The organism is Psychrobacter sp. APC 3281 (assembly GCF_030407815.1).
In the GTDB taxonomy this organism is placed as follows: domain Bacteria; phylum Pseudomonadota; class Gammaproteobacteria; order Pseudomonadales; family Moraxellaceae; genus Psychrobacter.
Genome location: NZ_JASDCS010000010.1, coordinates 57,672 through 160,522 on the forward strand (window position 1 = coordinate 57,672; position 102,851 = coordinate 160,522).

A 102,851-nucleotide genomic window follows, 5' to 3' on the forward strand; every position below is an offset into this window, starting at 1 on the left:
GAGCGTACAGAGTCCCTTCAAGCCCTGTCACGTTGATAGCGGCATCAGCACGTGCTTGAACGATTGGTTTGGCATGATAGGCCACACCCAGATCGGCCAATGCCATCATCGGTAAGTCATTAGCACCGTCACCGACACAGACCACTTGTGACATCTCAATACCTAAGCGCTCAGCGGTATGCTCAACGATAGCAGCTTTTTTAGCACCATTGACAATAGGCCACTGTACATGACCAGTAACTTCACCTTCTTCAATATCTAAAGCATTGGCATGTACTTCATCGATACCCAGCTGCTCAGCGATGTAACGAGCAAAATAAGTGAAGCCGCCTGATACTAGCACCGTATGATAGCCCAATGCTTTTAGCGCACTGATCGTCGTACGCGCACCAGTCGATAACGTTAGACGACTACAGATATCATCCAGCACATCAGTAGAAGTACCTTTTAGCAAGGCCACACGCTGAGCAAACGATTCATCAAAATCAATTTCACCGCGCATTGCTGCTTCAGTGATGGCTTCAACTTCTTCACCAATCCCAGCCGTTTTTGCTAGCTCTACGATGACTTCTTGCTCAATCAAGGTTGAATCCATATCAAAGCAGGCAAGCTTGTGTGTCCGTAGCATATGACCGACAGATAAGATATGACAGTCCACGACGTTTATGTTGCCTGTGCTATCTGCACTGCGTGTATTGTTATATTCTTCAGTTAGGTCATGACGCAAGCGAGTGGTCAGCTGATCATCAATGATGTGAGCGGCTGCTGTTTTTTTGCCAGGATGCATTAGTGTGTCAGTGACTGGCACTAACAGATAACGGTAGACCTGAGTATGGGTAAAGGGTAGGCGCTGTGCGTCCGCTGCTGTGGGCTCTGTATCAGATACCGTGATATTGACGAAGCTAGCATCAGTATCTTCGGCAACGGTCACTAGATGCCAACTTGGCTGTTCGTCGACCCACGACTGAACGTATTGATGAATATCTAACGCGGATACCTGAGTCGGCAGTACTACGATGAGCGCAAAAACAGGTAGCGACTGTAGCGCATCAAAGTCTTGCAAATTGGTATTTTCGGGTAATAATGCCGCAATAGAATCAACGGCTTGTTGCCATGCTTTGCTGTCTTTTGGTAACGAATAAGATGTATTTTTTGGCATGGCTCAATTGTCCCTTGTATGCTCATATAAGATTAGGAATAATAACAGTTTTACTGGGCAGCGCCTATAGATGACGCGCAAAGTAACAATGATGCTAAAAAACAGATTTTATGGCGTAAGAAGCCATAGAAAATGCAATAAAGTTATTATGATAAATTTATAAAGCGCTCACGCTATAAGGCTTATTATGGTGATATAGTAGATGAGATAAGCTGGCTGTTTATCGACGGTGCTTTCTTATTGACGACGCCTTCGCAAAAGATAGCAAGGCAAAAGATAGCAAGGCAAAAGATAGCGAAGCTGGCAACGATATTGATGGTGTCGATAGTCGTTAATAATCAGTACTGCTTTATCACTACGTGCGCACTAAAATTGGTGCGCATCACAATTGTTTAAAAATTAGCCAAAAAATGAGCAATAGACTCGTTTTTTAATTTCTTCTCTCCAAAAAAGTTTAACATATCATGACGTATTTAGCGCCGCGGCAAGGGTTGTTTGCCATTATTCTTCTGGTTAGTTTTTGTTTGCAGACGCTGTTATTGGTCATTAGTACTGACCAACAGCTGAGCAATAGTCGTGCGTTAAAAGGCGAGCAGATGGTCGCCCAGCTGATTGATGAAGCAAGGTTGTCTTTAGAAAATAAAGACCGTGTGAGTTTAAGCGTTATTGCCAACCGCTATACCAGCGAGCAAGACGTCACACGGATACTGATTAAAGACAACAACGATGATATCTTGGTGCCAGTAGGCAATGCGCCGATGCAGCAAGGTGACACTATTCGTCAAATCGCCACCAATGGCGATGCAGTTATCGGTAGCGTTGCGCTGACCCTAAAAGACGTCAGCAAAGGCGAGATTATCGCCATGCAATGGCCGTTTGTTATTGGTACTATGCTGCTACATTTACTACTGTGGTTGATTTATGGTTACCTCGCTCGTCCGACCAAAGAGCAAATCAATGCATTAAGTCGAGATATCCAAGAGCTGTATCGCGACCAATATAGACCAGTCGATCAACGCGGCTATGACCGTGAACTTGAGCGCCAGTCAACGGGTCAATCAGCGTCTCATTTAGCAGACAGTCAAGTAGCGACTGATAATACGGATAATGCTATAGATGACGAAGTGACTAATGCCCGCAAGTTTAATGTACATAATGAAGTGAACGAGTATCTTAGAACCCAGCAAAACCAAGAGACAGGTAACGATACTGACAATCTAGTGAGTGCAGGTGAAGGTAGCGAAATAGCGGATACAGACGGTGTTGCTTCTCAAGCTGCCAGTCATACGTCTAAACTGTCTGCCACACGGTCCGTTGATAGCGTCAAAGTTCAAATTGTATTCCATGATGAGTTCAATATGCTTGAACGCCTTGCACCTGCGCAGCGTCTTCCGTATTTAGCACTCTGCACTCAGCTGCTCAATCAAGCCGTGACTGAGCTACTAAGACAGCCATTGCTGTTGGGTGTGAGTGCGATGAATGAAGCGCATTTCGAAGATAATGGCGCAAGTGTGGTACTAAAGGCTGATAATAGCCATGCAAAAGTGGCACTCGCAGGCGTAATGCTTGCCAAGCTATATTTAATGCTCAACAAAATTATCCACGACAAGCACATTGAGCTGTCGCGCTTTGCTTTGCCAGCGAAAGCGGGCGTGAGTGATGACGCGCAATCGGAGCCAATGACCCATTTGCTCCAGAGTATCGGCAAAAAAGAGCAGCTATTAATATTATTGCCAAATGCCGGCCTCAAGCAAATCAGCAATCATGTACAAGTACATAATATCATGCGCCCAACCACTGTCTATGAGCGTGAGTGTGCGATATTTGATGGGGCTAACGACTCATTGATTCAGCGTTTGGCTGATGTGCGCAACGCAGTTCTAATGATTGAAGATGAAGATGAGCTACACATTTAATGCCGACTGTATTTGGTCATTTATATTACAATTGTCTGTTATATAGCCTACTGGACTATCTTAATCGTAGAGTTGAAATGTACCATATTGCGAAAAAGGATTGACAACATTCAATAGAGACTTTATAAGGCATATATATATTGATGTATTCTTAATACCCTTGCCTAAAAATGATAGGAGTTTGTCATGAGTGACGCTGATATTGACGACGATTTTGATGATGATTTTGTCGACGATGATGATGCAAAGATGGTTGAAGAAGCTGAGACGAGCGTACGTACACGTTTAAGTAGTCTTGAAAAACGTCGGCTAATCGATAACTTGCTAGAAGAAAAGCGTTTGGCTAAAGAGTTAAAAGACGATCTAGACGATATAGACAACTTCGATGAAGATGGCGATGATTGGGATGATGACGATTTTTAATTTATCGTCGTCAGTCTTTTAAGCGGACTAAAGTGCTTTAATGATGAACCGTTAACTGGGTTGCCTGCTGTTTGGTGTTTTTTCTGCTCGCTCGCATCCAGTTATGTTCCATACTACTTACCTGATAGAGGTTGCTTAGCTTGAATGAGTTGAGCAGTCTTTACCCTCAAATTACCCGCCATCTGTCATTTAACCGATCGCTCATTGTGATTGACGACATCTATCTTTTAAGGAATACCAAATTATGAGTAACCAACTAAGTTTTGATGAATTACTGGACTATTTGGACAATCAAGAAAGCCAGTTCGTGCTAGATAGTGTCGCAGCGCATGGTTTTTTGACAGCGACAGTCATCGGTCGTCCATTGCCTAACTGGATGGATGCCCTGTTCGAAGGTCACGTAAGTGAGATTCCAGAAAACGTCATCGACGGTATTAAGCGCTGGCGCGATTCGATTATGGCTGAGCTAAAAAACGAGACGCCTATTGAATTACCATTTGGTGAAGATGCTGGCAACGAAGAAGTGGCGGTTGATTTCTCTGACGAGTCAGACATCGTTGCTTGGTCAATCGGTTTTGTCGATGCCATGTATGGTGACGAAGCAAGCGATTGGTTCGAAGATCAAGAAACGGCAGAAGACGTCGCGGTATTGACCTTGCCAATGATCGTACTAAGCGGTATCGATGATGAAGATCCAGAGCTGTCTGAGATGCGTAAAGACGAAGACAAAATGGTACAGATGGCCAATAGCATCGAAGGCAATTTGACTGAGCTGTTTTTATTGTTTCATACCAACGATTAATATTGCTAAAAAACAGCGCTGCTAGCAGTGCTGTTTTTGTCTTATCTATGCTGTATCGCAGCGCTTTGGTTTACCATGTATTTTATAAGTCACCGATAAGGTCATCCTATGACTGTGCAACTCTCTAACCTTGAACACTTACCTAACTATCAAATTACTGAACGCCTAGACGTGGTGTACGGTAGTACCGTGCGTTCAAAGCACGTGGGCAAGGATCTGTTCGCTGGTTTAAAAAACATCGTTGGCGGTGAGCTGACGGCTTATACCGAGCTATTAGAAGAGTCACGTCAAGAAGCAATCGATCGTATGATTGTCAAAGCAGAGGCGCTCGGTGCTGATGCGGTGGTCGGTCTGCGTTTTTCGACTTCTAGTATTGCCCAAGGCGCCTCAGAGCTGTTTGTTTATGGTACGGCGGTCAAGGTCGCGCCGATATCACAGCAGCAGTATCAAAACCCGCCAAGCGATCATTCTAATCAAAATACGAATACTCAGACCCAAGTCGCACCCGATGATTTACCGCGCTTCAATCCTTTTGGTTAGTCCTATAATACTAAAAGCTACAATACTGAAAACTACAATACCAAATCCTATAATGCTAAAAGCACCGATGCTTTTTATGATGAGAAACGTGCTATGAATGATTCACTCACGCAAGTGCTCATCAATTATGGGCCGTTTGTCTTCTTATTCGCTGCTGGCTGGTTCTTTGGGTCACGCCATGAGCGTCAGCATTTGGCACAGCTAACAGTAGCAGAGCAAGCATTGGGCGATATTACTGTCTCAAGCGAACGTCTATACCGTCCCAAGTTAGCAGCGGGTAGTGAAGGCGAGCTGGTACTTGGTAGTGTCGTCATCGCTCAAGACTACTTCAAAATGATCATCGCTCGCGTATTAAGTGTCTTTGGCAAAAACTTAACCACCTATGAGACTTTGCTAGATCGTGCCCGCCGCGAGGCCATTGTTCGTATGCGGACTGAGGCAAAAGCCAAAGGCTACACGCATATCTACGGGTTACGTCTTGAGGTAACCAATGTCAACCAATTAGGCAGTATGGTCGAAGCCATCGCCTACGGTACAGCTGTTATCAGTATCGACTATATTCACTCTACATCTGCTGTAAATCACAAAACCTCCGCTTAAATCATTTCTACTTTTTTATCAAGTGTAAAAACCTATAATTGACTGACGAGTAGTCAGAAAAATCAAAACCATACACTTTTACAACGATATACTGAATTTTGCCGTTCCGTTATTATTTCGGTTCGTAGTAACCAGTTTTACCAAAAATTGTCGGTTTAAAAAACACGACTGTATGGAAAGTGTCATATAAAGAGCTGACAACGTCGGTGGCTTTTACCCAAGATATCAGCAGGATTGGCTGATTGAGCATGACGAGGTTGTCATAAACCTGCCCGTGTAAGGGCTCTATCTACAAGGATGTAGTTATGGAAGGTGTTGAGTTAGTCACGTTTATAAATGCAAAAGTCATTCCCATTAGTATCTTTTTGATTATGATGGGAATGGGATTGTCCTTAGTTACCAATGATTTTAAGAGAGTCGTCAAATACCCTAAAGCAGTCGCCATAGGCTTGACCAATCAGCTAATATTCTTACCGTTGGTAGGTTTTGCTTTGGCAACCACCATGTCTCTCGAGCCAGAGTATGCCGTTGGGGTTATGTTGCTGGTACTGTGTCCTGGTGGCACGACATCGAATCTATTTACCTATTTAGCCAAAGGTGACGTCGCTCTTTCGGTCACCATGACCGCTATTGCCAGTGTCATTACCGTATTTACCATCCCTATCGTCCTCAGTTTTTCGCTCGTATACTTCATGGGTGCGGGTAGTGAGTTTCAGTTGCCAGTGGTCAAGACCATGGTCAGCCTAATTGCTCTGACTATCTTACCCGTCAGTATTGGTATGTTGATCAAACGCTACGCGCCTAACGCGGCAGATAAGGGACAAGTGATGGTGTCTCGTTTTGGCGTGATATTTTTGAGCTTCTTGGTACTTTTCTTAAGCTATGTGCAACGAGACATTATCGTTGAAGCGTTAATCGCTACTGGCCCTGTGGCATTGATACTGAACGTATCGACGATGGCGCTTGGCTATTACACCAGTAAATGGTTCGGTCTAAATCCTGCGCAAAGACGCTCGATTACTATGGAAGTCGGCCTACAAAACAGTACGCTTTCAATGTTTATGGCACTGACGCTATTGGCTAACTATAAGATGTCGATGACGCCAGCCATTTATACGCTAATCATGTTCTTGACCGCTGGTATCATGGTCAGAGTATTTACTGCCCAGCACAATAAAGCCAAAAGAACCGAGATAGAAAACAGCGTATTGGCAGCACGTAGAATGTAAGAGATTTAGGATAATTGTAGTAATACATTGTTGCGCAGTTGAGACAGTACTTGGCAAAAATCAACAGTGTATAGTGAAATAAAAAAAGCCCATAATCCGCTTCGTATAATGAAGCAGGTTATGGGCTTTTGCGTTTAACGCTCGTTTTAGCTCAAATCAGTTTAGCTCAAATCAGTTTAGCTCAAACCAGTTTTATCTCAAGTCAGTTTAGCTCAAGTCAGTTTAGCTCAAACTTAGAATCTTCGTCTGTCCATTTTCGCTCTTGCCTCAGCAGCTTGCTCTTTGACTTTTTCAATTTCAAATAAGAACGTACGGTTTTTAAGCACCGCGACGAACACCACGCCGCCAACCGTATTGCCCACTAGTACCACGACTAAAAATACCAAGTAGCGCCAAAGACTGACGGTATTGCCATATAGTAATGCTGAAAATACCTCGATATTGCCCACGATACTATGATGCAAGCCTAAAAACCCAATACTACCAGTGATAAGCGTCACCAGTACGATACGGCTAAGTGTATCTCGTGCAGAGGTCACTAGCCATGCGGCCACGCCCATCATCCAACCTGCCAGCACGGCGCTGCCAAAGATAACCCACCACTCAAAACCTAAGATATGCTCGGCATAGACATCGATAGCATGGTCTGTAAACAGATGCATATGCAGTCCTAAACCAATCATTAATGCTGCAAAGATACAGCCGCCAACGATATTACCAGCGATGACGATGCCCCATAGCCGCAGAAGTTTGTGCAGCGGTTCAATTTTATTTAAGACAGGCAGGCTCAAGAGGGAAGTCTGCTCCGTAAATAATAACGATTGACCAATCACCACGATAATAAAGCCGATTGGATACAGCAGTGACGACAGCACCATGGCATAGCGACTTGGTATCACGTCATTGAGCAAGGCAAACGCTGATAAAATCATAAAAAAGCTGATGCCAATCTCTAGCCCAGCCGTAAAAGCACTGGTAAATAACGAGCCAAGTGAACGCTCAAAGGTTTCTTTTGCGTGGATAACTTGCTCGACTAAAATACTGGCGTAGCTTTTCGCTTGGCTTAAATTGTCGTCACTGGCGACCTTTTTGATGGTTTCTTTGTCTTCGTCGCTGATTTCTTCTGGCAAGTCATCATTTTCTAAGTCTTCGGTGGCTTTGATAGGTTCGTCTACGTCGCCATCTGAAGTTTCGTTTGCATGACTGTCTGTAGTGTCGTCTGCGTCATTATCTACCTCAATGTCTTTAGAAGGGCTGCCGCTTTCTTTTGGTGTATCGCCATCTTCAGGCACAGGAGTAGTGGTACTCGCATTTGTACGCTCATCGTTTGGTCGATTAGCCTGAGAATCATGGTCATGCTCGGTATCTTGGGACACGGTTGGCTCGCTGGTTATAGGCTAATGATTTTGCTGCATAAGTAATCTCTATTATATTTCTCATTCTTCTGATTGCTGTTGTTAATTGATTAACAATTTGGGTAATAAATCGCCTTCAGGCTTTATAAATTGTCTTACCATCTAACAAAATCTGCCTATCTGCGTTAAAATCACACTATCAACTATTTTTCCTGTTTTTATAGCGTTTTACGCTATCTCATTTTGACCACATTCATTATCAACAATAAGATCACCCTATTATGAGCAATCCTAATACCGATACCAGCATTGATAGCAATGCGAAAACCAATCTGACCCAGTCGATCCAAGCGGCGCTAAGCCAATTAGAGAGCGCCTATAACCCTGCGGAAGTCGAAGCAGGTATGTATCAAGGCTGGGAAGAAAGCGGCTATTTTCAGCCGACTTTTGACAAAGACGAATCGTTTTCTATTGCGCTACCACCGCCGAACGTCACGGGCTCGCTACACATGGGTCACGGTTTTAACAACGCTATTATGGATGCGCTCACCCGTTATCACCGTATGGATGGCGACAATACGTTGTGGCAACCAGGTACGGATCATGCGGGTATCGCCACTCAGATGGTCGTTGAGCGTCGTCTGGAAGCGCAAGGTATCAAGCGCCGTGATATGACGCGTGCAGATTTCATCGATAAAGTATGGGAATGGAAAGAAGAGTCAGGTGGCAATATCACCAGCCAGATTCGCCGTTTGGGCAGCTCGGTTGACTGGTCGCGTGAGCGCTTTACCATGGATGATGGACTGTCCAATGCAGTAAAAGAAGTGTTCGTACGCCTGTTTGACGATGGTTTGATTTATCGTGGTAAGCGTTTGGTCAACTGGGATCCTAAGTTCCAAACTGCATTGTCTGATTTAGAAGTAGAAAACCACGACGAAAAAGGTAGCTTGTGGCATTTCCGCTACCATTTCACAGATAAAGACTTAACGACTCAAGATGGTAAAAAATATCTGGTCGTAGCAACTACGCGTCCTGAAACGCTCCTTGGTGATACCGCTGTTGCGGTCAATCCTAGCGATGAGCGTTATGCACATTTAGTCGGAAAAACCATTACTTTGCCAATCACGGGTCGTGTCGTGCCTATCGTCGCTGATGATTATGTTGAAAAAGACTTTGGGACAGGTTGTGTCAAAATCACCCCAGCGCATGATTTTAACGATTATGAATTGGGTCGTCGCCATAGCTTGCCGCTGATCAACATCCTCGATGAGCGCGCCAATATCTTACCAGCGATGGAAGTCTATCCTGACTTGCAAACGCGTGAGCCGGAGTTAGAGACCACGCCTAGCGAGTATGCAGGACTTGAGCGTTTTGCCGCGCGTAAATTCCTCGTAGAGCAAGCAGGCGAGCAGGGCTGGCTAGAAGATATCGAAGACTACGCACTTAAAGCTCCGCGTGCTGAGCGTGGCGGCACGATCGTTGAGCCGTGGTTGACCGATCAGTGGTATGTCGCGGTTAAAGAGCTTGCCAAGCCTGCGATTGACGCAGTAGAAGACGGCAGCATTGAGTTCGTCCCTGCACAGTACAAAAACATGTATATGGCGTGGATGACCGATCTACAAGACTGGTGTATCAGCCGTCAGCTCTGGTGGGGTCATCGTATCCCTGCATGGTATGACGATGCGACAGGTGAAATCTATGTCGCCCGTGACGAAGCGGAAGTGCGTAGCAAATACAACCTAAGCGACGATGTCAAACTGCGCCAAGATGATGATGTGCTCGATACGTGGTTCAGCTCTGGTCTATGGACATTTAGTACACTTGACTGGGCAGACGTCAACGCCGATCCACGCGTGATGGACACCTTTCATCCAACCAGCGTGCTCGTGACAGGTTTTGACATTATTTTCTTTTGGGTTGCTCGCATGATCATGATGACCATGCACTTCGTGAAAAACGAAGACGGCACGCCGCAAGTACCGTTTAAGACCGTCTATGTGCATGGTCTGGTACGTGATGGCAACGGTCAAAAAATGTCAAAATCAAAAGGTAACGTCTTAGATCCGATTGATCTCATCGACGGTATTGAGCTAGAAGCGTTGGTCGAAAAACGCACCAGCAATATGATGAATCCAAAAGACGCGGCCAAAATCGAAAAGCAAACGCGTAAAGAGTTCCCAGAAGGCATTCCAGCGTATGGTACGGATGCGCTGCGCTTTACCTTTACCTCATTAGCCAGCACGGGTCGCGATATTAACTTTGATCTAAAGCGTGTCGAGGGCTATCGTAACTTCTGCAATAAAATCTGGAACGCCAGCCGTTTTGTCCTCATGAACTGTGTCGATGGTGAGGGCAGTGCCAAGCCTATCGACCAAACGGCGAATCCTGACGTTTGGGAGTTACCAGAAAAATGGATCATGAGTCGCCTGAACTCTAGCATTACTGATATCCATCAACATTTCGCTCAGTATCGTCTTGATATGGTCAGCCAAGATATCTATGAGTTTATCTGGAATGAGTACTGTGATTGGTACGTTGAGCTTGCCAAAGCCAGCCTAAATGATGACTCGGTATCTGACGAGCGCAAAGCGCAAATCCGCTATGTACTACTGCACGTGCTAGAGACAGCACTACGTTTCACCCATCCAATCATGCCGTATCTGACTGAGCAAATCTGGCAGACCATCGCGCCGCTACTGGGTCGCAAAAACACCGACAGCATCGTGGTCGCTGACTATCCACAGACCGATGCCAGCCAAATCAGTGAGCAGACTGAAGCGGATATGGCGTGGCTACAAGAGCTAATCGCGAGCGTCCGTAACATCCGTGGTGAGATGAAACTGGGTAACGCGGTACGTCTGCCAGTGCTACTACAAAACGTCTCTAGCGACGAAGAAGCGCGTCTATCACGTATCAAAAACCAGTTCAAAGCGCTTGCCAAAGTCGAGAGCTTAGAGATCGTCAAAGAAGGCGATGAAGTGCCACTATCGTCATCAAGTATGGTCGGTCAGCTACGGGTACTCGTACCGATGAAAGGTCTGATTGATCCTACGGCTGAGCTAGCACGTCTAGGCAAAGCGCATGAAAAACTACAAAAGCAAGCCGACGGTATCGCGCGTAAGCTAGGCAATGAAGGCTTCGTCAGTAAAGCACCTGTGGAAGTGGTCGATGCTGAGAAGGCGAAATTGGCTGAGTTAGAAGGGCAGTTGACGGCGATGACTGCGCAGATGGAGCAGTTGAAAGCGTTGTAGATTTTAACTAGTATTGAGATTGGAAAGCCACCTAATTAGGTGGCTTTTTATTTTCCCCATCTAATATTTTAGATATATTAGTTTGGAACTAATATGCTTACTAGAGATATCGAGCGTGGACGATATATCGCAGTATACGTACCAAATTCTTCTATTATGATGTGTATTAATGCTAGTTGTAAGAAGATAATTTTATTTTTTTGAAACGTGAGATGTTCAACTGAGTCTATATTTCGCAAGTCGTTTCCATGTGCTACTTCATGTCTACGCTTATTCAACTGATCTAAAAACTCTTCCCACAAAGTTCTTTCTTTACGCTGTTTAGATGTATTGGTTAATATATTGAAAGATTTGCTTGTATATTGATAAGGAAAATTTAAGCTACAGTTATGTAACTCATGAGTATACTCCGAGATCTTATCTTCTAGATAACTATTTCCCTCTGAAAAAACTAGTTCATAGCGAGAGGACTTCAAAATCTGAAATACTATATTTATACCCAAGTTATTGAATAACATTTCAATAACTTGAGGTTTAGGGTTATTGTTTTTACTGTATAAGAAAGGTTTGAAGTTTATATTGGAGTTAAGTACTTTAAACTCTTCTATTAGAATATTAGTCAGTGTATTTCTAGCCTTATCAGTAGATTGACTATCTAGAAATTTCGAGCAATAGTGCCTTTGAATAGCTTCGCTGAGTTCATTAAATCTATAATTATCGTTTAAATCATCTATCGTATTCCTAATTAAATCCTTATAGAAACCTTCTAAGTTAGCAACCATAAGTACAGTAACTGATCTACAGATAGCATCATGCAGAGCAACATTTGTCTCTTTATGATCTTCAGCTGCCTTGAGTAGTGTAGTGATCTCGTCCCATCTACTCTCTAGTTCGTTTATTAATAGATTAAGGTAATTCTGACTCATAGAAGAGTCTCAATAGACTTATCAATTCTAGTATGTACTTTCGAGGCATCATTTGTACTACCTTCTACAGTTTTAAAGTAGTCAGTGTCATGAAATAAGGTTCGGAAAGTATCTATATTCAAAATGGTTGAAGGTGGCATCTTAGATAGTGGTACAACTAAAGAATCATAAACTGCTACATTAAAATTAGACATCCATTCGAGCTGACCATCCTTACTTCTGTATTTAGTAAAGGGTAATTCAATATCTGAATTTTCAATTATTTGAAAAGTGTTTATAAAATTTTTCTTTAGTATAGATAGTTCGTCCAAACTAAGCTCGTTGAACTCTGTCATTTTTCTAGTAAGGAAGTTTTTGAAAGAACTCTTGTATTGCTTGTACCCATCCTTATAAGAGAGAGCAAAATATCTCAATACTAGCTCTTCATCTTCCATTTTATCGATTTTTTTATCAGTGAGTTTTGTTGCTGAGATGAACAAATGATTCTTAGCTAACTCTTTTATCAATTTTTTAAACGGGCCTCTACAAGTAGCATTTCTAAGTTCTTGTGGTTCTAATTTTACAGATCCAGAATTGAGACGTTCGAAGATGTCATATTTTACTTGATTGTCTATAGTTGAGTCGATGCGCAAGCAGCGAATAGTTCTCTCTTCAAGTCGTCTTATTAGGAAAGAGGGAAGTTGATTGTGCTTCAACCCATTAAGCTCTTCAAGAACCTCCAATCCTTCCAAAATAAGATCGTTCGTCAGAAATTTATGTATAGCAGTTAATCTTTGTTGACCATCTATGACTGAGTAGCGAGCTATTCCTTCGTCCACTTCATCGTCTACATCAACGTCTTGTGAGATATAAATTAATGGAACTGGGATGTTTAGAATAAGACTTTCAATTAGTTTAGAAGAAGTACTATTCTCCCACCTATGATTCCTTTGATATTCTGGGTTTAGTTTTATGATTCCCTTGTTTATTTTTTTTACAAGCGTCTCTAAGTCATACTCGATATTCTGAGTTTTCACTGTTCGCTCTTTGGCTTTGTTTTGTATGTCTTTTAAGTTGTCTGCAAGCATGATGTTTACCTAGTATTAAATTCTGTCTGCTACTATGAACATAGTAGCAAATAACATCTTCAATGTAATAAGCGAAAACAAAATTCTAATTTAACAAAATAATATTAATTGTACTGAGGAACACCATGAACCATCTCACCGTCGGACAACGCGCGCCTTTAAGCAATCTTGCCATTGACGATACTGCACCCATCACGCTCAAGTTCACTCGCCAAAGCCCAATAGAGATGGACATCAGCTGCTTTGCCTTAGACGCAGCGGGCAAACTGATCAATGATGATTACATGATGTTTTATAATCAGCCAACCTCACCGTGCGGGCAAATCAAGCTCACCCATTACGAGTCGCAGCCATCATCTTCTAGCAGCATACAAGCTGAGTTTGAAGTGAATTTATCCAAACTGGCAGATAATATAGACAGCTTGTTTTTTGTGTTATCAGCCGACACGCCGCTGAATCAAATTCAATCGTTAGAGATTGGCATTTGGCAGCAGTCGCAAAAAGCGCAGGCAGAATATTAAGCAGCAGACTTTGCCCAGCAGCAAGCCAGTATGTTGATGCAGCTGTATCGTAAGGGTGGCGTTTGGCGAGTATCTAACGTCGCGCAAGGCTTTAATGGCGGACTTGCCGCTATCGTCCAGCATTTCGGTGGCGATGTAGAAGAGAGTAGCTCTACAGTAGAAGAGACCGTAGCGCCAGTTCAAGCAAAACCATCGCTCGAAAAAGTGATGCTAGACAAAGCGCCAAAACTGGTCAATCTGGCGAAAAAAGCCACCATATCACTTGAGAAGCGCCAATTGCAGCAATTAACCGCAAAGGTCGCATTGGTGTTAGATGCCTCAGGCTCAATAAATAGACAGTACAAAAAAGGCCGCGTGCAAGAGGTAGTCAACCGCATATTGCCATTGGCAGTGAACTTCGATGACGACCAAGCGCTAGACTGCTGGGCGTTTGCCCGAGATCCGCAGTATTTGGGCGAGATTGGGCTGAGCAACTATGACGGTTTTATTAACAACGCTCATGGCGGCTGGCGCAAATGGACACTCGGCCCACGCATCAACAATGAAGCCGAAGTCATGAAAGCCGTGACGGAGTTTTATCAAAAGGACGGCTTGGATGTGCCTATCTACGTGCTATTTATCAGTGATGGCGGGGTGAATGACAATCGCGGTATCACAAGAGTCATGACGGAAGCGGCGAAACTGCCGATATTTTGGCAGTTTGTGGGCTTGGGTGGTCGTGGTTATGGCATCCTAAAAAAACTAGACGACATGACAGGGCGCGTGATTGATAATTGCGACTTTTTTGAACTCGATGACTTGGATGACATCAGCGAAGAAGCGTTGTATGAAAACATGCTAGAAGAGTTCCCAATGTGGCTAAAAGAAGCCAAGCAACTTGGTATAGTCACTCCACTATAGAAGTATGACTGCGCTAACCTCATTATTCGATTACAGCTAAATAAAAAACCGCCACAGCAAACGCCATGGCGGTTTTTTACTATTCAAAATATCTTAACTGCTAAAATATCTATAGCGCCCACAGCGATTGATACTGCTCATCAGTCAAGGTCACGATATCGATCTCGGCTAACATCTCACGCAGTTCTTCCCATTTATTTGCATCAGGCTTAATCGGCGTGATCAATCTACCTAACGTATTATCAATAATCGCATCCATCAGTGTATCTGCTTCGGTTTTACTATAGTCGTAATACATACGGTGGGCTGTGGCTGGCTCGTTTTTACACAGTTCCGTCATTTGATTGGTCACTTGGATAAAGGTATCTATCGCGTCCCTTTTCGCGCTATAGATCTCATCCGTCGTCAGAACCTCTAACGCTGAAAAGTTCGGATAAGGTGACAGGTGCTGATCGATAAACTCGAAGTCTAGCCCTTCATGGGTCGCCTCAACGCCTTCAAAGTTATAAAAGCATAACCATGCACCATCTAGGCTTGGGTCTTCTTGCAAGTTTTTTATATGATAAAAGTCTTTTTGCACAAAGGTCACATTATCACGGCTGATACTAAAGCCGTTTTTCTTGGCATAGCGCGCCAATATCTCAAAGCCAATACGATTGGTCTTTTCTTCAGCGGCAGGGGTGCAGATGCGAATAGGCTGATTGTTTTTGAGCTTATCCATGCTAGCGCGTTGCATCAATATACCGCCATCGGTCTCAAAAAAGCAGCCCAGCGCCCGCAGTTTGGGCGCGTAATGCTCAAACAGATGGATAGGCTCATTGACATGCAGATCGATACTTTGGTTCTGTAATTCCGCAAAACCATCATAATGGTCATCTGGCTCGATAATGGTGATATCAAGCCCTGCCTGCTCATATGCGCCTGTCATCATACCAGCGATAAAGGGCAGATGATCAGGGTTTAAAAACCATTCGAGGGTCAGAGTAAGTTTGGTAGTCGGCTGCATGGTTGTTTCCTTTTTAAGTATAGAAAACAATCAGACTGATACTATTAAAGTAAAACAAGAAAGGCCAAATAAGAAAAGTGAGGTCTCGATGCTAACTGTCAGATACTCGGCGTTTGATATGGTTATCATCACCAGTACGTCATCTATAGACTGCGCTTATTTATAGACCTCTGAGGGCGTGTCACGCTTGTTTCCTACGTCAGTGCTAACTGCTTCAGGTTCACGGGTGTGTCTCAGCGATGATGTGGGCTGTGTCTACAGCGTTAAATCAAAGCACCCCGACAAGATTGATTGGTATTACATTGTTTTTGATCAGTACTGCTAATGGCTATTATCGATAGCTACTGCGTCATCATAGACGACTTACAAGACGTGATGCAAGCGCGTATCGGGAAAGACGATGGCAGGTGATGACTGATGTTCGATAGTCGCTATTTATGATAGATGTTGCTTATCACGGCTTTTTATAAGCGCTTTCAATCGACGTGTTAATAGAAGAGTACAGCATTTATTATTGGTACTTACCCAATTACTAACCAAACATACCTATCAATAGCAAAAACCTTATATAAATAGTCTTGTGCACAGACGAGTGATATTGCATGATTAGCCTTCTATGCCGCTCCTTATATAATAGGCGCTACTCTAAACAATTGATATTTGGCATAACTGACAACTTACACGACCGACAACTTATATGACCGATAATAAAAAAGCGTTCTATTACCGACCTAAGACTGATCAATCCAAAAGCCCAATGCTGCGTTGGACCTTTGTGACGCTTGGTTGGTTGTTTTTTATCTTAGGGATTATCGGTATATTGTTGCCAGTAATGCCCACCGCGCCTTTTATCTTGCTAGCAGCAGGGTGCTGGGCACGCAGTTCTCGACGCTTTCATTTTTGGCTGATTAATCATAAATACTTTGGCAAATTTGTCCGTGACTGGGAAGAGAATCATGCCGTTCCGCTTTATGCCAAGTGTTTAGCGACGGTTATGATGACAGCATCGACAATTATGTTATTTTATCGTTTGCCTGCTGATATGATGTGGATGGCATGGGCGGTAGCCGCTGTCTGTAGTGGGGTAGCGATATATTTGTTCCGTTTACCAAATGCCTAAATCCGTTGCAATTTGCGCCAAAATCGGTCAATAAACGGCTCTGGTTACACGAAACATGAGATAAGACTTGCGATACTGGGATGTACCCCTTATAATACGCCCAAGCTTAAGAGCAGTTCTGCACCAAATCATTACCTCGTAGTATTAGTTATAATCCTTCGTTTTAATATTTATCGTTCAGTAGCTATTTGCAAGCGTTACCGGTCACTAGACCATTAATAAATTTAAAAGTAGGATTATACTATGTCAGACGTTCAAAAAGGTACAGTTAAGTGGTTCAACGAAGCTAAAGGCTTTGGTTTTATCGCTCCAGAAACTGGCGCAGACGTTTTTGCTCATTACAGCGAAATCACTGGTTCAGGTTTCAAAACTTTGGCTGAAGGCCAAGAAGTTGAGTTCACTGTAACTCAAGGCCAAAAAGGCCCACAAGCACATAACATCGTTGCTATCTAATTTGTCTTTATAGACAGATAGATGAATAGATGTAGAAAAGCGAACCTTCGGGTTCGTTTTTTTTCGTCTATGTTTTAGCATTTAGAGACTTGGTATTTAGAGCATTAGTACTTAAGACAATGGTATTAAAGTCAGTACTAGTCCAAGATTAAAGTTTTAACTAATCATATTAGACCAAATGATAGATGCAAAAAGGCCTCCGACTATAGATAGTTGGAGGCCTTTTATATTGTGCAATGACATCAGCAGTTAAGAATGGACATTTAGCTTATTACATAAAGCTAATGCCGATATTGATCAGACCACCGCCCAGTATCAACCAACCAAACATAATAGCACCCAAGATAAGCGGTCTAACGCCAGCTTGCTTGATCGCGCTCAGATGAGTGGTCAGACCTAATGCAAACATGGCCATCGTAAGTAGTACATCATCTAGCATCACCATACTGCGTACGATACTCTCAGACATTGGCACCCATGTATGTATTAATACAATGCCGATAAAGATAAATGCGAACCATGGTACTTTGACTTGTTTGACACGAGTCATAAATGACGCTGTCTCATTTTTACTGCTCTTATCTTCTATAGCGGTATTATTTACGGTACGATCTTTGGTTAGCGCAAACGATAACACAAGCAGGAAAGGTGCAAGCATCATTACGCGTATCATCTTGGTCACGACAGCGGTATCGCCAATCTCGGTATTGATTGCATTGCCCGCGACCACGACTTGCGCCACCTCATGGACGGTTGAGCCAGTGTACATGCCGTACTGCTGGGCGCTGAGCCAAGGCTGTAACCAACCAAGATGATATAAAAAAGGATATAGCAGCATCGCGATAGTGCCAAAAACCACGACGGTTGCCACTGCAATAGTGACTTTATGAGCTTGCGCGTTGACCACAGGCTCTGCGGCAATGACAGCAGCAGCACCGCAAATACTCGTGCCTGAGCCAATCAAGATAACTGTTTCTCTATCGACTTTTAACCATCTAGTACCCAACCAATAGGTCAGCAAAAAGGTTGACGTCAATACGAGCGCGTCAGTCATAATCGCTGGCATACCGACGCTCGCAACTTGCGTCATGGTCAGTTTAAACCCATAAAACATAATCGCTAAGCGCAATATCTGACCCTTTGCAAAGCAAACACCGCCGTTTAAACGTTCAGTGAACTTGGGGTAGATGGTATTGCCTAATATCATGCCTAGCAAAATTGCTAGCGTTAAAGATGACAAGCCGACGATACGCCCGTTTGACCATACATCTAAACTGCTGTCCAACCATAAGCAGAACAAACTACCAATCAGAACGACTACCAATCCCGCTAAGTGACGGTGATTAGGGGTATAGTTATGAACGGAGTTGCTGACTGATTGGACGAGTGTATGCATAACGCGGCATCCTATTACTTATATTAAGCTAAGCATAAGCTTATGAATAGACAGTATATGCCCGCTGCATTTATAATAAAAACAGATTAATAAGATATAAACTATCGATTTTTTAGGTTACAGTTTATAATAAAAATAGATATACCGCGCATGAGCAGCAAAAAAGACAAAAATCACGGATAAAACAGCGCAAAAACTGACATAAAGCAACATAGGGCATTATTAATATCATGAAAAAATCTGTGCAGACAGTGCCAAAGATTACGCTTAAGCAGCTTGCTGTTTTTGTCAGCATTTATCAGACAGGTAGCACCAGTCGCGCCAGTGAGGAGCTGCACTTATCACAATCAGCAGTCAGTAGCGCACTGACAGAGTTAGAGTCTAGACTACAGATGCCGCTATTTGAGCGCGTCGGTCGTCGGCTCAATCAACACCCTAATGCCCATCCTATTTATATACAGGCACAGGCTATTTTGGGTCAGTCGCTCACGCTTGAGCATTATCATCAGTATCAAGCAGGACAGATTCATATCGGTGCCAGTACTACTATCGGCAACTACGTGCTGCCGTCATTGCTTGGCAAGCTATATGAAGCGCTACCCGATGCCAATGTCGATATGTATATTGCCAATACTCAAGAGGTAGTTAGCGAGGTTGAGCAACTAAATATCGATATCGCGCTGGTAGAAGGAATGCCGCGTCCGATAGATATGAAAGTTATTGAGCAGCGTGAATGGCGCACCGATACACTAATGATATTTGCCAAGCGTGATAGCAAGTGGCTAAAGAATGTAGCTACCTATAGCGAAGACGAGGACTGCTATCAGCTGAGTATTAATCAGCTAGCGCAGTTGCCTTTACTGGTGCGTGAGGCAGGGTCAGGCACACGGCAGATTATCGACGAGCAATTGCTTAAGTATCTACCTAATGCAGAAGTGGTAAAGGCGATACATCAATCAGAGGCCATCAAGCACATGGTGAGTGCAGATATTGGTCTTGGCTGCCTATCGCAGCATGTGATTGAGACGGAACTCTCGACAGGGACGTTGGTACAAGTGAACGTGGCGGGAATTGATCTATCAAGGACATGGTGGCTGGTCTGGCATAAAGCCCGTCATCAAAGCCCCATTTGGCAAACCTTTATAGATATTATCCAACAGGACTGATTGAGATAATTTTCAAATTATTAGCCATAAAAAAGCGCAGCGTTGAAAGTTACTCTGCGCTTTTTTTTCAGGGATTCTTTAATAATATAAGACAATCAAAGCATATTGTTATGCGGAAACAGGCTTGTCCAATCTCACGACAAAGCTATCGCAAGGTACATTGGGCAAGATATTATCCGCAGTTGCGCCACTTATCCATGCAGCGATACCAGTACGCTTATGACGACCGATGACCAATAGATCGACATCGTGTTTATGACAGTAGCTGACAATACCTTCACTGCTAGAGATGGCAGTCGTGACTTCTGACGTTGCTGCATTTAGCTGATTGCGTTCAAGAAATTGTGCCAGCTTTGCACGCGCTTCTTGGCAGCGTTCATCGTCAATCTCATCGTATAGGCTAGAGGCGGGCACCAGCTCATAGCCGAAGCCAACCATGGTGTCTTTGACAATATGCAAAACAGATAGCTTAGAGCCTGGACGGTTTTCAACGATGCGCTTGGCCTTTTGGGCGACTATATCTGCATCAGAGAGTAAGTCGGTGACCAGTAAAATATGTTCGTAACTCATAGCGTCTTCCTCAGGTCAGATAGTATTTACTATAGCACTACTCTAGGGCGCTGTTAAGTAAAGCTTGTCGTCTTTAGCAGCGGATGGGAGCGATGCCAATTATTCCAAGACAGGCTGATCAAGCTTCACCACTAAGCTGTCGCAAGGGACATTTGGCAAGATGCTATCGGCAGTGGCTCCTACCAACCAAGCAGCGATACCATGGCGCTCATGGCGTCCAATGATAAGTAAGTCGACGTCTTTTTCACGGCAGTAATTAATGATACCTTTGCTATTAGAGATGGCAGCGGTGACCTCAGAGTTGATCGCTTCTAGCTCATTACGTGCCAAAAATTGCGCCAGCTTAGCCCGTGCTTCTTGCCACTTTTCACTATCGACATCACCCGAGAGGCTAGAGGCAGGCACGAGCTCATAACCGAAGCGCACCATGTCATCCTTGACTATATGCAAGACGGACAGTCTGGCTTCAGGAGAGCCTGCGAGAATACGTTTGGCTTTTAGCGCCACTTTGTCCGCATCGGATAGCAAATCAGTGACCAGTAAAACGTGTTGGTAGCTCATAAAGTACTCCACTCCTGTTAATAGTTAACTTTATAGTAGCAGCGCAGGCTATCTTTGTTAAGTGATAAATCCATAATTAAATTGTGGATATTTATAAATTTGTAACTATAAGGCTCTGATAGCTAAAGTTGATAACCGCGTAGATTATGTGGTGGATTATTGCGTGGCTGCCGCCTTGACTTATCCATGTTACAGCCCCACTAATAGCGCTAAGCCAACTCTTTTTTAGCCAATTTATTACTCTATTTTCCCTGACATTCAGGGCACTATACGCATAATAAGCGATAAGGATAACTATGACGGACACGCCATTTACTACTGATTTAACCTTGCATCCAGCATTTGAGCTGATTGAGCATCGCCATATTGAGGCGCTATCGATGGATGTGCTGATCAGTCAGCATGTGAAGACAGGCGCGATGCACTATCATTTAGCGCACCCAAGCGATGAAAATGCGTTTTTGGTGGGCTTTCGCACTCAGCCGATGGACTCAAAAGGCGAGGCGCATATTTTGGAGCACGTCGCATTGTGTGGCTCTAAGAAATTCCCAGTACGTGACCCGTTCTTTTCAATGATCAAGCGCTCATTAAACACGTTTATGAATGCGATGACCGCAGCCGATTGGACGGCGTATCCGTATGCCACGCAAAACAAAAACGACTATTTTAATTTGCTTGCTGTGTACCTTGATGCGTCGTTTTTCCCAAATATCCACCCGCTTGATTTTGCGCAAGAAGGCATCCGCGTAGAGCTGGACGAAAACGATAAGCCACAGTTTAAAGGTATCGTCTTTAACGAGATGAAGGGCGCGATGAGTGGCGAGATTGATCAGCTTTATCATACGGTTGCGCATCATCTATTCCCAACGACGACTTATCACTACAATTCAGGTGGCGATCCTGCTCAGATTCCTGATTTAACGCATACTGAGCTGACAGCTTTTCATGAGAGTCACTATCACCCATCGAATAGTGTCATCATGAGTTTTGGTAATATTCCTGTTGCTGAGACGCAAGCGAAAATACACGAAGATGCTTTGATTCAATTCGAAGCAGGTAAAAAACACGTATCGCGTCCAGAGCAGCGTTTGTCTGCACCTATTAGTGCAGTTGACACGTACACTGCTGATGAAGCCGGTCCAGATCAGACCCATCACGTGGTCGCTTGGTTGTTGCCGTCGATCACTGATCCTAAGCAGCGTTTGGCGCTGCGTTTGCTCGAAGGCGTACTGATTGAGCATTCAGGCTCGCCACTACGTGCTTATTTGGACAGCCATCCACTGGGTAAAGCGCCAAGTCCGCTATTAGGGCTGGATGACAGTCATTATGAAATGGTCTTTTATACGGGTCTGCGCGGCTCTAACCCAGAGCATGCCGAAGCGGTCGAGCAAGGCATTATTGACTTGCTGACTGAGGTGGCAAGCGCGCCAGTTGATGACGAAACGATCGAGACCATTCTGCATCAGATTGAAATTGATCAGCGTCACATCGGCGGTGATAGCATTCCTTATGGTCTAAACCTGATGTTAGAGGGCTTTAGTACTGCCATTCATGATGGTAACCCTATCGATGTGTGGGAAGTGGATGAGCATCTACAGTGGTTGCGCGAGCAAGTGGTCGATCCGCAGTGGCTACCGAACTTAATCAAAACGCATCTGCTGGACAATCAGCACCGTGTGCGCGTGACAATGACGCCAGATAGCGAAAAATCAGCGCGCCTTGCTGCAGCAGAGCAAGTGCGTCTAGATACCATCGCGATGGATCTGAGCGCTGATGATAAAGATATCTTGCACAAGCAAGCATTAGATCTGGCCGCACGCCAAGCTGCGCCTGATGATTTGAGCTTATTGCCAAAGGTAGGTCTAGAAGACGTACCAACCGATATTAGCTTTAAAGAAGGCACCCAAAAGCAGGTGCGTCTGAGCGGGCAAGACAGTACGCTATTTGAGTACGAAGCAGGTACTAACGGTATCTATTACTATCAGGTGATCGTACCGCTCACTGAAGCCATTGGTAACGGCAACGCAGATGAGTTACCAGTGAATGATGTCATCAATCATCCATTGCTACCGATTTATTTAAGCCTACTATCAGAGCTGGGTACTGACTCGATGAGTGCTCATGAGATGCAGGCCAAGCAAGCCGCGCATTCTTCGGGTGTGACCGCGCGTATCAGCCAGCGTACCCACGTGGATGATAGTCAATCGATTAGCAGCTACTTTGTCGTGGCAACGCGCGCGCTCAACCGCAAACCTGAAGCGATTGATTTGCTCAAAGAAGTGATGGAACACAGCATCTTTACTGAGCATGATCGCATCAAAGAAATCTTGCAACAGCGTCAAGCAGGTTGGCAGTCAAACCTAGCGGGATCAGGGCATTCTTATGCGATGCAAACGGCTAGTCGTGGTATGAGTCGCCAAGCGCAGCTAGAGTATGTGCGCAGCGGTCTACCAGCATTGAACGCACTTAAAGATTTCTTAGCACATGCTAGTACAGATGATGCGCAGTGGGATCAACTGGCTACGAGCTTGATGGACTTACATCAACGTCTCATCAGCCTGCCTAAGCATGCGGTTATTATCTGTGAAGCAGAGCAAACCGAACGCTTGAGTAGCTTAATTGTTGATAGCTGGAAAGACAGCCAAGCGACGACCGCTTCTAATGATTTAACGAACGCAGCAGCAAATATCCCAAGCGAGTTTGCAAATCTGCAATTAGATACTGCGTTAAATGGTGCGAATGATACGGGTAAGGCGTTAGAGAGTGGCGACGATGTTAAAAACGACGTGCTCGAGGTTGCAGATCTAGCATGGCTAGTACCAACCAATGTCTATCACAATGCCAGTGCTTATACTGTGCCTGCTGCTGACCATCCTGATACCGCTGCACTCATGGTATTAGCGCCTTACTTACGTAACGGCTATTTGCACAGTGCGATTCGTGAGCGCGGCGGTGCCTACGGTGGCGGTGCAGGTTACGATGCCAACGCTTGTGCCTTTAAGTTCTTTAGCTATCGTGATCCGCAATGCGCTGAGACCTTTGCGCACTTTGATGCCAGTATCGAGTGGCTATTGAACGAACCACAAACTGATGAGCAGTTGGAAGAAGCTATCCTAGGTATCATCTCAGGTATGGATAAGCCAGGCTCTCCTGCAGGTGAGGCGATCAAAGCCTGCTTTGCAAATCTGCATCATCGCGGTGTCGACTGGCAGCGTAAAATGCGTGCGTCAATATTGGCCGTCACGGTCGCTGATTTGCAGCGCGTTGCCAAGCAATATCTACAAGGTCAAAAGCATGTACGTGCAGTGCTAGCGCCTTACGACAAAGAAGAGGCAGTAAAAGGTCTAGGCTTTGAGGTTTGTAGAATAAAGAGCTAAGACAATTAGGTTTGTTTTTGATTAAAAGTTAAGCACAGAAAAGCCAAGCATCATGCTTGGCTTTTTGCGGTTAGGTAATTGACTAATATCGTTTGATACTCAAATCTTTGCCAATTTTGTCTTGATGAATTGGAAATTCTGACAACTCGTTATACTGCTTACGATCAGCAAAGTAGCTTTTTAAAGTACGGCGAATGGCTTCAAATGCCAGTGTATCCCATGGGATGTCTTCTTCGCTAAACAGTGCACAGTCGAGACTTTCTGAGCCAATACCATACGCGCCATCTTTTAGATCGGCTAGATAAATAGAGTAGATCTGCCCAATATCTGGCAAATCATAAATGCAGTATAGATGCGGATTCAGTACGATGGCATCTGCTTCTTCGTAGCTCTCGCGTGCGGCACCCTCAGCCATGGTCTCGCCATTTTCCATAAAACCTGCAGGTATCGTCCATAGCCCATATTGTGGCTCAATGGCACGGCGGCAGAGTAGTACTCTATTTTCATGTACCACCAGCGAGCCACAGATAACTTTTGGGTTTTCGTAGTGGATATAGTGACAATTGGGGCAAACCAAGCGCGGCATATTATCTGTAGGTGGGATTTTTCGTTCTGCTTCATGACCGCATTGGAGACAATAGCTCATACCAACTACCTTTATTAGTAAATATTATGTGTCCACTTATCTTAAAAGTTTTTTTGCCATTCTGATGTTTGCTTTTGTATACAGCAGCGATAGTGACAAATACTTTTGAGGATATCCTTTTACTTTTAATGAGAAAAGCTATTTTATTTAAGTTTTATGATTACAACAAAAACGCTCTGACAGCTCATTTCAATCGCCATCAGAGCGTTCTTATCTTATCGAGTATATCCCACATAGGAATTAGGTCATAAAAATTAGGTTATAGGCATTAGGTTTTTGTTTTGAGCATCTGTGTGCGTAGTCCACCGGCTACCGACGCAGAAATAGGAATCAATGGTGTTACAGTGGCTTGAAAGTCATGATAAAGATCTTCGCGCGTTGGATATACTACCGTACTTAAATTGCCATCTGCATCCACTTCATGACGCCAGCCGCCGTGCTCAAGATCAATCAAAGTACTGGCGATATAATCCCAAGCTAAGCGGTAGTAATGCTCAAAGCGTGGATCATCCGTACGGCGCGATAGCATCAGTGCGGTATTTGCCATTTCAGCCTGTACCCAGTAAGGACGGTTTGGTATTGAAATCTCATCATCCCAGCCAATGGTATAGACCATGCCGGGCTGACCATCAGATGCCCAGCCGTGATCGATAGCACTATCAAATAATGTGACGGCATCAGGTAGCAGCCAATCAGGTACGTCATAACCATGCGCAATACAAGCAGACTCAACCTTGAGCAGCAGTCCTGCCCATTCTGCAAAGTGACCGGGTGTAAGCCCCCAAGGTCGCAGGTCATCAGAAGGTTCATTCGCATCGTAGTCGGGCAACAGATTCCACCCACTATCAAAATGTTCAGGTAGGCGACCATCGTAAGTATTAGGAATATCATGGCCGAAACGCTTGGCTAAGTGTAGTGCGTGGTCTAGCCAACGCGTTTCACCCGTGGCATCTGCCAGTGCTAAGCAGGCTTCAGTCGTATGCATGTTGCAATTAGCACCGCGATAATCTTCGGGATCAGACCAGTCAGCCGCAAAAGAAGGTAGCATCGATTGTTCATCTTCTAACCAAAAATACTGATCGATAACGGTTATTGCAGCTTCCATGAGCTCTGAACCGCGCGGGCGACCAGCAATGCTAGCAGAAGCGCCAGCAAGCGCGACAAATGCATGTAGATAGGCGTTTTTGCGTGATGGGTTTTCATGAGTTGAAGAAGCATCACTGAACCAACCGCCATGTACCGAGTCGCGTAATGGGCCATCAAGCAACGCATCTAGGCCATGGTCAGCAAGTGTTGCTGCACCCGGTATACCCATTAACGCCGCTAGCGCATAGCAATGAACCATCCTCGCAGTGATGATGCTCTTTGCTGTGTCATCTACCATGTTGCCGTCGTGACCGAGAGTAGCAAATCCTGAGGGCACGCGCGCTTTGGCATAATGTTCGAGCAAACGTTGTCCTTCAGCAAGCAACCAGCGGCGATGCATACTGCTATCTGCCCAGCAGACAGATAGCAGGTCAGAGCAGTCAAGAGAATCCATGATATCAGCCATTGGTAATCATGCCTCCGTTTATGTGTAAAGTCTGCCCGGTCACAAAGCTACTATCTTGGCAAGCAAGAAATACATAGGCAGCACCCATCTCACGTGGCTGACCCATACGCCCCATTGGTGAAGACATGGACTCTAAAATATCTTTATCAAAGTCTTTAAATACCAGTTGAATCTCACTGACTACAGGACCTGGTGCTACCTGATTAACACGAATACCGCGACTAAGTAGTTGTTGCGATAGCGCGCGGGTGTAGCCGACGATAGCACCTTTGGTTGCGGTGTACGGCACCAATACATCGTTGCCGACATACGCATTCACTGAGGTGGTATTGATGATGCTATCGCCTTCTTTCATATGCTCAAGGGCGGCGCGGGTTGCATAAAACATCCCTGCCATATTGACATCGAAATGCTGTTGCCAGTCTTCATCACTGACCTCAGACAAATCATGATACGGCTTTTGCATACCAGCATTGTTGACTAGCACATCAATGCCGCCCCATTTTGCCACGACGGCTTCGACTGCCTCTTTGCAACTACTGCTATCTGCTGTATCACCCTGCAATACCAACGCGTCTACGCCTTCTGCTTCAATACCTTCACGTGTCTCATTCGCGCTCTCTTCATCAGAGTGATAAAGGATAGCAACTTTGGCACCTTCGCGTGCCATATGAAAAGCCACTGCGCGACCGATACCACTGTCCCCACCAGTGATTAAAACGCGCTTATCAGCCAGTTTTCCTGAGCCTTTATAATTATCATTAATGTATTCAGCAGGTGGCATCATGTTGTCGATTTGGTCTGTCATAATCTGTATCCTTCGTTCTTTTGAGGTGTCATCTATTTTTATTACAGCAAACCTATGACGCTGGCATCGATATTTTTATAATGCTATTTTAGAATGTCTGCCTCATAGTCTTGCTAATGACTATCATAATACTCAGATACATTTTTTGAAATATTACTCGGTTAATGTTTGGTAATTTAAAAATGCGGTTATGAGACTTATTACCATGAACGAATATCAAGCAAAAAGGATATTGGGAAAGTCTCATTCAATAAAGCTATCACCGTCTAAAATAAACGGGATAAGGCATTGAGTAATTTAAACAGGTATGAAGACACGGCAAAAAATAGTCGTGTAGTTGAAAGACTCACCTTGATAGAGACTCAGTCTACATAACAAAGCCTATACATAAGCGGCAAGCAATTTTATATTTATCATAGTGACCCGATATATGTATAGCAATCAGCCGATACGTTAATGAATCGTACTTTGTCTGAAACGACATCAATATGAGATGCATCTACTAAAGCAATAATCGGACTGATAAGAAAGGCTGCCATACTAGCAACAGGTTATACTGGTATGCTGGCACAGGTATTTTCATGGAGAATATGAAGATGACCACTTATAGGATTTGATAATGACCATACCCGAAAATATTGATTTCTTTAACAAGTTTAGCGTCGCTGTCCCAAGTTTTATTCGTCATCCTACACTCAGAAAACTGGCCGAGCGAGTACAGCACGAGACATTGAACGCGCTGACGAGTCCAGCGATGTACGAGAGTGGCAACACCTCACAAAGTACGCGTATTTTGGACAGCTTATATCAGACACCCATTGCTGATGCATCGATATTGGTCGCGATTACTCATGAGCGCAGGCCTAAATTATTATTAACACGCCGCGCCGCTCACATGAACAGTCATGCGGGTGAAGTGTCTTGTGTGGGTGGTAAACATGATCGAGGCGATGGAAATAATGTCGTTACCGCATTGCGTGAAGCCTGCGAAGAAACAGCGCTACCGCCTAATAAAGTCCAGTTGCTTGGTCAGCTACCGATCCAAACGTCCAAAAGTGGTATGAGTGTACGTCCAATCGTCGCGCTTATCGCCCCAGGTCTGGTACTCGTACCTGAAGCGGGAGAGATATCACGTATCTTTTGGGCAGATTTAGAGTCATTAGTCACTCAACCAACGGTAGAGTATGAAATTGAGTATAAGATGCAAGAGCAAATGGCTACCATACTGACGCCGAGCTGGCAGGTCGATGGTGAGACAGTATGGGGACTAACAGGACGGGTAATTGCTAACCTATTAGAAACAGGATTTGATCGACAGCTCGAATGGTATTACCGCGTAGAAAACAAACGCTGATAAATGTCATCTACTTATAATATAGTCGATGCAATTTAAAAGTAGTACAAGGCAACCGAGTGTAGATGTATATGTGATACTTCAAACGAGGTTAACGCAGTAATGCTTTTATAGTGGAATGACTAGGATCATCTACTTATAATAATCATCGTTCTTTTTCAGCCACCAGTTCATATTGTCTTGGCGTTTGGCACGGAATGCTTCTAGCTTATGGGCTACGGACGCATTATGCTGCCGTGCAGTATCGAGCGCAAAAAGAATCGGCACTGAAGACAACACACCAAAGCGTATCTTCGATTTTGGTAAGTCCAGCCCATCGCCTATATCATCACCGACCAAAGTGCGAGTGACACTCGCGTTGACCATTTCAACAAAACGTCCACGGCGATTGTCTTCACCCATCAGCTGACGCGGTAAATCATGCAATGCTTTTGCCAATGGCTGACCCATCTTAAAATCTAGCTGCTGTATCGATAGATAGGTATAGAGCCATTCCCAACACGCGGCCTCATCTTTTGGTAAACGACCTAAATCAACCCCCATCCAATAACTGGCAAGATTCCATAGATGCAAGATACCTTCGGCTTCTTCTGTACTAATACGTGCGCCCAGTAGTCGTAGACCGCGCATAATCAGTAAGGAGAACTGCAAGTGGGTGGCAATCATATCGGTTTGATTGATAGGGATGCCCCAATAGTCAGTATTCCAACTGCCGTCAGGGTTATGATGTTGCTCGGCGTTTGGTATCACGCCTGTAGCAGCACTGCCTTTCCCTTTGAGTAGGTTCTGCCGTATCAAGGTATGTATCTGACGTACTTGGATCGATTGTCGCCAGCCCTCAGAGCCAATCGCCAATACTTGATCGATAGGTTGAGAGTGATTGCGCATGCTCATATCTGATTGTGGATGCTCAGACACCGCCAAGATATAGGCATAGGTACGCATCAATCGCGGTAGCGCATCATGCATCAGTGCACCTGTCTGAATGAGTGGTAGTGATAGAGCTGGGATGCTATAGCCTGCCATCAGAGCAACATTACGCAGTAGCCAAATGAGCATTAATGGGTAGCGCCGATAGGCAACCGCGCCTATTTGAGCAAGCTTTGGGTCGAACCAGTCAGGATGGCTGCTAAATTGCTCAGTGAGCGCGCTAAATGATGGATTGGTTGCAAGGTCGTTGTTTACAAGATAATTGCTTGCAGGGTTATTGTTTAGACTATTGCCAATAATAGTATGCTGTAAAGGCTTTGCAAATTTTATGTTTTGAGCGGCTAACGCGTCTGCGAGTGGATCGCCAATATCATAACCTGCCACGATTTCATCAAGTAGAGCAGGCGATATCGTAAAGTCTTTTGGCAATAGATAACGTTTAATGCGTTTTAAAACCTGCAAATCACTATGGTCATCGATAGCAGTGGTACGTCCATGACGCTGATAAGTGTTCGATGATTGAGCATTCGGTGATGGAAAGTCAGATTTGTTAGTTGGAGTACTTGCCGTATTGATGATTTTCTTATCCATAGTTATCAAGTACCGTTTTCAGAGTGAGAACATACCTTAGAACATAAAACTTGCATTGCGATAGCTTCGCATCCCAGTCATTCGTAAAAATTACTGGATTGGTTCAATGAATCTAATTGCTGTTGTGTTGTTCGGATACGGCGTTTGATATCACGAATCTCATCAGATAGAGATAGCAGCCGTGCACGGGCTTCTTTTTCATTAGAAAAGTCTAGCATTTCACCATTTTCTAGCTTATCGAATTCTGATTGGTAAGTATCTAAGAGGCGATTGTCTTTGTCTAATTGACTGTCTAAGGCGTAATAATCTAGCCCTTTTTGATTAGCCGTTTGCAATGTGTTGGCCATAGTAATCGGGCAAACGTTGTTCAACTGACGACCACGTCTACCGATGTTATAGGCATTATTGATGGTGCAGTATTGTTGCAGACCAAGTTTACGACCGCGCTCCCATGCTTGATAGTCAGGGGCGACGCTGGCTTTGGCACAGGCTTTTGTATGAGATGCTAGGCGATCTGAATGATAACCTGCCACGCCATCGTTATAGCCGATAGCCTGCCAGTCACCGACGAGACATTCTTGCTTGGAGAGTGTTGCACAGCCTGCTAGCAGATAGATACTACCGAACACAGATAACCCTAATGCCAGTTGACGTACAACGCGGTGTATAGGTCGGTACATGGTTAGCTCCGATAGCTGTGATAACTATGAACACAAATAAATGATGCAATCAATCAATCACGTTATGCAGCCTTGTCATTGATTGCTAGGTCATTTATAAATATCCTGATAACGCATATACAAATAAAATAGAGCAGCTTATAGTGGCATTACTATTAAGCAATACCACTATAAGCTACTCTACGTTTCATTAATGCGGGCGAGTCAAGTCGACCGATGTACCGCTAGCATTGTCTTTCAAGCTCATTTTCAGCATGATATAACCTGCGATACCAGAGACGATTGAACCCATGATAATACCCAAGCGCTCATCAAACATAGTGGTGTCGCCAGCGAACGCCAAACCACCAATGAACAAACTCATGGTAAAACCAACACCACACAATAGAGCTGCACCGTAGATTTGCTTATAGTCCATACCTTTTGGCATGGTTGAAATACCAAGCTTAAAGATTAACCAGCACATGAACATGACGCCTAACTGCTTACCAATAAACAAACCAGCGGCGATACCTAGCGGTACTGAGTGGAATAGCTCAGCAAAACCTGCGCCTTCGAGCGAGATACCCGAGTTGGCAAAAGCAAAGATTGGCAAAATACCAAAAGCGACGGTGTTGTGCAGATCATGCTCTAGCTCTTCAAGCGGAGAGTGCTCAGGATCAGTACGGTCGAACATCGGAATAAACAGTGCTAATACCACACCTGCCAATGTTGCATGGATACCAGACTTGAGTACGGCAATCCACATGATCAGACCGATGAGTAGATATGGCGTGATATTGGTGACGTTACGGCGATTAAGAACATATAAGAATGGCAAACATAGACCAGCTACGGCTAATGACTCTAATGATAACTCACTGGTATAAAACAAAGCGATAATCAGAATCGCACCAATGTCATCGAAGATAGCAATAGAGACCAAAAAAACCTTTAAAGAGTTGGGTACACGGTTGCCTAAAAGGCTCAAAATACCGAGTGCAAACGCAATATCTGTAGCCGCAGGGATCGCCCAACCTTTCCAAAACTCAGGCTCATTGTAGTTAAAGAGCAGATAGACAATCGCTGGCATAATCATGCCACCCAATGCAGCCCCTGCTGGCAGTATTATCTGCTTGACGTTGGATAGCTCACCGATGAGTACTTCACGCTTAAGCTCTAATCCAACCAAGAAAAAGAAAACCGCCATCAGACCATCATTGATCCAATGATGAGCGTCTTTGGCAATCGCAAACTCACCAATCTGAATGGCGACTGGTGCATGAATAAAACCTTCATACCAAACATTAAGAGGGGAGTTGGCAATGATCATTGCAGCAATGGCAGCCAATGCTAAGACGATACCGCCTGCTGCCTCAAATTCAAAAAATGCTTTAATCCTTCGTATTGCCATATCATCCTCATTCGCTAAATACAATTTACTAAATAACCTCAAATATCCATCAATGTCTGGGCTACCTATAATTTTGAGGTAGCAAATAGACAGAAACAGTTTCTCATACTCTTATCAATATAGACAACAAAATACGTTGAGCCATTGCCAACGGTCTATTTTTTTATATTCACAATAGCAATATTATAAAGAGGATTTAACGAGCACAATAGTTGTAAGTCGTTACATCTTTTTAATAAGTTGCTATTCGGCTGAGCATATTTGGAATGTTATTAGACAAATTTAGCAGACTTTGTTACGTTTTTGGCTTTTTTTACGGTTTTATCTTTATAATGAGCAGCGCTGTGCAACGTGTCATTATTTTTTTTGCTAGCACTGGTAAGCTGTCAGCTTATCGATAACGACATTTTAGCCTTATCTCAGAACGCCTTTTCTCTTCTTATCATATTTTGCAGGTCAGTGTCATGGACTTAACTTTCTCGTTAGAGATTATTTTAATGCTTACTGCGGTGGCCGCATTAGCAGGATTTATTGATGCTATCGCTGGCGGCGGCGGGTTGTTGACTATCCCTGCCATGCTACTGGCCAACATCCCACCAGTATTAACGCTCGGTACCAATAAACTGCAAGCGGCATCAGGCGCATTAGCTGCGTCTATTACTATGATTAGAAAAGGGGTCGTCAAACCGCAACGTATCAAAGTAGCTATCATCGCCGCTTTTATAGGCTCCGTTATCGGCACCATCGCTGTACAGATGTCACCACCTGACTTGCTTGAAAAGGTGATTCCATTTTTGATTGCGGCTATCGGTATCTATACATTATTTGCTCCTAGATTGGGTGAAGTAGAGGCGGCACCGCGTATCTCAGAGGGCAAGTGGCAAAAAGTCGTGGCACCGTTGATAGGTTTTTATGATGGTTATATCGGTCCAGGTACTGGGATGTTTTTTGCGCTTGGCAATGTGGCATTACGTGGTCGTCAAATTATCGAAGCAACAGGCGCGGCAAAAGTATTGAACTTATCGACCAATATTGGTTCGTTAATTTTCTTTATTTTGGGTGGTAACGTACTGTGGAAAGTGGGGCTAGCGATGATGGTTGGACAAACCATCGGTGCCTATTTTGGCTCGCATATGGTGGTTAAAGGCGGTAGCAAATTGATTCGTCCAGTAATTGTATTGGTCTGTCTGGCAATGTTGACCAAGTACGTGTTTGGCTAATTAGTTGTTGATAGAACCGTATTAACCATTATTATTTACTGATTATTGATCATAAAAAAACCTCAGCCAATTTGACTGAGGTTTTTTATTTTATGCACTTCTATCTAGCAAGCGTGGGTTAGCGGCGACGATCAACATCATCGTATTCACTACCCATGATGCCATCACTAAAGACTTCAGAGAACTCACGCTCATTGTCTTCATCGATATGACCATCAAATACATCTTTTGCACCAGCGTTAGGATCGTTGTAAATAGCCAGATCCATTTTGCCTTCTGATTTTGCCACGATAGTAGTTACAGCGGCATCACCACCTACGTTTACAGCAGTACGTAACATATCAAGGATACGATCCACACCCAAGATTAGACCAATACCTTCGATTGGTAGACCTACTTGAGCAAATACCATCGACAGCATGATTAGACCAACACCAGGTACGCCAGCCGTACCAACAGACGCCAGTACTGACATCAAGATAACAGTTAAGTATTCGGTCACACCCAAATCAATGCCGTAAATGTTGGCAATAAAGATGGTCGCAGTACCCTGCATGATAGCCGTACCATCCATATTGATGGTAGCACCAAAAGGAACAGTGAACGACGCAACTGAGTTGTTTACACCCATACGCTTGGTAACCGTACGTAAGGTAATAGGAATCGTCGCGTTCGAGCTTGAGGTACTAAAAGCAAAGATCTGTACTTCACGCATTTTTGCCAAGAACGTCTTGATAGACAAGCCTGAAGACACTTTTAGTACAATCATCATAGTGACAAAGAAGTGGAAGGCCAATGAACCGACCAATACCGCGACATAACCCAGTAGTGACCAAATCAAGTCTAAACCTAGCTCTGCCATTGCTTTGGTCAATAGCGCAAATACACCATATGGTGCAAGGTTCATGATGATCGTGACCATCTTTAAGATGACTTCGTTGATCAGCTCTAGGCTCTGCACTAAGCCTTTGGCAGGTTTACCTACCATCAAGATACTGACACCGATCAAAATAGCAAAGAAGATGATCGATAACATATCACCATTTGCCATCGCGCTGATAGGGTTCGATGGGATAATGTTAGAGAATACATCAAGTAGAGGCGGCGCTGACGCTGCTTCAAACTCAGCTTCCGTTCCGATATTCATGCCTTTACCGATACCGAATAACGAGCCAAGACCAATTGCAGTCGCAATAGCGAGTGCAGTGGTTATCATATAAATAATGAACGTTTTGGTACCAATACGTCCAAGTAGGCGAATATCACCAATACCGCATACACCGCAAATCAGTGAGATAAGCACCAAAGGTACGACCAACATTTTTAGCGAGTTGACAAATAGTTTACCAACAATGGCAAGGAAGCCATTGGTGATGTAAGTGTTAACAAAGCCACCTTCGCCGTTCAATCCTGAGTAGTTTAGAAATAGGCCCAGTCCAATACCGAGCACCATGGCAACAATGATCTTGCCCGTCAGTCCCAAATTCTTCCACATAATTCATATCCTTTGTGTGCATAACAGCTTTATAGTAAGTGTTCATTAGTCAACATGATTGTACTTATCAGCCTTACTACAAAGCTTGTTATGACTATTAAGTTCCCGTGATTGTCGCTCGATGTCACATTTTCGTGGACAATATAAAAGAATAGCTAAGGGCACTGCAAGATTTTTTTCTGATTTTATTCTAAATGTACATTCCTCGTTACAACTATGTGCCCATAATATAGTCAATATTTATTCTAAACGGTTTGTTTCCCATATGAAACAAAATATTCATGAAAGAGTTTTTAGGGTAAGCAAATATGTCAAACTATTAATATTGAACCATTGGTTTTAAATCATCATAATGAAAAGAAAAGAATAAGACTCATATGATTAATTAAGCTCAGGATTTCCAATAGATCAAAAAAAGCCAGACTATCGTTTATAGATAGTCTGGCTAATAAAAAGTAAAAATTTTACTATAAAATCTAATAATACTCAGTTTCTAATAGCAATATTAAAAGTAGAATGGACCATTAAACCTTATCGTCTTCTTCACGTGATAAGGGTGATTGGCGTTCTAAAGGTTTGATATCATTATCACTTACTTCAGTATTTATCTCGTCAGGTGGTGCAATATGACGATTATGATTGTTACCCATACGCTCGTTAAGATGTGATTCAGCATCACGATGGCGATGATCGAGTGCCTCTATCTCAGGCTCTGACTCTTCAAAATCTGTCTGCGAATTTACTTCTTTGACAGTATCTTGCTCACTCACCAACTCTACATCGCCATCACTTTCATAACCATGATTAGGATTGGCATCGCCAGTATGGTTTTCTGTATTTGCAGTGCTGTCTAGATCATTAACAGCTGGTTCGTTAGTGGCTAGCTCATCAACGGCAGATGCATCGGTATCCACAGCGATACCGTTTTTACTCTGAGTTTGTCTTTTTAGCTGTGCATAATCAGTCAGTTGATGAACTGCATTTTCAAGCGCATGCGGATTATCACGTTCTAGCGCTTCCGATAGATTCTCGTCAAACGTATCGGTCAATAACGAATCAAAACGCATGGCATTATATTGAATCAGAACTTCTGCTTCTTCTTCGGTAATGCCGCCATTTTGACTGGCGTGTACCACATGGTCTTCAAAGGTTAGACCTTCAAAGCTGTCTTGATGCTCTGCCTTTTTGAACTTCTGCCACAATGGTTCGATTTCCACCAACGTCTGATAAGCATGTTCCATACGACCAGTCACATCGTCTGCATCGGTATTGTAATAAACCATGGTTTTCAGATAGTCGCGGAACGGATTGGCTGCAAAATCATCCATGAAAGTATCGCCCAACTGGCGTTTCAGCTCATCGCTTGCTGGGGTAAAGATACGTCCACTTGGGAAAGTCACAAAGCTAACCACATTGGCTGCCATACGATTCGGGAAGTTGGCAAAGAATGACACAAAGGCTTCTTGAATCGTGTACAAGCTGTTTTGTAGCGCAACTTCGGCATGCAATCGCTCAGATTCTGATTTACTACCATGCTCATAGAACTGCAAAATAGCAGTCGCAATAAATAGATGACTATGAATATCTGCTAAACGACCAGAGAGCATCTCTTTACGCTTTAAATCTCCTGCTAGCAGTCCTAATGCCATATCAGCAGTTAGGGCAAAGCTCGCACTTAAACGGTTGATATGTTTGTAGTAGGGACGGGTAAAAGCATCTGCGAAACTCGGAGCCTTATCGCTACCGCCAATATAGCCTGCGACAAAGGCTTTTGCACCACGGTTAAACGTGTAACCCAAATGCTTGAAGAAAAGGGTATCGAATTTTTCAGTGGCAGCAGCTTTATCTTCGCTCTGTAGTAACTGAAGCTCATCGAATAAATAAGGATGGCAACGCATCGCACCTTGACCAAAGATCATGAGCGAGCGGGTCAAAATGTTGGCGCCTTCAACCGTGATAGAGACAGGAATCGCTTGATAAGGTGTCGCTAAGAAATTGCGCGGACCCATCTGTACAGCACGACCACCGACCACATCCATACCGTCGTTGACGACGCTACGCATGGTTTCAGTCGCATAGTATTTGGCCATGGCAGTCATGACTGATGGCGTGCCACCTTGGTTTAATCCGCAAGTGACTAAGTGACGGAACGCTTCTAACATATAAGTGTTACTCGCCATACGGCTAGTAGCATCCTGTACACCTTCAAATTTACCTACGGATATCTTGAACTGTTCGCGAACTTTTGCGAATGCACCGACAGACAGATACGTCATTTCACTGGCTGATGTCGATAGAGCTGGTAGAGAAATACCTCGACCAACGCCCAAGCATTCCATCAGCATACGCCAGCCGCGACCAGCATTCTCGACACCGCCAATAATATAATCTAGTGGGATAAAGACGTCTTTACCATCGACCGTACCATTCATAAACGGTGAGCCGATTGGATTATGACGTGGCCCTGTTACAACACCTTCGTGATTAGCTGGAACAAGGGCACAAGTGATACCGTAATCGGTCTTTTCAGGATTACCAAGCAGACCTTCAGGATCGTGCATTTTAAACGCTAAACCAACGACAGTAGCGACAGGTGCTAGGGTGATCCAACGCTTAGAGAAGTTCATGCGTAAGCCAAGCACTTGCTCGCCTTCGTGCATACCGTAGCAGACTACACCTGTATCAGGAATCGCACCTGCATCAGAGCCCGCTTCAGGCCCAGTTAAACCAAAGCAAGGCACTTCATCCCCTTTCGCAAGACCTGGTAACCAGCGCTGCTTTTGCTCGTCCGTACCGTAATGCATCAATAGCTCACCAGGGCCAAGTGAGTTGGGAACCATACAGGTCACAGCGGCAGTCGGCGAGCGCGAAGCGATTTTACTCATTACACGACTTTGCGCGTAGGAGCTAAATTCTAAGCCGCCAAATTCTTTTGGAATGATTAAACCTAAGAAACCATTACTTTTGATAAATTGCCATGCTTCAGGTGATAGGTCTTTATCTTTATGCTGAATTTGCCATTCATCAAGCATGGCACATAAGGTTTCTACTTCATTATCGATGAAACTCTGCTCCTCTTCTGAGAGCTGCGGATAAGGATAATTGGCAAAGGTATCCCAGTTTGGCGCACCCATGAACAGCTCTTTTTCCCACCAGCTAGTACCCGCATCAAGCGCTTCACGTTCTGTATCACTCATACTCGGCATCGCACCACCCAGCGCCTTATAGACAGGCTTAGTGATTAACGATTGGCGAAGCGGCGCAACGAGTAAGACCAAGCACAGTAATGCCATTGGTATACCCAAAATGAGCGACCATGGGCTGATAATTGCGGTAACGATAACCGTAATCAGGGCGACGATGCTACCGGTGACCCGTGATAAGGACAACAAAAAGATGGCCAAGACCACGGCTAACTGAATGATGACTGCCAAAATAAACAAGCCAATTGCCATGACTATCTCCTTTAAAGCGCTGAATAAGAAATGCGAAAAGTACGTAAGTGAATAAGCTAACTATAATTATTTTTTGTCTTGCCATTTACCGTCTTATAAATATGTCGAATGATTTGTTAATCCATAAATGCTCAGTTCTACGACGTTTTACGACTTTTAAATAATAGTATTAATGGTCTAGTAAGTAATTGACAAATAAATGACAAGAATGGCTACTAATATGAAACAGTTGTCGATAACTATCAAGAGCCAAAATGCTACGCTCTGTCGATGATATGTATCAAACATCATTGTTTATAGGTTAATCATATGTCTAGTTGGAACACGTAGCTAGCCATTATCGAAAAATTGCAAAAAACTAGCTAAAAGGGGAAAGGCAGCTTTCGGCATAAGACAAAGTGTCGTTACGTCCGACGATAATGTGATCGACAAGCGAGATATCTAATAGGTCGCAGGCTTTTTTTAGCTCGTAGGTCAATAAATTATCTGCCGTTGATGGTTTGGCATCGGTATGAGGATGGTTGTGCGCGATGATAAGTTGGCTAGCAGCATGGCTTAGTGCATGTCGCAGTACGTGCTTGATACAGACCGAGCATGATGAGATGCCACCCGTAAATAATATCTCGAAGTTTAAAAGGTTTAGGGCATTATCCAGACAGAGTACCGCAAATACTTCACGGTGCTCACCGCGCAACTGAGTGCTGATATAGTCTTTGACCGCTTGTGAGCGGCCAAGTGCTTGCCCAGTTTTGAGTTGGCTGTCCAGATAGCGCGTACCCATCTCAAGTGAAGCTAATATTTGGGCGTATTTTGCAGGGCCAATACCATGGCAGGCAAGAACCGTCTTCTGAGGGGCGGCCAATAGCTCGGCTAAGCTACCAAACTGATTGATCAAATGCCGCGCTAATTCAATCGCTGATTGAGACTGAGTACCCGTGCGCAAAAATATGGCCAGTATCTCGGCGTCAGACAAATGGGCTGCACCAAATTTTAAAAGTTTTTCGCGTGGCCTGTCATCCTCATGCCAGTCTTTGATCGCCATTGTCACTCCTTGAAAATGGGTTGATACTTGTTATCTGAGATAGATACGGAAAATCTTACCCAATTTATCTCATAATTGTTACTATAAGCGCAATTTTATCTTTTCATTTTTTTGTTGATGCCACGCTTATGTCCAATATTGTGCTTGCTATTACTGGCGGTATCGCCGCTTATAAATCTGCTATATTTGCCCGCTTGTTAGTCAAGGCAGGCTTTGATGTGCGCGTTATCATGACGACGGGTGCACAAGCATTTATCACACCGCTGACGCTACAAGCGTTGACTGGTAACGAAGTGCATGTCTCGTTGCTCGATGAGCAAGCAGAGGCAGGCATGGGGCATATTGAGCTGGCTAAGTGGGCCGACTTAATCGTGATTGCACCTGCTTCAGCCAACACGCTTGCGCGTCTGGCCATGGGTATGGCTGATGATCTATTGACCACAGTGTGTCTTGCCACTACTGCGCCTGTCATTATTGCTCCTGCCATGAATCAGCAGATGTGGGCGCATCCAGCAGTCAATCTAAACGTGCAAACGTTGCGCGATATGAATTATCAAATTATCCAACCAGCTAGCGGTGAGCAAGCGTGCGGTGATGTCGGAGCAGGGCGATTGCCTGAGCCTGAGCAGTTATTGGATGAGGTGTTACTGTTCATAGCAATGAATACAACGCCGCAATTGCTAGCAGGTAAAAGAGTGGTCATTACTGCAGGTCCCACCGTAGAAGCGATTGACCCTGTACGTTATTTGTCTAATCACTCTTCAGGAAAAATGGGCTTTGCATTGGCGCGCGCCTGTGTGGCTGCTGGTGCAGACGTTGTCTTAATCGCTGGTGGTAAAGTGGCATTGCCCACGCCGCTTAATGTCACACGGATCGATGTGCTGTCTGCCGAAGATATGCTGATAGCGGCGCAGCAATGTGTAGATGGCACGCATAGCGAGCTCCAATTGGTCTTTGAAGATGAGCACGACCATTCTCATGAACACACGCATGGTCATTCTCATAACCATTCCCATTCTGAAGAGCATTATCATGGCGACTGTGGTTGCGGCGATGACGATGTAAGCGACCATGACCATAATGACAATCATGACTTGCTACATTCTCATGATGACAACCAATTTGTGAAAGCAGATATCTTTATCGCGACCGCAGCCGTGGCAGATTATCGTACGGAAGAAGCTGCACCGCAAAAAATCAAAAAGACACAAGATGCCATGACGCTCAGTCTGGTTAAAAACCCTGATATTCTAGCGACAATTTCTCTTGCACATCCAGAGCTATTTGTCGTTGGCTTTGCCGCAGAGACGCAAGATGTTGAGCGTTATGCCCGTGGTAAGTTGGTCGCAAAAGATTTGGATATGATTGCTTGCAATGATGTCTCACGTGCAGATATCGGTTTTGCTAGTGATGACAATGCGATGCAGGTGTTTTTCTCTGAGCGCTATGAGCGTGACGCGGTAACACTTGAGAAGACCAGTAAAGATAAAATTGCTGAGCAACTAGCTAGCATTATTGGTCAAGCAATCGGTCAACGTAAAGATAGTTAGAGCTACAGGCTCAAAATCTGATAGCTAGCATGTAGATAGTGTGTAGATACAGACGCTGAGCCTCAAATGGTGTGACTGATATGATGAATATAGCTGGTAACGATAGCACTCAGATGCTAGTGCTGACAGTCATTTTTGCGCTTGCCTCACTACTGCATGGTATTAGCGGACTTGGTGCAACGCTAGTGACGACCACTGCGCTTGCTAGTATGTACCCATTGCAACACGCCATTGTGTTAGTGATTTTTCCTTCGCTAGTCGTTAATGTGATGACCTGGCTAGTAGGCGGTGAACGCACTATTTGGCAAAACTTTATCTACTACGGCAGACGCTATTGGTTGCTTGCGCTTACTAGCTTACTAGGTAGCATTTTAGGTGCGAAACTATTGCTATGGGTCGATAGCGCTTATATTCTTTTATTGTTGGCCGCGGTCATTGCTTTCTACGTTGTGAGTAGTTTACTCGGCAAACAAATCCGTCTACCAAACACCAAGCCTATGTTAATTACCGTTGGCTTTGGTGCAGGCGTGATTGGCGGCTCGACCAATGCAATGTCGACCATACTGATGATGTATTTACTGTCTGCCAGTGACGATAAAAACACCATCGCCAAAGTCGGCAATATGTGCTATTTCTTAGGAAAGATTGCTCAAATTATCGTGTTGCGTGAGCCTATCATGGCACTTAGCAGTGGTGAGTGGCAGCTGATTACTTTTTTAAGTGTGCTATCTATAGTGACTCTTTTGGTTGGAATCCGTTTGCGTCGCTATTTACCGCAAGCGCGTTTTCGTCAGCTTATTTTATTGATTTTAATCGTGCTTGGAATACGCGTTGGCTGGCAAGGTATTACCGCATTGTTATAGCTAAAGATATAAGCCTTTTCAACAATATTTTATTAGGGCGTGTCCTCATTTCAAAAATGGTGAGAAAAATAAGATAAATTGCTGTCAAACAAGGAAAATAGTGCAGATAATATCGAGATATTGCCCAACTATTTGACGCTGTTTGACAAGATTTAGCTATTTTTGGCCCATTTAAAGGACACTCGTTTGAATTGAGGACACGTCCTAGACCAATTCCTCAAAAAATATCTGCTGTGCCAAACGAAAGGTATTACAGTGTGCCTCAACCACGTCTTCGATATCTTCTGAGTAGCCGCCACCCATCACGATAGCGACAGGGATATTGGCGGCTTTTGCTTGCTGCAGTACATATTCATCACGCGCCTTGCACCCTGCTTGTGTCAAACCAAGTTTGCCGAGCTTATCGGTAGCGAGCACGTCGACTGCAGACTGATAAAAAATCATATCTGGCGCAACTTCAGCGATTAAGCGTGGCAGCGTATCTTCTAATATCTGTAAATACTCAGCATCGCCGGTATCATTGTCTAGCTCAATGTCTAAGTCTGATACTTGCTTACGAAACGGGTAGTTCTTGGCGCCATGCATGCTAAAGACAAAAACGCGTGGCTCATTTGCCATGATACTGGCGTTGCCATTGCCTTGATGAACGTCCAAATCGATAACTAAAATCTTCTTTGCCTGTCCACGATTTAGCAATAAGTTGCTAGCGATACAAACATCATTAAATACGCAAAAGCCTTCTCCATGACCAGCAAAGGAATGATGAGTACCGCCTGCAACGTTCATCGCCACGCCATATCGCTGAGCATATAGCGCGCACTCATACGTTGCATGGGCGATATAACGTCCGCGCTCCACCAACTGCGGTGTCATCTCAAATCCGATAGCACGAGCAGCCTTGCGCGGCAGTGTTTGGGTTTTAAGCTGATGCCAGTACTCTGCGGTATGGGTGGTCAAAATCTCATCTTCGCTCAAGCGAGCAGGGGCAAAGAAGTTATCTTGGCTGATAGTCCCTTCTGCCAGTAAACGCTCAGGAATCATAATGTACTTCTGCATGGGGAAACGGTGCTTTTCTGGCACGGAATATCGAAAAACGTCAGAGTAGGCAATTTTTAGCATAAGATTTCTAGCTTAGTATTGATGGTTTTTTGGATAGAAAAATAAAGAGATAAGTATCAGCTATCGCGGATTATGGCTTGATTGAAAAACCGGTTCATCGAATGAACTGAGCTATTGAACAAACTGAGTCGGTAAAAAGAACGTGCGCGCGTCTGACTGTTGACGTAGCTCGACAAGTAGCGTTTGCATGTCTTCGGCAGGGTCTTGACTATTGACCAAGTTGCCAAATAGCTCGTTGGCAACCGTGGTCATCGCGACCACGCTTTGTAGTAAATGCTCAATAATCTCATTATCTATACCAACTGCTTCGACATCGATAGCATTTTTGTAGCGTATCTCACCATCGTTGACATCCATCTCTAGATTACCGACTAGCATGTCATAGTTAATTTGGGTGATAAGTAGCATTGCGGCACTTTGATGAGTGTCTGGTATCAAAAATGGCAAGATGCCATAGATGGCCAGTAGTTTGTTTTTTTCTTGCACCCGAAACAGATAGCCACAGTTTATTTGCTTATGACGCATTCTCAAGGATAAATGATGCGATTTTTGGCTGTCGTTGGTTTTGGGTCGATAATGCGTGTAGTGCCACTGCTTGTCATTGAAGTATTGTTTTAAGCAGTCGACGATAGGCGTGTCACTTTGGTTTTGAGATTCTGCACTTGCGTTATCGGTTTTCAAGTTATCGGTTTTGAGTTGAGATGTATTTGCTTGTGTTTGTGCTTGTGCTTGTGCTTGTGCTTGAGTGTTATCCTGTTCGCTGCCCTGATTCACCTCTAATTCATGAGAGATATCAGAGACACCACTATCAGTAACTTGAGAACTGATATTAGAAATATCAGCCGATATATTTTTTGTATTATTAATCTCGCTGTCAGCAAGTGATGCAGGCCTTTGCTCGCTTGCAGCATCGACGACTGACTGCGGTGCGGCAGCAGTCAGTAACCGTTTGATTTTTTGCCACAAGCTGAGTTTATTGCGTTGACTCATAATAGTATGCTGACAAGTAAGGGTTATAAATTAATCGTGAGTGAATGCCAAGCCTTCTTTGATAGCAGGCTGTGTATAGAACGCTGCTAGCATTTCACGAATATGAGCAGTCAACCAAGGCGTCTCAAGAGCATCGTAAACGATAGGCAGTAGTGTAGTGCTACATTGATTCATGGCCGCTTCGTCAATGTGCAAACTCGCAGCGATGGTCGCCATCGTGTCAGCCTGATGATTGGCATACCAAGTGTCGATGCTTGCCGAGACTAAGCTGTGCAGATACGGTGACAGTCGCAGGCGGTTGTAGCTTTGTTGGATACTGGCTTCGATATGGTCAATGCTACTATTACCAGGCTCATCGCTTAAATAGGTTTGTAGCTCACTAATTGGTTGGTCTTTGATGCGATCCCAACCCATGACTATCAGACGTGCCACTTCTTCGTTTGATAAGTGTTCTTGTGCATTGGCTTCGGCTTTGCGCGTCAAATCTTTGATATTGCGATGCAAGTAGGTTTGCAGTTTTTCATCGAGGTTTCTGTTGGTCGCCTTTTCAAAAGAGCTGCGCCCAAGCTTCATCAATTTACCAACGCCACCTGCTTTATCGAGGGTGCTTTCCATGAAATCATTGATAGCGTGATAGAGTGTTTGGGTCAATAAATCTGCAAAGGTTTCGTTACCGACTAGCGTATGAATCAATATATTGCGCTGCTGCTCGTGACTACCGATATAGTTGGCCAGAGTTTCAACTTGGGCATCATCGACCAGCTCAGACAAAGGCACATTATCATTAACTGGGTGATAAATAATAGTGTGTAAAATATCACGAATATCGGTACGCATCACCTCAGTCATCGGCTGATTTAACAGCCAGTCTTTCATCAGCTGTTGTAAATGGTCACAGGTAATATATTTGCTGAAAGGCTGCGCACCAAACCATTGCCAAGCTTCCATCGCTAGTGGCTCAGCTTGATTGTGCAACCATTGCTGCATAAAGTTGACTTGAGCATCGATCAAACTATCTACTGTCAAACAGCTGGTTGATGGCTCTTTTGACAAGTTAGTGTCTGCGTTGTCAGTCTCTGTATCAGGCATTTGTGTTTGGCTATCTTGTGAAGTCGGCATAAGTTTTGAAGTCATATTTTAAAGTCGTTTTTTTTGAGGTCGTACTTTTTGAAGTCAGAGTAATCGACAATTTGTTATACTGTGTGTTTGTAGAGAGCATAGGGTATTATGCCACGAACATTACCTGTGTTTGTGATGAATATTGATTGCTGCTTGATAAATAACCAGAGGTTTTGATGACGGTTTTGGATACGCCTTTACTTGCACTTGAGGAGCTGACGGTTCAGCGCGGTGAGATACCGCTGTGCGAAGGAGTTGCGTTGCAGCTATCTGCGGGTAGTATTTGCCATTTGATTGGGGCAAATGGGACGGGAAAGACCACGCTATTGATGCAGTTGGCTGGATTGTTACCTGTTCTGGCAGGTGAGGTCTCTTATCAAGGACAGTCGGGTCTGCCCATCCAGCCTTTATATGTCTCGCACCAGTTGGGCATCCATCCAAATCTGACAGTGGCACAAAACCTGACGTTTCTACTGAATTTATATGGCATCACGCCAAGCGCTGCTGATATTGATAATGCGCTCGCATGGGTTGGACTACAAGGGTTTGAGACGATCAGCTCAAGTCATCTGTCCGCTGGGCAAACGCGGCGCATCACGCTGGCACGATTGTACCTACTAACTCCTGATGTGACACCGTTCTGGTTACTTGATGAGCCTTTCACGGCGCTGGATGTTGATATGGTGGCACGTATGGAAGAGCGGTTATGTGACTTTGCACAGGCTGGCGGGTCGATACTAATGACCAGTCATCAGGCAGTCGGTGTCGCCAATCAGGTGCTCGATTTGTCAGATTATATGGTATAAGTTTTATTGCTATCAGTACCATCAGTATATGTGCAAGGACAAATAATGACAGACAGTCCAATACAAGTAGGATCAGTAGCAGCCATGAATAAAAGTCCAAAAGCTATTGTTGCAGCGCCTCGCAGTATTGAGTTTATGCAGCTGTGGCGCCGTGAATGGCAAGTCAAGCAGCAAGGAGCGGTACAATGGTTGTATCCGTTAGTACTGTTCTTAGTGATTATTACTTTGTTTCCGTTGGCAGTCGGTAGTGAGCCTGTGCTATTGCAGCGTTTGGGCGTATCAGCAGTGTGGATTGCTGCATTGCTGTCACTGGTAATGGGTGTTGATGGATTATTCAAGCCTGCGCTTGATAATGGTACGCTTGCGCAATTGGTCGTGGCCAAAGCGTCACTACCGCTATGGGTGCTGATTAGACTGGTCATTCATTGGATTTTTAGTAGTGGTATTGTGGCAGCGCTTAGCTTGCTTGCCGTGCCGTTATTTCAGCTCAGTTGGTTTGAAGCGTGGATATTGATGGCTTCTATCGTGACAGGTAGTCCAATGCTCCTAATGCTATCCGCGATTGCCAGTAGCTTGACGCTATCGTTAAAGAATGGGGCAGTATTAGTTCCCTTGATTGCTTTACCGATGCAGTTGCCAGTATTGATTTTTGCTACGGGTGCGGTTGATTTATTTGCTTCTGGGCTGAACGGTTTACCCATTTTAGCCTTATTGCTGGCAGGAAGTATTGTTTCTGTCCTAGTTATGCCATGGGTGATTGCTACAACTTTAAAAATGTCATGGCTCAATTAAACGATTTGCTTGTTGCAATCCTAAAGTCCAATTGTCGAAATTTGATTAGCTAAACCCATTTATCTCAACCTAGCCATCTAAATTCAGTCATCGAAATTTAGTTATCTGCATCACATGTATTAACATCGTGGTGAAAACTGGCAATTTTGCTATAATAGTCAATTGAATACGTAAACAGCTCTTTGTAGATTCTATCCAGTGTTTAACGCCAGCAGGTGAGTTGATAGTGGTGCTTTTATAGACCGCATCCTTTATCGCCAGTAAGCTGTGTAATAGGTTTCTTCCCATGCCCAACCTGAATAACGTCTCATCCCCTAGCTTGTGGCAGCGCATTTGGCAGGGTTTCTTGACCACTGTGGGTACCAAGCAGTTTTTTCGTATCTTTAGCCCTTGGGTCAAGTGGTTAGCGATATTGGCCAGTCTCTGTTTGCTCATTGGTAGCGTATGGGGCCTTGCTTTTGCGCCGCCTGATTATCTTCAGGGTAATAGCTATCGCATTATCTTTATCCATGTTCCCGCTGCCAGTCTTGCCATTTCTATCTATTTTTCCCTTGCGGTCTTGGGGGTAATTTATTTGGTATGGAAGATTAAGACAGCCAGTTTGGTTGCGCAGGCACTTGCCCCAATGGGGTTTTTGCTGTGTGTCATCAGTTTGCTTACAGGCTCTATCTGGGCGAAGCCAACATGGGGTACTTACTGGGTATGGGATGCACGCCTGACGTCAATGCTGATATTGGCGTTTTTATACGCGGGCGTGATGGCACTGTTTGCTGCGTTTGAGCATACGGCCAATCGTGGTAAAGCGGCCGCTATTTTATCTATCGTGGGCGCAGTGAACCTGCCTATTATCAAGTACTCAGTAGAGTGGTGGAATACCTTGCATCAAGGCGCGACCTTTAGTTTGACCGCCGCACCGAAGATGTCGGCAGATATGTGGATGCCTTTGCTACTGATGATTATCGGCAGCTATTTACTGGTTGCGACATTAGCGATTTATCGTACTAACACGCTGATTCTATACCGTGATCAAGGCAAAGCGTGGGTCAAAGAATACATTCGTGGTCAACACAAATAACGGCTAGGAAAATACTATGCAGCCTTACTTTTATAGCGTATCTGAGTTTTTCGCCATGGGTAAGCATGGGGTTTTTGTGTGGTCGTGCTGGGCGATAACGATTGGCGTGATGTTGGCATTTATTATCTATAGCCGCAAACAACGACAGTCACTTATCGAACAGCTGACCATCCAGCAAGCGCGTCAAGCACAGCGAACCACCAAAACCTCAACGCCTGTAACCAAACAAGCGGAATGAAAAATCATCTTAATATCATGGTTTTAGCGTAAGAAGCCGTATCCTTACACTGACAAAAATATGACCTTATGGGCAGTGATGAGGCTTATTGATTTGTCTGAAAAATGCTACCATATAGCGATTAGAAGAGTACGATTAGAAAGACATTTTTAGAACGTTTTTCTAATGGTGGTTTCTTCAAATTTTTCTGCTTTATAGATTGATTATGATTTATAAAACAGTGACTCATTAATGGGGTAGTGGTATGAATGCAGTTCGTCGGAAAAAACTGACGTGGGTTATGTTTACGCTGGCAGGTGCGGCAGTAGCAGTTATGTTGGTTATCTATGCCATTGGGCAGCAAACTGACTACTACTTTGATGCAACTGCGATTGCTCAAGGCGAAGCGCCTCAAGACAAACGTATTCGTGCTGGTGGTATGGTGGTTGCCGGTAGTGTGCAGCGTGCAGCAGACAATCCATTAAATGTTGAGTTTGCGATTACTGATTTTCAATCAACCGTGCCCGTGACTTACCAAGGTATTCTGCCAGACTTATTTGCTGAAAACTCAGGCGTCGTGGCCACGGGTAAAATGCAGGGCGATACTTTCGTCGCTGGTGAAGTACTGGCTAAGCATGACGAAAACTATATGCCGCCAGAAGTTGCTAAATCTATGAAAGAAAATAATCGCAGCGGAGCGATACCTACTTCTGAACAGTATAATCCTGCTGAAAAGATTCATGAGACCGAAACGCTACAGCAGTAATGATTGTGAATTTTCATACCATATAAAAAAGCCACCGATAATCGGTGGCTTTTTATTGAGCTGTGTTTAGCTAATCAATTAATCGTACTTATTAACCCTGTTAGTCATCCCATACTGGGCTATAGTCAGGATGTTCAATTTTACGACCGTCAGAGCTGGCTAGGTTACCGATTTTTTCTAACTCATCTGCACTTAACTCAACTTTGATGGCATCTAGATTGCCTTGCAAGTGATCAGGATTAGACGTTTTCGGAATAGCCACACGATGCTTGTCTGATAAGATCCATGCTAACGAGATTTGTGCTGGTGTTACGTTGTGCTTATCTGCAATCTCTTTAATTACTTCGTTATCAAACACATCACCACGCGCTAATGGCGAGTAAGCTTCTAGCAGAATGTGATGATTATTTAAGAAGGTCTGCAATGTGTTTTGTTTAATGAACGGATGAAACTCTACTTGGTTCACGACGATAGGCACATCAGCATATTTCTTGGCCTCAATGATATTAGCGATATTGAAGTTTGAAACACCAATATGACGCGTTAAGCCTTGCTTTTGGAGTTCACACAGCGCAGGAATGGTCTCAGATAACGGTACGCGGTCATCAGGCCAGTGCAATAGCAACAGATCGACATAATCTGTACCCAAATCTTCCAAAGAACGTTTCGCTGCTGCGACCAATTTTTCCGGTTCAAATTTCATATCATCTGGAAAAATCTTGGTAGTCAAAAAGAACTTATCACGAGCCACGCCTGACTGTCTGATACCTTCGCCCACTTCTTTTTCATTACCATAAGCTTGAGCGGTATCGATATGCTCATACCCCATTTCTAACGCTTTTTTAACCACGTCTACGCAGTCTTGTCCAGTTGACTGCCAAGTACCTAGGCCTAGGATTGGGATATTTGCTTGTCCAGCGGTACGAATATTATAGTTTTTAGCGCTCATATTATTATCCTTATTGTTTATATCTTATAATTTTCGTTAGTTTTAAATGTCATCAATAGTATGGTCTAACGAGTAAATTACTATTGAGCCTGTCCACTATAAGAAAAACTAAAGACAAGTGGAAGAGTGAGTGACGGTTTCCTACAAAGGGCAAACAGGCTGTAACGTGATTTTTAATAGTTATTCAATGCACAGTTAGTCTTTTAATAACTTTATTGGAAGACAGCACTCCCAAAATTAAAGACAAAAAAACACCCATCACTCTAAGTCATGGGCGTTTCTATTAATCATAGCACCTAAAAAACTAGGTATTTTTGATTTAAAGTCTTACTGAGCAGCAGCTTCTGTAGTTTCTGGAGCGTCAGCGCTTTCAGTTTTAGCAGCAGTGTCCGTATGTGCGCTATGATCAGTACCCCAGATTTTTGGGTATTTGTAGCCAGGGAACGTTTCATGAGCATACTTTTTGAAAGCTTCTGAGTTATAAGCGTTGGTCACATCTTCAACCCATTTTTTACCAGTATCAGCAGATTTGATCGCTGACCAGTTTACATAAGCAAAGCTTGGCTCTTGGAACAATGCTTCGGTCAATTTGATACCAGAGTCAGTAGCATAGTTACCGTTGATAACTGCGAAGTCAACTTCATCACGCGCGCGTGGTAATTGAGCAGCTTCTAGTTCAACGATTTCGATCTCGTATTTGCTGTTATCAGCGATATCTGCTTTTGATGCTGTCAATGGATCGATGTTGTCTTTCAATTTGATCCAGCCAAGATCATTCATCATAACCAAAGCACGTGCAAAGTTACTAGGATCGTTTGGTGCAGAGACACTCATACCTTTGAAAGCAGCATCAAGGCTAGTCTTTTTACCTGAGTAGATACCAAGCGGAGCCGTTGGTACTTGGAATGCTTCTACTAGATCAAGATTGTTTTCTTTTTTGAAATTATCAAGATAAGGCTTATGCTGGAAGATGTTGATATCCAAATCGCCTTCAGCCAATGCAAGGTTAGGACGGACATAGTCAGTAAAAGCGATCAACTCAACTTCATAACCTTGAGCTTCAAGCGTGCTCTTTACTTGGTTACGAACCATATCAGCAAAATCGCCTTCAGTCGTACCGATAACGATTTTGGTATGGTCAGGATCGATATCGCTAGCGGCAGTTTCTGCAGTGGTACTTTCGGTTACTGGCTCTTTAGTCGCTTCTGGCGCTGATGAATTGCTGCAACCAACTAAGACTAGGCCTGATACACCAACAGCGGCAAATGCGGTAGCTAACTGACGGCTGATATCTGTTAATTTCATAATATGTCCTTAATAATGAATGGGATTGAGTAAAACGTTTATCGTCTGAACATTAAAAAAGCAACATTATAAATAGTAATGCTGCTTTTGTTGTAAGAGCTGAGATAAGGGTTGAGTGTTGCCAAAAATAAACCTAGTCGCTCGTAAAGTCAAGTATTCTCTAAAGCGGTTTAACGTTTATCTAAACGATTGGCGAGCCAGTTACCAGAGGCTTGAATCGAGACGACCATGATTGATAATACAATCACGATAAAAATCATTACCTCGGTTTGATAGCGATAATAGCCATAACGAATGGCTAGATCACCCAAACCGCCACCACCGATCATACCAGCCGCCGCTGAATAAGAGAGCAAGCTGATACAAAGAATAGTGACTGACAATACTAAACCTGAGCGAGCTTCATTAAGTAGTACTTTAATAATGGTAAAAGGTCGTGCACCCATCGATTCGGTTGCTTCGATAATACCGCGCGGCACTTCACGCAAATTTTGCTCGACCAAACGCGCAAAATAAAACGAACCAGCGATAGCAAGTACCAATGATGCAGCAATTGGTCCGATACCCGTACCAACGATGGCCTTGGTAAACGGACTCATCGCAATCATCAAAATTACGAAAGGGAAAGCACGCATAAAGTTGGTAATACCGCCAAGCACACCGTACAACGTCTTGTTTTGCAAAAACTGTCGATCACTAGACAGAAACAAGAATACGCCAAACAGTCCACCGATGACGATTGCGACTGTGGTCGAAATACCGAGCATCACAAACGTATCAATAAACGCGCTTACGATCTCTTTGCGTAACACAAGTAGCTTGTCTATAGAGGCGGATAATTCAGTACCAGTTAACATATCTATTTCTCCTGCCTCATTAGTCCTCGACGACTAGGCCTTTGCCAATCGGGGTGGTTGCTTGAATCAGACCGTCTCGCACATCCGCAACTTCTAATAATTGTCCTTGATGCAATAACGCTGCGCGATCACAAAGTCTACGAATAACACTCATCTCATGGGTCACGATGACGATAGTCACGCCAAGCTGCTCATTGATATCGCGCAGACAAGTCAGCAAACTACGGGTCGTTGCAGGGTCAAGCGCACTGGTTGGCTCATCGGCCAACAATACTTTTGGACTAGGCGCAATCGCGCGGGCAATACCCACACGCTGTTTTTGTCCACCTGACAACTGCGCAGGATAATGACCAGCACGATCAGTCAAATCAACAATCGCAAGACAATCCATAACGCGCTTATGAATGTCGCGACTTGGATAACCAGAGATTTTTAAGTTAAACGCCACGTTGTCAAAAACCGTTTGATTAGACATCAGATTAAACTGCTGAAAAATCATACCGATATTATGACGAGCAATACGCAGATCACTGGCAGACAATGTGGTTAGGTCAGTACCGTCTATCACGACTTGACCCGAATCTGGACGTTCAAGCATGTTGATTAGGCGCAATAAGGTAGATTTACCTGCGCCTGAATAACCCATTAGACCAAAGATTTCGCCTTGTTTGATAGTCAGAGATGTCGGCTCAACAGCGGTAAACCAATGTGGCTTGCCGTCTTTGTCTTTGATTGATCGGTCGCTTAAAAAACTTTTGGTCACATCGTTTAAGACAATCATGTCATTCATGGAGGGCTCAAAATTTAATAAATTTTTTAATGGTCAAAAACCCGTCATCAGGCCTCTTTCAATATGTAAGAAGCTTGTCAAAACGACAACAGTCAATAACCGTATAATAAGGGGCGGTAATATAGCATATTATCAGGCACTTTGGATATGCACATACGTGTCCGGCTTATGATTAATAGCTATTAAGAATAAGCAGTTAAAACGGCAAGTATGAAGGCGACAGCGTGATAGCTGTCTATATAACGATGGGAATTGATTACTCGTGATAGTTGTAATGAGGGTCATGATGAATTGGGATGGTCACCAAAAATCTAGTATGACCATTTAAGGTATCTGTAATAATGCGCCCTTGATGAGCGGTAACGATTTGTGAAACTAGGGATAACCCTAATCCAGAGCCTTTATTTTTTTGCTGCAAACGTACAAATGGGCTAAAGACTTCTTCTCGCTTACCTTCAGGGATACCAGTGCCTTCGTCGATTACAGCTAGTACCGCATATTTTGGCAGTGGACGTTCAGGCTCAGTTTTGGCTTTCTTCATATGCTTAGCAAATAAGCCTTCTTTACGCACAACTGCGCTTGAGTTCTCATTATTTGAGCTATTAGATTTGGCATCATCTTTCGTATTGTTTGATCCGTTATTTTTAGTAGCGGTATCAGTAATAGATTTATCTGATTTTTGAGCACTGTTCTCGATGAGAGTGTCAGTATTCTCGCTTTCTACGTTGCTTATAGAGTTTGTGGGTGCTACTTCAGTCATCTCAGTATTACTAATACTGTCAGCATCGTTAGCAGGTTCATTGGAGTCTGGAACAGCCTTCCAAATAACTTTCTTAATTCTGTCAGTTAATTCACTGGTAAAGCTGTAATAGTCAGCAAGTAGTGATGATTCGCTAGTAGTAGGTTGGCGTTTGCTAGCACTGTCTATCAAGCTTTCATCTGAAAGGCCGTTATCAATACTGACTTCATCGTTGCTCTCGTTGCTCTCATGGCGAGCAGCTATGTCTTCACCGTTTTTATAGATAGTCGGCGTTGGTAGATCTGCTATTGAGTCAGTCGTTTCTGATTTATTTTTATCAACCGAACTAGTAGCTTCATGCTTAGCAGTTTGATGTTCAATTACTTTGGCATCAGCGTTTTCTTCATAATCGTCAAAGTCTAAACTGTTGTAATCGACAAAGCTGCTGCATAGCACTGTTTGTAATAGATAGTCGGGTACAGTTCCGGCTTCTTCTATGCTTTGAACACCGTATAGCAATACCGTAACAGGCGGCTTGCCATGTAGCATAGCGTTGGTAAGTAAATTACGAATTAAGTGAGTCAACATTGATGATTGACCATCTATCACGATGTGCTCACCAATCAGCGTGGCTTCAGGATAGTGCTGACGTTCTTGATTTACTAAATCGTATAAATCGAGGTTTTCAACTTGCTGTAAGGCATGTCCCGCATCCAAACGGCTAACCAGTAATATGCTTTCTACTAAGTCATTCAGGCCTGACAAGTCTCTATTAATAGCTTGTGCCCGTTTATCAAACTTTGCTTTGGTATCAGTTGGCAGCGCACCAGCCAACATATCCATCATTTCAATCTGTAGACGGATACGTGTAATCGGTGTACGCAGCTCATGAGAAGCATGTGCTAATAGTAAATTATTGGCATCAATTAAGTGTTCAATTTTTTGTGCTGCTTGGTTGAATCCGCGTGCTAGTGCAGCGATTTCGTCATTACCACGTGCGTTCACTCGCACCGTAAAATCACCATCACCCAATTGAGTCATTTGTTGGCTCAACTGGTCAATCCGCCATGTCATCGTCCGGGCAATTAACCATAGTACACCTGCCATAATGAGCAAGAGTAGTAGCGTACCAGTGAACAAGTTCAAGGCTGCAGAAAGGACAGGTTTTTTAGGCGTGAGACGTGATTCGTATAATAAGGTATAACCCGTACTGCTATACACTTGGGCTTGCTTGGTAGGTGATGTATCTGCAAGTGATGGAAAAACGCGTGAAAATAAAGAAGGAGTAGGGGGAAGCTCTAGGGGTAGGTCACTGTTGTCAGTTTGCATGAGCAGCCGACCTTCGCTGTCATACAATCCCATTTTTGCTTGCAGTGATTCATCAAAAATATCGAAGCTTTTCTTAACGACAGCCAGCATAAAACGCGACTGCAAACGATTGTCTTTGCTGATAGAAATATTTAATTCGTGCAAGAATGGATCGATTTGCCCCAAGATCTGCGTGGCTAATATTTCTGAGCGAATACCAGCGTCTTTGTCATGGACAAGTTGGGTCAACAGTACCATTGCCACAGCAAATAAAGTAAGTGCCAGCATGACGCTGGCAAATAGTTTGGCAAATACGGAACGAAAACCCAATTGCTGCATTAAACGATCTCTATTATTAAACGCTTGTACCGACTCATGGTATAGAGTTTACACCATGAGTCAGCTAATTAGGCATCCTTTATGATTACACCTGATCAGTGGCAAATTGATAGCCGACGCCGCGTACGGTAATAATACGCTTTGGCTGGCGTGGATTGTCTTCGATCAAAGCACGTAAACGCGAGATATGTACATCAATTGCACGGTCAATATTGTCTGAGCTGTCATCATTTGGCATCGCTTGCCAGAGTTGCTCACGATTCAACACCTTGCCGGAATGAGTGGCAAAGTAGTGTAACAACTGAAACTGATGCGTGGTTAGACGTACTGGTTGGTCATCGATAGTGACTTCATGACTATCAGGGAACACACTCAAACGACCAAAGGTTAAGCTGTCTGATTGGCTATCGGCTTGATTTGGTTGCTCATGACGACGAATAACTGCACGAATACGAGCTAAAAGCTCACGTGGCTCAAAAGGCTTGGCGATATAATCGTCAGCACCCATCTCTAGCCCCAACACGCGATCGGTTGTATCGCCTTTTGCGGTCAGCATGATAATAGGTACTTTATTGGTCATGTTATTCTTGTTGCCACGAATCTTTTGACATACTTGCATACCGTCCATATCAGGCAGCATAAGATCCAATACAACCAAGTCAATATCGCGCTCTTTGGTGTCTAATAAGTCGAGACCTTCTTGACCAAGGCCAGCATGATGCACGTCATAATAGTTCATGGTCAAATAATCGCTGATCAGCTCAGCTAAATCTGGATCGTCTTCAATCAATAAAATCTGCTTACTCATGGGATGTCCTCTAATTGTTATTGTGATTTATAAAAGTATAACGTTTTCGGTAATGATGACTGTTGGTAATAAATAGTTAAACTATTAATCCTCTACGTTTTCAAATATACAGAATAGCGCATAATTAAATGTGAGTCGTATTTTAATACTCGGATAATGCTATATATAGTAGGGTCATATTGCCTAATTATGCTGTTACAAAACAAGAGAAGCTTTGTTAATGTTTCTACGTAATGTAACTGTCAGCATAAGCTATTATGACACAATGACTTTTTTACCTTTAGAATCAACAGGTAAGTCCGCCAAACAAATCAAGCTATCATTGCTCACACCTGCTATCAAATACTGCTGTGTAGTAGGATCGTATTCAACTACTTCAATAGGTTGGCGCGTTAAACGCTGATCTTGTCCGATTATCCAAACATTCGCAGTCAATGGTTGTAGCGGCATATAAGGAGGAGTTTGCAACTCTGTCAGATCAACATCATGTAGCGCGCGCTTAGGTACGATAGTGCCAACATCTATTTGACCATAATTGACTCGCCCTGTGACTTTCATATTTGGCAGTAACTTATCACGACTTACTTCGTTGTCGATGACATTAACATAGACCAAGAGCTTTTTGGGCTGACTGGTCGATACCAGTTTGCTGACCTGTCCTGTAAACTTGTCTGAGATACCTTCGGCGGTAAAATTGACCGTTTGTCCCACTGAAAGCTGTGGTTTTGCTTGTATAGGCAGGGTAGCCATAAAGTGCAGCTTGGTCTCGTCACTGATCTGTAGTAGAGAGTCGCGCGCCGCTAGCTGTTGTCCTGCACTAGCAGATAAGTTTTCCACCCGCCCCGAAAAACTGGCATGAATGGTAATCGAATTATACTGTACATCTTGTTTAGCAGTATTAACGTCTGCACCCTGATTAGTAGAGATATTACTATCAGTATCTATCGCAGAATTTGCTTCTAACGTTTTATAACTCTTACTATCAGTTTTTCTTACAACAGCAATGTCTGTGTCTGGCTCAGCTTGTACGGGGTTAGAATCAGAGTTTTGCGTATTTTCTGGATTGTTCTGATTAGCATCCCCTGATTCTAAACTAACTTGCTCAGGCTTATTCAAACCTTCAGCTTTGCTAGCCGTACCTATACGCCTAAATACGAGCAATGGCGTGCCTTTTTCTACCCATTGACCTTCACTAACCAGTGTCTCTTCTATACGAATGGGATGTACCGCAACAAATGTGGTCTGCTTGATAGGTTCGATATTACCTTGTAATCCGAGACTCGGCTGATACCTTGAAGGTTTAATACTCAAGATATGTTCTGGCGTCATTGTGACACTATCACTTGTGATGATAAGTGGCGTGTCAGCGGTCTCTGCTTCAGTGTCAGTAACAGTCGATTCGTTTATAGGTGACGGCTGACAAGCAGCGATAAATAGTACGCTGAATAAATAGAGGCTTTTTCTTAAATGTCTAGAAGCTGTCATAGCAGTCACCATTGTAATCGTCATATCATTATATAGTGAATTGTAACTCGGTGGAACGACTGTAAGATATTTACTAAACTTAAGAAAGTTGATAACTCAGTATTGAGAAGAGTTGAAGTTATACCTTTAATAGATAAAAACAGTTATTTGTGATACCAATGAGTTCGAACATAATTTTGCTAATTACTGGAAAAGTAATACTAACTATGCTAAAACAAACACTATAAAATATACTGATACATTTTTATTACAAATGAAAATTATCCAGTAATATGATTGCCAGTTATATACAATACAAAATTATAATAATGATGCCTTCTGTTCAAATTCTAATCTATTTATATGTTAGAAAATGGATTTATTATTAATTGGAATAATTTTTATATTTGAATTTTTTATTAGATATGCGCAGGGTAAATTATCTTATTCAAGGCACTCAAATAACCCTAGATTTTGTAAGATTAATAATAATAAAGTGCGTATAGTACGCTATATTGATACCGCGATTAGTCAGTAGGCATCAATTGTAGAAGATTCGCTGTTATCACAAATTTCAACGCAGACAATGCAAATATAGGTACTTATATCGGTCTGACAAGAAGTGATATAAAAGTTTAAAATAGCCAAGCAAATTTTGTATTGTTAAATAGCGTTACGAACAAATAGTCGTTTACAGGACAATGAGAATGGAAAATAATTTTGAAGGTTTAAAAGTAATGGTAATTGATGATTCAAAAACCATTCGCCGTACTGCAGAAACTTTATTACAAAAAGCGGGCTGTGAAGTAGTGACCGCTATCGATGGTTTTGATGCATTAGCAAAGATTGTAGATAACAATCCAGATATTATTTTTGTCGACATTATGATGCCACGTCTAGATGGATATCAGACTTGTGCGCTGATAAAAAATAACCCTGATTATGCCAATAAACCGGTAATCATGTTGTCATCTAAAGATGGTCTATTTGATAAGGCACGTGGTCGTATTGTGGGTTCTGATGAGTATCTGACCAAGCCATTTAGTAAAGATGAGCTTTTTGATGCTATTAATCAGTACCGTTAATCGAATAAATATAGACTTACAGGGAGTGATTGATATTATCGCTCCAGATTATTCAATACTGAATAATTATGATTAAAGAATGGCTACCAGTCGATTTATAAGTGCTATTTTTAATCATTTTATCTGAACCATATATCAATATATCTTCACAGATATTTTAGAACTTAAAGGAACCTCCTATGACTACCGTTTTAGTCATTGACGACTCGCCATCAGAAATGGCGAAATTTCGCGATATGCTTGCCAAAAACAACTTCCAAGTGTTGGAAGCGACCAATGGTGAGCAGGGTTGCCAAATGGCAGCTGAACATTTACCAGATGTAATCCTGATGGATGTGGTAATGCCTGAAATGAATGGTTTTCAAGCCACGCGTAAGATCACCCGCGGTAAAACCACTGCTCATATCCCTGTCATTATGATCAGTACTAAAAATCAAGAAACAGATAGAGTTTGGGGCAAGCGTCAAGGCGCCAAAGAGTATATGAACAAACCAGTTGATGAAAGTGGATTGGTCAATATGATTCGCAAAGTGATGGAGTAACTTGTGGCTTCTAGAGGATTTATTGAGCTTCTGCGTTTAGCAGATTTGGCACGCGCGCGCAAAAGCGGTCGCCGCGGTGGCCAAGAGTTTGATTGGCAAGGTGTGGTATTTGAAATTGGTGGGCAGCGCTTAGTTGCCCCTATGGGTCAGGTATCAGAGGTATTATCTATGCCAGAATATACTAGCCTACCTCTAGTAAAGCCATGGATGCTAGGTATTGCCAACATTCGTGGGCGACTATTACCTTTAACGGATTTGTCGCATTTTTTGCAAGTACCTAGTCGCTTGACACAAATGAGCCAACGGAAAGTTATCGTCATTGATTATGACAATAACTTTTCAGGACTGCTGGTGGATCAAGTACTTGGTATCGAACAGTTCACACAAGAACAGTATCGTCCAGAAGCCATAGATCCAGAGTCGCCGTTTGCGCCTTATAACCATGGCAAGTTTTTCAAAAACGACCAAGACTGGTATGTATTTATGCCAAGTTTGCTCGCACAAGATCCTCAGTATTCAGATGCTGCGATATAGCTATTAACTATACAATACCTGTCTATCAAGTAACGACAGAGAAATAGCGACTGACATAATAGGGTTCGATGTCAGCATTTATACAGGCTTTGCTAATCATTGTTTAGATAACAATACGATTGTCAAAGTCAGCCACAATTAGACTTTGATGACTGTTTGAAAGGAAGACGCAAGATGAGTGATGTGATAAAAAAACCTGTAGCTGGTATGGCTAAAACATCAGCAGATGGCAAAGACGCTGATGGTACTTGGAAGCTATTGTTAGGATTCTTTGTTCTATTAAGTTTGGCTTGTCTGATTTGGCTAGTTAATTCGCTATCATCGGTAAGTCAGTATTTCGATAGTTTCAATCAATCCGTTATCTTGCCAGCGGCTGTATTTGCAATCGGCGCATTAGGGATTCTGTTCGCTTTGTACCAGCTACTGAAACACCGTGGTGGATCAGAGCGATCACTTATTGAGAAAGAAACCTTGCGTCGTCGCCAAGAAGCAGAAGCTGAGTCTGAGCGAGCGCGTCAAATCCAAGAAGAAAACGAACGTAACCAGATCGCTATTCTACGTCTGCTGGATGAGTTGGGTGATTTGGCAGAGGGTGATTTGACCGTTAATGCGACTGTATCAGAAGATTTTACAGGGGCGATTGCCGATTCAGTCAACTTTGCAATTGACCAATTACGACAGCTGGTACTGGTTATTAACAGCACTGCTGACCGAGTATCGCAATCTTCAGATCAAACGCAGATGAATGCTGTTGAACTGGCTGAAGCTTCTGAACACCAAGCGCAAGAAATTGCTGGAGTATCAGCTGCTATTAATGAGATGACTGTCTCAATTGATCAGGTTTCAAATAACGCTGCAGAATCTGCAACGGTTGCTCAGCGTTCAGTTGCTATTTCTCATAACGGGGCAGAAGTTGTACAACGCTCTATTGAGGGTATGAACGTTATTCGTGACCAGATTCAAGAAACATCAAAACGTATTAAGCGCCTTGGTGAATCTTCGCAAGAGATTGGTGATATCGTTGGACTAATTAACGATATTGCTGACCAGACCAACGTTTTGGCATTGAACGCTGCTATTCAGGCATCGATGGCAGGGGAAGCGGGCCGAGGCTTCGCGGTTGTTGCTGATGAAGTACAGCGTCTGGCTGAGCGTTCAGCAAATGCTACTAAGCAGATTGAAACATTGGTAAAAACCATTCAGGCTGATACCAACGAAGCAGTTATGTCGATGGAGTCAACAACTTCTGAAGTTGTACGCGGCGCACGCTTAGCAAAAGATGCAGGTGAGGCGCTAGAAGAGGTACAGAGCGTTTCTAACACCTTGGCTGACTTGATTCAAAACATCTCAAATGCTGCATTACAACAGGCTGAGTCTGCTGGTCATATTTCTCACACCATGAACATCATTCAAGATATTACCTCACAAACTTCTTCTGGAACGATGGCAACAGCTCGTTCTATTGGTGAGCTAAGTGAAATGGCAGCAGCACTACAGGAATCGGTAACAGGCTTCAAAGTATCGAACGACGACGAGCTAGTAGATTATGAAGTGTTGGATACGGAAGGCGCATTGAAAGAAAGCGTTTAGTGATTAGGTATTCTTTTAGAGCAAGATCGATAGCATTTGGTTTTTCTGCATATTGGACAAGGTTGCTGCTGTAAGAGTGATAAAAAGAAACCGTAATCATAGTAGATGATTTATCTAGCATAGATGGTGTTAATAAGCCAAATCATCTGCTTATACAGTTGATCTGACATTGGGTAATACTTTGATGAAAGTCGACAGTTTGGATGTGCAGCGATGGCAGAAGTATATAGAGCAAGAGACAGGATTTGTGCTACCAGACATACAGCTACAGTGGCTGGCTAATGCAATTGATTGTACGGCGATGTCGAATGGATTGAGCGTTCAGCAATTATGGTATCAACTATCGAAAAGTGATGAGTTGCGTCAGCAGTTGCTGGATAAAGTACTCATTCATGAGAGTCGCTTCTTTCGACATAGACCCTCTATCGACTTTGTTACAGAATATGCATTGCAGCATCGTAAAGCGGACAACATCGATAGTTTGTTTCGTATTTGGAGTGTTGGCTGCGCAAGTGGACAAGAAGCTTGGTCACTGGCCATGAGCTTGGCCGCACAGCGATGTCAAGGCTATAAAATATTAGGGACAGACATCAGCGAAGAGGCTATTAAAAGTGCACGGTTGGGGCAATACGATAACAGGCAGCAAACTTTAATCCCGCAACCGTGTCAGCCGTTTGTTCAGCCGCTACCTTCTAAGAGTACATCAAACAGATTGAAGCCTAGCACATCAGAAGCGGCTAATAGTATGCAGGAGAGTTGGCAGGTAGCGCATGTATTGCAGCCACACGTCAATTTTTCTGTACATAATATTATTGAACAAAAACCACCCACTACGCATCTTCAGAATGTGATTATTTGCCAAAACATGCTGCTATATTTTCGTAAATTTGATCAGCGTGATATTTTGGCACGGTTATCAGAGCAATGCGCGTTAGAGGGATATATTGTATTGGCTCCAGGTGAGGCGTTGTTCTGGCGTCCTTCAAATATGCGCCGCATTGCGCACCCACAGGTTAATGTGTGGCAAAAAATTAGTGCCTAAATTAGTGCATAGACGAGTTAGGATAAACCTATGAAAAACCAGCCCAATGACATAGTGACGTTTCAGTGGTTGCTACCATTATTCAATCAGCAGTTATCACAGATATCTGACGGTTGGAAATTAGGTGAATCTAGCATCGATAATGAACAGATGACACCAAGTTATCATCAGATTAGCGGTGCGCTCATCATGCTTAAACTACCTTTATTAGCAGATGTTGCTAGTAAGTTGAGTCAACTTGCAGGATTAAGAAATTATGATGATTTTTCTATTAAAGAGCGCCGTATAGGTCAGTTCTCTCATCGATTGTTGCAACGAGAGATCAATCAGTATGCGCGTACAGGGATCTATCATATAGAGCTGATAAACAGGGCAGTTGATGAGCTGACCCAAGCTTTGTCTCAACGAGACATAGAAACTGACATTCCTGTAAAAATTAGTGATATTCAGCATGAATACACGAATGATCATGCGAATAACGAAAATATTATCAGTAGTATTGAAGTGGCCGTGCCTACACAACAAGCTACCGCTAGCTTGACAAGTGAACAGTGTCAGCAGTTGCTACTCGTATGGCGTCAGCAAGTACAAGCATTACTGCTCACTAATACAAATCAGTCATCAGCACTCAGTACCTTAGAAAAAGCTAGCCAGTATCTTAGGCAGACAGCACAAGATAGTGGTTTACAAAGACTATGGTGTTTGACTGAGTTATTGCTAAGTGATCTGGCTCATAATGAGACGCCACTTCCTGAGCGTTATGCACCATTATTAGGTCAGCTTGATCAAGTTATAGAATCTTGTGCCCAGTCAAATGAAGTACCTTCAACTATAGTTGTAAGATTGACCACCGCAATCTATGTCGAATTGAGTTATCTAGCGCACAGTAGCAAACGTACTCAGTCTATTTTGGATAAAGTATCTCAAAGTAGCACGACAGCGTCTCGTTTTTTACCGCAATTATTAACTCAGCTCGATGCGCTTATTTTCAAACTGGATGATCCAGATAGCTTGGTAGCTCCTTTACAACATATCAAAGAGCAGCTCAAAAACCGAGGCTGGACTTACTACGTGTCTCAGGTGGAATCAATCCTTGCAGATTTAAAACAGTCTCTCGTATCAGAAACAAGTTTTGCGCAAGAGCAGTGGCAAATTGAACGCAAGCTGCAAGAGTTATACAACGCTATTTATAGCACTGAGCAAACTATTTCTCTTAAGATTGGTGATGCAACCTCTTTCGCTACTGTGCCTGAAGTGATAAATAGTAACGAGACAGAATTAAAAGGTAAACATGACTCTATTCCTACCGATGATGGCCTACGTGAGCTTCGAATTGCAGTAGAAGAGATAAAGCAAAACTTCAACGACTATATACAACACCAAGATATTGGGTTATTACCAGCGTCTACTGATTTTACCAGTATTGGTCAAGCCTTTGACGATATGGAATTGCCAGAAATTCGTCATACTATGGATGATATTGGTAGTTTATTTACACAGTTAACTACTCGTAATATTACTACCCCGAGCTGGAGTTTGGTGCAGGCGTTGGCTGAGAGCTTAACGTCTATTGAGCTATTACTTGATTATCTTGCGCAGCAGGTTTTCGACCAGCAGTTGCTCACTTTAGCAAATACACATACGGCCAGAGCAACACAGCTTCTTGATACTGATATCGAATCACCAGCAATGCTTAACGAGACTGTACTCACTCAAGAGTCAGCTGCGACGAATGTTGTACGTTACGATGATAGTGGCGAGATCAGCCCTGTTATCAATATAGACGATGCAAATGTAGTTGAACAAGATAATGTGAGTCTGTTCAATAGTACTGAAAGTGATGCACTAAAGCAGGCTCGTGAACACGTGAAGCCTGATAGCTTTGAAACAGATGAAGATGTCCACGATATCTTTATCGAAGAAGTGACCGAAATTATCACTGATCTTGAAGATTTCCTTCCTATCTGGGCGCAAGACTCACAAGATCTAACCTCATTGACTGAAGTGCGTAGAGGTTTTCACACTCTAAAAGGCTCAGGTCGTATGGTTGGTGCCTTTAGTATCAGCGAAATAGCATGGTCAATCGAAAACCTACTCAATCGTTTATTAGATAAAACATTGCCAGTAATAGATGATGTGGTAAATCTAGTGGTTGATACCACAAAAATTCTACCAGCATTGGTAGCAGATTTTTCAGCGCAGCGACCACCAAGCTTTGATCCTGCTATTACTATTTTACAAAGTAGTAATCTTATGAGTCAGCAGCCGGTCAACACTGGACTGACGACAGCTGAACTTGCTCCTAAAGAGTTTATGTCAGAGGATGTAGAATTAGAAAAATCGCTATTAGAAATTGATGATGTTGATAACGACTCTAATAACGATAGTACCGAATTGGTTACTGACTCGAATAACGAAGACGCAAATATTAATAAATATCTATCTACGTTAGATATTCCAGAAAGTCTTGTACCTTTTATTAGAGAGACTGATCAACTACCAGCTGATGCCGACGATGCAGATCCTGATATCAAAGAGATATTTATAGAAGAGGCCAATGAAGTATTGGCAGAAATTGTGCCGTTGTATGAAAGCTGGCAGAAAAATTCGACCGATCTAGAAGGTTTAAAGGATATTCGCCGTGGTTTCCATACCTTGAAAGGTTCGGGCCGCATGGTAGGCGCTAACTATACAGCTGAACTAGCATGGTCTATAGAAAACATGCTCAACCGTATTCTAGATAACAGTGTCGCTATCTCAGCTGATATACGTCAGTTGATTACAGATGTACTGACAGCTTATCCTAACATGCTCATAGCATTTGAACAGGGTACTCAAAACTATCCAGCTGTAGTTTCAGTGTGGATTGCGTGTGCTGATGCGTATAGCAAACAGCAAGGTAATGGGTTTAGTTATTCTGCGTTGTTTGCACAGTCAGTAAGTAGTTCTATAGATAAGATTGAAGAAACAATGCCATTGTCTGATACGACTGAAACTGGCAATGCTTATGATGATAATAGTAATGAAGCAATAGACTCTACTTTACAGACCTTTCATTCAGTCAATGAAAAAATGGCAGAGGCAGCGGTTGTCCTTACCCCTCAAACTGAGGAAGAACAAGCATTTTGTAAGATATTTATTGATGAAGCAGAAGAGCTGCTTGATTGTATTGAACAGTTTGTCAAAGACAATACAGAACAGCATCATATAGAAATCACAGATGAAATCGTACGCGCATTTCATACTTTGCGCGGCGCTTCGGGTTCTAGTGCTTTGGTCGCTATCAGTGAAGTCAGTGCGACCATCGAGCATAGCTTGGAGTCATTACAACAACAAGATATAGGCATGAATGCTCAGCACTTAGCAGCATTAGCCCAGTCAGCCACATTAATAGAGGGTTATCTAAACAACTATAAGCAAAATGTAGAGCAGCATGATGCATCAACAGAGGACGATGGTTCGCAGAGTCAGCATGATATAGCGTCATTGCAAGCTATGCTTGGTGAGCAATACGTGGCTAATGACACTACTGTCATGACCAATAAGAAACTGACGATAGAAGAGTTATTAGACAGTAATATTGATACGTTGCTCGATGCTGAGTGGGAACTAGATGATGCGTTGAATCATACTGAAATAGAGCATATTCAAAGTTATATAGAGCAGCAAATCTCTCAAATAGATTCACTCATGAGAAAAGCACAAGCATTTCCAAAATTTGTCACGATTTTAGATGAGCTGGGTAATGCGTATCGTTATTTAAGTAATCATATCGATATAGCTCAAAACCAAGATATTCAAGCGATATTGCATGCAGGTCATGCTCAGCTGATAGGCTTGTTTGATGCCTTAGCTGGAAGTACCTCCTTAAAAATAGATAAACAAGTCATTGATGATCTACAGAGTATCTATCAAGAAAGTAATGACAATGAAGACGTTGGCTTCATCGTTAGAGCCGTTCCAGCAGCTGACCTACAGTTTGAAACCATTGACACTGATATTGAGCTATTAGAAATATTTTTAGAAGAAGCACAAGAGCTTGATACTGCACTAGATGAAAGCTTCAATAAGTGGCGTGCCGATATCACCAATATCAATTCGCTAAAGGTTCTACAGCGTCATTTGCACACGATTAAAGGTGGTGCACGGATGGCGGGTATCCGTAGTATTGGCGATTTGACTCACGAAGCAGAAAGTGTCTATGAGTCGTTTGTAGAGAACCGAAGAGCGCCAACCGCGCAGTGGCTTGAAATCATGCAAATGGTGCAAGACACGATGTCACTACAAGTGATGCATATTGTGAGTCATAAGAAATCTTTCTTTACTCCAGAGCTCATTGAACAGTTGCGCCAGCTTGAAAAAGCAAAAACGTTACCAGAGGTAATCGATCTAGTCATACCAGTGCCAAAAAATCATTTTGAACCTACAGAGCGTAGCATTGCTGCCAATGTTGTTGACAGTGATAATGAGGTATTGAGTACCCTAAGTCTGGATAGCATGATTAAACAATCATGGGCTAACGGACTTCCTGATCCTGATATATTAGCGGTATTTTTAGAAGAGGCAGAAGAGCTTACCAATCGTAATAAGTATCTACACTTGTTCTTAAAAGACACGAGTAATACCACAGCGTTGCAAGCGCTCCAACGTGACTTGCATACCATAAAGGGTGGCGCACGAATGGTCACTGCCTCTGGTATTGCTGACTTGGCTCACGAGATGGAGTCGGTTTATACAGACTTTGTCAGTAATCGACGTCCAGCCACCAAAAAAGTATTAGAGTTGCTGGTTGCAAGTCATGACTGGCTGGCTGATGCAGTATTTATTCTTCAACAACATGTTAATCCACCGACGCCTACGCTATTAATTGAGGCGTTGGAGCAATTTGGTAGAAACCCTGATAGCCTAAAAACGATACCTAAAGAGTCTCTACAAGCCCAGCGTGAAGCAATCTTGATTGCCAAAGAAAACCAAGATTCACAGTATCTTGCAAAAGATATCAGTGAAATGCCGTCTATGCTTAGAGATACTCACGAGGAAGATCAGGGCACTAGTAGCAATGAGATGATTCGTATCTCGGGTGGTTTGATTGAGCACATGGTTAACTTGTCTGGTGAGTCAGCGATTAACCGTGCTCGTATCGATATGGGTATCAGTAGTCTAACAAACAGTATTGAAGAGATGGGTACGACAGTACAACGCTTGGCAGATCAGCTACGTCGTATGGAGATCGAGCTAGAAGCACAGATTTTGTCTCAGATAGATGAGGAGCTCATCGACAATGAAGACTTTGACCCTCTAGAGATGGATCAATACTCCTCTTTGAATCAGCTGTCTAAATCTTTAACAGAATCGGCCTCGGATTTGGTTGATATTAACCATACATTATTAGAAAAGACACGTGATAGTGAAAGCCTACTGCTACAGTTGTCTCGTACCCAGACTGAACTGCAAGATGGTTTGATGAATTCACGTATGGTGCCATTTACGCGCTTGACACCACGTCTTGAACGTATCGTACGTCAAACAGCTAACGAGCTTAATAAGTCTGTTGAACTGTCCATCATTAATGCTGATGACGAGATGGATAGAACCATCTTAGAGCGCATTACGTCACCGCTTGAGCATATGTTACGTAATGCTGTCGACCATGGTATTGAAACCACATCGACCCGTCTAAAGTCAGGCAAAGAGCGTAGCGGCCGTATTACCCTTGAAGTGCATCGTGAAGGTAGTGAGATCGTCATCCAATTAACAGATGATGGGCGAGGCATTGATGTTGAAGCAGTACGTAGTAAAGCCATCTCTCAGGGGCTAATTGATGCAGACGATAATAGTCTGTCAGACCTTGATATTATGCAATATATTTTCAACGCTGGATTGAGTACTAGTCAGCAAGTGACTCAGATCTCTGGACGCGGCGTTGGTATGGACGTTGTTATTAGTGAGGTTCGCCAACTAGGTGGCTCAGTATCCGTCGTTTCAGAGTTGGGTAAAGGCTCTAGTTTCACAATGCGTCTACCATTGACGGTAGCCGTGTCTGACGCGTTGGTTGTTCGTGCTGCAGATCGCTACTACGCGATTCCATTGGTACAGATTGAGCGTGTGGTTCGAGTGAACCCAGAGAAGCTCTATGACTATTATCAATCAAATGATGCCACATTGAGTTTTGAAGACACAGAGTATCGAGTACGCTATCTAAATGAAATTTTATCAGGTAATAAGTTAAACGAATTGGTTGTAAATACCAATACCAGCTTACCGCTTATCATTATTAAAAACCGTACTGGACAGAACATTGCTTTGCAAGTGGATCAGATTGCAGGTTCGCGCATAGAAGTTGTTGTCAAACCTTTAGGCCAACAATTATCAAATATTCCAGGAGTTTCAGCTGCTACTATCATGGGTGATGGCTCGGTCATGCTCATCTTAGATCTGATTGCTCTCATGCGTAATGCGCAATTGGTCAAAAACATTACGAAAGCCGTTGATGCCAAAAGAGGGCGCATAGAGTCCAAACCTACTATTCTAGTCGTCGATGACTCCGTGACGGTACGTAAAGTAACCTCACGCTTCTTAGAGCGCCAAGGGTTCAATGTGGCAGTCGCTAAAGATGGTATTGATGCAATTGAGATATTGCAAGATATGACACCAGACATGATATTGCTTGATATTGAAATGCCTCGTATGGACGGCTTCGAGGTCGCCACTCAAGTCAGACATAATAGTCGTCTAAAGCAAATTCCAATTATTATGATAACGTCACGTACTGGCGAAAAGCATCGTGAGCGGGCCCTAGAGATTGGCGTAAATGACTACATGGGCAAACCATTCCAAGAAAAAGAGCTGCTTGATAAAATGCAAAAATTACTAGGTGAAGGGGTCAGCCTGACTAATGAAGGATAATGCACGTGTTTTAGCGCTGCGAAAAAAAAATAGAAACGACATTAAAGTGATGGTGGTGGCAGAAGACCATCGCCAGCGCATGGCTTTTTCAGATACGGTACGTGGTTTCGGCTTTATGCTAGCCGGCTGTGTGTCACGAGCACAGTGGCATGAAACAGGTGAGATTTCTAACTCAGCTATCGATATTTGGCTGATAGACAGTGATTATGATGACAGTGTGGCAATAGCGACGGCGGCATCCAAACCAGCAGCAGTACTGGTTGGCTTCAGTCAAGCACCGTATCTAAACGAATCCCAAGAATATGCAAAGTGGCAACGTAAGTTAAAGCGTAAATTTGCCCAACTGCTTGACTTGCCAACACTGATAGATGCTCCAGCTTACAAGAGTGCTGATACTGACTGGCATTATGTCGTATTTTTGGGTGCTTCTATGGGTGGCCCTAGTGCGGTTAAAGAGTTCTTAGATAATGTGCCAGCCACACTACCAATTTGTATTTTATTGGCACATCATTTCAATCAAGCTATGATTGGTACGTTGCCTCGCATACTTAACCGTCATAATGACTGGCGCTGTAAGATTATCGCTTCTTCACAGCGGCTACGTGCAGGAGAGTGTCTGATAGTGCCTATTGATAAGCAGGTTGTCTGTGATTCAACGGGTCGCGTGATACTATTGGATCAAGATTGGCATGGTGAATATAAGCCTGCAATTGGGCAGCTGCTCAAAAATACCAGTGATGTTCATGGTAGCGAGCTTATTAATATTATATTTTCAGGTATGGGTAATGATGGCTCTCAGTATCTAGACTTAATCCAAGATAATAACAGTCAATTATGGGCACAAGATCCGAGCTTGAGCGCATGTCCAAGTCAACCTCAGGCTATCATTGACTCAGGGTATTGCAATTTTGTTGGTAGCCCTACCGATTTAGCAAAAAAACTAACCGATTACATTGGTGAAAGGGCAGCTAGCCATTCACATTAACTTATTGCGAGTGACGTATGACACAAATTTTAAAACATTCGTTTGAGGCTGTGAGTCTGTTGACTACCAACAACGGTATGCTTGACGTTACTATTGTTCCAGCAGCTAACCAGCCGGACTGGATCATTCCAAGCAGCCTAATTTTGAGTGTGAATGAGTCCCAGCAGCAGGTTTCTAGATACGACTGGAAACAACAAGATTTGGCTGTATTTCATTTGCTACTGCAAGATCAAATCCCAGACAAAATGGTTGTTTTGGAAGGTAATACGACTGATCACCGTTTTGCCTTACAGACGGCAGGTGATTTGCGTCAGCTGCAAGCACGAATTTCTGAAGTGAAAGATGTAGAGACACCTGAACAGTTTAGTACTGCCAATGGCGAAGATAGGGAAGAGTACTTTGATAAAAATGACGTCTCATCCTACCTATACCAAACAGTGATGATTGATGACGAAATCTACTTAGTGCCAGATTTGGATAAAATTGCCTATCACCTGATTGATTCGGATAGCTAGATTCTTATCGTTATTTAAGGTATTCTCCATTCTATAAATAGTAAGCCAGTAATGTTAATGACTTCATCTCTTGAAGAGCATTAGCTGGCTTATAAAATTGATTAGAGATAATTCCTGATAAAGGTAGTAGAGTCACTCATGAATAATGCCAACTCGAATGTATCAAAGTGGTCGGTTAGTAGCCGTATTTTTCATTGGATTAGTGCAGCTTTACTGTTAGTCACATGGATAATGATACTGCTATATGAGAATTTAGATAGCAATCTGTTTATTGGATACCATAAAGCGTTCGGCGTGAGCTTGTTATTTTGGATGATTGCCCGAGTCATCAACCGCATTTTTACTAAGGCACCACCACCGTTAGCCATGCCAAAATGGCAAATGCTCGTATCTCAGCTGTCACATTTTGCTCTCTATGCCATACTGATTGCTATGCCAATGGTTGGCTTACTAATGGCAGTATATGGCGGTCGACCGGTTGATATTTTCGGTATCTTTCAGATACCTGTATTCGTGACCCCAGATAGAAGCTTGGCTCGTTTTTATAATAACTTGCATACTGAGATTATCTGGCCAATGATTATTGGTTTTACGGTATTGCATATAGCAGCCGCGTTATACCATCAGTTTGTCAAAAAAGACAATCTTATTGCCCGTATGAAATAATCTATAATCGATAAACATTAAAAAGCCCCAAGTATCAAACTTGGGGCTTTTTTTGTTCATTGTAGAAATACGTACTGTTAGAATGCTATTTCTTATGCTCAGGCAAATTAATATTCATCTCTAACACATCTAAGCTGTCTTCAGAACGATGGTTAATATTGACATCATCAATTTGCACACCGTTAACGTATTTGTTCACAACTTCTAAGATTTCACGTTTCATTTTTTCGATACGATCAACCGTTAAGCGATTGTTCAATCTGTTTTCGCTAGCAACGATAACTTTTAAACGCTCAGTTGCTAAATTTGCGCTACCTGCGTTACTGTTGTCGTCAGTACCAAATAGGCTACTCCAAAATCCTTTTTTCTTAGTCATCATTATCCCCCAAACCAGCGCTGTAATAGACTCTTTTTCTTCACGTCAATATGACGTAGTGGACGCTCTTCACCCAAGAAACGGGCGACAATGTCTTCATAACATTGACCAGCAACAGAGTCGGTATAATGAATAACTGGTTCGCCATGGTTGGACGCTTCAAGCACTGAATGGCTCTCAGGAACAACCCCAAGTAGTGGAACTTTTAGAATATCATTTGAGATAGTATCGATATCCATCATCTCATTGGCAGCCGCACGTTCAGGATTATAACGAGTGATAATCAAATGCTCGCGAACAGTGCCTTGGTTCTCTTCTACTTTTTTCGTCTGACTTTGCAGAATACCGATGATTCTATCTGAGTCACGCACTGAAGAGATCTCAGGGTTAGTGACAATAATAGCTTCGTCCGCATGATACATCGCTAGCTGTGCACCGCGCTCAATACCAGCAGGCGAGTCACAAATGATATAGTCAAACTGTTTAGAGAGTTCAGCCATTACCTCTGATACCCCTTCGTCTGTCAATGCGTCTTTATCACGCGTCTGACTGGCGGGCAGGATATACAGGTTTTCAAGCTGTTTGTCTTTGACAAGTGCTTGCGACAAGCGCGCGTTTCCAGTGATGACATCTACGAAGTCATAAACAATTCTGTTTTCGCAACCCATGATTAAGTCTAGATTACGTAGACCTACATCAAAGTCGATAACAACTGTTTTATAGCCACGTAACGCCAAACCAGCGGCAAAAGAAGCACTTGTCGTGGTTTTACCCACACCGCCTTTACCTGAAGTGATTACAACTATCTTCGCCACAATGGCACACTCCTATGAATCAATGGGATATCTTTTATATAAATAGCAAAATTACATGTTATTTACCTAACATATATACACTATCTTCGAAGCTAGCCTAGCATAAATAAACAAAAATTTATAGCAGCTCGATACTAAAGCAGAAAAACAACCTATGTATCGCTCAATTAGCCTCTCTGCGTGGTATTGATAGGGTCATAACTATGGTTTTTGGCTTGTCGAATAGAGCAGCTTAACTACCTTAGTTTTCTATAAAGTCACTTCATGGTGTATTATTTTTAATGGTGTCTTAAGCTTCATCCATCACGGTAAATACTAAGCCTTCGCCTTCTACGAATTTTACTTGCACCGACTTGTCGATGACATGCTCAGGTAAGTTGTCTCGCAAGCAATAGGTTCCTGCTACTGACACCAATGAAGGATTAAAGACTTGGCAGAATATACGGGCATCTTTATCCCCTGTTGCGCCTGCCACCAAACGCCCTTGTGCACGGCCATATACATGTAAGCTATTGTCAGTAATCGCTTCAGCCCCGCTATTAATACTACTGGTCAAAATCAAGTCGCCGCCAACGTGATTGAGGCTTTGTCCTGAACGCAGCATTTGATCATAGATTAAGCTAGTAATATGCTGAGTACTTACCAACGTTTCGGTGGGCATATTAGACAGTGTGGTTTCAGTGGCGGGTTCGCTCGTGGTAGAAGTATCATCGACGTTGTTAGCATTAATTGCTTCGGCGTTATCGTTTTCTGGTGATGGTTGGGTTGGTATAGGCGCTTTTTTACTTGGTAATATACGCTCAATACGCTTACCATCTGCTGGAAATATCGCTAAGCGCTGCTCACGTGCTTGCGCATCAAGCATACCTGTCACTACGCCAATAGGCTGCAATCCCCATGCCCATAACAGCTCTACTAGTGCTGATAAATCCTGCTCAACGTCGCTATCAATAAGGATAGGGATATTGCTCGATTTATTGCTGAGCGTTTCAGTTAGCTGAGCTTCTATAGCTGCTAGATCGCTTGTACTAAACTGTACGCGTGAAAACGTCAGCATCTTGCCGTAGAAAGCTAGCGCTGGTGCAGTCTGGTTATCGTTAGCTGAAACTGTCATATACAAACCCTTAAAAATAATTCTGTCACGGTATTATGTCTCTTATTACATTATGCTATTAGATAGCTAAACTATAGATTTAGCATATCTTGGTGCTTCCATTGCTGCACTTTTACTTGCGCTTCAAACGCAGTCAAACTGTCATCAATGATACTAGAAATCAAAGTATCTAGCGCTGTATTATTGGTATCTATTTGCGCAATACCGCTAGCAATTTCCATCATTAATATATCCAAGCGCTTAGGGTCTAAAAGTCGCTTGTTTAACGCATTGACGACGTTTTCACCGATATTGTGCCCGACGTGATGTAGCTGTGATTCAATCAGGCTGCCCGCGATCGGTATCATGCGTAGATAGCGGCGCAACTCAGGTGTGTTGGCCAACCCTTCTTCAATAGCATTGCCCATTTCGCTCGCCAATATACTGCCGCCACCTGATGAGGCAGTCAGTTCCTGCAGCTTTGGTGCAAGCTCTGTACGTAGCACGGACAATACAGCCGCTTCAATCTCATTTCGATTTTTTGCAATCGTCGACTCAATGAATGATTTATGCGTGTCTGAACTGGTTAGCTCTTGTCGAAAGTTTTGTATCGCGGTCAAAATAACGCGATCAGAGAGCTCTTCTAACAGTAGGTCAATGTAGAATTTGATTCGATTGATCCACGTCTGGGGTAGTACTTGGTAGCCAAGCTGATATAGACGTCGTCCAATAACCACCGCTCGCAGCAGTCGTAAAGCACGTAGCTGCGGAAAACAGCCTAATACTTCGTACCAATGAACGAATGGGAAAAAGAACCAGCGATAATAGACTTTTTGTTTAATGGCAATCGCCCAGCGCAATAGCAACTCAATGACCAAAAAGATAGTAAAAAATCCTCCAGCAGTGCGTAGAGGATCATGTAGAGTGCTCTGATACCAATTGAGCGCTTCACTGAAGGTTAGCCATTCTGCAGCATTACTACTAAAATTGCTCATCAAAATAGCATCGATACTGATCAATAGCAGATCAATACTGATGGCAATAATCATGACGATATCGTAAGTGAGCTTAAAGCGACTCGGCTTTGGATGGTTCGGTTTTGGCGGCTCATCACTTATCGGATAAGGGGGCTGACTCAAAACAGATTCGGTAGCTAACGGCGAGCTAGTAGTAGAGGTGGGCACAGTCATACCTTATAAGTAATAAATGGCACAAAGAATGGGTAAGAATTCGATATTTGCTACCATTTACTATGAAAGTAGACATCGAAAATCTATGAGTTCATGATTAGTCACATTATCAATGAATAAGGCTAAAAAACAACCCATCTTTGATTAAAGTTTACTTATGATGCATGGCTGTTTGAACAGTAAACATCATAAGTAAGATATGACTATTGTGACATTTGTACCCGTAACTTTGTTGTCCAATAATTTTTTATCTCGTTATCGATATTTACTACTTAGTGCGCTTGCATAGACTGTGCTTGGTATTTGATAAAATTTAACGCTCAGCCAGTTTAGTATTGCTGAGCATCTTTGTTAGGCATCTTGCGCTTTAGGACTGGTTTCAAAGTCTGCCAACATAGTGCTAATACGTTCATCTTTTTGACGCCACACCTGTTCAACCCAGTCGAACATTTGAGCTTTTGTATCTTCATCATTTTCGTAGCCACCTTGCTTGATACTTTCGAACAACGCATCTGGTATATCGATGTAGCGCAAGTCAACGCCCAAACGTTTGATATTGCCTTTCCAAAGATCCCCATAGCTTGGCACACCATCAGGATATACGATGGTCATGTCTAGTATGCCATCGATATCTTCACCTAATGCGCTGATGGCCAATGATAATCCGCCTGCACGAGGTTTCAATAAGTGCGTATAAGGCGATTTTTGCTGAGCTTGTTTGGCTTTGGTAAAACGAGTCCCTTCCAAATAATTTAATAAGGTAAACGGTTTGTCTTTTAATAGGGCGCAGGCACGTTTGGCTTCTTCGATGTCTTTGCCTTTTAGCGCAGGGTTTTTGGCGATGGCTTCTTTTGAGTGGCGGCGCATCATTGGAAAGTCTAAAAAGTAAAAAGCTTGACCAACGATAGGGATGTAGATCAGCTCAAACTTAGTAAAAAATCGCGTGAGTGGCAAACGTTTTTCGCCAATATACTGCACGATGCTGGTATCAACCCATGATTGGTGGTTGCTCACCAGTAGGTATTTACCATTGGTATGAATATCGTCCGGTAGGTTGATACGCCAATCTTTGCGAGGCAACATGTTATCGATCAAGGCACTATTGCTACTGATCCAGTGAGTAGCAATTTTGATGACGGCTTTGTCTGCAATAGAGGCGCCAGTAATGACCTTACCGACGCCCATTAGCCATAAAGGAATACTACCACCGAAGCTATTGGCGGCGATGACACCAGTGGCTGTTGCAAGCGACACAGTTTTACCCAATTTAGGCGAAAGTTTATGCATTTTTCGAATGGTAGATGTCAATCGCATGCTCAATCCTTTTCAGTCTATCTGATTAATAATAAGCCGTATGTCGCTGAATCTGTCCTAGTCAAGTCAGGAATATTATGAACGTAAAGCTTTAAATCATGACTATTTAAAGCCGACAAATTCAGCGATATAATTTTAGCAGAAACGTGTTGTAGTGTACGGTTGTAAACGTGACTAGTGGTAGCAAGGTGCGAAGATTTGACCTATAAAAACATTGAAATATAGCCTGCACTTCTCATACATAGGTATGACAAAATATTACACAGAGATAGGTTGTAGTTGCCATAATAATGGGGAATGTAGATAAGTACTTAAAAAAGATTAACGGATAATCTTTATAAAAAGCACGATTTTTTAAACTTAAGAGGAAATATTATGCGTAATACTTTAATAATTGCAGCAGTAGCATCAGGTCTAGCACTTAGTGGTTGTACAACAGATCCAAACACTGGACAACAGCGTCTAAATAAAGCTGCTCTAGGTGGTTTAGTTGGTGCAGCAGGTGGTGCAACTATTTCAAAAGCAACTGGTGGCGACAAAACTGGTCGTGATGCAGCTATCGGCGCAGCACTAGGTGCAGGCGTTGGTTACTACATGGAGCGTCAAGCTCGTCAACTTGAGCAGCAAATGGCTGGCACAGGCGTAACTGTTGAGCAGAACCCAACCACTGGTAACATTGATTTGGTTATGCCAGGTAGCATCACGTTCTCATTTGATGATGCAACCCTTAGCTCATCATTCAAGCCAACGCTTGATAAGCTTGCTTCAACGATGAACCAGTACAACCAAAACACAATTACTATCGCTGGTCACACTGATAGCAAAGGTTCTGCATCTTATAACATGGGTCTGTCACGTGATCGTGCTTACTCAGTTGCTAACTACTTAACAGCTCGCGGTGTTGCTTCAAACCGTGTAAACGTTGTTGCTTACGGTGAGTCACGTCCAATCGCAGACAACAACACTGAATATGGCCGTGGTCAAAACCGCCGTGTTGAGCTAACAGTTAACGCACCACAGAGCGTAAACTAATCAATAGTTATCTATAGCTATTAAGTATGTGCTAGATATTTGAGCACATATCCTTTAAAAAGAGTCAGCGATATGCTGGCTCTTTTTCTATGTTTGCAGTTTGAAAAAAAACAATGATGATTGATAGATATAGTTAATATTAAATTAAATATTGATAATGATTATCAATAACACTATAATTTGTCAGTGTTTGCTATCAATGCAATATTAAACGTCTTATCGTGCGCACTGAGAGTCAATGTGCATGGCTAAGATAGCCTGCTGTAACATGGCTTGATTATCAAAATAATTGAGGCTACTTAACCAAAACGAATTTTTTGCTATATTTCTTGAGGATATGTATGACGATTACCACAGTAACGAGCCGTAAGCTTTTACCAACTACTTTAGCTGTTGCACTTGCAGGATTGTTAATGGTGTCGGGCTGTACAAAGCAAGCCGATGAAGACACCAATGCTGCGACAGAAACGCAAACAGAAGTAGCAAACACAGAGACAACTGATAATACAGAGATGACTGCTGCCGAAAAAGCACATATTGATAGATTGATTATCAGTTATGCAAATATGGCACACGCCGCCTATAAAGACTCGTTGGACACGGCTAAAGCGCTACAAACTGCGGTAGAAACTTACGTGGCCACTCCAACACAAGAGAACCTTGATGCTGCAAAGGCTGCCTATAAAGCAGCACGCCAACCATATTCACAAACTGAGATTTTCCGTTTTGATGAAGGCTTTGTGACTGCCAACGACAAACGTGCTATCAACAGTATCGATAGTTGGGAAGGGCAGATCAATGCTTGGCCACTTGATGAAGCATTGATTGATTATGTTGGTGACGACTACGAAGGCGAATATAATAGCCAAGAGAACATCGTCAATAGCGATAGCATTACTGTTGGTAGTATCAAGCAAGATACCAGTACGATTACGCCTGAGCTACTTGCAGAAATGAATGAAATCGGTGGTAGTGAAGCCAACGTAACGACTGGCTATCATGCGATTGAGTTTATGCTATGGGGTCAAGACAACAATGGCGTAAAAGAAGGTGCAGGTAATCGCCCAGTCACTGACTATGCGACTGAAGCCGGACAGTGTACTAGTGGTGAGACCGTCAATGAGGATGCCAGTATCTGTGAGCGCCGCGGGGAATTCCTAACCGCTGCAACTCAACTATTGGTCGATGATTTGACCGCGATGGAAGCTCAATGGCAGCCTGATACTGAGAATACCTTGCGCAGTGATTTGATAGCGCGCAAATATGACAATGGCCTGCGCCAAATTATGTATCAAATGGGCAGCCTAGCATTAGGAGAGCTTGCTTCTGAGCGTATGCAGGTCGCTTTTGTTACTGGCTCTACTGAAGATGAGCACGAATGCTTTAGTGATTTGACTCATTTGAGCTATGCCAATAATGCACGCGGTATCCAAAACGTCTTTAATGGTAGCTATACAACAGTCGCTGGTAAGACAGTGGGCGGCTACGGTATCAAAGATTATCTAACGGATAACGGCCACACAGAAGCTGCTGATAAGTTGGCTGCTGAGTTCAACAAAGTAGAAGGCGCGTTCAACGTTATCGTTGAAAAAGGCGAAAAAGACGGTATCAAGATTGATCAGATGATTGCAACTGTCGGTCAAGCTAGCCAAGAAGGTATCTCTGCTGAAGAACAAAACATCCGTCGTGGATGGGTTGAAGCGGGCATCACTAGTTTACAAGAGCTGACGGCCAGTATCGAAAACGCTGCAAAAGCAGTTGGCATCGATAATCTAGATGCAGATGCCGGGTCACAGTTTTAAGAAAAATTTAAGCTAGTGACACTTATTCATAAGCTAGCGGCCCTTATTTAAAAGCCTTTCATTGGCTTTGCGACGTTTTATTAGTCGTTATAGGTCGGTAACCGCTGTTTATTAGATACTTAGATTAGATATAATACGTGCGTTGTCAGCCACCGTTGGCAACGCATTTTTACGAGCATTAAATAAGCCGATTGACCGGTGTACCATTTCATTATATGTCGATAGGCAATGATTGTGACGACATATAATGAGATGGTATGACAAAATTTTAATGGTTCTACTCTAGCGCTAAGGCAATTAATTTCTATGAACGCCAATTATGTTAACCCTTCTGATTCTCCTCTTGCTGCTCAAATCCTACGACATATACCTTCTAAGCTTGCGCTAATTATCGCCAGTGCAATGGCTATCAGTGCGTGTCAACCATCTGATAGCGTTTCTGATGATACTTCTAACAATGTTTCTAATGATACTTCAGAGCAGGCCTCAAGTAATGAAAGCGGCAGTGAAAACAGCCAATCGCTATCGTCCGAACACGCCAAAAATATAGAAGCACTGGCAGGCGTGCCAATGCAGCAGCTGGTGAGCTTTGACCCTCAAGAGATCAAGCAGGGCGGCGACTCTGGTATTAGCATTAGCAGTGCTGAGAGCTACTCGAAGCCTTCATCGAATCTAGCAGCTTCTCGAAAAGGGTCGTTCTTTATTGGTAACGCGTTTTTCAAGCAGCCATGGGTCGTTGCTCCTGCTAGTACTGATAGTCGTGATGGACTGGGCGCATTATTCAATGTGGCCGCTTGCCAGTCATGTCATGTCAAAGATGGGCGAGGCCATGCGCCGATGACTGCCGATGACGATGCTGATAGTTTATTGATTCGTTTGTCTATGCCAACGACGACCGATGAGCAGCGCCAGCAGCTACAGGATTCGCTAATTGAAAAGGTGGTTCATCCTATGTATGGTGGCCAGCTACAAGATCGCGGTATTCAGGGCGTGCCTGCTGAAGCGAGAATTGCAGTGCAGTGGGCAGATAAACCAATTACCTTTGCTGACGGATATGTCGAGACGCTGCGTGCGCCAACGTTTAATTTGATCAAACCTGGTTACGGTGCTTTTGACGATGACATGATGGTATCACCGCGTGTGGCGCTACCAATGATTGGGCTTGGGCTGCTAGAGCAAATACCTGACGATGACATTAAAAAACAAGCCAGCGACAGTAATGATAGCGATATCAGTGGTAAGTTTAACTGGGTCATGGATCCGCAAACCGGCAAGCGGGCGCTTGGACGATTTGGGTGGAAAGCAGGTCAAACCAAGCTGATCACTCAGAACCAAAGTGCCTTTAACGAAGACATGGGTCTGACGTCGAACATCCGTCCTAACGAATCCTGTATGCCAACGCAGACCGCTTGCCTACATGCAGCGACAGGTGCTGATGAGCAGGGCAATGGTAAATCACCCGTTGAAGTAAACGATGAGGTCGCGAAATTTGTAGAATTTTATACTCGCAATCTAGCAGTGCCCCATCGCCGTAATGCGGATGATAAGCTCGTGCTGGCGGGAAAAAAGCGTTTTTATGACATGGGTTGTCAAAGCTGTCATACGCCAAGATATCAGTTGCCAAAAACCGACGATGATCATCTTGAGCAGCATGGACAAGTGATTTATCCTTACACAGATTTGCTGTTGCACGATATGGGCGATGATCTCGCTGATCGTACGATTGCTGGCAAACTACCACCGAAAAGTGCCCAAGTTGAATTTTTAGCCAATTCTTATGAATGGCGTACGCCAGCACTTTGGGGCGTAGGGCTTGCTCAGACAGTTGATCCTCAAGCGACGTTTTTACATGATGGCCGTGCTCGTACATTGATGGAAGCTGTTTTGTGGCATGGCGGAGAAGCCGAAAAGCAAAAGCAACAAGTATTAAAGTTAGACAAACAAGGTCGCGCAGAGCTTAATGCGTTCCTAAAGTCGCTATAATAAAATCACTGTAATAAAGTTGCTATTATAAAATCATTATAAAACGCTATAAATTACTATCTATAACATTACCGAGAAACCTATGAAAATAAACCACGCTTTGGCAATGGCGCTATCTGCATTGAGTGCTGGACTGCTGATCAGTTGTGTCAAACCTGCTGATGACAACAAAGCTGCAGATGTAGACAGCCAAAAAGTTGTGCAAGACAGTGCAGCTACTGACAGCTCAGTAGAGAACAGCAAAGAAAGTACTGAGCAAATCGTTGCAGTAGATATCAGCCCTGAGATTGCAAAAACGTACTTGACGCATGTGGCAGACGATATCGTGATTCCTGCGTATGCTGATGCAGCCAAGCAAAGCGATCTGTTGAACGAATTGGCGCAGAAGCATTGTACCCAAGCTCCAGTAAGTGGCGATGAGCTACAAGCATTACGTGCACAGTGGCTAGTATTGGCACAAGCATGGTCAAGTGCTGAGATGGTCAACTTTGGTCCTGCGACTGCTAGTATGAGCAATTTATATATAAACTACTATCCTGACGAGCGCGGACTCGTACACAGTGGCGTGGCTGATTTAATCGCTGCCAATCCAAAACTAACGCCAGAGCAACTTGCTGGTGAGAGCGCGATCGTACAAGGCGTGCCAGGATTAGAAGAGGCCTTGTTTGCCAATGAAAGTTTAGACGCTAGTCAGTGTGCTTACGTGATTAGCGCCAGTAGTGCGTTGAGCACGCGTCTAAAAGACATCGAGAAAAACTGGCAGCAAAACGCGACTGATTTATTGGCGATAGACAAAACAGCAGAGAGCGATAGAGGTCTAAATCAATGGATTAACTCTCTACTGTCATTGATTGAGACCATGAAGTCTAATGCCATTGATCAGCCACTCGGTCTAACAGGTAAAGCAAAAGGCCATTTGCCTGCTGCTACTGCTGGTCAAAGCCGCGCTATTATCAATGCTAAGTTAGATACGATTAACAAAGCCATGACTGACCCAGTATTGACGGCTATTCTTGGTAGCAATGATGAAAACAAAGTTTCGGATAATCTATCGACTGCATTGGCTGACACGACTGCATTATTAGCGCAAATGCCAGAAGATTTATCAAAAGCGAATAAGGACGATCAACAAGCGTTGTACGATCATCTGACTGATGTCACTCGTCTGATTAAGCGCCAGTTAATCCCAGCACTTGGTATCCGTGTGGGCTTTAACAGCACTGATGGCGATTAGACAATGTCCACTATCGAAGCGAGTACAGCAGTGTCAGTAGCCCAGACTCATGACCAGTTAAATAGGTCTAATCGGTCTGGGAGAACTTCGTCAGCTCATGAGCTTTTGACGACTTCCGTGCTGATAACAGTGGGTACGGCAGCATTGGTTGGTATTCACCATCGTTATCGTAAGCAGCAGCATCCAGATGCCAGTCTACAAGATTATGTAGATGGTATTTGTACACAGTTGCAGGTATTACGAGCTGGTTCTGATTTAACACCGAAGCTTTCGCGCTTACGTTATGCTTGTGAGCAAGCAGCAGCAACATGGAAGCAGGCTTATCATGCTGTAGGTGATGATAAAAGTAACACGTCTGACTTTGCTGCTGTGCATACGACAACGATGCTGGCGCGCCCAGTCAGCTGGGTCAGTGGCGTCGCATCACTACCAAAAGATCATGCCACATCAAGCCAAAATGAGCATGACTTTGGCGTGGTAGGTATTGATGCTGATAGACAAATAGTTTGGCAGACGACTATGCCTGAGCGCGTTCATGACATCGTTGTTCAGCCTGTATCTGTCAATGTATCTAAAGCTCAGCATAGCAATGTTGAAAAAAGACGTGATGTCGTCGTCATGGGTCGTCGTCCAAGCGAAAAATTCTGGGTGCTTAATACATCAAATGGGCAAGTACAACATGCGATTACAGCTGATGTAAACCGTCACTTTTATGGTCATGCTTGTTATAGCTTAGATGGCAGCTTGCTCTACGTAACTGAGAATGACACGGTGAGTTTGGCAGGCAAAATTGGTATCTATGATGCCCATGATGCTTATCAAAAAGTAGCAGAGTTTGATTCATATGGTATCGGCCCGCATGAGCTGATTATGCATCCTGATAGCGAAACGCTCGTCATTGCAAATGGTGGTATCAAAACCGAGCAGGCCTCACGCGAAGAGCTAAATCTAGATACTATGCGACCCTCACTGGTTTATTTGAATCTTCACGATGGCACACTGCTCGAGCAAGTGACTCCCGAACATAATCAGATGAGTGTGCGCCACTTAGCCATGCACGATGACGGCACAGTGATGATCGGTATTCAGTTCCAAGGTGAAAAACATATCAATGTCCCATTGGTATTGACCCATAAACGTGGTGACGGCAGCTTTATTCCACTCACTATGCCAAACAATCAATGGCAACGTTTTCACCAATATATCGCTAGCGTGGCGGTGGATAGTGAGCGTAACTTACTGTGTGTGACCACACCGATTGGTGGCTGTGCGGCGATTTATGATTTGCATACTCGCAAGCTAATTGATGATGTAAGTCTGCCAGATTGTGCAGGGGCTTCGGTGTTAGCTAATTCTAGTGCTTCAATGAGTAAAACTGATAAACATGCCGAGCCGACAGGATTTATCGTCAGTGATGGTCAAGGGCAGTTAACTGCGTTAAGAGTAAATGCTTTACCAGAAGTAAAGTTGGACGTAAACGACGTTGAACCTCATGAGCGGATTATCAAAGACAGTCAACTGCATATGATGTCGTTTGACAACCATTTGCAAGCACTGTGACCCATGACGTTCAACAAGAGCGGCAGACGCACAGGCATGGCGATTAATAACGACTATTGCTAGAACAGTAGTAATAGTCGGCCAAGGAGATAGAGCATTAGCTTAGACACCAATTTAGATACCAACTTAGATATAATCAGACAGCAACTTGCACAAGCAGGCATCGAGCTACATATCAGTAAAAAGCGTGTTAAAAATATTAATTTTCGCTTAAAGCCTTATACGTTGATGGTCTCTGCACCGATGCATGTCAGCGCATCACAAATGTTGCATGCTGTGGCTAAGCGGGTGCCTTGGGCTATTGCAAATCACCCGCAGGTATTAGAACAGTATAGACGTAGACAGAATACATCGTCTGACCCTTCAGCTGTGAATAACTCAGTTTTATTATGGGGCACAGCGCAATCATTTACGCTCAGTCCTGATCAAAAGATCACCTATTATCGGCAACAACTCTCCGAAGTCGCACCTGCATTATTTGATAAGTGGCAGCCAATCGTTGGCGTTTATACCAATGAAATACGATTGAAAAAAATGCACACACGTTGGGGCAGTTGCAACACGCGCGCAAAACGAATTTGGCTATCGGTTTATCTTCCTGCCTATCCTATCGAATGCACCGAATACATAATCGTTCATGAGTTGTGCCACTTGCATCATGCCAATCATAGCCGAGCGTTTTGGCAAGCGGTTGCCACAGCGATGCCAGATTATCAGCAATGGCATAATATCCTAGCGGGCAAAACAGGGCAGCTGGATTAAACCTATTACCTAACTATCTAAATAGCCCTAGTAAGCACCTCGATATCATCTATGTAACTTTAATTATGCAGAGCATTAAGTCCTATTCTTATCATCATTTTTTAAAATAGGGACACACCTAAATAAGCCTGATATGATAAGGAATAACGGTACAAATCGTGTCGTTTAAACAATAGATTTATATACAGGGATGTCATATGGAACACGTTAACCAAGCGGAGTTTTGGCAGCAGCGTTATGAAAAGAACAGCATCGGTTGGGATATGGGGCAGGTATCATCACCGCTCAAAGCTTATATCGACCAGTTACCTGAGAGTGCAAAAAATCAGGCGGTACTAGTGCCAGGTGCAGGCAATGCCTATGAAGTGGGTTATTTATATGAGCAAGGTTTTACCAATGTCACGCTGGTTGACTTTGCCCCTGCACCGATTGAGACGTTTGCAGAGCGCTATCCTAGTTTTCCCTCTGAGCATTTGGTCTGTGCGGACTTTTTTAGCTTGTCAGCTGAGCAGTATCAATTTGATTGGATACTTGAGCAGACGTTTTTTTGTGCGATCAATCCATTGCGCCGTGATGAATACGTGCAACAGATGGCGAGACTATTAAAGCCACAAGGTAAACTGGTTGGATTGTTATTTGACACGGATTTTGGACGAGAAGAACCACCATTCGGCGGCAGCAAGGAAGAGTACCAACAGCGTTTTCAAAGTCATTTTGATATCGATATTATGGAGTCCAGCTATAATTCACATCCAGCACGGCAGGGTAGTGAGCTATTTATAAAGCTGCAAGCAAAGTAAGCTCACGCTTGATATTATCTCGAGCTTGCGTTTCTAATTGATTATAGTAATGGTCAGTCAGATAGAGTTTGGGATGTGCTAGTAATCCTTGTAACACTGCAGTGCGCCCATCACGGTAATCGTCATCGGCGACATGCTTATATTCTTGACGTATCGCCTTTGCATACTGCCTGTAGGTAGGCCAAGGCGCACCCAAAATACTCAAATCCATATCTAACAGATATGCCGCATCGTTATATTTGTCACTATCTACCAACGTATCTAGCTGATGATTAGCGGTCATCATAATGAGAGCGTAGATCTGCTGGCATTGCTTTGTGCTTAGATACGAGCTCAGGGCATCTGTCGCAAATTCTGCACTTTTTAGCTCGTTGTCGGAGTGTGTTGGGTCGTATACCACATCATGATAGTACAGTGCCACTGCAATGATATGCGGCTCAGTCAGATAATGTTTAATGCTTTTAAACTGTACCAATAGCTGCTCAATGTGATTGAGTGTATGGTAAGCACGTTGTGGTTCACCATAGCGCGTCACGATATCTTGCCAAAGTCTATCTATTTGCTTTGGCGAGATATCACTGGTCATAGTTGACAAATGCTGTGCAAAGCACTTGCCAAGCTCATCATGCTTATTTGAGACAGTTTTCATATGTCGTTTTTCACTATGACCGTGGTAAAGATGGTTTGATTATTCTTTGTTAGCTACTGCGTCTTTAAATGCTTTGTTAAAAACCTCACCAAGCAAGCTAACATCATCGACACGCGCATAGTTCAGACGGGTGACAAAGGCGATATGGCGATGCGGCCCGTCTTCAGCCAATGGTATGGCGACGGCATTTTGGTTTTGCAGGTGTAGCTGATCGAGCGCCATTTCAGGCACGAGGGTTGTGCCCATATTGGCAAGTGCCATTTGAATCAAAGTATTTAGACTGGCATCTGAAAAGCTTGATTTCATCTGGGCACGGTCGAAATGACAGACAGACAGCGTCTGGTCAGTTAGACAGTGTCCTTCACCAAGTAGCATGAGGTTGGCAGTTGCCAGTTCGTCAGCATTGATGGTATCAAGCTTGGCATGGATGTCGTCCTTTGGGAACACGGCAAAGAAGTCTTCACTCCAAAACTCAAAACTATGTAGCCCATCTACCGCATATGGTAGCGCAATGATAGCCGTATCGATATGACCGTAACGTACTTGCTCAAGCAAACGCTCAGTTTGTTGTTCGACGATGGTCATACGGAACTCTGGATATTGTGCACGTAGCGCAGGCAGTACTTTTGGCAGCAAATAAGGTGCAATCGTCGGAATGATACCGACAGTCATAGGATAGGCAAGTGGCGTCTGATGGCTATGAGCACGAGTGGTCAAATCACTGACTTCAGAAAACACTCGCTGCGCACGCGTGAGAATGTCTTGACCGATAGGGGTAATCAATACCTGTTTATTATTACGCTCAAAAATCTGCGTATCTAGCTGTTTTTCTAATTCTGCGATACCCAAACTTAGTGCAGACTGTGAGATATTGCAATCTTCTGCTGCACGTTTAAAATGACGATGTTTGGCGACGGCTAGGGCAAACTCAAGTTGTCGTAAAGTAATCATAAAACCTCTCTATTAGTGGGTTTTTAATGCAATTTATTATGTTTGGTCAACCTTTATAAGGTAGCAAATTACCAATTAAGCACCAATGATAAAATGTAGAGAGAATAGTTTAACAAGTTTAATAAAACAAAACATCACATTAAAAACTTTTAACTGGATTAACCATAGAATTCGCGTATAGTTTGTCAGGTAGCCCAGAGAGCTAGAGGGCTAATTGAAAAAACCATATAAATAATTTCCAATTTACTTAACTATAGAGGAGCCAACCATGGCGTCTATCATCAATCAAGAAATCCCAGAATTTTCAGCAGATGCATACGTAAACGGTGAGTTCAAAACCATCACTTCAGAAGACGTAAAAGGCAACTGGGCGATTTTCCTATTTTACCCAGCTGATTTCACGTTTGTTTGCCCAACTGAGCTAGAAGACATGGCCGCTCATTATGACGAGCTAAAAGGCCTTGGTGTTGAAGTATACTCAGTATCTACTGACACGCATTTCACGCACAAAGCATGGCACGATTCTTCAGAAGCTATCGGTAAAGTACAATACCCAATGATCGGCGATCCTACTGGTAGAATCACTCGTGGCTTCAACGTCATGATTGAAGAAGCAGGTTTGGCTGAGCGCGGTACATTCTTAGTAGATCCTGATGGCTTGATCCAAGTCGCTGAAATCCATGCTGGCGGTATCGGCCGTAGTGCAAAAGACATGCTACGCAAAGTAAAAGCAGCACAGTATGTTCGTGAAAACGACGGCGAAGTTTGCCCAGCAGCTTGGGAACAAGGCGGCGACACATTGAAGCCAAGTCTTGACCTAGTTGGTAAAATCTAAGTAGACATTTCATACTTAGATAAAAGTAGCGCCGTATCTTAAACATCTGATTTAAGTCAGTGCTACAAATAAAGACCCCATTAACATAAGTTGATGGGGTCTTTTTACGTCTTAAACATAGGTATTGTTAGAATTATTTTTTTAGCATATCTCTAAGTATAGACGCAATATTAAGCGCGAGACTGTGCCTTATTTTTGTCAATGGTTTTATAAATCTCGTCTTTAAGCTGTAGCTTTCGTCGTTTCATCTGTTCGATTTCTTCGTCGCGACTGGCATGCTTGACCACATCGTTTTCAAGCTTATTAATTTGCCTATCTAGAGTCGTATGCTCATCGAAGATACTCGCAAAATGCGTGTCCTTTTGCTTGAGCTCATCGATAATATCACTGTGATCTTGCCATGTGTCTGTCATTGTCATGTTGTCATCCTTGTTATTTAGTGCAAGCTTAGAATAAGCGTAAGCACGTTATGGTTAAGACGCTTATGATGGTGAGACTTTGTTTGGAAGGGGTGAAAGTTTAATGGAATAAAGGTAGTTACTTCACGATATTGATAATGCATATTGCTATCAATACCATTCGATTGTAGCGAAAAAACAGACCATGTACCATCACTATCATTTGCTTATGTATTTATATTTAATTATTTAAAACAACAAACGATTGGTTTTATAAAACATAAAGTTTGAGTTTCTCAGCTTGCCGAAATTCGCTAAACGCTTGATAATAGACACATCAAAGGGTATGAGCCCACTATATATAACCTTTTATACAAAATTATTAACACCAACTATTTCGTATTTAGACGCGTAGCATGACAGCTGCCGTTACATATTCAGTCATAATGAGGAACAAACATGATAGATCAGAATTTATTAGATGCCGTTAAGAGCTATAGCGAAAATATGACACGCCCAATTACCTTTGTATTGGGTACTGGTACGCATGCAAAACGTGCAGAATTGGTAGATTTTTTGACCAAGATTGCTGGAACAACAGACAAAATCAACTTCGATGCAGAAGCAACTGACGATAGTTTGCCTAGTGCGATTAGTTTCAAAGTAGTCAGTCACATTGATGGCGCATCAAACGACACTGGTATCGTATTCAGCGGTATCCCAGGTGGTCATGAGTTTACGTCATTGATTTTGGCGATTCTGCAAGCCGGTGGTCATACGCTAAAGTTAGATGAAGGTATCCAAAAGCTAGTTAAGCGCTTTAATAAGCCATTACAGTTCCAAACCTACGTGTCATTGTCGTGCCATAGCTGCCCAGAAGTCGTTCAGGCATTGAACCAATTCGCGCTATTAAATGATGGTATCAGCAATGAAATGATCGATGGTGCATTGTTCCAAGAGCAAGTAGAAGCGAACAAAATCCAAGGTGTACCAGCTGTATTTTTAAACGGTAAGCCATTTGCTAACGGCTTAATTGACACTGCTAAATTGATCGGAAAATTGCAAGAGCAGTTCCCTGATCTGTTGTCAGAAGTAGAAGACGATGCTGAGCAATTAGAGCAGCAAGACGTTACTATCATTGGTGCTGGACCTGCAGGTGTGGCTGCTGCTATTTATACAGCGCGTAAAGGCTTAAAAGTTACAATGGTCGCTGACCGTATCGGTGGACAGGTAAAAGACACGCAAGATATCGAAAACTTGATTTCAGTACCGCTAACCAATGGTACAGACTTATCGACTAACTTTGTTAAGCACTTGGCTGAATACAACATCACGCTAAAAGAGCATGTGAGCGTTAAAGAAATTGGCGAAACTGAAGAAGAGAACTACAGTATCCACCTAAATACTGGTGAGACTTTTAATACTCGTAGTATCATCTTGGCGACAGGTGCTCAGTGGAGAAAGCTTGGTGTACCGGGCGAAGAAGAGAATATCGGTAAAGGTGTGGCTTTCTGTGCACATTGCGATGGCCCATTCTTTAAAGGTAAAGATATCTCAGTAATCGGCGGTGGTAACTCAGGCGTTGAAGCAGCACTAGATTTGGCAGGTATCGTCAATCACGTTACTGTCCTCGAGTTCGCTGATGAATTGAAAGCTGACCAAGTACTGATTAATAAAGCCAAAGAGAAGACCAACATTGAGTTCATTACTGATGCAGCGACACAAGAGATCAAAGCGACTGATGGCAAAGTATCGTCTATCGTCTACCAAGATCGCAGCACAGGTGAGACTCATGAGCGTGATTTATCAGGGGTGTTTGTACAGATTGGTTTAGTACCAAACACTGGATTCATCAAAGGCTTCGTTGATCTAAACCGCTTTGGTGAGATCGAAATCGATGAGCGCTGCCGTACAGATCGTAAGGGTATCTTTGCATGTGGTGATGTAACCACTGTGCCATTTAAGCAAATTAACATTGCGATGGGTGAAGGTAGTAAAGCGGCATTGTCAGCGTTTGAATACTTGGTCATGCAGTAAGTTATTCGGTTTAGTTTCAGTATAAAAGGCCACCTCGGTTGAGGTGGTTTTTTTATGCTATCGCATAAATACGTCTATATAAAAAATCCTGATAATTAGAAAATGTACTCTTAAGTAAACAAATAACGCGATTTCATTCAGAAAATATCAGTATTTACGTTACAAATTCGACATTTGCATTACAAACTCGTGTTGTTGATGCAATAATGTATGCAATAAAACCTATCATAGCGTCATGAACTATAAGGAAAATAGGCATGGAATACATTGAAGCTTTTTTTGCCCTAGTCGGGGATCTAACGTGGGGCTGGGCGCTCGTGCCTATGCTAATTATTTTTGGTTTATTATTTACCATCGTAGGTAGGTTCGCTCAGTTTAAATATTTTAAACGTATGTTCCGTGTGTTCAAAACGGATGAGGTAGGAGACGACGGAATTTCTGCTCGTCAGGCGTTGCTCGTTTCTATCGGTGGACGTGTGGGCGGCGGTAACATTGCTGGCGTTGCTGTTGCCATCTCTTTAGGAGGACCGGGAGCGGTATTCTGGATGTGGGTTGTGGCCTTAATTGGCATGATGACCAGTATTGTGGAATGTAGCTTAGCTCAGCTTTACAAGCGTAGAGACAATGATGGTAACTTTCGCGGTGGGCCTGCGACCTATATTTTACATGGGTTAGGTAAAGACTATCGCTGGCTCGCTGTTATTTATGCGATCTCGCTACTACTGTCTTTTTCTATCGGGTTTGTGGCGTTTCAGGGCAATACGGTAGCAGGCTCAGCGCTTGAAAGCTTTGGGATTGACCGCTGGATAACGGGTTTAGTACTAGTGATTGCGGGCGGATTCATTGTCTTTGGCGGTATTCAGCGCATTGCAAAAGTAGCCGACGTTGTCATTCCCGTTATGGCATTAATCTATATCAGTATGGCACTTATTATTATTGCGTTTAACTTTACAGAACTGCCGGCACTGATGGTAATGATTGTCAAAAATGCTTTTGGCATTGAATCTGTCGTGGGCGGTGGTATTGGTGTGGCAATTGAGCAAGGTATGAAGCGTGGTTTATTCTCTAATGAGGCAGGTCTAGGTTCTGCGCCTAATATTGCCGCCACCGCTTATGCTACTCACCCTGTTAGTCAAGGTATCTCACAGTCACTATCTGTGTTTATTGATACGATAATCGTATGTAGTGCCACCGCATTTATGATTTTACTGAGCGGCGTGTATCAACCAGGTGCTGAAGTCGATGGTATTGTATTGGCACAGCAGGCGCTAACGACCCAGCTTGGGGATTGGGCACAGTATATTCTCACCATATCGATATTGCTATTTGCCCTAAGCTCTATCATGTATAACTATTATATGGGTGAAAATGCCATTAATTTCTTGATTAAAAAGAATATCAAAATGGCGACTCTGGTTTTGCGAATTGTTGTGATTGCGGTATTATTCTTGGGCGCAGTTGCTCCTGCAGCAACCGCAGTGTTCTTCTTCGCTGATCCGTTGATGGGCGTGCTAGCGCTAGCAAACTTATTGGCCTTGATAATGTTGTTTCCGCGAGCTAAGCGTCTACTTGACGACTTCGCAAGTCAGTTAAAATCAGGGATTAAAGAGCCGTTGTTCGATGCGCAAGAGTATGAAAAACTGGATCTTGATCTGAGCGCATGGGGTAAAAAAGCGGTAAAAGAAGCGTTAGACCAAAAACAGTAGTAACCGTACGCTTTACTTGTCATGAAGGAAAAAACCACTTTAACTGAGTTGAAGTGGCTTTTTTATGCAAGATATTATTTATGCCTAAAATGAATGGTTATTCGCCAATACGCCAACGACAGACAGTATCTCTCCTGCTTCATCTTCTTCAATAATACGAGTTTCTGTCAGTGCTGATTGTTGCCACGCCTGTATGTGTGGATGATTGAGCATGGTTTGGCAATACTGCTTGGTCAGTGGCTGCAAAAAAATATCAGACGCATCAGCATAAGTATGTAGTCTCTGCACCACTGGAGCAAAAAACACATCAGCTGCTGTGAAATCTCCGAATAAGAAACTGTCTGCTGAGCGACTTTTTAAACAATCGGCAAAGATGTCTTCGATACGAGCGATATCCGCTAAGCAAGCACTACTTGGTTGTATCTTAGCTGTTGCTCGTATATTCATCGGCATCTCGTTACGAATACCTGTCAATCCCGAATGCATCTCAGCCACGATGCTTTGGCAGTAGGCGCTATTTATTTTACTTTGACTATTATGTCGTTTTTCAGCGTTGGATTTATCAATACCTGTCCAAATATCAATATCCGTAAAGTACTCATTGACATGCATAGCAATCGCTAAGGTGTCCCAAACGGTTACTTTATTATCTTTTTCACCATAGACTAAAATAGGCACTTTACCCGTTGGTGAATGTGCTTCGAGCGTTGGACGTGCTGATGGATGAAATAACTCAACAAGCTGCTCATCAAAATCAACATTGAATGCTTTAAGCAACAGCCACGCTCGTAGCGACCAAGAGGAGTAGTTTTTATTCCCAATAATTAATAGCGGTTTTTGCATTATAGAGTCCTATTAAGCGATAACAGTAGCACTTTATTATGTACTCAATATTGAGTATTGAACAGTCTGTAACCCGAGCCATGTTTCTATCATTTAAATCATATTTCAAGAAAACGCCTATCCAATGTTTGGAAGGGCGCTTATTTAGACGGGCACTTATTTAGAAGGACGCTTTTTATTTCTCGTACTTACTACAATTAGTTCTTGTTTTTGATTAGGAAAATAACGGGCAGCGCAACGACATACATCAGCACACCGTACAAAGCAGCAGGCAGCGCAATAACAGGCAGTGTGCTCACGCCCATGATGATAGGGGCTAAGGTAATAGCCGTCGTGCTATTTTGGATACTGGTTTCTATCGAGATGGTTTTGGTATCAAACCAGCTAAGCTTTAGGACTTTAGAAATTAAGATGCTAATAGCGAATAAAATAGCAATGATAAAGATAAGTTCTAAACCAATTTGAGTGAACTGTGATTGTAGTAGTTGCCAGTTGGAGGCAATAGCAGCAAAGACAATTAGTACAAAAAATATGCTAGCCAAGCCGTTTAGAAGACTGCTGCGACGTACCATAAAGTCAGTAAACCTGTGGCGAGCAAGCATACCAAGAGATACGGGCAATGTGGTCAATAAGAACATGACTAGGCCAATCTTTATCGCGCTAATAGAGTTCGCCTGATCTTTCATAAAGTGATCAAAAGCCAACGTAATTAAGATAGGCAATGTAATGACCGATAGTATGCTGACCACACCTGTCAACGCGATAGAGAGCGCGACATTCCCTTTGGCATAGTAGGTCAGCATGTTGCTAGTGACGCCGCCGGGGCAAAAACTAATCAGCATAATCCCAAAAGCAATCGCTGGTGGCGGAGCCGTTACTAACACGACTGCGAGCGCAACCAACGGTACCAACACAACTTGATTGATTAAGCCGACAAAAAACGCTTTTGGATATTTGGCAATGACCTTAAAATCACTCAGTTTTAGCCCTGCTCCTAGAGTGAACATAATGTAGGCAAGGGCTAGTGGCAGTAATGCTAGCGCGGTATTATTCATCAAACATTCCTTGTAAAACTAAAATGCCATATCAAGATGGCGTTTTGAAAGTAAATAGCAGCGGGGCAACCTTGTCACCATACAGCTGCTCACATTCTATGTGTTTAGGTATTTAATCGTCTAGCTATTTAGGTGTCTCAACCACTAAGCTAGCTCAAGCCTATCAAATGATAATAGCGGTATTACGCTCGTATAGTAACCCACTTGTCGTGACTATCGAGGTTGGTCGAAGTTGTTGGAAGCTATCGGGAGGTGATTAGGCAGTGACTAGGTAGTGATTGGGTTGTTTGTGGCTAATGATAAACGCAGTAAAAAGCCCACAAGATTCTGTGGGCTAAATACGCTAACTGTCTAGTCTATTTATTCAGCACTAGTCGTCTAGTAAATCCATTTGCTTAGCGGCTTCATAGATACCGTTTGAGCGGTTACCCGTGCGGCAAAAAATCAGCATTGGCTGCTCAGCTTGATTAAAGAAATCTGCAAACGTTTCGACGTGAGTTTGATTCAGCTCATTACCTGCAAAAGAAATCTCTTTATAAGCAAGTCCAGCTTCTTTGGCTGCTGCTTCGATTTCGGCACTGGTTGGCTGATTTGGTTCTTCACCATCAGGACGGTTGTTAATAATGGTTTTGAAACCATTCTCGGCAATCATAGGCACTTGGTCAGGCGTGATTTGTCCGGTAAAGCTAACTTCATGGCTCATAAGAGCTCCTTGTTTTTATTGGTGTTGTTGGGTTTATAAAACGTGTTAGTTCGAGCGATGGTTATCGTTATAACAGACCTTGCATCAGTGCACTTTGGTATAGTAGCTTGGCACGTGCTCCAGTACCGCAAAACATTAATATAGGCTTGGGCATTGAGTGATAAAAATCGGCAAACTGCTCGACCGTTAGCATACTTAGGCGCTCATCATCAAACGGTAGATGCTGATACGCTAGGTTTGCCTGTTCGGTAGCCGTTGCCAAATCGCAGCTATTAGGCTGTGTTTCAATCTCGGCATCTGGGCGAATATTAAGCACTGATCGATAACCAAGCTCAGCAATCTTAACGCACTGGCTTGGGTATATTTGCTTATAAATCGTTAAATCATCGGTCATAAAATAGGTTCAGTTATATTTGTTAAAGCATATTTATTATTGAGGGTTGGGCTAAGAATATCAAAGGATTATAAATCAGCAATTTTTAGGCTGATTTCTAGGTTAATTGATTTCCTATTTAGTGCGTCTAGCATAACACAGGCGCTATCATAGCGATATTGTGTTGTAGGCGACAATAGTAATTGAGGACGAGAGAAGTTAATGTCGCAGCGATTTTATTGTGGTCAAACTATAGATTACTTTAACGCATCGACAGCATCTAAGGTGCTTAGATAGACTTGTCCTGATAGCTCGCTAATCAATGGGGTGTGACCGATGATGTCCATCACAGGACCTTTGATAAAGCTAAAATGTAAGCGCTTATTCTGTAACGCCAACTCGTGGTTTAAGGTACAAAGCATTTCTTGAGCGGTCAAATCTATGTGATTGACAGCGGCCATAATCAATATGATTTCATTGGCATCGGGATATTGCTGCATGGCATTGAGGATACGTCGATGTACAGATTCACTATTACCAAAGAACAGGCTCTCATCGATACGTAACATCAATAAATTGCTAAAAGTTACGACGTCATGGCGATTGATATTACGAAAATGTCCTGTACCACCCAATTGCCCAACGACAGCCACATGCGGCTTACTCGACTGCCAGATGAGACTGGCGAATGACACCATTAGACCAATGACCAGTCCCGTGTTTAGACCAAATATCAGCACACCGACGAACGCAGCCAAAAAGCTAGCGCCATCTAAGCGATCACGCTGCCATGCAGATTTCAACGTCGCAATATCTATCAGGCCAATGATAGAGGCCATGATGGTTGCGCCCAGTAGTGCATAGGGTAGTGGGGCAAGCGCATTGCTAAAGGCTATGAGTGCGGCCATCATTACCAGTACGGTGACGAGACTGGCAAGTGGTGTCTTCGCACCTGAATCGGCATTGATAGCCGTACGCGAAAAGCCACCCGCAACCGAAAAACTTTGGAACAGTCCACCAGACAGGTTGGCCAGCCCAAGTCCAGTCAGTTCACGATTGGCATCAAAGCTCTCGCCACGCAAGCGAGCATAAGTACTGGCAACTGAACTGCTCGACACAAATACGATCAGTGCCATCAACCCTGCTGTCGGCAAGAGTTTCAGTGCTTCTTGTAGGTCTGAGATATGCGGTAACGTAAAGCTCGGCAGCCCTTGTGGAATACGACCGATGGTCGCGACACCATGCGTGCTCCAATGCAGTGCCATACTAAGTACGATAGCAATGCCAAGTAGAATAAGCGGAAATAAGCGCTCTGCCCATTTGGCATACGACGATGATAGCCACGTCTGCCATATCCACTCACTTGCATAGCGATTGGCAACCAATAGCGCAAATGCGGTAATACCGATAGCTAAGGTCAATGGATGCAGCTGGCTGGCATAGCGTTGCATGGTAGTCAAATACCCAATCAAACTATTGCCAGTGACTGGAATATCGGTCAGATATTTGAGCTGACTGACAAATATAAGGACTGCTGCACCGCTTACAAATCCTGCGGACACACCGCGACTGATAAACTGCATGATCCAGCCAAGTTTTAACCGTCCTGCTATCCATAGCAGTGCACCTACCATCAGTGCCAATAGGCTGGCCATCAGTGCGTACTGCTCAGTGCCTTGCTCAGCATAAGGCAGTAAGCCACTGGCTGTCATGATGGCGGTAATGGCAACCGGTCCTACGGCTTGCACGTTGCTAGAGCCGAGCCACGCATAAACGAGGACAGGTACGATCGCTGCATATAGGCCATAGACAGGTGGTAGTCCTGCAAGCACTGCGTAACCTAGGCTCTGCGGTATGACCAACACGCCCACCACTATGCCTGCGACGAGATCAGTCGGCAACGCTGAGAGCTGGTATTGACGCAGCCAAGCTGGAATCAGACGAGCGACGATAGAGGACATATCAATCACCACAGTAGATAGTACAAATAATTAGGCGAGGGCGGCGTTATTCTGCTTTGGCACAAAAACGTTGATACAGTAGATCGAGTACAGCTAGCGCATCCTCGCTTGCGATACTATAGTAAATTTGCTTACCTTCGCGGCGTGTGGCGACCAGCTCGTCTTTACGCAATATACCCAATTGCTGCGATAAGCTCGGCTGTCCAACCCCAACCAAATCTTCGAGCTCACCGACGCAATATTCACCTTGGGTCAATTGACAAAGAAGAAGTAGGCGATCAGGATGCGATAGCGACTTTAATAGTTGGCTGGCTTGTAGCGATGCTTGCTGCATTTGCTTGGCAAGATCGGCAGGTACTAAATCTGCAGTATCAGATGACCCATCGTCAGTGGTACTGCGAGTAGGTGTACCTTCGGCTGAAATAGAAGTAGTCAGAACAAATTCCTTACATTAGATGGTAACAAATGCCATGATGTTTTGAAAAATATATAGTTGATTATCAACGATATCACGCCACATAGCAAGTTATCATTAATTACATTATATAAATTGATAAATTGTATGGTGGTTGTTATATTGGTGGCATCAGATAAGTCGTAGGAACGCATTATATACGACTGAATATCATACTTAAGGGTTAATTAAAGATAAAAATCCCTATGACCAAAATATGTATAAATAACTTATGTATAAATAATCAAAGAGGCCGCCATGCAAGTTCATTCTTTTTTAGACAGCGATACAGAAACCTATACTCACGTACTTGCTGATACTGAGCAAAAATTATGCGCCATTGTCGATCCTGTATTGAACTTCGATGCTAAGTCAGGCCGAACCAATACCAGTAGTGTCGATGAAGTGATTGGGTTTGTACGTGAGCAAGATTGGGCGCTCAAGTACATTATTGAAACTCATGCGCATGCAGATCATTTATCAGCGGCCATCCATGTAAAAGAGAGCCTTGGCGGACAGTTAGTCATCGGTCAGCATATCACCGAAGTACAAAAAATCTTTAAGCAAATTTTTAACTTTGACATCAGTTTCCGCACTGATGCCAGTCAGTTTGATATCTTGACAGACGAAGGCGAGACCTTAGAGCTTGGTAACATTACTATCACTGCGATGTATGTACCCGGTCATACACGTGCCGATATGGCCTATCTAGCCGCTGATAATGAGAAAACAGTGGTATTCGTTGGGGATACGTTGTTTGCGCCTGATGTCGGTACAGCGCGCTGTGATTTCCCTGGCGGCGATGCCAAAACGCTTTATCAGTCTATTCAAAAGCTGCTAGCACTTCCTGAAGATACGGTCATGTATCTGTGTCATGATTATCCAAGCAAAGGTCGTCAGCATTGTCCAACGACGACAGTAGCCGCACAAAAACTAGAAAATATCCATGTCAAAGACAGTATAAACGAAGCAGAGTTTGTGCAGATGCGTGAGCGCCGTGATGCGACTTTAGATATGCCTCGCCTTATCATTCCTGCTGTACAAATCAATATCGATGCAGGACATTTCCCCGAGCCAGAAGATAATGGTACGCGCTATCTAAAAGTACCGATCAATGTCCTTGGTGGATAAGTTAAACAGTTTAATAACTGAAGATGATTACCTAATGCAGCCCTACGTAAGTATCGTATGATTGATACCTATAAGAATGCTAACCTGTAGACTGTCCGTTTTTAGATACTGTGTATGACCAACTGCAAGCGCTAAGTGCGGCAATAACTGGAGAGAGCAATGAACCCTTACGAGCGCTATGTGTTGCCAAAGATGATAGATATTGCCTGTAGTACAGGCAATGTGATGAAAGCGCGTTCCAAAATTGTTCCGCAAGCGCTCGGTAAGTTGTTGGAGATCGGCATTGGTAGCGGTCTGAATTTACAGTTTTATGATGCTAATAAAGTCTCTTCTATTATCGGTGTGGATCCAGCGGCTCAAATGCAGTCGCTGGCTCGTGAGCGTGCAGCTGACATTGGCATTCCGGTTGAAGTGATAGCCGTCGATGTAAAAGGTATCCATGCTGATACGGATCAATTTGATACGATTGTGATGACTTTTACCTTGTGCAGTATTGATGACCCAGTAGCCGCGCTCCGAGAAATGGCGCGCGTGCTAAAACCTAGCGGTCGCTTACTATTTTGTGAGCATGGACTGGCACCAGACTCTTCTGTTGAGCGTTGGCAGCATCGATTGACGCCTTTTTGGAAGCCTATAGCAGGTGGGTGTCATTTAGATCGCGATATTCCAGCACTTATCAGAGAAAGTGGTTTTGTCATTGATGAGTTGAGCGAAGCGTATTTGCCCGGTCCACGGCCGATGAGTTATGTGTATAGCGGTGTGGCACAGCAACTGGCATAAAGGATAAGCCCAATTAACTATGCTAAAATTATTTACCAATCAATGCGACGACGACTACAGCTATAACCACAGCAAGCAACGTAAATAGCTTTTATATAAAAGTGTTCATAAACAGTATCTGAAACAACAAAATAATTAGAATAGGAATTAAATAATGAGTGAGCAAAGTTTTCATCTAGTATGCCCACATTGCCAAGCAACTAACCGTGTGCCTGCTGCACGACTAAGCGCTGCGCCAAAATGCGGTAAATGTGGCCAGCCATTATTGACCGCCAGTCCGCATGAGCTCAATGCGCAAACAGCCAATAAGGTCATCCAAAAGAACGATGTGCTGACTATCGTGGATTTTTGGGCGAGTTGGTGTCAGCCTTGCATCATGATGGCGCCAGAGTTCAAGAGCGCTGCTAGCCAATTACCGCAGGTGGTCTTTGCAAAGGTACAAACGGATAAATACGAGCAGGCAGCCGCTCCTTATAATATTCGCAGCTTACCAACGATGGTTGCTTTTAGAAATGGTAAAGAAGTCGCGCGACAATCAGGTGCGCTACCAAGTCATCAAATCATCCAATGGGTGCAAAGCTTACAGTCGTAATATTAGTCAGACTAGATTACTTCTTCTCCAAGCTATTTATCCAAGTACTCATGCTTTCTTATAAAAACCGTAGCAATGAAAAAGCCAATATGCGATCTGCATATTGGCTTTTTACTATTTTATGTACTATTTGACGGTGTCATACACCATCTTGATCGTGCAGATAACTTTGCACTTGCTTAACCTTACTCACCATAAATTTTGATGCCATTGGCAAAGCTACAACGTTGAATGCGTGCCGACTGGACAATTGCATCACGCTCACCGTAGAGACGCGATAATTTTGCATCACGTGCTTTGGTATTGTTGCTCTTGCCTAGACCAAAGCTGATATTTGGCGAGATACCCCAGCGTCCTGCAGAGACACCAACACCGACGCCTGATGCCGATAGGGTAGACTGCTCATTGCGTGCCGCTTCGACATAGCGGTTGACACGAGTATACTCTTGGCCAAGTGCTTGGCAATTATAGTTCTGATAAGTACTTGGCGGTACATATTGCGGGGTGATGTTACCAGTAGAGGCACAGCCTGAGAGCGCAAAAATGCCAGCTAGTAGTGTCGCTGTCGTAAACGTTTTCATAATGGCTCCAGTGGCTAAGTGATTGTATTTATATCTATTTAAGATAGCAAAAATAGCGCGATTAAGATATTGAAAATCCATCGATGATGAAAAATTTTCGTATCATGTCATCAACATATCGACAGCTTTCTAAAACGGTTGCTTATTAAAACAAAAAATCGCTTATTAAAATAAGTTTGCTGGTTTGGCAAAGGCAAGTATTACGATCCCGATATAGGCAATGGCAGCGATAAGGATACCTGTTTTTCTTTGCACAGGTGTCGCATCAACCTTAAACGCTTTAATGCTTGAGCTAATAGCAGCGATAAGTAAGATGATTTTGGCAAACACCCACTGTACAGGAGCATTGGCACCCATCAATTGCATTAGCATCATCGCACCTGACAGGATAAGCAGGGCATAGATAATATGTGTGGCTATTTTGACTGCTCGTGGTGCGCGTCTATCTGCGCTGAGTACTAAGTAGCTTTGATATAAAAATAGCGCAACAGTCAGCGCTGCCATCAGCATATGTAGATGTTTCATTGAATATTGCTCCCTCTAAAACTGCAGTATATAGGCTAAGTTAGAATAGTTAGTTGCGATTCAAATCCAGTCGGCTATTTGTTTTGACCAGCACATAATGGACTCGCAGGGCTTTGACCTTGCCACTCTGTCGGAGTATAGGCATGGATAGCGAGGGCATGTACTTGACCGCCTTGTGAAGTGAGCAAAGGCGTGACTAGGCCATATATCAGCTGATGACGCCCGACCAGTCGTTTGTCTTCAAATGCATCGCTAACGATAGTGAGCTTAAAATGGCTTTCTTTACCTTCAAAGTAACCGGCATGCGACATCGACTCATTTATCAGTTCGATATGCTGCGGCGCAAGCGCCTGTAATTCGGCATGAAGTGCGTCGGCAGTAGGTGTGGTACTCATAACAATCCTTCAATGTATTTTGTGCAATTTGATTGGGCAATCTGCAAATAATATTTATCGGTATTATAACAGACACGGTAAGCGGGATAGCGTGCGATTGCCAAATCGATCAATTGCAAATCCTGCCGATTACAGTACTTATCAACTACAATGCTTATCACCTGCAATGCTTGCCAATTATAAAACCTGTTATGTATGGCTATAACTAAAAAAGCAAAGCACAACACTGTGGCTGTACTTTGCTTCTATGATATCTAAACACGCACTGCTAAAGCGTAAAGGTAGCTAATTAGCTACTTATTAACGGCGCGACTGTTGATATAGAGGCGTAACTTTTGGCATCAATGACTGTAACTCTGCGATACGGCTGCTGCTCGTTGGGTGAGTGCTAAGGAACTGTGGTGGCTCACCTTGGCTGGCTTTTTGCATTTTTTGCCAAAGCATAACAGCCGCCTGAGGGTTATAACCTGCACGTGCCATCAGCTCAAGACCGATCTGATCGGCTTCGCTTTCTTGAGTGCGACTGTGGGGTAGGCTCAAGCCCAAATTACCAGCAGTACCTGCTAGCTCAGCCTGTCCTTGTGATAGGCCGAATATACTGGCAGCCAGGCCGATACCAGTTTGGGTTGCATACTCGCGTGACAGACGCTCGCGTGAATGCTCACGTAATGCATGAGAGATTTCATGACCCATGATGGCAGCAATCTCATCATCAGTGAGGTTCAGACGATCGATGATGCCTGAATAAAACATGATCTTACCACCCGGCACCACAAATGCATTCAAATCGTTAGACTTGATGGTGTGTACTTCCCATTGCCACTTGGCTGCATCTGCGCGGTAGACACCAACTTGACCAACCAAGCGATTCGCAATATTTTTTAAGCGGTTTAGCTGAGCGGTATTGGTATCTAGCACACCTTTTGATTTAGCGTCTTGTATTGTTTTGGCATAGCTTTGGGCAGACAGTGCCAATACTTGCTCACTAGACACTAATAGCAACTGCTGACGATCAACACCAACCGCGCCAGTACTGGTAGTGCTGGTACAACCAGTTAAGGTCAGTGCTGACAATGAAGCGGCCATCACTGTCGTGGTTAATAACTTCTTCATAAAATATCCTCTCTATAAAATGGAAAAACATAAAGTCAAACAAGTTAAAAAATAGTGCAGCAGATGTTGGAGCCGTGTTTATTAATCTTTTAATAGTGCTCATTCATCCGCTTAAACAGTAAAAGTTTACCTTAACTGCCATTGGACATAAGTATAATAATGTTAACCACCTAAAACCAAGATAGGAAAAGTAACAATAAAGCGTATGATTGTAAGTGCGATATCTTTTTATTAGAGTAAAAATAGTAAGTTTCTACTTCATCGATTGTCTTATGACCGTTATAAAGCTAAGGGAAGTGAATTCCAGAATTAAATTTCTACAATTAATGTGAAATATTTTTTATATTATCAAAATTAATTCCTGTTTTTAAATCAATTGCTTATGTTTGTTTATCCGATAAAAAAGGCATTTATCTAAAAATATTAGAAATAAATTCTAAAAAAGGTGTTGACACCCACAGAATATTTGCTAAAATAGCCAGCCTATCGAGACGGAGTAGTTGTTAACAACGCTACGGATTGATACTAAGCGGGAATAGCTCAGTGGTAGAGCATAACCTTGCCAAGGTTGGGGTCGAGAGTT

At 43.3% G+C, this 102,851-nt stretch carries 87 protein-coding genes, 2 pseudogenes and 1 riboswitch (1 of these 90 only partly in view); of the genes and pseudogenes, 44 read left to right on the forward strand and 45 right to left on the reverse strand.

Annotated elements, in window-relative coordinates:
• Window positions 1-1,159 carry the 5' portion of a phosphoserine phosphatase SerB gene (gene serB, locus QL886_RS10080; protein WP_290178612.1) on the reverse strand. 32 nt of this gene lie to the left of the window's left edge, so 1,159 of the gene's 1,191 nt are visible here — the first part of the coding sequence; its start codon is at window positions 1,157-1,159; its stop codon lies off the left edge, out of view.
• 464 nt (window positions 1,160-1,623) lie between these two features.
• Here serB and QL886_RS10085 point away from each other — a divergent pair, with 464 nt between their 5' ends.
• From QL886_RS10085 to QL886_RS10110, 6 genes are all read left to right on the forward strand, one after another.
• Complete coding sequence (locus tag QL886_RS10085; RefSeq protein ID WP_290178614.1) at window positions 1,624-3,075, forward strand: hypothetical protein; 1,452 nt, start codon at window positions 1,624-1,626, stop codon at window positions 3,073-3,075.
• A gap of 186 nt (window positions 3,076-3,261) precedes the next feature.
• Window positions 3,262-3,498, forward strand: coding sequence for a PA3496 family putative envelope integrity protein (locus QL886_RS10090; protein WP_057761656.1), 237 nt, complete (start codon window positions 3,262-3,264; stop codon window positions 3,496-3,498).
• 244 nt (window positions 3,499-3,742) lie between these two features.
• Window positions 3,743-4,300 (forward strand): YecA family protein, encoded by a 558-nt coding sequence (locus QL886_RS10095; protein ID WP_057761653.1) that lies wholly within the window; start codon window positions 3,743-3,745, stop codon window positions 4,298-4,300.
• A gap of 108 nt (window positions 4,301-4,408) precedes the next feature.
• Window positions 4,409-4,840, forward strand: a complete 432-nt coding sequence (locus tag QL886_RS10100; protein ID WP_290178615.1) for a YbjQ family protein — start codon at window positions 4,409-4,411, stop codon at window positions 4,838-4,840.
• Window positions 4,841-4,933: 93 nt separating this feature from the next.
• On the forward strand, window positions 4,934-5,440 hold the full coding sequence (locus QL886_RS10105) for a heavy metal-binding domain-containing protein (protein WP_290178616.1): 507 nt from the start codon (window positions 4,934-4,936) through the stop codon (window positions 5,438-5,440).
• Between the two features lie 305 nt (window positions 5,441-5,745).
• On the forward strand, window positions 5,746-6,669 hold the full coding sequence (locus tag QL886_RS10110) for a bile acid:sodium symporter family protein (RefSeq protein ID WP_201572737.1): 924 nt from the start codon (window positions 5,746-5,748) through the stop codon (window positions 6,667-6,669).
• Window positions 6,670-6,902: 233 nt separating this feature from the next.
• On the opposite strand, the gene QL886_RS10115 is transcribed toward QL886_RS10110, so the two are convergent.
• Window positions 6,903-8,045 (reverse strand): formate/nitrite transporter family protein, encoded by a 1,143-nt coding sequence (locus QL886_RS10115; RefSeq protein ID WP_290178617.1) that lies wholly within the window; start codon window positions 8,043-8,045, stop codon window positions 6,903-6,905.
• Window positions 8,046-8,305: 260 nt separating this feature from the next.
• Between QL886_RS10115 and QL886_RS10120 the strand changes: the two genes are divergently transcribed.
• Window positions 8,306-11,275, forward strand: coding sequence for a valine--tRNA ligase (locus tag QL886_RS10120; protein ID WP_290178618.1), 2,970 nt, complete (start codon window positions 8,306-8,308; stop codon window positions 11,273-11,275).
• Between the two features lie 77 nt (window positions 11,276-11,352).
• Here the strand turns inward: QL886_RS10120 and QL886_RS10125 are convergent, their stop codons facing one another.
• A complete protein-coding gene (locus tag QL886_RS10125) occupies window positions 11,353-12,201 on the reverse strand; it encodes an MAE_28990/MAE_18760 family HEPN-like nuclease (protein WP_290178620.1) in 849 nt (282 codons plus the stop codon).
• Window positions 12,198-13,268: a DUF262 domain-containing protein gene (locus QL886_RS10130; protein WP_290178621.1), complete on the reverse strand. Its 1,071-nt coding sequence runs from the start codon at window positions 13,266-13,268 to the stop codon at window positions 12,198-12,200. The genes QL886_RS10125 and QL886_RS10130 overlap by 4 nt, the downstream gene beginning before the upstream one ends.
• Window positions 13,269-13,393: 125 nt before the next feature.
• Here QL886_RS10130 and QL886_RS10135 point away from each other — a divergent pair.
• A pseudogene (locus QL886_RS10135) lies at window positions 13,394-13,903 on the forward strand (TerD family protein); the annotation flags it as partial.
• Between the two features lie 93 nt (window positions 13,904-13,996).
• A complete protein-coding gene (locus QL886_RS10140; protein WP_290178675.1) occupies window positions 13,997-14,689 on the forward strand; it encodes a VWA domain-containing protein in 693 nt (230 codons plus the stop codon).
• Window positions 14,690-14,798: 109 nt separating this feature from the next.
• Here the strand turns inward: QL886_RS10140 and QL886_RS10145 are convergent, their stop codons facing one another.
• Window positions 14,799-15,695 (reverse strand): ABC transporter substrate-binding protein, encoded by an 897-nt coding sequence (locus QL886_RS10145; RefSeq protein ID WP_290178622.1) that lies wholly within the window; start codon window positions 15,693-15,695, stop codon window positions 14,799-14,801.
• 174 nt (window positions 15,696-15,869) lie between these two features.
• A riboswitch (TPP riboswitch) is annotated at window positions 15,870-15,986 on the reverse strand.
• A 406-nt stretch (window positions 15,987-16,392) separates the two neighbouring features.
• Between QL886_RS10145 and QL886_RS10150 the strand changes: the two genes are divergently transcribed.
• Window positions 16,393-16,815, forward strand: coding sequence for a YbaN family protein (locus tag QL886_RS10150; protein ID WP_290178623.1), 423 nt, complete (start codon window positions 16,393-16,395; stop codon window positions 16,813-16,815).
• A gap of 243 nt (window positions 16,816-17,058) precedes the next feature.
• Complete coding sequence (locus tag QL886_RS10155; RefSeq protein WP_045453470.1) at window positions 17,059-17,268, forward strand: cold-shock protein; 210 nt, start codon at window positions 17,059-17,061, stop codon at window positions 17,266-17,268.
• A gap of 271 nt (window positions 17,269-17,539) precedes the next feature.
• On the opposite strand, the gene QL886_RS10160 is transcribed toward QL886_RS10155, so the two are convergent.
• The gene (locus QL886_RS10160) at window positions 17,540-18,664 is read right to left on the reverse strand and encodes a YeiH family putative sulfate export transporter (RefSeq protein ID WP_290178624.1); all 1,125 of its coding nucleotides are present in this window, start codon (window positions 18,662-18,664) and stop codon (window positions 17,540-17,542) included.
• Window positions 18,665-18,894: 230 nt separating this feature from the next.
• Here QL886_RS10160 and QL886_RS10165 point away from each other — a divergent pair, with 230 nt between their 5' ends.
• Complete coding sequence (locus QL886_RS10165; protein ID WP_290178625.1) at window positions 18,895-19,830, forward strand: LysR substrate-binding domain-containing protein; 936 nt, start codon at window positions 18,895-18,897, stop codon at window positions 19,828-19,830.
• Window positions 19,831-19,938: 108 nt separating this feature from the next.
• Here QL886_RS10165 and QL886_RS10170 read toward each other — a convergent pair whose 3' ends face one another.
• The gene (locus tag QL886_RS10170; protein ID WP_057761630.1) at window positions 19,939-20,400 is read right to left on the reverse strand and encodes a universal stress protein; all 462 of its coding nucleotides are present in this window, start codon (window positions 20,398-20,400) and stop codon (window positions 19,939-19,941) included.
• Between the two features lie 99 nt (window positions 20,401-20,499).
• Window positions 20,500-20,961 carry a universal stress protein gene (locus QL886_RS10175; RefSeq protein ID WP_102091803.1) on the reverse strand — a complete coding sequence of 154 codons (462 nt, stop codon included), beginning with the start codon at window positions 20,959-20,961 and terminating at the stop codon, window positions 20,500-20,502.
• A gap of 296 nt (window positions 20,962-21,257) precedes the next feature.
• Between QL886_RS10175 and QL886_RS10180 the strand changes: the two genes are divergently transcribed.
• The gene (locus tag QL886_RS10180) at window positions 21,258-24,338 is read left to right on the forward strand and encodes an insulinase family protein (RefSeq protein WP_290178626.1); all 3,081 of its coding nucleotides are present in this window, start codon (window positions 21,258-21,260) and stop codon (window positions 24,336-24,338) included.
• A gap of 82 nt (window positions 24,339-24,420) precedes the next feature.
• Here the strand turns inward: QL886_RS10180 and QL886_RS10185 are convergent, their stop codons facing one another.
• From QL886_RS10185 to QL886_RS10195, 3 genes are all read right to left on the reverse strand, one after another.
• On the reverse strand, window positions 24,421-24,984 hold the full coding sequence (locus tag QL886_RS10185) for an NUDIX hydrolase (RefSeq protein WP_290178627.1): 564 nt from the start codon (window positions 24,982-24,984) through the stop codon (window positions 24,421-24,423).
• A 268-nt stretch (window positions 24,985-25,252) separates the two neighbouring features.
• Window positions 25,253-26,524, reverse strand: a complete 1,272-nt coding sequence (locus QL886_RS10190; RefSeq protein WP_290178628.1) for an AGE family epimerase/isomerase — start codon at window positions 26,522-26,524, stop codon at window positions 25,253-25,255.
• 4 nt (window positions 26,525-26,528) lie between these two features.
• Window positions 26,529-27,344: an SDR family oxidoreductase gene (locus QL886_RS10195; protein WP_290178629.1), complete on the reverse strand. Its 816-nt coding sequence runs from the start codon at window positions 27,342-27,344 to the stop codon at window positions 26,529-26,531.
• 619 nt (window positions 27,345-27,963) lie between these two features.
• Between QL886_RS10195 and QL886_RS10200 the strand changes: the two genes are divergently transcribed.
• Window positions 27,964-28,698 carry a CoA pyrophosphatase gene (locus tag QL886_RS10200; protein ID WP_057761619.1) on the forward strand — a complete coding sequence of 245 codons (735 nt, stop codon included), beginning with the start codon at window positions 27,964-27,966 and terminating at the stop codon, window positions 28,696-28,698.
• A gap of 132 nt (window positions 28,699-28,830) precedes the next feature.
• Here the strand turns inward: QL886_RS10200 and QL886_RS10205 are convergent, their stop codons facing one another.
• The 3 genes from QL886_RS10205 to nhaA all read right to left on the reverse strand — a co-directional run bounded on the left by QL886_RS10205 (window position 28,831) and on the right by nhaA (window position 32,292).
• Window positions 28,831-30,219, reverse strand: coding sequence for an oxygenase MpaB family protein (locus tag QL886_RS10205; RefSeq protein WP_290178630.1), 1,389 nt, complete (start codon window positions 30,217-30,219; stop codon window positions 28,831-28,833).
• Between the two features lie 77 nt (window positions 30,220-30,296).
• Window positions 30,297-30,899: a DUF2799 domain-containing protein gene (locus QL886_RS10210; protein ID WP_290178632.1), complete on the reverse strand. Its 603-nt coding sequence runs from the start codon at window positions 30,897-30,899 to the stop codon at window positions 30,297-30,299.
• A 190-nt stretch (window positions 30,900-31,089) separates the two neighbouring features.
• Window positions 31,090-32,292: a Na+/H+ antiporter NhaA gene (gene nhaA / locus QL886_RS10215; RefSeq protein ID WP_102091810.1), complete on the reverse strand. Its 1,203-nt coding sequence runs from the start codon at window positions 32,290-32,292 to the stop codon at window positions 31,090-31,092.
• 464 nt (window positions 32,293-32,756) lie between these two features.
• Between nhaA and QL886_RS10220 the strand changes: the two genes are divergently transcribed.
• Window positions 32,757-33,512, forward strand: coding sequence for a TSUP family transporter (locus tag QL886_RS10220; protein WP_057761611.1), 756 nt, complete (start codon window positions 32,757-32,759; stop codon window positions 33,510-33,512).
• Window positions 33,513-33,630: 118 nt separating this feature from the next.
• On the opposite strand, the gene QL886_RS10225 is transcribed toward QL886_RS10220, so the two are convergent.
• From QL886_RS10225 to radC, 3 genes are all read right to left on the reverse strand, one after another.
• On the reverse strand, window positions 33,631-35,007 hold the full coding sequence (locus QL886_RS10225; RefSeq protein ID WP_057761609.1) for a dicarboxylate/amino acid:cation symporter: 1,377 nt from the start codon (window positions 35,005-35,007) through the stop codon (window positions 33,631-33,633).
• A gap of 524 nt (window positions 35,008-35,531) precedes the next feature.
• Window positions 35,532-38,462, reverse strand: a complete 2,931-nt coding sequence (locus QL886_RS10230; RefSeq protein WP_290178634.1) for an acyl-CoA dehydrogenase — start codon at window positions 38,460-38,462, stop codon at window positions 35,532-35,534.
• A 358-nt stretch (window positions 38,463-38,820) separates the two neighbouring features.
• On the reverse strand, window positions 38,821-39,504 hold the full coding sequence (gene radC / locus QL886_RS10235) for a DNA repair protein RadC (RefSeq protein ID WP_290178636.1): 684 nt from the start codon (window positions 39,502-39,504) through the stop codon (window positions 38,821-38,823).
• A 128-nt stretch (window positions 39,505-39,632) separates the two neighbouring features.
• On the opposite strand from radC, the gene coaBC reads away from it, so the two are divergent.
• Both coaBC and QL886_RS10245 read left to right on the forward strand, forming a co-directional pair.
• Window positions 39,633-41,054 (forward strand): bifunctional phosphopantothenoylcysteine decarboxylase/phosphopantothenate--cysteine ligase CoaBC, encoded by a 1,422-nt coding sequence (coaBC, locus tag QL886_RS10240; RefSeq protein WP_290178637.1) that lies wholly within the window; start codon window positions 39,633-39,635, stop codon window positions 41,052-41,054.
• Between the two features lie 80 nt (window positions 41,055-41,134).
• Window positions 41,135-41,917 (forward strand): sulfite exporter TauE/SafE family protein, encoded by a 783-nt coding sequence (locus tag QL886_RS10245; protein WP_290175930.1) that lies wholly within the window; start codon window positions 41,135-41,137, stop codon window positions 41,915-41,917.
• A gap of 204 nt (window positions 41,918-42,121) precedes the next feature.
• Here the strand turns inward: QL886_RS10245 and QL886_RS10250 are convergent, their stop codons facing one another.
• The 3 genes from QL886_RS10250 to QL886_RS10260 form a co-directional block, all read right to left on the reverse strand.
• Window positions 42,122-43,036, reverse strand: coding sequence for a histone deacetylase (locus tag QL886_RS10250; protein WP_290178638.1), 915 nt, complete (start codon window positions 43,034-43,036; stop codon window positions 42,122-42,124).
• Between the two features lie 111 nt (window positions 43,037-43,147).
• Window positions 43,148-44,026, reverse strand: coding sequence for a YbjN domain-containing protein (locus QL886_RS10255; RefSeq protein WP_290178639.1), 879 nt, complete (start codon window positions 44,024-44,026; stop codon window positions 43,148-43,150).
• 30 nt (window positions 44,027-44,056) lie between these two features.
• Window positions 44,057-45,160, reverse strand: a complete 1,104-nt coding sequence (locus QL886_RS10260) for a hypothetical protein (protein ID WP_290178640.1) — start codon at window positions 45,158-45,160, stop codon at window positions 44,057-44,059.
• A gap of 161 nt (window positions 45,161-45,321) precedes the next feature.
• Here QL886_RS10260 and ccmA point away from each other — a divergent pair, with 161 nt between their 5' ends.
• The 5 genes from ccmA to ccmE all read left to right on the forward strand — a co-directional run bounded on the left by ccmA (window position 45,322) and on the right by ccmE (window position 48,801).
• Window positions 45,322-45,951, forward strand: coding sequence for a heme ABC exporter ATP-binding protein CcmA (ccmA, locus tag QL886_RS10265; protein WP_290178641.1), 630 nt, complete (start codon window positions 45,322-45,324; stop codon window positions 45,949-45,951).
• Between the two features lie 135 nt (window positions 45,952-46,086).
• The gene (locus QL886_RS10270) at window positions 46,087-46,743 is read left to right on the forward strand and encodes a heme exporter protein CcmB (protein ID WP_290178676.1); all 657 of its coding nucleotides are present in this window, start codon (window positions 46,087-46,089) and stop codon (window positions 46,741-46,743) included.
• Between the two features lie 286 nt (window positions 46,744-47,029).
• A complete protein-coding gene (gene ccmC / locus QL886_RS10275; protein ID WP_057761594.1) occupies window positions 47,030-47,818 on the forward strand; it encodes a heme ABC transporter permease CcmC in 789 nt (262 codons plus the stop codon).
• Between the two features lie 16 nt (window positions 47,819-47,834).
• A complete protein-coding gene (gene ccmD / locus QL886_RS10280; protein ID WP_290178642.1) occupies window positions 47,835-48,056 on the forward strand; it encodes a heme exporter protein CcmD in 222 nt (73 codons plus the stop codon).
• Between the two features lie 244 nt (window positions 48,057-48,300).
• Entirely contained in the window at window positions 48,301-48,801 is a 501-nt protein-coding gene (ccmE, locus tag QL886_RS10285; RefSeq protein ID WP_102091822.1) for a cytochrome c maturation protein CcmE, read from the forward strand.
• A gap of 100 nt (window positions 48,802-48,901) precedes the next feature.
• On the opposite strand, the gene QL886_RS10290 is transcribed toward ccmE, so the two are convergent.
• The 7 genes from QL886_RS10290 to QL886_RS10320 form a co-directional block, all read right to left on the reverse strand.
• Window positions 48,902-49,750 (reverse strand): aldo/keto reductase, encoded by an 849-nt coding sequence (locus QL886_RS10290; RefSeq protein WP_102091823.1) that lies wholly within the window; start codon window positions 49,748-49,750, stop codon window positions 48,902-48,904.
• A gap of 327 nt (window positions 49,751-50,077) precedes the next feature.
• A complete protein-coding gene (locus tag QL886_RS10295) occupies window positions 50,078-51,055 on the reverse strand; it encodes a MetQ/NlpA family ABC transporter substrate-binding protein (protein ID WP_290178643.1) in 978 nt (325 codons plus the stop codon).
• 170 nt (window positions 51,056-51,225) lie between these two features.
• Entirely contained in the window at window positions 51,226-51,912 is a 687-nt protein-coding gene (locus QL886_RS10300) for a methionine ABC transporter permease (RefSeq protein WP_057761583.1), read from the reverse strand.
• Window positions 51,913-51,931: 19 nt separating this feature from the next.
• Complete coding sequence (locus QL886_RS10305; RefSeq protein ID WP_238069323.1) at window positions 51,932-52,702, reverse strand: methionine ABC transporter ATP-binding protein; 771 nt, start codon at window positions 52,700-52,702, stop codon at window positions 51,932-51,934.
• 256 nt (window positions 52,703-52,958) lie between these two features.
• A complete protein-coding gene (locus tag QL886_RS10310) occupies window positions 52,959-55,088 on the reverse strand; it encodes a sensor histidine kinase (protein ID WP_290178644.1) in 2,130 nt (709 codons plus the stop codon).
• An 85-nt stretch (window positions 55,089-55,173) separates the two neighbouring features.
• On the reverse strand, window positions 55,174-55,896 hold the full coding sequence (locus QL886_RS10315; protein ID WP_057761578.1) for a response regulator transcription factor: 723 nt from the start codon (window positions 55,894-55,896) through the stop codon (window positions 55,174-55,176).
• A 255-nt stretch (window positions 55,897-56,151) separates the two neighbouring features.
• Entirely contained in the window at window positions 56,152-57,381 is a 1,230-nt protein-coding gene (locus tag QL886_RS10320; protein WP_290178645.1) for an HlyD family efflux transporter periplasmic adaptor subunit, read from the reverse strand.
• 686 nt (window positions 57,382-58,067) lie between these two features.
• On the opposite strand from QL886_RS10320, the gene pilG reads away from it, so the two are divergent.
• The 9 genes and pseudogenes from pilG to QL886_RS10365 all read left to right on the forward strand — a co-directional run bounded on the left by pilG (window position 58,068) and on the right by QL886_RS10365 (window position 71,225).
• Window positions 58,068-58,445, forward strand: coding sequence for a twitching motility response regulator PilG (pilG, locus tag QL886_RS10325; RefSeq protein WP_057761576.1), 378 nt, complete (start codon window positions 58,068-58,070; stop codon window positions 58,443-58,445).
• A 179-nt stretch (window positions 58,446-58,624) separates the two neighbouring features.
• The gene (locus tag QL886_RS10330; RefSeq protein WP_057761573.1) at window positions 58,625-58,987 is read left to right on the forward strand and encodes a response regulator; all 363 of its coding nucleotides are present in this window, start codon (window positions 58,625-58,627) and stop codon (window positions 58,985-58,987) included.
• Between the two features lie 3 nt (window positions 58,988-58,990).
• Complete coding sequence (locus QL886_RS10335) at window positions 58,991-59,521, forward strand: chemotaxis protein CheW (protein WP_160022438.1); 531 nt, start codon at window positions 58,991-58,993, stop codon at window positions 59,519-59,521.
• 489 nt (window positions 59,522-60,010) lie between these two features.
• Window positions 60,011-61,111 (forward strand): annotated as a pseudogene (locus QL886_RS10340) (methyl-accepting chemotaxis protein); the annotation flags it as partial.
• Between the two features lie 184 nt (window positions 61,112-61,295).
• Window positions 61,296-62,153: a CheR family methyltransferase gene (locus QL886_RS10345; RefSeq protein ID WP_290178648.1), complete on the forward strand. Its 858-nt coding sequence runs from the start codon at window positions 61,296-61,298 to the stop codon at window positions 62,151-62,153.
• A gap of 30 nt (window positions 62,154-62,183) precedes the next feature.
• Window positions 62,184-69,059, forward strand: coding sequence for an Hpt domain-containing protein (locus QL886_RS10350; RefSeq protein ID WP_290178649.1), 6,876 nt, complete (start codon window positions 62,184-62,186; stop codon window positions 69,057-69,059).
• Window positions 69,049-70,044, forward strand: a complete 996-nt coding sequence (locus QL886_RS10355; RefSeq protein WP_290178650.1) for a chemotaxis protein CheB — start codon at window positions 69,049-69,051, stop codon at window positions 70,042-70,044. Before QL886_RS10350 ends, QL886_RS10355 begins: the two co-directional genes overlap by 11 nt.
• A gap of 17 nt (window positions 70,045-70,061) precedes the next feature.
• On the forward strand, window positions 70,062-70,559 hold the full coding sequence (locus QL886_RS10360; RefSeq protein WP_290178651.1) for a hypothetical protein: 498 nt from the start codon (window positions 70,062-70,064) through the stop codon (window positions 70,557-70,559).
• 138 nt (window positions 70,560-70,697) lie between these two features.
• Complete coding sequence (locus QL886_RS10365) at window positions 70,698-71,225, forward strand: cytochrome b (protein WP_238069332.1); 528 nt, start codon at window positions 70,698-70,700, stop codon at window positions 71,223-71,225.
• Between the two features lie 85 nt (window positions 71,226-71,310).
• Here the strand turns inward: QL886_RS10365 and minE are convergent, their stop codons facing one another.
• The 5 genes from minE to QL886_RS10390 form a co-directional block, all read right to left on the reverse strand.
• Window positions 71,311-71,601, reverse strand: coding sequence for a cell division topological specificity factor MinE (gene minE, locus QL886_RS10370; RefSeq protein ID WP_057762631.1), 291 nt, complete (start codon window positions 71,599-71,601; stop codon window positions 71,311-71,313).
• A 2-nt stretch (window positions 71,602-71,603) separates the two neighbouring features.
• Window positions 71,604-72,416 (reverse strand): septum site-determining protein MinD, encoded by an 813-nt coding sequence (minD, locus tag QL886_RS10375; protein ID WP_057761560.1) that lies wholly within the window; start codon window positions 72,414-72,416, stop codon window positions 71,604-71,606.
• A 289-nt stretch (window positions 72,417-72,705) separates the two neighbouring features.
• Window positions 72,706-73,530: a septum site-determining protein MinC gene (minC, locus tag QL886_RS10380; protein WP_290178653.1), complete on the reverse strand. Its 825-nt coding sequence runs from the start codon at window positions 73,528-73,530 to the stop codon at window positions 72,706-72,708.
• A 71-nt stretch (window positions 73,531-73,601) separates the two neighbouring features.
• The gene (locus tag QL886_RS10385; protein WP_290178654.1) at window positions 73,602-74,699 is read right to left on the reverse strand and encodes a hypothetical protein; all 1,098 of its coding nucleotides are present in this window, start codon (window positions 74,697-74,699) and stop codon (window positions 73,602-73,604) included.
• Window positions 74,700-75,050: 351 nt separating this feature from the next.
• Complete coding sequence (locus QL886_RS10390) at window positions 75,051-76,013, reverse strand: acyltransferase (RefSeq protein ID WP_290178655.1); 963 nt, start codon at window positions 76,011-76,013, stop codon at window positions 75,051-75,053.
• Window positions 76,014-76,388: 375 nt separating this feature from the next.
• Between QL886_RS10390 and QL886_RS10395 the strand changes: the two genes are divergently transcribed.
• The 7 genes from QL886_RS10395 (at window position 76,389) to QL886_RS10425 (ending at window position 85,186) form a co-directional block, all read left to right on the forward strand.
• Window positions 76,389-77,045 (forward strand): OmpA family protein, encoded by a 657-nt coding sequence (locus tag QL886_RS10395; protein WP_290178657.1) that lies wholly within the window; start codon window positions 76,389-76,391, stop codon window positions 77,043-77,045.
• Between the two features lie 341 nt (window positions 77,046-77,386).
• Window positions 77,387-78,847 carry an imelysin family protein gene (locus tag QL886_RS10400; protein ID WP_290178658.1) on the forward strand — a complete coding sequence of 487 codons (1,461 nt, stop codon included), beginning with the start codon at window positions 77,387-77,389 and terminating at the stop codon, window positions 78,845-78,847.
• A 402-nt stretch (window positions 78,848-79,249) separates the two neighbouring features.
• Window positions 79,250-80,830 carry a di-heme oxidoredictase family protein gene (locus QL886_RS10405; protein ID WP_290178677.1) on the forward strand — a complete coding sequence of 527 codons (1,581 nt, stop codon included), beginning with the start codon at window positions 79,250-79,252 and terminating at the stop codon, window positions 80,828-80,830.
• An 82-nt stretch (window positions 80,831-80,912) separates the two neighbouring features.
• Window positions 80,913-82,064: an imelysin family protein gene (locus QL886_RS10410; protein WP_290178659.1), complete on the forward strand. Its 1,152-nt coding sequence runs from the start codon at window positions 80,913-80,915 to the stop codon at window positions 82,062-82,064.
• Between the two features lie 3 nt (window positions 82,065-82,067).
• Window positions 82,068-83,624, forward strand: a complete 1,557-nt coding sequence (locus QL886_RS10415) for a DUF1513 domain-containing protein (RefSeq protein WP_290178660.1) — start codon at window positions 82,068-82,070, stop codon at window positions 83,622-83,624.
• Between the two features lie 228 nt (window positions 83,625-83,852).
• A complete protein-coding gene (locus tag QL886_RS10420; protein WP_290178678.1) occupies window positions 83,853-84,386 on the forward strand; it encodes a M48 family metallopeptidase in 534 nt (177 codons plus the stop codon).
• Between the two features lie 197 nt (window positions 84,387-84,583).
• On the forward strand, window positions 84,584-85,186 hold the full coding sequence (locus QL886_RS10425; protein ID WP_290178662.1) for a methyltransferase domain-containing protein: 603 nt from the start codon (window positions 84,584-84,586) through the stop codon (window positions 85,184-85,186).
• Here the strand turns inward: QL886_RS10425 and QL886_RS10430 are convergent.
• Together QL886_RS10430 and QL886_RS10435 are read right to left on the reverse strand one after the other, a co-directional pair.
• Window positions 85,164-85,835 (reverse strand): hypothetical protein, encoded by a 672-nt coding sequence (locus tag QL886_RS10430; RefSeq protein WP_290178663.1) that lies wholly within the window; start codon window positions 85,833-85,835, stop codon window positions 85,164-85,166. The two genes, QL886_RS10425 and QL886_RS10430, sit on opposite strands and share 23 nt — an antisense overlap.
• 39 nt (window positions 85,836-85,874) lie before the next feature.
• The gene (locus QL886_RS10435) at window positions 85,875-86,786 is read right to left on the reverse strand and encodes a hydrogen peroxide-inducible genes activator (RefSeq protein WP_201568716.1); all 912 of its coding nucleotides are present in this window, start codon (window positions 86,784-86,786) and stop codon (window positions 85,875-85,877) included.
• Between the two features lie 268 nt (window positions 86,787-87,054).
• Here QL886_RS10435 and ahpC point away from each other — a divergent pair, with 268 nt between their 5' ends.
• The gene (gene ahpC / locus QL886_RS10440) at window positions 87,055-87,621 is read left to right on the forward strand and encodes an alkyl hydroperoxide reductase subunit C (protein WP_290178664.1); all 567 of its coding nucleotides are present in this window, start codon (window positions 87,055-87,057) and stop codon (window positions 87,619-87,621) included.
• 170 nt (window positions 87,622-87,791) lie between these two features.
• Here the strand turns inward: ahpC and QL886_RS10445 are convergent, their stop codons facing one another.
• Complete coding sequence (locus tag QL886_RS10445) at window positions 87,792-88,040, reverse strand: DUF465 domain-containing protein (protein WP_057761532.1); 249 nt, start codon at window positions 88,038-88,040, stop codon at window positions 87,792-87,794.
• A 438-nt stretch (window positions 88,041-88,478) separates the two neighbouring features.
• Between QL886_RS10445 and ahpF the strand changes: the two genes are divergently transcribed.
• Both ahpF and QL886_RS10455 read left to right on the forward strand, forming a co-directional pair.
• Window positions 88,479-90,056: an alkyl hydroperoxide reductase subunit F gene (gene ahpF / locus QL886_RS10450; protein ID WP_290178665.1), complete on the forward strand. Its 1,578-nt coding sequence runs from the start codon at window positions 88,479-88,481 to the stop codon at window positions 90,054-90,056.
• A 257-nt stretch (window positions 90,057-90,313) separates the two neighbouring features.
• On the forward strand, window positions 90,314-91,762 hold the full coding sequence (locus QL886_RS10455; RefSeq protein WP_290178666.1) for an alanine/glycine:cation symporter family protein: 1,449 nt from the start codon (window positions 90,314-90,316) through the stop codon (window positions 91,760-91,762).
• An 84-nt stretch (window positions 91,763-91,846) separates the two neighbouring features.
• Here QL886_RS10455 and QL886_RS10460 read toward each other — a convergent pair whose 3' ends face one another.
• From QL886_RS10460 to QL886_RS10485, 6 genes are all read right to left on the reverse strand, one after another.
• Entirely contained in the window at window positions 91,847-92,605 is a 759-nt protein-coding gene (locus tag QL886_RS10460; protein WP_290178667.1) for a glutathione S-transferase family protein, read from the reverse strand.
• 197 nt (window positions 92,606-92,802) lie between these two features.
• Window positions 92,803-93,660 (reverse strand): bile acid:sodium symporter family protein, encoded by an 858-nt coding sequence (locus QL886_RS10465; RefSeq protein ID WP_290178668.1) that lies wholly within the window; start codon window positions 93,658-93,660, stop codon window positions 92,803-92,805.
• A 370-nt stretch (window positions 93,661-94,030) separates the two neighbouring features.
• Window positions 94,031-94,363 carry a TIGR01244 family sulfur transferase gene (locus QL886_RS10470; RefSeq protein ID WP_057761521.1) on the reverse strand — a complete coding sequence of 111 codons (333 nt, stop codon included), beginning with the start codon at window positions 94,361-94,363 and terminating at the stop codon, window positions 94,031-94,033.
• 67 nt (window positions 94,364-94,430) lie between these two features.
• Window positions 94,431-94,757 carry a sulfur transferase domain-containing protein gene (locus tag QL886_RS10475; RefSeq protein ID WP_057761519.1) on the reverse strand — a complete coding sequence of 109 codons (327 nt, stop codon included), beginning with the start codon at window positions 94,755-94,757 and terminating at the stop codon, window positions 94,431-94,433.
• A gap of 236 nt (window positions 94,758-94,993) precedes the next feature.
• Window positions 94,994-96,697: a SulP family inorganic anion transporter gene (locus QL886_RS10480; protein ID WP_290178669.1), complete on the reverse strand. Its 1,704-nt coding sequence runs from the start codon at window positions 96,695-96,697 to the stop codon at window positions 94,994-94,996.
• A gap of 46 nt (window positions 96,698-96,743) precedes the next feature.
• Window positions 96,744-97,031, reverse strand: a complete 288-nt coding sequence (locus tag QL886_RS10485) for a metalloregulator ArsR/SmtB family transcription factor (protein ID WP_057761516.1) — start codon at window positions 97,029-97,031, stop codon at window positions 96,744-96,746.
• A gap of 378 nt (window positions 97,032-97,409) precedes the next feature.
• Here QL886_RS10485 and QL886_RS10490 point away from each other — a divergent pair, with 378 nt between their 5' ends.
• The 3 genes from QL886_RS10490 (at window position 97,410) to trxC (ending at window position 99,654) form a co-directional block, all read left to right on the forward strand.
• Window positions 97,410-98,282, forward strand: coding sequence for an MBL fold metallo-hydrolase (locus QL886_RS10490; protein ID WP_290178670.1), 873 nt, complete (start codon window positions 97,410-97,412; stop codon window positions 98,280-98,282).
• A 159-nt stretch (window positions 98,283-98,441) separates the two neighbouring features.
• A complete protein-coding gene (locus QL886_RS10495; RefSeq protein WP_290178671.1) occupies window positions 98,442-99,062 on the forward strand; it encodes a class I SAM-dependent methyltransferase in 621 nt (206 codons plus the stop codon).
• Window positions 99,063-99,216: 154 nt separating this feature from the next.
• Window positions 99,217-99,654, forward strand: coding sequence for a thioredoxin TrxC (trxC, locus tag QL886_RS10500; protein WP_102091852.1), 438 nt, complete (start codon window positions 99,217-99,219; stop codon window positions 99,652-99,654).
• Window positions 99,655-99,839: 185 nt separating this feature from the next.
• Here trxC and QL886_RS10505 read toward each other — a convergent pair whose 3' ends face one another.
• The 4 genes from QL886_RS10505 to QL886_RS10520 all read right to left on the reverse strand — a co-directional run bounded on the left by QL886_RS10505 (window position 99,840) and on the right by QL886_RS10520 (window position 102,268).
• Window positions 99,840-100,235, reverse strand: coding sequence for a hypothetical protein (locus tag QL886_RS10505; protein WP_102091853.1), 396 nt, complete (start codon window positions 100,233-100,235; stop codon window positions 99,840-99,842).
• 165 nt (window positions 100,236-100,400) lie between these two features.
• Window positions 100,401-100,760, reverse strand: a complete 360-nt coding sequence (locus QL886_RS10510) for a SirB2 family protein (protein WP_290178672.1) — start codon at window positions 100,758-100,760, stop codon at window positions 100,401-100,403.
• Window positions 100,761-100,834: 74 nt separating this feature from the next.
• On the reverse strand, window positions 100,835-101,155 hold the full coding sequence (locus QL886_RS10515) for a BolA family protein (RefSeq protein ID WP_290178673.1): 321 nt from the start codon (window positions 101,153-101,155) through the stop codon (window positions 100,835-100,837).
• A 300-nt stretch (window positions 101,156-101,455) separates the two neighbouring features.
• On the reverse strand, window positions 101,456-102,268 hold the full coding sequence (locus QL886_RS10520; protein ID WP_290178674.1) for a M48 family metallopeptidase: 813 nt from the start codon (window positions 102,266-102,268) through the stop codon (window positions 101,456-101,458).
• Window positions 102,269-102,851 lie beyond the last annotated feature (583 nt).

Coding starts and splice junctions, on each gene's coding strand:
- QL886_RS10255 (WP_290178639.1), bottom strand. CDS start 44,026: ATGAGTCAACGCAATAAACTCAGCTTGTGGCAAAAAATCAAACGGTTA.
- ahpC (WP_290178664.1), top strand. CDS start 87,055: ATGGCGTCTATCATCAATCAAGAAATCCCAGAATTTTCAGCAGATGCA.
- QL886_RS10175 (WP_102091803.1), bottom strand. CDS start 20,961: ATGAGCTACCAACACGTTTTACTGGTCACTGATTTGCTATCCGATGCG.
- QL886_RS10465 (WP_290178668.1), bottom strand. CDS start 93,660: ATGAATAATACCGCGCTAGCATTACTGCCACTAGCCCTTGCCTACATT.
- QL886_RS10225 (WP_057761609.1), bottom strand. CDS start 35,007: ATGTGGAAGAATTTGGGACTGACGGGCAAGATCATTGTTGCCATGGTG.
- QL886_RS10200 (WP_057761619.1), top strand. CDS start 27,964: ATGACCATACCCGAAAATATTGATTTCTTTAACAAGTTTAGCGTCGCT.
- trxC (WP_102091852.1), top strand. CDS start 99,217: ATGAGTGAGCAAAGTTTTCATCTAGTATGCCCACATTGCCAAGCAACT.
- QL886_RS10165 (WP_290178625.1), top strand. CDS start 18,895: ATGAAAAAATCTGTGCAGACAGTGCCAAAGATTACGCTTAAGCAGCTT.
- QL886_RS10420 (WP_290178678.1), top strand. CDS start 83,853: ATGGTCTCTGCACCGATGCATGTCAGCGCATCACAAATGTTGCATGCT.
- QL886_RS10100 (WP_290178615.1), top strand. CDS start 4,409: ATGACTGTGCAACTCTCTAACCTTGAACACTTACCTAACTATCAAATT.
- nhaA (WP_102091810.1), bottom strand. CDS start 32,292: ATGGCAATACGAAGGATTAAAGCATTTTTTGAATTTGAGGCAGCAGGC.
- ccmD (WP_290178642.1), top strand. CDS start 47,835: ATGCAGCCTTACTTTTATAGCGTATCTGAGTTTTTCGCCATGGGTAAG.
- pilG (WP_057761576.1), top strand. CDS start 58,068: ATGGAAAATAATTTTGAAGGTTTAAAAGTAATGGTAATTGATGATTCA.
- coaBC (WP_290178637.1), top strand. CDS start 39,633: ATGTCCAATATTGTGCTTGCTATTACTGGCGGTATCGCCGCTTATAAA.
- QL886_RS10405 (WP_290178677.1), top strand. CDS start 79,250: ATGGCTATCAGTGCGTGTCAACCATCTGATAGCGTTTCTGATGATACT.
- QL886_RS10160 (WP_290178624.1), bottom strand. CDS start 18,664: ATGCATACACTCGTCCAATCAGTCAGCAACTCCGTTCATAACTATACC.
- QL886_RS10400 (WP_290178658.1), top strand. CDS start 77,387: ATGACGATTACCACAGTAACGAGCCGTAAGCTTTTACCAACTACTTTA.
- QL886_RS10170 (WP_057761630.1), bottom strand. CDS start 20,400: ATGAGTTACGAACATATTTTACTGGTCACCGACTTACTCTCTGATGCA.
- ccmE (WP_102091822.1), top strand. CDS start 48,301: ATGAATGCAGTTCGTCGGAAAAAACTGACGTGGGTTATGTTTACGCTG.
- QL886_RS10195 (WP_290178629.1), bottom strand. CDS start 27,344: ATGACAGACCAAATCGACAACATGATGCCACCTGCTGAATACATTAAT.
- QL886_RS10310 (WP_290178644.1), bottom strand. CDS start 55,088: ATGCAGCAATTGGGTTTTCGTTCCGTATTTGCCAAACTATTTGCCAGC.
- QL886_RS10205 (WP_290178630.1), bottom strand. CDS start 30,219: ATGGATAAGAAAATCATCAATACGGCAAGTACTCCAACTAACAAATCT.
- QL886_RS10245 (WP_290175930.1), top strand. CDS start 41,135: ATGATGAATATAGCTGGTAACGATAGCACTCAGATGCTAGTGCTGACA.
- QL886_RS10495 (WP_290178671.1), top strand. CDS start 98,442: ATGAACCCTTACGAGCGCTATGTGTTGCCAAAGATGATAGATATTGCC.
- QL886_RS10300 (WP_057761583.1), bottom strand. CDS start 51,912: ATGTTAACTGGTACTGAATTATCCGCCTCTATAGACAAGCTACTTGTG.
- QL886_RS10295 (WP_290178643.1), bottom strand. CDS start 51,055: ATGAAATTAACAGATATCAGCCGTCAGTTAGCTACCGCATTTGCCGCT.
- QL886_RS10290 (WP_102091823.1), bottom strand. CDS start 49,750: ATGAGCGCTAAAAACTATAATATTCGTACCGCTGGACAAGCAAATATC.
- QL886_RS10270 (WP_290178676.1), top strand. CDS start 46,087: ATGCAGCTGTGGCGCCGTGAATGGCAAGTCAAGCAGCAAGGAGCGGTA.
- QL886_RS10180 (WP_290178626.1), top strand. CDS start 21,258: ATGACGGACACGCCATTTACTACTGATTTAACCTTGCATCCAGCATTT.
- QL886_RS10220 (WP_057761611.1), top strand. CDS start 32,757: ATGGACTTAACTTTCTCGTTAGAGATTATTTTAATGCTTACTGCGGTG.
- QL886_RS10130 (WP_290178621.1), bottom strand. CDS start 13,268: ATGCTTGCAGACAACTTAAAAGACATACAAAACAAAGCCAAAGAGCGA.
- QL886_RS10360 (WP_290178651.1), top strand. CDS start 70,062: ATGACACAAATTTTAAAACATTCGTTTGAGGCTGTGAGTCTGTTGACT.
- QL886_RS10490 (WP_290178670.1), top strand. CDS start 97,410: ATGCAAGTTCATTCTTTTTTAGACAGCGATACAGAAACCTATACTCAC.
- QL886_RS10455 (WP_290178666.1), top strand. CDS start 90,314: ATGGAATACATTGAAGCTTTTTTTGCCCTAGTCGGGGATCTAACGTGG.
- QL886_RS10185 (WP_290178627.1), bottom strand. CDS start 24,984: ATGAGCTATTGTCTCCAATGCGGTCATGAAGCAGAACGAAAAATCCCA.
- QL886_RS10095 (WP_057761653.1), top strand. CDS start 3,743: ATGAGTAACCAACTAAGTTTTGATGAATTACTGGACTATTTGGACAAT.
- QL886_RS10520 (WP_290178674.1), bottom strand. CDS start 102,268: ATGAAGAAGTTATTAACCACGACAGTGATGGCCGCTTCATTGTCAGCA.
- QL886_RS10415 (WP_290178660.1), top strand. CDS start 82,068: ATGTCCACTATCGAAGCGAGTACAGCAGTGTCAGTAGCCCAGACTCAT.
- QL886_RS10410 (WP_290178659.1), top strand. CDS start 80,913: ATGAAAATAAACCACGCTTTGGCAATGGCGCTATCTGCATTGAGTGCT.
- QL886_RS10260 (WP_290178640.1), bottom strand. CDS start 45,160: ATGACTTCAAAACTTATGCCGACTTCACAAGATAGCCAAACACAAATG.
- QL886_RS10485 (WP_057761516.1), bottom strand. CDS start 97,031: ATGCAGCAAGCATCGCTACAAGCCAGCCAACTATTAAAGTCGCTATCG.
- minE (WP_057762631.1), bottom strand. CDS start 71,601: ATGACTAAGAAAAAAGGATTTTGGAGTAGCCTATTTGGTACTGACGAC.
- QL886_RS10510 (WP_290178672.1), bottom strand. CDS start 100,760: ATGAAACATCTACATATGCTGATGGCAGCGCTGACTGTTGCGCTATTT.
- QL886_RS10345 (WP_290178648.1), top strand. CDS start 61,296: ATGAAAGTCGACAGTTTGGATGTGCAGCGATGGCAGAAGTATATAGAG.
- QL886_RS10385 (WP_290178654.1), bottom strand. CDS start 74,699: ATGACTGTGCCCACCTCTACTACTAGCTCGCCGTTAGCTACCGAATCT.
- QL886_RS10460 (WP_290178667.1), bottom strand. CDS start 92,605: ATGCAAAAACCGCTATTAATTATTGGGAATAAAAACTACTCCTCTTGG.
- minC (WP_290178653.1), bottom strand. CDS start 73,530: ATGACAGTTTCAGCTAACGATAACCAGACTGCACCAGCGCTAGCTTTC.
- ccmC (WP_057761594.1), top strand. CDS start 47,030: ATGCCCAACCTGAATAACGTCTCATCCCCTAGCTTGTGGCAGCGCATT.
- QL886_RS10145 (WP_290178622.1), bottom strand. CDS start 15,695: ATGCAGCCGACTACCAAACTTACTCTGACCCTCGAATGGTTTTTAAAC.
- QL886_RS10480 (WP_290178669.1), bottom strand. CDS start 96,697: ATGTCCTCTATCGTCGCTCGTCTGATTCCAGCTTGGCTGCGTCAATAC.
- QL886_RS10250 (WP_290178638.1), bottom strand. CDS start 43,036: ATGCTAAAAATTGCCTACTCTGACGTTTTTCGATATTCCGTGCCAGAA.
- QL886_RS10470 (WP_057761521.1), bottom strand. CDS start 94,363: ATGAGCCATGAAGTTAGCTTTACCGGACAAATCACGCCTGACCAAGTG.
- QL886_RS10125 (WP_290178620.1), bottom strand. CDS start 12,201: ATGAGTCAGAATTACCTTAATCTATTAATAAACGAACTAGAGAGTAGA.
- radC (WP_290178636.1), bottom strand. CDS start 39,504: ATGGCGATCAAAGACTGGCATGAGGATGACAGGCCACGCGAAAAACTT.
- QL886_RS10515 (WP_290178673.1), bottom strand. CDS start 101,155: ATGAGTACCACACCTACTGCCGACGCACTTCATGCCGAATTACAGGCG.
- QL886_RS10435 (WP_201568716.1), bottom strand. CDS start 86,786: ATGATTACTTTACGACAACTTGAGTTTGCCCTAGCCGTCGCCAAACAT.
- QL886_RS10390 (WP_290178655.1), bottom strand. CDS start 76,013: ATGCGATTGACATCTACCATTCGAAAAATGCATAAACTTTCGCCTAAA.
- QL886_RS10365 (WP_238069332.1), top strand. CDS start 70,698: ATGAATAATGCCAACTCGAATGTATCAAAGTGGTCGGTTAGTAGCCGT.
- QL886_RS10150 (WP_290178623.1), top strand. CDS start 16,393: ATGACCGATAATAAAAAAGCGTTCTATTACCGACCTAAGACTGATCAA.
- QL886_RS10210 (WP_290178632.1), bottom strand. CDS start 30,899: ATGTACCGACCTATACACCGCGTTGTACGTCAACTGGCATTAGGGTTA.
- ccmA (WP_290178641.1), top strand. CDS start 45,322: ATGACGGTTTTGGATACGCCTTTACTTGCACTTGAGGAGCTGACGGTT.
- QL886_RS10110 (WP_201572737.1), top strand. CDS start 5,746: ATGGAAGGTGTTGAGTTAGTCACGTTTATAAATGCAAAAGTCATTCCC.
- QL886_RS10445 (WP_057761532.1), bottom strand. CDS start 88,040: ATGACAATGACAGACACATGGCAAGATCACAGTGATATTATCGATGAG.
- QL886_RS10120 (WP_290178618.1), top strand. CDS start 8,306: ATGAGCAATCCTAATACCGATACCAGCATTGATAGCAATGCGAAAACC.
- QL886_RS10090 (WP_057761656.1), top strand. CDS start 3,262: ATGAGTGACGCTGATATTGACGACGATTTTGATGATGATTTTGTCGAC.
- QL886_RS10305 (WP_238069323.1), bottom strand. CDS start 52,702: ATGAATGACATGATTGTCTTAAACGATGTGACCAAAAGTTTTTTAAGC.
- QL886_RS10505 (WP_102091853.1), bottom strand. CDS start 100,235: ATGAAAACGTTTACGACAGCGACACTACTAGCTGGCATTTTTGCGCTC.
- QL886_RS10320 (WP_290178645.1), bottom strand. CDS start 57,381: ATGACAGCTTCTAGACATTTAAGAAAAAGCCTCTATTTATTCAGCGTA.
- QL886_RS10425 (WP_290178662.1), top strand. CDS start 84,584: ATGGAACACGTTAACCAAGCGGAGTTTTGGCAGCAGCGTTATGAAAAG.
- QL886_RS10085 (WP_290178614.1), top strand. CDS start 1,624: ATGACGTATTTAGCGCCGCGGCAAGGGTTGTTTGCCATTATTCTTCTG.
- QL886_RS10105 (WP_290178616.1), top strand. CDS start 4,934: ATGAATGATTCACTCACGCAAGTGCTCATCAATTATGGGCCGTTTGTC.
- QL886_RS10140 (WP_290178675.1), top strand. CDS start 13,997: ATGCTAGACAAAGCGCCAAAACTGGTCAATCTGGCGAAAAAAGCCACC.
- ahpF (WP_290178665.1), top strand. CDS start 88,479: ATGATAGATCAGAATTTATTAGATGCCGTTAAGAGCTATAGCGAAAAT.
- QL886_RS10350 (WP_290178649.1), top strand. CDS start 62,184: ATGAAAAACCAGCCCAATGACATAGTGACGTTTCAGTGGTTGCTACCA.
- QL886_RS10155 (WP_045453470.1), top strand. CDS start 17,059: ATGTCAGACGTTCAAAAAGGTACAGTTAAGTGGTTCAACGAAGCTAAA.
- QL886_RS10190 (WP_290178628.1), bottom strand. CDS start 26,524: ATGGATTCTCTTGACTGCTCTGACCTGCTATCTGTCTGCTGGGCAGAT.
- QL886_RS10230 (WP_290178634.1), bottom strand. CDS start 38,462: ATGGCAATTGGCTTGTTTATTTTGGCAGTCATCATTCAGTTAGCCGTG.
- QL886_RS10315 (WP_057761578.1), bottom strand. CDS start 55,896: ATGAGTAAGCAGATTTTATTGATTGAAGACGATCCAGATTTAGCTGAG.
- QL886_RS10475 (WP_057761519.1), bottom strand. CDS start 94,757: ATGACCGATGATTTAACGATTTATAAGCAAATATACCCAAGCCAGTGC.
- QL886_RS10330 (WP_057761573.1), top strand. CDS start 58,625: ATGACTACCGTTTTAGTCATTGACGACTCGCCATCAGAAATGGCGAAA.
- QL886_RS10355 (WP_290178650.1), top strand. CDS start 69,049: ATGAAGGATAATGCACGTGTTTTAGCGCTGCGAAAAAAAAATAGAAAC.
- QL886_RS10395 (WP_290178657.1), top strand. CDS start 76,389: ATGCGTAATACTTTAATAATTGCAGCAGTAGCATCAGGTCTAGCACTT.
- QL886_RS10430 (WP_290178663.1), bottom strand. CDS start 85,835: ATGAAAACTGTCTCAAATAAGCATGATGAGCTTGGCAAGTGCTTTGCA.